We start from the raw sequence: 115,070 nt of genomic DNA, 5'->3' as shown, positions 1-115,070 counted from the left end.
AGCCAATCCCAAAACAGCTCGGCCAACTCCGGACAGGCGGTTTCCAAGGACCGGGCGGTCGAAGAGATGCCGAGAAGCCGAGCGGCCGAATCGTTCATCATCCAAATACGATGCTGCTCATCGATGACGAGAATACCCGACTGCAGGTGGCGGATGATGAATTCGTTGAGCTGCTGAAGATTGGCCAGGTCGACGCCGCGTTGCGCCGCGATCGCTTCGCTCTGCTCCGCGCGTCTCGCCAGCACCAGGGCGAGAATCGCGATGCCGAAGAACGAGGCCCCGAGCATGCCGGCGTAAGTGTAGGCCGCTTCGAACGCTCCGGAGAGATCGGCGTAAACTTCTTCTCCCAGGACTGCCACGCTGGCCAGCGCCGCCAGCAGCAAAGCGCAGCGACCGCCGGTCAGGATGCCGCCAGCCGCTACCGACAAAGCCAGCAATACGCCGACGCCGGTCTCCACGCCTCCCGAAGCGTGCATGATACTGGGGATCAAGACTAGATCGGCGAGCACGTGCAGCTGTGCTTGAAGCGGGAAGGCGGGGCGGCGCAGGAGCAGAGGAATAGCCGAGAAAAAAATAGATCCTAGATAGATGCTGCTGGCTGCTGCATAAAGCACGGGGTCGTGTTTACCCAGCGACGACGGCAGCGCACCCAGAAAAAACAGGAACACCAAAACGCTACCCAGCGTCAGACGGTATAGAAGATAAACCGTTAGCGACTGCCAGGCTTGGTTTTCAGGAATGCGGTAATGTTTGGAGAACGGACAGGGCGATATTTGCTTGTTGTCGAAGTCCATTGTCCGTAGCAGCTGTTGAGCGCCGTAGAGCCTCGTGCCGGGTCGTTCACCGCAAAACCGTTTGCAGGTACCTTGCGCTCGATCGTTTCACGGGGAGCGGAGACTCGCCCGAGTTCGGGGTCGGTGCGTGGCATTGCGACATGGCTGCGGTGCGGTTTCGGAGCGGGTCTATTAGAATAGCCGTAGACATTAAGAGTAGCATCGATTTGAGGATTGATGCCCGGCGCGAGAGCTAAACGGAGTATCCAATGAACCTACATGAATATCAGGCGAAGCATTTGTTTTCGTCCTACGGCTTGCCGGTCCCCCGCGGCACCCCGGCATTTTCGGAGCGAGAGGCGGTCGAAGCTGCGACCGCCTTGGGCGGCGGGCAGTGGGTGGTGAAGGCCCAGGTGCATGCCGGCGGGCGAGGCAAGGCGGGCGGCGTCAAGCTGGTCGGCAGCGTCGATGCGGTCGGGGCCTCGGCGGGTCAATTGCTGGGGTCGCGTCTGGTTACCGCTCAGACGGGCAGCGCCGGATTGCCCGTGAATGCCGTGCTGATCGAGGAAGTCCGCCCGATTGCGCGGGAGCTTTACCTGAGCGCGGTGGTGGACAGATCCAGCGCCAGGGTGCTGTTTTTGGCATCCAGCGCCGGCGGAATGGATATCGAAGAGGTGGCTGCGCAGCACCCCGAGAAAATTCTGAGTCTGACGGTCGATCCTGCCGCCGGACTTCAGGCCTACCAGTGCCGGGAAATCGGCTTTGCCCTGGGGCTTCGGGGCGACCAGGTCAACGCGTTGACCAAGATCATGAACGGAATGTATCGGCTGTTTTTGGACAAGGATTTGAGCCAAATCGAGATTAATCCCTTGGTGGTGACGGAAGACGGTGCGTTACTGGTGCTGGACGCCAAGATCAACATCGACGACAACGCCTTGTTCGCCCATACCGATCTGGCTGAGCTCCGCGATCCGGCCCAAGAGGATCCCAAGGAGTCTGCGGCGCGCCAGCATGGACTTAGCTATGTCACGTTGGACGGGAATATCGGTTGTATGGTGAACGGGGCGGGACTTGCGATGGCGACGCTGGACGTCATCAAGCTTTACGGGGGAGAGCCGGCCAATTTCCTGGACGTGGGCGGCGGAACCACGGCGGAAAAAGTCGCCGAGGCATTTAAACTGATTTTGTCCGACGCGAAGGTGAAAGCTGTTTTGGTGAATATTTTCGGCGGCATCGTACGCTGCAATCTGATCGCCGAAGGCATTATCTCGGCCGTCAAAGAGGTGCACGTTCAGGTGCCGGTGATCGTTCGGCTCGAAGGAACCAATGCCGAGGAGGGTCGGCGCTTGCTCGAGCAGTCCGGTTTGGCGCTGATAACCGCGTCGGATTTGGACGAGGCGGCGAAAAAGGCTGTGGAGGCTGCGCAATGAGCATACTCGTCGACAAGAACACCAAGGTCATTTGCCAGGGATTTACCGGCAAGCAGGCCACTTTCCACTCTCAGCAGTGTCTTGAATACGGCACCCGGCTGGTCGGCGGCGTGACGCCGGGGCGCGGCGGGCAAACCCATTTGAATTTGCCGGTGTTCGACACGGTCAAGCAGGCGGTGCGCGAAACGGGCGCCACGGCCAGCATGATTTACGTGCCCCCGCCGTTCGCGGCGGATGCCATCCTGGAAGCGGCCGACGCGGGTATAAAAGTGATCGTCTGCATCACCGAGGGCATTCCCGTGCTGCACATGCTCCGGGTCAAAGCGGCGCTGGCCCATTACGACACCGCATTGATCGGCCCCAACTGCCCCGGCGTGATTACGCCGGGCGAGTGCAAGATCGGCATCATGCCCGGTTTTATTCATCGAAAGGGTTCGGTGGGCATCGTGTCCCGATCCGGGACCCTGACTTACGAAGCCGTGCATCAAACCACCAAAGCGGGACTCGGCCAGAGTACCTGCGTCGGGATCGGCGGAGATCCCATCAAGGGCTTGGATTTCATCGATCTTTTGGCTTTGTTTCAGAATGACGATCAGACCAAGGGCATCATTCTGGTCGGCGAAATCGGCGGCAGCGCCGAGGAAGAAGCGGCCGAATACATCAAGTCGCATGTCACGAAGCCGGTAGTCGGTTACATCGCCGGTCTCACGGCGCCGCCCGGAAAACGCATGGGTCATGCCGGTGCTATCATCACCGGCGGCAAAGGGACGGGAACGAGCAAAGTGGCGGCCCTGCGGGCGGCGGGCGTGGATGTCGTCGATACGCCTACGGATATGGGGCAGCGAATGAGTGCACTGTTAGGGAAGCCCTGAAAAGGCTTCTCCGGTTTTAGGGCGCTCAGCATGTAGGCTGGGGTGAGGAACGAAACCCGGCATTGTCGCGGGGTTGCCGGGATTCCTTCGTCATCCCGGCCTACGTTCGCCGCTGAGTTGACGAACGGGGAGGTTAGAGCGTTTTTCTCCGCCGTTTAGCGGTGAGGATCGGGAAATGCGTAGGTCGGCAATCCCTCGCCGACTTATCGGCTCGGCAAAGGACTTCGTCGGCAAAGGATTGCCGACCTACGTTCTTCCCGCCCGATACGAAGCCGTACACCGGCATGAAAAACGCTCTAAAGCGACCGTTTGCGATTGGGAAAGGAATGTCGACCTACCGTACCTTGGGGCGCGGCGTCAAACCGGAAAACGCTCTAACCTCCCCGCATTCTGCGCTGATCCGGCGTGATGGTCTCCAGCCTGAATGCATAGCTGCCTTGCTTGCGATCGGCGAAAAATAGACGCAGCGAGCGATAAACCGTTTCGAAGGAGATTTCGGTCCAGGGGATCTCGTCCTCCCTGAACAGGCGCGCTTCCAAGGTTTCCGAGCCGGCCGAGTAGCGTTCTTCCAGCATGTGGGCACGAAAGAACACGTACACCTGCGAAATATGGGGAAGGCTGAAAATGGTGTACACCGAGTCGAGCTCCACCTCGATATTCGCTTCCTCGCGAGCTTCGCGGCGGGCGGCGTCCGGCAAGGTTTCGCCGAGTTCCATGAAGCCCGCGGGCAGTGTCCAATAGCCGAGACGCGGTTCGATGGCGCGCTTGCACAGCAGTATCCGGTCCTGCCACACAGGAATGCATCCGGCGATCAGCTTGGGGTTCTGATAATGGATGGTCCCGCAGGAGTCGCAGATGTGGCGCGGACGGTCATCGCCTTCGGGAATGCCCGTTCGAAGCGATGTTCCGCAGTGTGTGCAATAGTTCATCGGCCGTATGGTGCCTCAGGCTTGGGCGGCACTGTCGCGACCAGTTCACGAGTGCTTCCGCCCGTTGCGGTGCATTGATCAGGCGATCATGCTCGAAATCAGTTGATCCTCAAGTTCGATGCGCATCGCCAATTCCTCGCCGAGCTTGGACAAATCATCCTCGAGATGGGTTTTGAGCCCGTCTCCGATCAGCGTTTCGTACTTGTCGTTGAACTCCACCGCCGCATCGGTGGTTTCGGCGATGCGAGGGTAAATGTTTTCCGCCAGTTCGAGTACTTTCCGCCTTCGTTCGGTTCCGTCGATGATGCGTTGGTAAATCCCGAAATGCCCCAGCGATATGTAATCGATGAGCAATTGGCAGAACTCCTGGACTTTCGTCCGAAGGGGCTGCTCGACCGTAAAGGGCTTCATTCCCGCAATTGTGCAGTACAGCGACCAAACTTGCCGCCTCTCCTCCAGAAGCTCCTCGATCATGTGATTCGTGTTTTGCCTGCGTTCGTTGATGCTCGCACTCATCATGACTGTTCCTGATTTTTCTTTTCCAGAAAGGCGGGCATACATTATGCCATCTTCCGCAGAGGAACAATCCTTTGCCGCAAAGTTAAATACCTTTAGGCGCGGCCAAGAAGGGTGGGAATCTTACGGTGGAGCGATGGAGACCCGGAGTCGATCTCCGGCCGTTCAACTTTCGGCCGGTCGGCTGTCCGCGGAGAGGAGCCGCGAGAATTCTTCTATCGACTGCGGACGTTGCGCGGGATCTACGATCATGGCCAAATCGATGGCTTGCAGCAGATTTTGCGGATAGCGGCGTTTGAACGCTTTGACCGCCGGGATGAGGCTATCGCGTTCGGCGCGAATCGGAGCCGCGGGAGGCGGGAGGCCGTCCAAGCACATCCGCATGGTTGCGCCTATGGCGTAGATGTCGCTCCACGGGCCTAAGGCGCCGTCGTCCTGATATTGTTCGATGGGAGAGAAGCCGTTGGTCAGGACTTTGCCGATTCGCGTGTTTTCCTCGTACGGATAAGGCTGCGAGGCTCCGAAGTCCAGCAGCAAAGGATCGCCGCCCGAACGGATCAGAATGTTCTGCGGTTTGATGTCGAGGTGCAGCAGCCCGTTTTGGTGGATCGTCCTGAGGCCATCGAGGAGCGCCGGAAACACCATGCGCAGGAACTGATCGCTCACACCGTTTTTCTTTTCTTTCAGCAGATAATCGCCCAGGATTTTTCCATATTCGAAGGTCATTACCAGGTAGACCGTCGAGTTGGCCTGAAAGAAGTTCAAGACCTCGACGATGTTGCGATGTTTGAACCTGGTGAGAACTTTGGCTTCTTCAAGAAACAGTCGCCGGCCGCGCAGGAACATCGAGCGAGTTTCTTCGCTGTTCGGCACCACGTGATTTTCCGGCGTGCGGTGCGCCAGGCGGCGCGGCAGGTACTCTTTGATGGCTACCTGGTGCTGATCCGCCAGTTGGCGCGCCAGGTAGACGGAACTGAATCCGCCCCCGGCCAAAGGGCGCTCGATCATGTATTGATCGACGATCGTTCCGGACTTCAAAAAGTAAAACTCTTTCGGAGGCTTGTCCGAAGAGTCTGGCCAGAGTTTCCGCATGGGAGGATTCAGCTTAATATTCCGTTCTTTCGCATTAGGGTTTTACGCAGGACCGACTTCAGTTCTCTTCCCTCCGGAAAAAAGGGCGAACCGACAAAATTCGGGACAGGCCAGAAGACTTAAATGCGTGATTCAATTTACTCAGTATAAAGCAAGATTTTCCATGATCCGCAGCATGACCGCTTTCGCCAGCGGCGAACGAGAAATTCGGGACTGGCTTTTCACCTGGGAGGTACGCTCGGTCAATCACCGCTACCTCGATCTTTCCCTGCGTTTGCCGGATGCATTCCGCTTTTTGGAGCCTGCCGCCCGCAGCCGCGTCGGTGCGCTCATCAACCGAGGGCGCTTGGATTGCATTTTGTCCTATAAGAAAAGCGTCGAAGGCGGCGCCGACATCCGCATGAACCGTGAGTTGGTCACCAAGCTGTTGGCGACCGCCCGGGAGGTGGACGATCTGAGCGATAGGCCCTTGGCCGGCTTCAGTGCCCTGGACGTCTTGAAATGGCCGGGCGCCTTGCACGAGCCCGAGGCCGACCGAGAACAACTTGCCGCCGAAATTCTCGACCTTTTGACCGACGTGCTGAAGCAAGCCATAGTCGTACGGGAAAACGAGGGGCGCCAATTGGCGGCTTTGTTGAAAGAACGCTGCGTCAAACTGCGGGAACACGTATCGTCGGTGCGGGCGCGTATGCCGGAAGTACTCCAATCCATTCGGCAGAAGATCATGGCACGGCTGGCCGAAGTCTGCGCCAATCCGGATTCCGAGCGGCTGGAGCAGGAAATGGTCTACCTCGCACAGAAATTGGATGTCGACGAGGAACTGGATAGGCTCGATGCCCATGTCGATGAAGTGCTGCGGGCCTTGCGCCAGAAAGAGCCGGTGGGCCGCCGTCTCGATTTCCTGCTTCAGGAAATGAACCGCGAAGCCAACACGCTAGGCTCGAAATCCGCCGATGCTGAAACGACCAAGGCCTCGGTCGAGATGAAAGTGCTGATCGAACAAATGAGAGAACAGACGCAGAATATTGAATGACGTATCGGGATGTTCCCGCATTGGGGACGCGGGAAGGTCTTGCACACAGTCGATTTTCGGCTAAGCTGGAGGGGACTGCACGGAATTGGGGGAAGATTCCGCTAAGAATCACCAAGAAGCAGTCTTGAGTGCCCGGCCTCGGCCGGGTTTCTTTTTTCTACACCTCAAGCCGATGTCGGGAAATCCGGCGTTCACTTGGCGAAAATTCCTCCATAAATAGCCGCATTTTTTTGCGTACTTCAAGTTGGTTTAGGGCTTGTGGGAGCGGGCTTTAGCCCGCGATTGAGCGATTATCGCGGGCTAAAGCCCGCTCCCACACTAATTCCAAATCGCTTTCAATAAGGCATTAATTTTTGTAGGTGGGTTAGGCCGCGAGGCCGTAGCCCACCGAGCGATCCCGAATCGGTGGGTTACGCTTCGCTAACCCACCCTACGATTAATGTTCACTCGAATGCCGAATGGAATAAGGCCATTTACAATCAATCCTTACATACGAACGGAAACTGCTCTGACAGCTGAGTTTACCAACCCAGTTTACGGAGCTATTTCGGCAATTCCGAAGAGGATTTCAAGACTTGAGATGCTTTTCGAGAAATCCCAAGAGATCTTGCCACGCCTTCTCGGTCTCGATGCGTTCAGCCGGTGCCGCGCCGTTCTTCAGGTAAGGTGTGTAAACCAGAAAGCCATGCCGGCAGCGGGGATAAATTTTCAATTTGGCCGGATGCCGGGCTCTGTCCAATTTCGCCTTGAATGTAATCGCCTGCTGGGCGGGTACGATGTCGTCCCGGCCGCCCTGGAGGATCAGCACCGGCGCCTTCAAGTTCGGGATTTGAGCCAGGGCGTGGCGGGTCGAGAAAGCCAGCGGTTTGTCCTCCGGGCCGTCGCCGTAGATTCGCCGGGTCAGTTCGTCGCGGCCCGAGATTCCATTTTGTTGAAGATGGCGCCACCAGGCGTAGATGTCCATCACCCCGTCGGCCGTGACCACGGCATCGACCTCAGACTGCCGCGCGGCTGCCAGCACGCTGATCAGAGCGCCGTGCGAGACCCCGACCATGGCCACTTTCCGGCCGTCGACGCCGGGTACTTGGGCCAGCAGCGGCAGAACATTCAGCACATCCCGCACTTCGCCGGCGGCTACTTCGATGTCTCCTTCCGATCCGTCCTCGCCTCGATAGGACGGGGTGAACACGGCATACCCCGCCTGCGCCAGACGCGCACTGGCCCGCATGTGTTCCACGGAAATGCCCGAAACGCCGTCATGGTTGAAGAGAATCAGCGGCAGTTTGTCTTTGGCGCAGGGCAGGAACAGCAAGCCTTTGACCTTCAGGCCATCGCTAGGATAGGTCCAGACCGAGACGGGAACTCCGCCGATTTGGCCAGCCGATTCCTCGGCAACGCCGGGAATTTGAGCCGCGGCCGGACGGTACAGGTCCAGCGCCAAACAAAGGATCGACATCCATCTCAAGACGGCATGGCCGGGATTCTGTTCTCGGACGGTAGGCGATCTGTGCGCCTTGCTTCGATGTTTCCGCCACGTCCTCATTGTCATCGCGTCACGGATGGGCAGTGCTAAACTGGGCCTACCGCCGCTACGTCGGCTTGGGTCTTGGCGAGCGGGCTAGGGCAAGCGAGCCACAAGCAATAGTAGCCGAACGTATCGAAGCGAGCGACAAGACGATCCGGAATGTCCGTCATTGATCAATTATCCTAGAAACGGCAGTTGACCGCTTAGATGGAGTAGAAAAGCCCTATGAATTCTGACCGTCCTACCTTCTACCGATTTCACCACTCGGGTGAAGTCGCTACGCACCCGATTGCACGGCGGGCGAGCCGCCTGGCGGCGTTGCTCCTTCTTGTGGGGGACGGCCCCACGGCGGCGTCGCGCCTTGCCAGCCGGCTCGCCAGCCGCACACTCGGCCGCGTCCAACCGCCGTTTCTAGGATTATCAGTAGGGGAAGCGAATGACGAAACATAAGAACGCTATTTTGGCGCTGTTGATCGGATTTTCCACGTTAGCGGTGAACCAGGCCTGGGCGGAGAGAGGGGGCGGCAATGGACGGAAGCTCGATAGACCATCGGGTGGGCAATATCGGGAGCGGTATCAAGATCTTCGGCAGGAGCGAAAAAGTTTTCAGCAAGAATTTCAAGGCGAGGTTCAAGAACGTGCGCGGGACAGGGGCGTCGGGCGGGAGGGTGTGCGTCCGGGCGAGATGGAAGGCAGGCGTGAGCCGCTGATGATGCCGGAGGAGCGTGAGCGATATCAAAACCAGTACCGGGAATTGCGCGAAGAAAGAAAAGGACTGCGGGGTTTGACCGAGGATGCCGGCGCGGGAAGGGGCGGGCGAGGCATGAGGCAAAGGCAAGAATAAATAACCAACCAATCCGGAACGGATAGCGATATAACCCGGCCGGGCATTATCTCAGCCGGGTTTTTACAGCTTCCGATTCCGGCTGTTCCGGCTTATAGGAATAGTTAAGGACACCGATGGTCTTACATCTTACGAAAAAGGCTTGAATCCATTAAACGCTATTCCAAAGTAGCTTATCGGGTGGCCTCTCGTTTCGGTGCTCCGTAACGGTTTCACGACGCTGACGAGTGATGTCCAAACCGCTTTGGCAACCGTAGTCAACTTGGGGTGATTGCGGTATTGGGCGGAGATTCTTGAGGGTTTAGTATTACGAACCGTGGCGAATCGATCGGCCAGGCGTTTATGTAGCGCGGTTTACCCTCGGCTTCTTATGTTGGACGCTGTTCGGTACCGGTATGCCGCAGGAGCGATTTCCCCGTAAAGGGACGTTTGGAAACCTGGCGGGTTGTTTCGCGATCAAACAGACAGTGAATGCGAAGCCAAGATGGAATCGATGTGGGAGATTCGATTGAAAGCTGTCGGAATTTACGGTGGTGTCGTTTAACGCTGTTGGAGCAACGGAAATGAACCGACTTGAACCCTCAATTGCCGCCCGACAGGGGCAAAATGACCGCGCTCCGCCGATGCGGATCATCCGGTTGATTTACGACAGCAGCGGGTTACGGCGAATCATATCCCGCCAAGCGGGTTGCTTTCCCGACTTGGATGTCAAGAGAGCACAGGGAGAGAGCGAAGCGGCATTTCGTAGACGAGCCGGGTTGAACCGCTCCGGTTCGGAGCCGAGCTGAAAGCCTTGGCTTTTGTAAGCCAGGTTTCAGTTTTGGAACGCTCGCCGATCAGGTATGTCTCAAGATAAGACTCCACCTCCCATGAGCAGAAGGAGAAGCTATCTCAGCAGGAGGCTTGATGCGAACGTCACGGAGGCTATGTTCACCATCTTTTCATGAACGGTACGCCTACCGATTCCCCCTGCCGATAATTCTTTTCGCGTTACCGTTGTCTCTGCCTTTCGGCGGAGCGGCATACACCCAAAGAGCCGATCCTCCGGTCACTGCTTTGCAAAAAGCGTCCGACGAAGACGGGCAATGGCTTATTTCGACCAAGGATTACGCCAATACCCGTTTCAGCGCGCTCGACCAGATCAAAGCCGAAAATGTCCACGATCTGCGGTTGAACTTTACCTTCTCGACCGGTCTGTCGCGCGGCCACGAAGCCGCGCCTATCGTGGCCGACAACACGATGTACATCGTGACCCCTTATCCGAACACTCTTTACGCACTGGATTTGACCCGTCCGGGCGCGCCTCTCAAATGGAAGTACGAGCCGAAGCCGCTGTCCGCGGCTCAAGGGTTGGCCTGCTGCGATGTCGTGAATCGAGGAGCGGCGTACTCGAAGGGACGAATTTTCTTCAACACGCTCGACGGGCAGACCGTGGCGGTCGATGCCAAGACCGGCAACGAAATCTGGAAAGCGCGGATCGGCAATATCAATCTGGGCGAATCCATTACGATGGCGCCGCTGATCGTGAAGAACAAAGTGCTGGTGGGCAACAGCGGCGGCGAGTTCGGCGTGCGCGGCTGGCTCACGGCGCTCGATGCCGGCAACGGCCGCGTGGTCTGGAAAGCGTACTCCACCGGCCCCGACAAGGACGTGCTGATCGGCCCCAGGTTCAAGCCGTTTTACCCCCAAGACCGTGGCGAGGATCTGGGCGTTGCGACCTGGCCGCCCGAGGCTTGGAAAATCGGCGGCGGCACCGTGTGGGGCTTCATTTCCTACGATCCTGCCTTGAATCTGATCTATCACGGTACCGCCAATCCCGGGCCGTGGAATCCGGAACAGCGCCCAGGCGACAACAAGTGGACGGCTGGGGTCTTCGCACGCGATCCCGACACCGGCGAAGCGCGCTGGTTTTACCAGTGGAGTCCCCACGACCTGTACGACTACGACGGCGTTAACGAAAACGTCCTGCTGGACTTGTCCATTAACGGGCAGATCCGGAAAGTTCTGGTCCATCCCGAGCGGAACGGTTACGTGTACGTCCTTGACCGAACCACCGGCGAGGTGCTGTCGGCCACGCCTTTCGTGCATATCACGACGACCAGGGGCGTCGATTTGAAAACCGGACGCCCCATCGAAGTGCATGAGAAAAGGCCCCGGTTCAACACCGTCGTGCACGATATTTGTCCCGCAGCGCCAGGAGGGAAGGATTGGCAGCCCTCGGCCTATTCCCCGAAAACCGGCTGGCTTTACATTCCTCATCAGAATATCTGCATGGACGAAGAGGGCGTCGAAGCCAACTATATCGCAGGCACGCCCTATGTCGGCGCCAACGTGCGGATGCACGCGGGTCCCGGCGGACACCGGGGCGAGTTCACCGCCTGGGACCCCGTTGCGGCCAAGGCGGTCTGGAAGATCAGGGAGAAGTTCCCGGTCTGGAGCGGCGCCTTGGCGACGGCGGGCGACGTGGCGTTCTACGGCACCATGGAAGGCTGGTTCAAGGCGGTGAATGCCCGGACCGGCGAGTTATTGTGGCAATTCAAGTGCGGCTCCGGAATCATCGGCCAGCCAATGACTTACCGGGGGCCCGACGGCAAGCAATACGTGGCGACTCTGTCCGGCGTCGGCGGTTGGTCCGGGGCTATCGTTGCCGGCGAGCTCGATTCTCGTGACGGTACCGGAGCGTTGGGATTCATCAATGCGATGACCGATTTACCGGAGTATACGACGCGGGGTGGGATGCTGTATGTCTTCGCATTGCCGTAGATCCGGGTTCTTCTCGATGCTTGCCTTGCTTGCGGCGTTTTGGCCGGGCATGGCGTCAGCCGTCGTGGATGATCATTCTCCAAAGCGTACTCTCCGCATCTGCTCGGATCCCAATAATCTGCCCTTCTCCAACCAGAGGCAGGAAGGCTTCGAAAACAAGATCGGCGATCTCATCGCCCACGAATTGAATGCCGAAGTCGAGTACACCTGGTGGGCGCAGCGGCGCGGCTTTATCCGCAATACGCTCAAATCCCATCGCTGCGACCTGGTTCTCGGCGTCCCGAGCAACTTCGGGCCCGCACTGACGACGACGCCGTATTATCGGTCCAGCTACGTGTTCGTTTACCGCCTGGACTCGGGGCTGAACATCCGCTCCTTCAACGATCCTACGCTGCACGACGTCAGGATCGGCGTGCAGATCGTCGGGGACGACTTCGCCAACACCCCGCCGGCCCATGCCCTGACCAGCCGAAAGATCATCGATAACGTGGTCGGTTACACCGTTTACGGCGATTACTCCAAGGAGAATCCGCCGGCCAGGATCATCGATGCGGTAGTGGCGGGCGACATCGATATCGCCGTCGTATGGGGACCTTTGGCGGGCTACTTTGCCAAGAACCAAGCGGTTCCGCTCGCCGTCGTGCCCGTCTCGCCGCCGGCCGACCGGTCTCTTCCCTTCGTGTTCGATATCGCGATGGGAGTGAGGCACGGCGATAAACGGTTACGCACAGAACTGGAACGCATCATCGAGCGCAGGAGCAAGGAGATCGAAGCCATACTCGACGAGTATGGCGTGCCCCGGATCGGAACCCGCCTTTCCAGCCGAAACGGACGGTCAGGATGGAAATCGGTCATAAGCTCTCGGCATTAGCCTGTGCGATTGCGGCAGTTCTTCTTCTGAATGCCTGCGATCGCCAGGAGGACCCCGCAGCGGTATCGGTAGCCGGCGGCGATCCCGCACAGGGGAGGGAAGCCATTTCACGGTACGGCTGCGGGTCCTGCCATGTCATCCCCGGAATCGAAGGCGCAAACGGTCTGGTGGGGCCGCCTTTGAGCGGAATCGCGAGCCGCGTCTACATCGCCGGCGTGCTGACCAACACGCCGGAAAATCTGATGCGCTGGATTCAAGATCCGCCCGCTATCGATCCCCTGACCGCCATGCCGAACACGGGTGTTACCGAAGCGGATGCCCGCCATCTTGCCAGCTTTCTCTATACGCTGCGGTAGACGGCTGATTCTCACGACCTCTACGGTATGACATGCTAAGCTAACGGTTTTCGGCCCCTGCTGCGGCATGGGTCGGAAACCGCCATTCGTCGGACAACCGTTAAGACCACTCCGGATCATTTCAAGGCACATGAGTATCGGCACGCTGTTCATCGTTTCAGCCCCGTCCGGGGCGGGAAAAACCAGTTTGGTCAGGGCACTGCGGGAAAACCTCGAGGGGTTCACGGTTTCGGTGTCGCATACCACGCGAGCGCAGCGTCCCGGAGAAGTCCACGGCCGGGATTATTTCTTCGTGAATCATGCCGAATTCGAAGGGATGATCGAATCGGGCGGGTTTCTGGAGCACGCCAGGGTGTTCGACAACTATTACGGCACGGCTCGGGCAACCGTGGAAAAAGCCCTATCCGAAGGACAGGACGTGCTGCTCGAAATCGACTGGCAGGGCGCCCGCCAAATCCGGAACTTGATGCCCGATTGCATCTCCATCTTCATTCTGCCGCCCTCGCGCCGCACCCTGGAAGAACGGCTCAAGGCGCGCGGCCAGGACGATCCTGACACCATCGCCCGCCGCATGCGCGATGCCATCTCGGAGATGTCGCATTACAGCGAGTACGACTATCTCATCGTGAACGACGACTTCGATCGGGCTCTCGCCGAGCTGCGCAGCGTCGTGGTCGCCAGCCGGCTCAAGACGGGGCGGCAGTCCGAAGTTCACAAAGATCTGATCGGCGGACTATTGGCCTAATTCCATTTTGTGTAACGCCTGCGGCAGCGGGCGTTACAGGCCCCGACCGGGGAAGGCTGGCTGTGCCGGGCCAGCCACAAGGACCTGTTTACCGGCGAGATCGTGGGCTACGCTCGCGGGGAACGCATGACGACGGCCTTGGTCAGCCAGTCTTTGTGGCGGGAGGTGTCGGCAAAGCGGCCCGCTCCAGGCAATGCCATTATTAACCCGGCCTATAAATATAGGCCGGGTTAATCCGGGGCAGGGATGCCCCGGCGCGGCGACAAGCCGCGTGAGCCCAGGCCGGGCGTATACCGGCCTGGGCGGCGGCGCGAAATACCAGGAGGGTATTTACGGGCCTGACTATTAACCCGGCCTATAAATATAGGCCGGGTTAATCCGGGGCAAGGATGCCCCGGCGCGGCGACAAGCCGCGTGAGCCCAGGCCGGGCGTGTACCGGCCTGGGCGGCGGCCCGAAATACCAGGAGGGTATTTACGGGCCTGACTAATAAGTTAAGCCGTCATTCCGGCCGGGATTGCTCACCCCATCCCTGGGGTTCGTCCTACGGACCGTGCTCCGCACGTCCAAATTTGCTCCTGGCAAATTTGTGCCGGACAAATCGGCAGGGCGAGGCGCAATGCGGCGAGCGGGCAGGCCAGGGAAGGACTGCCCAGGACTCGCGAGCGAAGCGGGACGGCGTAGCGCGGCGAGGCCGATTTGCACGCGAAGCGCCCGTAGGGTGCCGCACAGGGACTGTGCGGCATGAATCCAGTGCACAAGGAAGTGATAGGCCTCTGCCGTCCATGGCTTCTGGACCCCGGCATTCCAATCGCAAACGGGCCTTTAGTCGGCCCCTTCCCTGCCGGGGTGACGTTATTCGTCTTAACTTAACGGCATTGCCGCTCCAGGCCTGATTCACCATTCCGGTCAGGGGAGCCAGTATTGTGCCCATGCCTATCGGGCGTTGCTGGAGCAGTTCGGTTTCAAGCCTCCAAATGCTCCTATGGAGAGCTTTTGGGGCACGCTGAAGAACGAACGGGTCCGTCACCGGCGGTATGCTACGCGACAACAAACCATCGCGGACATCACGGAATGGATCGAGATCTTCTACAACCGCCAACGGCGCCACTGGCGGTAATGGAGGCCACCTTTGGACGCTGCTCTTCAAACGCGTGCCCCGCTCGCTGAATCACTTCCCGGCCATCCAGCCGTTGATCTCCTCCATGAACGGCGTGGACAGACTGCCGGCCCTGACCTGTAATCCAACAAGCCCGCGGATGTAGTCGTAGCGGGCCTTGGCCTGCTCGACGCGTGCCTTCAGCAGCCGGCGCCGGGCCTCGAGCAGGTCGACGATCGTCGAAGCGCCGAGCTCATAGCCGCGTTCCTGGGCCTCGGCGGCTTTCTCCTGCGCGCGCACTTCCTGGCGGGTGGAGTCGATCCGCGAGTAGCTGGCCATGGCATCCATGTATGCCGTTCGTGTTTCCTGTTCGATTTCTCGGCGCTTCTGCTCGAACTGCTCCCGGGCGATCCGATGCCTGGCTTGTGCATCCCTCACCCCCGCCTGAACCCGGCCGCCCTCGAAGATCGGGACGGTGAGCTGCACGCCGGCGGTGAACACGTTGTAAGGGGGCTGGGAACGGTTATCGAATCCGGTGTCCGCATAGGTCTCGGAGACCTGCAGGGTAAGCAGCGGAGCATGCTCGGCCCGGCTGCTGGTCACCAGTTTGTCTGTGGCGTCGATGCCGTGTTGTAGCGCGGTCAGGGCCGGGTTGTTACGGGTCGCTTCCTGCACCCATTCATCCGGAGCGCGCGGGACGGGGGGAAAGTGCTCCCGGCCGACCGGGTTGACATCCCGCACCGAACCCCCGGCCAGCTCGCGCAGTTTCTCCAGCGCCACATCCTTGGCATTTCGCGCCTCGATCCCGCGGGTGGCCAACGTTTGGTAATAGGCCTCGACCTCGTACAGATCGGTCACCTTCACCATCTGCCGCTCGTGCATCCGCTGCAGGCCTTTCAGCTGGCTTTCCACGGCTTTTGTTTCCGATGCCACGTAGGCGATGTTGTCGGTAGCCTCGACTGCCCTGAGATACCGGTCCACCAGGTCCCCCGCGACAGCGATACGCGCCGCCTCGAGTTCCTGCTCCGACTGCAAAATGACATTTTCGGCGCTCTGCCAGCGATAGAAAGAGGCCAGGTCAAACAAGGCCTGGCGCAACTGCACCGTTCCGCGCAGGCCGCTGTATTGCTGATCGATTGCGGGCAAGCTGCTCAGGCTCAGCGAGCTTTGTCCGGCCTGTTGATGCAGATCGTTGTAAGAGTAATTCCCGACCGCGAAAATCTGCGGCAGCAATTTGCTGAATGCCTGGTCTTTCTGGGCGTTGGCTCGATCCACCGAGTATTCGCGGCTTTTCAGCACGGGGTTGGTTTCCAGGGTGCGCTGGTACAGCTCCAGCAGGGACTCGGCGCAAGAGGCCGAAGGCAGAGCAAGTACCGCCAGGCACAGGAGGCCCTTTCCGAAACCGGCTAATGTCATGGATCAATCTTCGATAAAGGAGCGGGTGACGGTGTTCACGAAGGGGTCGGTCAGATACTCGAACAGGGTGCGCTCGCCCGTATTTATCAAGACCTCGGCCGGCATGCCCGGCACCAGGTCCAGTTTCTGGCGGGCCAGGTCCTGAAGCCCTTCCGGCGTGATTTCCACCCGCGCCAGGTAATAGGAAGTCTGGGTTTGTTCGTCCACCAGACGGTCGGCGGAAACAACCATCAGCTTGCCCTCGATTTTTGGGGTATCGCGGGATTTGAAGGCGGTAAACCGCACCTCCGCCATCTGGCCGAGCTGGATACGGTCGATGTCCTGAGGCGACAGCCGGGCTTCCACGACCAAGCGCTCATCCTGCGGAACAATGTCCAGGATCTTTCCCCCCGGCTGGATGACGCCCCCCAGGGTGTGCACGGACAGACCCAGGACCATGCCGGGCTCCGGTGCCTTGACGACCGTGCGCGCCACTGTGCTTTCCAGGGACTGAATCTTTTCGCGCAACTCGAACAGGGCCGCCTGGACCTCGCCCAGTTCTTTCGCGACCTCCCGCTGCAGCTCCTTCTCGAGCTGGAGGATCTTGAGTTCGGTCTCGCTGATCTGTAATTCGGTGGCTGCCAGCTCAGACGCCAATTCCCCGCGCTGGCCCTCGCTCTGTGCCAGATTGCGCTCCAGTTCCCGCACTTTCTGCCTCTCGGTGTAGCCTTCCTTGAGAAGGGCCTCGAAATCCTCCAGTTCGTGCCGAAATGACTTCACCAGGCGATCACGGCCGGTGATTTGGGCCTGCAAACCCTTGAGCTTGGCGCGTAGCTGTTCGATCTGCCGCCGGTACAGGGAAATCTCGCCGTCGTGGGCCGTCTTGCGGACGGTGAAAATGTGGTTCTGTATGCGGATGGCGTCATCGATCCGGGGATCGTCTGCATGGACGAGCAAATCGGGAGGATAGCGGACCTCATTCAGGCCTTCGCGTTGCGCGATCAGGCGGGCTTCCCGTGCCGCGGCGATGTAATATTGCCCGCGCAGGACTTCGAGCTGAGCGCGCGGCTGGGTGTCGTCGAGGGTAGCCAAGACCTGGTCCTTTTCGACCGAATCGCCGTCGCGGACCCGGATGGTCTTGATGATGCCGCCTTCCAGATGCTGGACCGTCTTGCGGTAGTTTTCCACGGTGATGACGCCCGGGGCCAGCGCTGCGCTGCTGAGCGGAGCGAGGGCCGCCCAGGTGCCGAGGCCGCCGAAGACGGCGAAAACGACGAGGAACCCGAGCCGGCGGAAACGGCGGTCGTCGGTCAGCAGCGATGGCTGGGCTGAGGTCGTCACGGCCATCAAGACGGATTGTGGACGGGAGCGGCCGCGACGGGACGGAGGCCGCCGGCCGGCCGCGGCGTCGAGTTCTGCAAGCTCGCGAGAACCTGGTCTCGCGGTCCCGACACGGCCACCAGACCTTCCGCCAGCAGAACGATCTTGTCCACCTGGCTCAGGAGGCTCTTGCGATGGGTGACCACGATCACGGTGCACCCTTTGCGCTTCAGTTCGGCCAGGGCGGCGACCAAGGCATTTTCACCCTCCTGATCCAGGTTGGAATTGGGCTCGTCCAGGATCACCAGCTTCGGGTCGCCGAACAAGGCGCGGGCCAATCCCAGCCGCTGCTGCTGTCCGGCGGAGAGGATATTGCCGTGGCCGAGGATTTTGGTGTCGTAGCCTTCCGGCAGCCGCAAGATCATGTCGTGGATACCGGCGGCGCGGGCGGCCGCCACTACCCTGTCGGGGTCGACGGTGCCGAATCGCGCGATGTTTTCGCCGATGCTGCCGTCGAGAAGTTCGACGTCCTGAGGCAGATAGCCGATGTAGTTGCCCAGCGCCTCCCGGTCCCATTGGGTGGTTTCGGCGCCATCAAGCCGGATGGCCCCGTGGCTTACGGGATAAAGCCCCAGGATCGCGCGGAGCAGGGTGGATTTGCCGGAGGCGCTGGCTCCGATCACGCCCAGTGCGGTGCCCGGTTCGATCCGAAGGCTGATGCCCTTGAGCACCGGGGCGGAGGCGCCCGGCGGCTGGACGGCGGCGCTTTCCAGGAGGATTTCACCCCTCGGGGCGGGCAGCGGCATCGGCGGTTCGCGGTATGGGGCGGCGCTGAGCAGTTCGTCGAGCCGCTGGTAAGCGGCCCGCGCCTGCGAAAGACCCCGCCAGGTGCTGATCATCAGGTCCAGAGGCGCCAAGGCGCGGCCCAGCAGTATGGAACCCGCGATCACCAAACCCGGTGTGATCTCCCTGTGGATGGCCAGATAGGCGCCGAGACCAAGGATCAGCGACTGGATGGTCAGCCGGTAAGTCTTCGACAGCGCGGCGATCAGGCCGCCCTTGGCACTGGCCTGGCTTTGCAGCTCGAGCAACAGGGTCTGCTTGTCCTGCCAGCGGGTCCGCATCCGGGGCAGCATGCCCATGGCCTCGATCACTTCCGCGTTGCGCAGATTGCGCTGGGTGAACTGGTTGGACTCCACGGCGTGCCGGTTGGCTTCCTGCAGGTGTTTGCGGGTAGCCGCTTCGTTCCAGACAGCAAGGCCCGCCAGCACGAACGCCGAAATCAGGCCGACTGCCCCGAAAACCGGATGGAACAGGAACATCATCCCCAGATAAACCGGAAACCAGGGGGCGTCAAAAAACGCGAAGAGGCCCGGCCCGGTTAGGAACTGCCGGATTTGTAGCAGGTCGGTCAAAGGCTGCGCGGACGATATCCTGCCCCCGGAAGCGAGGGACTGGGCGAACACCGCATCGAAAACCCGCCCGCCCAGGAGACTGTCCAGACGCGCGCTGGTAACGATCAGAATCTGGGTACGGACCCACTCCAGCCCGCCCATCACGATGAAGAGGAACACCGCGATGAGCGTCAGCATCAGGAGCGTCGACTCGCTGCCGCTGCTCAGCACGCGATCGTAGACCTGCAGCATGTAGATCGACGGCACCAGAAGCAGCAAGTTGATGAAGAAACTGAAGAACCCTACCGACCAGAAGGAGGTCCGGCAGGTTTGCAGCGCCCGGCGCAGATCCGACCGGACCCATGTACCCTGGTGTTGTGGTTGCGGTTGGTGGGTACCCATTCGAATTCCTAAGTAGAGGCTGAACGGATACCCTCAACGCTCCGCATGAAATTAGAGCGGGCAGCCTTCAAGCCGGGCCTTGCGGATCGGGCATTCGTTCCTTCCCGAAACATGAGCGCTCGTGTTCTGACCGGAATCAGGCCGGCTGCGCCTGCCCGGCGCCTTCGGCGGCAAGGCAGGGCAACCGGGCTTTCGCAGGCGAACCGCCATATCGGATCAGAGGAGACCCGCTAGATCAGAAACTCGTTCTGTTGCAGCTCCGCGCCTACGCCCACCAGGCTGATCTCCGGAATACCCAGAGGGGCAATCCCGGCACCCTCCGTGGTCGAACCGCTCACCAGGCTCTGGATCACAACGTTGTCCCCGGTGCCGCCGTCGAGCACATCGAGTCCGGCGCCACCCAGCAGCACGTCGTCGCCGGCGCCGCCGAGCAGCACGTCATTGCCGTCACCGCCGATCAGCACGTCGTCGTCATCGCCGCCATTGGCTGTGAGCTGGATGCTGCCCACCGTCAACCCCGACGCCTCGATCACGTCATCGCCGGCGAGGCCGTTGATCACGAGGCGGTCCATTGTCGGGTCGAAATTCGTGATGTTGATCCGGGCCGCAAGACCCAGCACGGAGACTCCGTTGCCATCGCCCACGACGATTATGACGTCGTCCCCCTGGGTCGCATTGACGAAGATGGTGTCCGCCTGGCCGTCGCTACCGCCGCCGAAAGCGCCGAGATCGATGTTGACTTCGGTCACGTCCGTGCCGGACAGATCGTTGACCACGATGTTGTCGGCGCCGCCCAGCGCCCTGAAATCGATCCGCTCGACGTCGTCCAGGTCCATGGTGACGTTGGCGACGTCGCGGAAGAAGCGCGCGCGGCCGCCGTTGGCGGAGATATCGATGTTTTCGCTGACGTTCGCGCCGTTGAACAGCATGGTGTCGAAGCCGGCCTGGCCTTCGAGGATGTCGTTGTCGTCGCCCGGATTCCAGACGAAGGTGTCGTCGCCCGCGCCCATGATTGCGAGGTCGTTGCCGTCTCCGCCGTTGAACAGATCGTCCCCTTCGCTGCCGAGTAGAACGTCGGCGCCGAGGCCGCCGTTCATCGTCAGTTGGACTGCGCCAGCCTCCAGACCGGTAGCATCGATGACGTCATCCCCGCCAAGACCATTGAGCGTCAACCGATCGTTCGCAACCTCCTGGCCGGAAATGTTCACCTGGCTCGGCAGACCGAAGACGGTAATTCCGCCGGCATCGCCCGCGACGCCGAACACGTCGGCGCCATTCGTGGCGTTCACCGTGACCGTGTCCGCCGCGCCGTCGCCGCCCCCGCCGGTGCCTCTCAGGTCGATGTTGATCTGAGTGACGTCCGTCCCGCTGAGATTGCCGATCACGATGTTGTCGGCACCGCCCAGCGCGTTGAAATCGATCTGTTCGACGTCGTTCAGGTCCATGGTGACGCTGCCGACGTTGCGGAAGAAGTGCACGCGGCCGCCGTTGGCGGCGATGTCGATGTTTTCGGCCGCGTTGCTGCCGTTGAACAGCATCGTGTCGAAGCCGGCCTGGCCTTCGACGGTGTCGCTCCCGTCGCCCGGATCCCACTGGAACACGTCGTTGCCGGCGCCGAGCAAGGCGACGTCGTTGCCCTGCTGGCCGTCGATGAAGTCGTCACCGTCGCCACCCAGGAGGACGTCGGCGCCCTGGCTGCCCAGGATCGTGTCGTTGCCGGCGCCGCCGTCGATCACGAGCTTGATCACGCCCGCCGGGAGGGTGGTCGCAGTGATCCCGTCGTCGCCTGCCCCGCCGTTGATGACGAGCGAATCGTTGGCGCCTTCGCTGTTGGCGATGTTAACCTGCGCCGCCAGTCCGACCACCGACGCCGATGTCCCGGCGCCGAACACGTCGATGATGTCGTTGCCGCCCGTGCCGTTCGTGACCACCGTATCGGCCTGCCCATCGCCCGCCGCTCCGCCGAGCGTTCCGGCGAGATCGATGTTGACTTCGGTCACGTCCGTGCCGGACAGATCGTTGACCACGACGTTGTCCGCGCCGCCCAGCGCCCTGAAATCGATCCGCTCGACGTCGTCCAGGTCCATGGTGATGCTGCCGACGTTGCGGAAGAAGCGCACGCGGCCGCCGTTGGCGGCAACGTCGATGTTCTCGGCCACGTTGCTGCCGTTGAACAGCATCGTGTCGAAGCCGGCCTGGCCTTCGACGGTGTCGCTGCCGTCGCCCGGATCCCACTGGAATACGTCGTTGCCGGCGCCGAGGAAGGCGACGTCGTTGCCCTGCTGGCCGTCGATGAAGTCGTCGCCGTCGCCGCCCAGGAGAACGTCGGCGCCGTTGCTGCCCAGGATCGTGTCGTCGCCGGCGCCGCCGTCGACAGTGATCTGGATGAGGCTCGCTAGATTGCCGGTTGCGGAAAACGTATCGTTACCGCCGTTCATGTTGACGACGAGATTCTCGGTCGTGCCGATATCGAGTGCGAAAGGGGCCGGGTCGAGGCGGTCGAAACGGACGCGCGATCCGTTGGCGGTTACCGTAAACACCTCGGCGCCGTTGCCGCCGTTCACTTCCGCGGTGTCGATGCCGGTTCCGCCCTCCATCAGATCGCTGTCATCGCCCGGATTCCAGATCATACGGTCGTTGCCGGCCTCGCCGAACATCTGGTCATCGCCGTCGCCGCCGGTCAGCGTATCGTTTTCAGAACCGCCGAACAGAAAGTCGACGCCGCCTTTGCCGAAGAGGACGTCGTCGCCCGCCTGCCCGAAGAGCTGGTCGCCGCCCGAGCCGCCGGTCAGCGTGTCGTTTCCCGTGCCGCCGAAAAGGTTGGCGCGGGGCAAAGCACCGTTTGTTTCGTCGAGCGTGATGGTGTCGTTTCCGCCCAGCCCAAATCCCTGAATCAGGCTCGTGTTGGCGACGGTCGCGGTACCGCCCCCGACCGGAACGGCGCCGCCATTGATGAGAATGGTTCCGGCCGCATTGCGGCTGAATTCGATCGTGTTGTCGAATGCATCACCGAGTGCCGTCAGAACCCCGGTGGAAGGTGTGAACGTTCCGGTGACCGTCTGGGTGGTGATGTCTGCGCTTGCGGTAAGAGCGAGCGGTCGGACATCTTCGGTCGACAGACCGCTCTCCGAGGGGGCTCGGAACGGTAGCTGATCCAATGCAAGCACTTCTGGTGCGGGTACCGGCTGTTTCCGGCCGAGGTTGGACATACCCATGGTTTTCTCCTTAATTATTTTTGATGATCACTCGATAACGCCGTATGAAATTTCGGTGGACTAGGGTTAAGGATTGAACGCCCCGTCCTAATCCGGCTCCATCCGAAACTTCTTATCGGGATTCGGCTCAAAATGCGGTGCCGGATCATCGTTTCGGCCCGCCTCCCGATTTCGCTCGGACTAACTCCGGCGGTACACTCACGAGAACCTGAACGGAGCCATGGCCGATCATCCCTTTCATGGCCCTGATCTCGAAGCGCTTGCCGGTTTATCCGGCCCAGCCATGACATCGCCCGCCGCACCTCCCACTGGCGCGTTGTATCGGTATTTCTCCCTCCGAGCGAGAAAGGTTCAAAAAATCCAGCGTTGCGTCGCGATTTTTTTACGAAACCCTTGTGTGGCATCCCGGTCACCCAAAAGAACCTATCGTGGCGACGAGTCCCGGCGGTCGGCGCACTGGCCGAATCAATCGCAAACGGTGGCGTTAATCGCTACCCCTTCCAATCGCAAACGTCGCTTTAATCGCGACCTTCCCCGCTTGTCTCGCCCGGCCCCAGCCAGGGGTTCGGATATCGCGCGCAGATGACTCGCAGCGCGTGTGAAGCTTGTTGGTCGAACCTTACCGAGCGCGGTTGCGCTGACTCGAACTCCGGCGGCGGAAAACGGCATAGGCCATCATGCCTGCCCCCACCAGCGCCAGTGACGGCGCCTCCGGGACGTTGTTGGTCGGTACGCGGGACCACACGGCATAGATGAAGCTTTCGGAAGTTAGGTCGTCCGAGGGGGAAACAATCAGGAGACCAGAAACGTCGTCCAACGGGCCAAACAGATTTTGTGCAAAACCCACATCGGCCAACCCGCCTACGGTGAGCCCAAAATCATAGGGCGTCAGCACCATGCAAAGAACGAAATCTGAGCACCCCGCGGTTGTATCCGGGGCGGAATCGAAGGCACCAAAGGCCCCGTCCAAAAAGACCTGGTCCAATAAGGCTTGCGAGGCGGCCAATGCCTCCCCTTCCGTCTTAAACACGAAATCGTTGCTGGAATCGCACCCGCTGAACAACCCGGCACAGGTCCCACCCTGAAATGTGACATCGTATAGCGTGGTCACGTTGTTGACGGTGACTTCGACGCCGGTGGCCCCGGTCAATATGCCGTTAGTCACCTGCAGCGTCGGTAGAGCATGCGCGCTTCCCCAGGCAAGGCACGAAGCGACTAGGCAAACGATTATCCACAGAGTTTTCATTGGTCTCACTTTCCCTAATTCTGCGCTCACGAGTGAGCATGATGGTAAACCGTCGCTACCGCCTCGGAACGACCCCCTAGCACCTTCGAAGTGCCAAGCAGGATTTAGGCCATCGCCTCCAATACTAACCGTAAGACCTTGAAATAAAACTCTTTAGAGTGCCTCGCGCCCAGCGGTTCCCTCTGTATCTTTGGGGCTCTGTAAAAAATCCTGACATGCTTGTAACAGGCCGTACACAGAAACGCCATTTGAAATTGAACGGCCGCTTAGCGGGAGAGCAGAAAAACGAAAGTTTGGACGAATCGGTTAGCGCCTCATCACTCCGCTGTTTCGCTGGACGTGTAGTCATCCTTCTCGGACGCCATGATCTAGCCCTAGTTACCGAATCAGTAACTCTGCGGATATGCTGGGGATGCGTCGCACTTCACGTCGCTGCCGCAAAATGGCCGATTTTTCCAAAGGAACCGACCGTCCACGGAGATTTGGCGACTGGCGGCTTTTGGCCGATTGTGTTGAAAAAATCATCTAAACCAGCTTATCAGCTCGAATCCGCGCAGATTTGATTTTTTCATCATCGTAGATTCAATGGGTTACGCTCGTGCTGACGCTGAAGTGAGTAGGGTTTTTGCTGCCTGAAGTCCGCGCTCGAGATTGCCATTATCGGCGCCACCGGCGGGAACAGCTGCGGCTGTACTACTAGTTGCCGCGCAAGCCAAACAGGCATTTAAGCCAGCGTTTTGCCGTCGGGGTCAGGCCAGCCTTGAGACGTTGCTCGGCCAGGCGGGGGTTGATTTGCGCCAGGGTCGGGTAGATGTGTATGGTCCCGGCGAGATCGGATACCTTCAGATTCTTGCACATTGCCAAGACGTATTCATGGATCAATTCGCCCGCCTGGGCTCCGGCGACAGCCGCGCTCAAGACACGGCTGTTATTGCTATGGCACAAAGAGCGATTTTCGACAAATGCAGTCCGTAGGATGTGCCGACCATCGGGAAGCGCCCTTCGACTCGCTCAGGACAGGCCCTTCGACTGGGCTCAGGACAGGCATCGTTCGCGATCGATGGGCTGCGCAGGCTCAGCCCATCCTATACCAGCTATCATTGGCATGATTCCACTAAGCTGCCGGAGCAATTAAGCATTTTTCACTGCTATATAGCGGCGCGCCATGGGAAACTGCCCCGCACAAGTCAAAATACAGGCCGATATGACTCATAGAGCGTTTTTCATCCCGATGTACGGCTTCGTGTCGGGCGGGAAGAACGTAGGTCGGCAATCCCTTGCCGACTTATCGGCTCGGCAAAGGATTTTGTCGGCAAGGGATTGCCGACCTACATATCGGGCTCTCTGACACCGAATCGGAAAATGTCTAGGCCGGAATAAGCCCTTCGGCTTCGCTCAGGACAGGCTCTGCGTTTCCGGCAAAGTCGTAGGTCAGCCATCCTTTGCCGGCAGCCGTGTCGGGAAGGGATTCTTGATCTACCGTACTGTTGGGCGAAATGAAAACGCGGTGGGAAACGAACGCCGTGTGCGTGGCGTAAGCAAAATAACGAAAGCTCGATCCCTTCTCCAGATTCGGATTATTTGGCCTTTCGGATAAGATATCGCATTTGACGCAAAGCAAGACGTTGGATATTTTCCATTTCCGGATTAGATATCGAATTTGAGGTCGACTTTTAGTTAGCAGTAATAAGTCATGAACGACGATAAATTATCTGAGGCCGTAAACAGATCAGGATTCCCACTACAAATCGGATTAGAACACCTGATTAACGAAACACGTGGGTCGCATGGGTGGAAAGTAATATTTTCTGAACACTCATGGAAAAATACCACAGATGGTTGTTCAGGTTTTATTGACTTAGTTCTAGAAGATCAATACGGCACTTCAGTATTAATAATTGAATCCAAAAGAGTCTTGGAAACATCTTGGATCTTCCTAATAGAAGATGAAAGGCAATTACAAAGGCGCCATGCAAAGTCTTGGCTGCTGCGCTACTTCGATAATAGGTTTACATATTTTGGATTAAAGGAACTAACTTTAGAGCCAACGACACCTCAATCACAATACTGTGTTGTCGACGGTCAAGATCCAAAAAGCAAACCAATGCTTGAAAGAGTTGGTGCTGACGTTGTCTCATCGGTTGAAGGATTTGCATATGAGGAAAAAGAACTTCATCTGAAAGATAGGGAGGCATTTCGAATGTATTTTGGCGTAATCGTAACAACAGCCAAGTTGAAGGTTTGTTCGTTTAACCCGGCCAGAATATCCATCACAGATGGGAAAATTCAAGATGCTAATTTCAAAGAGGTTCCGTATTTGCGTTTTAGAAAACAATTGGCGTCACATTATGAAGTTCCCGAGCATTATGCTGTTGGCGGCTATCGAGAGATTTCTAGTGCAAAAGAAAGCACTGTATTTGTTGTAAATGCAGAAGCACTCCCACGGTTTTTGCGGGAATTTGAAGTTGATGACAATAGCCTCAGGAGCGTAGTGTGAAACCTGCTAACAATCACATCCAGCCGACCCAAAAACCACTGCGCGGTTTTCGTTCGGCTGATGTGACGCGTTAGCCCTATAGACTCGCGACCTACCGATGATGGACATAGAGGAGTTTAAGGAGGAGTTGTCGATCTTGCTCAATCCTGAGCCAGATGAAGACGGCATGGTTCCGCTGGAATACCCCCATCCGCGCCATAGAAGGTGTCTAGAAGGTGTCAGGCTTTGGTTATTGTGCTAATACCCCATGGCCCGCGTGATCGTTTCCGACTACAAGTGATTTTGCTGGAGGACCGGGAAACCGTGCACAATTCTTTTTTCGATAGGACGCTCAAGCCATGAAGATCACGTACTTCCAGGATACGGACACCCTTTATATCGAGTTGAAGCCCGCCCAGGTTTCTGAAACGCGGGACTTGGACGAAAACACGCTGCTTGATTTAGACCAGCACGGGAATATTTGCGGGATTACGATCGAGCATGCAAAGGAGAGGGCGGATCTCCCGAGCTTTTCGTATGAGCAAGTCGCCGCTTGACTGCCTGTCCCTTTCACTTTCATGCGCCTTTCACTTGGGGGCTGAGGCTCGCCACGAACCGGGGCAGCCATTACGCTCCGGAGCTTCTCAGCGCGTAGCTTTCAATTGAATTCAGGTGTGGCAACCTCGAATCGGTGGGTTACGCGGAGCCTGTCCTGAGCCTGTCGAAGGGCCTGTCCCGAGCGGAGACTAGGGGCTAACCCGCCATCGATGGGTTTCGCTTCGCTCTACCCATCCTACGATTAATGTCCGCTTGAATGCCGAATGGAATTACAGCTGCCTCTCGTCCCGAATCCACGGGATGACCGGTTCGGACCTGTATGCGGCCAGGGCCTCCAGGAGCATTTCCGGGTCGGTATGGGCCAGCAGCCGCCTTCTGCTCTCGGGTTTCATGAAGCCCTCCGCGAGCGCCCGATCGCACAAGCTTAGGAGAGGTTCGTAGTAGCCTTCCGCATCGAGAAGTCCGATCGGCTTACGATGAAATCCAAGTTGGGCCCAGGTAAGGATTTCGAACAGCTCCTCGAAGGTTCCGAAACCTCCGGGCAGCGCGATGAAGCCATCCGCGATTTCTGCCATGCGGGCTTTGCGGGTGTGCATCGAATCTACCACTTCCAGCCGGGTAAGGCTGGTGTGTTCCACCATTCGTCCTGCCACCTCGCGGCCGATCAAAGCTTTCGGGATGATGCCGATCACCCGTCCTCCGGCCGCAAGGCAGGCACTCGACAGAATGCCCATGAGACCCACGGTCCCGCCGCCATACACCAGTTCCAAACCTTTTTCGGCCAGCAGCCGGCCCAAGGTTTCGGCAGCGATCCGGTATTCGGGGCGCTTGCCGGGGTTGGAACCGCAGAATACGCAAATGCTCTTCAAGTGATCACCTCGATGTCCAAAACAGTCGTGAAAACGGCCGTCAACGAGCAGCTGTCCGAGGCCAGGAGGCTATGGGATTCGGAACAATCTAACTTCCATATCCGCCGCCGCCGGGCGTCTCGATGACGAACGTGTCGCCCGCGTCCATGTCGGTTTCGGCCTGCGACCCGAGAATTTCCTGCTCTCCATTGGCGCGGATCACGAGGTTTCGTCCGCATGCGCCAGGGTTTCCGCCGTTGAGGCCGAACGGCGGCTGCAGGCGGCGGCTGGAGACGATTCCTGCGGTCATCGGTTGCAGAAACCGGATCTTTCGGATCACGCCGTCGCCGCCCTTATGCAAGCCCTCGCCGCCGCTGCCCCGGCGGATGGCGAAGGTTTCCAGCAGCACCGGAAGCCGCCACTCCAGTACTTCGGGATCGGTGATGCGGGAATTGGTCATATGGGTGTGCACGGCGTCCGCGCCGTCGAAACCGGCTCCGGCGCCGGCCCCGCCGCAGATGGTTTCGTAGTATTGGTAGCGCGTGTTGCCGAAGGTGAAGTTGTTCATCGTGCCCTGCGAAGCGGCCAGCACGCCCAGCGCGCCGTACAAGGCATCGACGATGTGCTGCGAGGTTTCCACGTTGCCCGCCGCGACCGCCGCGGGATAATGGGGGTTGAGCAGGGAGCCTTCGGGAATCCGGATTTCGAGCGGGCGCAGACAGCCGGCGTTCAGCGGAATATCGTCGTCCACCAGGGTGCGGAACACATACAGGACGGCCGCCTTGCACACGGCGGCAGGGGCGTTCAGATTGTCCGGCTGCTGCGGCGAGGTCCCGGTGAAATCGATGAAGGCCCGCCGGTTTTCGGAATCGACCCGGATCGCCACGCGGATGACCGCGCCCGAGTCCATCGTCACCGCGAATTCGCCGTCGGAAAGCCATGCGATGACCCGCCGCACCGCTTCTTCCGCGTTGTCCTGCACATGCCCCATGTAGCGCCGGACCGTCGCCAGCGAATAACGTTCGAGCATGCCACGCAGCGCCTGCATGCCTTTCACGTTGGCGGCGATCTGGGCGCGGAGATCCGCCAGATTCCGGTCGGGATCGCGGGCCGGATAAGGCTTTGCATTGAGCCAGTCGCGGATGGCCGATTCGCGTATGTGTCCGTTTTCGACGATCTTAAGACCCGGGCTCAGAACGCCTTCCTGATCGATGGACGTACTGCGGGGCGGCATCGAACCGGGCGTGATGCCGCCCACGTCGGCGTGATGACCGCGCGAGGCGAGATAGAAAAGGACCGATTCGCCCGTATCGTCGAACAAGGGCGTGATTACCGTAATGTCCGGTAGATGCGTACCGCCGTGATAGGGGGAATTGATGAGCCAGACGTCGCCCGGTCGCAGTTCGTCCCCGTGACCCGCGATCAGCGCCTTGACGCTCTCGTCCATGGAACCCAGATGTACCGGAATGTGCGGCGCATTGGCGACGAGTCCGCCGTTTCCGTCGAACAGCGCACAGGAGAAATCGAGGCGCTCCTTGATGTTCACCGAATGGGCGGTGTTTTGCAGCGTATAGCCCATGTCCTCGGCGACCGACATGAACAGCCGGTTGAAGATTTCGAGGCGCGCCGGATCGACCGGCTGCTCCGTTTCTTCTGCCTCCGACATGGAATTCGCACAGTCGCTTGCTTCACGAGCGCTGAGGATAAGATGGTTGCGGACGGTAATCTCGCCCTGCCAGCCGGGCTCGATGATCGTGGTCGAGTTCGGTTCGACCAGAATCGCGGGTCCTTGCAAGCGGACCCCCGGCTTCAGGTCCTCGCGCCGATAAACCGGCGCATCGTGATGGTTTCGGCCGGAATATATCCGGACCTTCGCGACCGGTTCCGGAGAAGCGTCGGGCTGTAACGGGTATTCCGGTTCTTCGATGGTTTCGTTCAAGCCGGCCAGCTCCACGGTCGCGGTGTCCACCAGCAAGGCCTTGTCGGGGTAAACGAAGCCGAAGCGCTGGCGGTGCCGTTCCTCGAACCTCGCCCGCATTTCCGCCGAATCGCCGAACGGCACGGCGAACAGGGTGTCGGTACCCTCGTACCGGAGCATGGCCAGGCGAGCCGCGACGATCCGTTCCGGCGGGACCTCCTGGGCGGAGAGCTCCGCGCGTCCTTCGGTTTCCAGTGCGTCGAGCACCGTCCGCAACTCCGGGACGGCGGCATCGTTCAACAGAGCGACGACCGCCCGTTCCTTGATGACGCGGTAATCGGCCAAACCCATGCCGTAGGCGGACAAGACGCCAGCCAGAGGATGCAGAAAAATCTTGGCGATGCCGAGCCGTTCCGCGACCTTGCAGGCGTGCTGGCCGCCGGCCGCGCCGAAGCAGCACAGGACGTAATCGGCCAGATCGTGGCCGCGCTGCACAGAGATCTTCTTGATCGCGGCGGCCATGTTTTCCACCGCCACGTCGATGAAGCCTTCCGCCACTTCTTCGGGCGAGAGCGTTTGCCCGGAGCCGGACCGGACGGTTTCCGCCAGTTCCCGGAATTTGCGCCGCACGATTTCCGTATCCAGAGGCTGATCGCCGGTCGGTCCGAACACTTTCGGAAAGAATTCCGGGCGTATCTTTCCTACCATCACATTGGCGTCGGTCACGCACAGAGGTCCGCCGCGCCGGTAGCAGGCGGGGCCCGGATTGGCACCGGCCGAATCGGGGCCGGCCCGGAAGCGAAGTCCGTCGAAACGCAGGATCGAGCCGCCGCCCGCTGCGACGGTGTGAATATTGAGGATGGGCGCCCGCAGCCGGATGCCGGCGATCTCGGTTTCCTGGCTGCGTTCGAATTCGCCGGCGTAATGGGCCACGTCGGTGGATGTGCCGCCCATGTCGAAGGTGACGATCCGATCGAAGCCGGCGAGACGGGAGACCGCCACCGCGCCGACGATGCCACCGGCGGGACCCGACAGAATGCTGTCCTTGCCCTGGAACCGGTGGGCATCCGCCAGTCCGCCGTTGGACTGCATGAAAAGCAACTTGAGCTTGTGATCTTGTTGCACTTCATGGGCTGGGCCGATGCCCAAGCCGGCGGCGACTTGATCGACATAACGGCGTAATACCGGCGACAGATAAGCATCCACCACCGTGATGTCGCCCCGCCCGATCAATTTCATGGCGGGACTCACGCGGTGGGAGAGGGAAATCTGGGTGTAGCCGATTGCCTTGGCCAGCTTTTCCAGTACGAGTTCGTGATCGGGCGTCCGCCAGGCGTGCATGAGCACGATGGCGATCGATCGGAAACCTTCCCGGTAGGCCCCGGTCAATTGTTGTTCCGCTTCGCCGAGATCCAGCGGCTCCAGCTCCGAGCCGCGGGAGTCGTGACGCCCGGTGATTTCGGCGACCTTTTGGTAAAGCGGTTCGGGGCGGCGGATATTCAGGGCGAAGATATCCGGCCGGTTCTGATAGCCGATGCGGAGGGCGTCGGCGAAGCCCCGCGTGATCGCCAGGACCGTCGGTTCGCCCTTCCTTTCCAGCAGCGCATTCGTCCCCACCGTGGTGCCCATCCGCACGGCCTGGATGTTGGCCTGTTTCAGGGTCGCATCGGGAGCCAGATCCAGAATGTCGCGGATGCCTTGCAGGGCGGCGTCGCGGTAGCGGTCCGGATTTTCCGAAAGGAGCTTGTGGGTCAACAGGAGGCCGTCCGACCGGCGGGCGACGATGTCGGTGAAGGTTCCGCCGCGATCGATCCAAAATTGCCAGGATTGCGAATGCATGATGCCGGTTATCTTGACAGCAAAAACCCTGTGGTGCCTTAATAATTGACTATTTTTCTAGGATATGTGAACCTGAATTCCCACGTATTTAGTGTGAATTTCCGGGAGTCATTCCGTGCGCTTAACGACGAAAGGCCGCTACGCCGTCACCGCCATGCTGGATCTGGCCTATCATAGCGAAAAAAGGCCGGTGACATTGACCGATATCGCCAAACGACAGCACATCTCGTTGTCCTACCTGGAGCAGTTGTTCGCGCGTTTGCGTCGGGCCGGAATGGTCGAAGGAGTGCGAGGGCCGGGCGGCGGCTATCAATTGAGCCGCGACGCCAGCCAGATCAATATCTCCGAAATCATTATCGCGGTCGACGAAACCATCGACTCGACGCGCTGCGGCGGCAAAGCCAACTGCCAGAACAATCAGCCCTGTCTCACCCATGATCTTTGGCTGGGATTGAGCGAGCAGATTCGCGACTATTTGGCCTCCATCAGCTTGCAAGACGTCTTGCAGCGCAAGAACGTGCGCCTGGTAGCAGAGCGTCAGGACAAGCAGGCGTCCGGCGTTCAGGGCATCGATATGCTGTTGCGTCGGGAAACGCATATTTAGCGTTCTGACGAAATGATCTACTTCGATCACAATGCGACCACCCCGCTGGATGAGCGGGTCTTGGATGCGATGGTGCCCTATCTGGGCGCCTTTTACGGCAATCCGTCGAGTCTTTACCGGATGGGGCGGGTCTGCCGCGGCGCGGTCGATACGGCCAGGGAGCAGGTCGCTGCCCTGGTGGGCGCGCATCCGTCCGAGGTCGTGTTTACCAGCGGCGGGACCGAAGCGAATAATTTGGCGCTAAAAGGCTTGGCCTTTTCTCGCGAGTCGGGCGTGATCGCTGCGGGCGCTACCGAGCATCCATCGGTTTCGGAGCCTTTGGAGTTCCTGAAGACCAGAGGCTGGCGGGTCGCAACCATTCCTGTGGACGGGAATGGTATGGCCGATGCGTCGTATATCGAATCTTTGCCGGCCGGCGAGCTTCGATTCGCCACCCTCATGATGGCCAACAACGAAACCGGCGTGATTCAGAATATCGCGTCCATCGCCAATTGGTTCCGCGAGCGCGGCATCGTTTTTCATTGTGACGCAGTGCAGGCGGCGGGCAAGATTCCGCTCGATTTCAAAGCCTCAGGCGCTCATCTGATGTCCCTTTCCGGGCACAAGATTTACGGTCCCAAAGGCGTGGGCGCGCTGATTCTCGACAAAACCGTCATGCTAGAACCCCTGCTGCATGGCGGCGGACAGGAGCAAGGCCTACGCGGCGGCACCGAAAACGTGGCGGCCATCGTCGGTTTCGGTAAAGCGGCGGAGTTGGCTTTGTCCGAATTGGAGGGACGACGCGCTCAGCTGCTCGGTCTGCGCAAACGGCTGGAGGTCGGTTTGGAGACGATTCCCGGAGCGATCTTGTTCGCCAAACATGCGGAGCGGCTGCCCAATACTTTGCAGTTCGGCATCGACGGTTACGACGGCGAAGCCCTGGTCATGAACCTCGATCGGCAGGGCATCGCGGTGTCCAGCGGTTCAGCTTGCGCCAGCGGCGCCGGCGAGCCGAGCCCCGTGCTCATCGCCATGGGCGTTGAGCCGGAAGTTGCCAAGAGCGCGATACGCGCAAGCTTCGGCAAGAGCAACACCGAGGCGGAAGTCGACCGTTTTCTGGAGGTCTTGAAAAACCTCGTGGGCATACCCACGTCTGAGAGCCGGGGAGCGATACCGGTGATGCCGGTCATTTAAAGATTATGCCCCGAGCGTTTATAAGCTTTTTGAATCAGCGATCCGACAGAGATTACGTATTATGTCCATTACCTTAACTGAAAAAGCGGCGGAGCAAATCGCCAAGCAATTGCAAAAACGCGGCAAAGGGGTAGGGCTTCGTCTGAGCGTGAAAAAGTCCGGCTGCACCGGTTTCGCTTATGTAGTCGATTACGCCGATGCGGTGGAGCAGGGCGATGCCGTATTCGAACAGCACGGCGTGAAAGTCGTCGTGAGAGACAGCGATCTGGCTTATCTCTCGGGCGTTCAGGTGGATTATCGCCGGGAAGGAATCAACGAAGCGTTTCGATTCGACAATCCCAACGTCAAGGCGACCTGCGGCTGCGGGGAAAGTTTCGCCGTCTAAGATTCTCTCTTCAATCGGAAGAACCGATACATCGGCATCCCGGTGATCTCGTGAGGCTAGCCGTTCACCGCCTGCTCTTGGCCGGCCGCGCCTTGGCAGTGCAATGCTGGAGCCTATCTCAGTAGGCCTTTCGTCCTGAGCGTGTCGAAGGGTTTTGTGACCTACTGGGGTAGGCTCCTAGTCGGCGAGCCGCGTCCTTTTCCTTGTCGCAACTAGCGAGCAAGATTCTGCCATACCGACAAATCCGCTCATCCGGAAGACTTGCCTGTCCCGGCCGACCTTCGAGCTAGAGCATTTTCATACCTACTGTACGGGCACTCGCGAGTAGGTCGGGAATCCCTCCCAATCGCAAACGTCGCTTTAGTCGCGACCTTCCAATCGCAAACGGCGTCTTCGGGAGCGCCGAAGCCCCCCTTCCCGACACCACGTCTCGGCCGAGCGTCTTCGTCGGCAAAGGATTGCCGACCTACAAATGCTTGAATCAATTCACCCGAGCCGAAGGCGCCAACGACGTCCGCCAAGCCGGTTTTGCCGTACGAGCGCGATGAAAACGCTCTAAGTACATTCCGCAAATATTTGCGGAATCTCGACAGATTGGCTTGATTGGCGGGGTTGTCCTGCAGGTTGCCTATGCCGCAAGACATTCCCTGAATGTACTTAGTCGACCTACCGTATCGTTCGGCTTTCGTGCGTGGGTGTTTCATCGGAAGCGAACGGTCGGACTCACGCATCTTCTACTCCGACGAATTCTGCCGTTCAGCTCGGCACCGGACATCGGTGATCGGGGACGTGTTTTCGTTTTTGCGACGTTGGTTACAAACCGACTCCCGAATCGCTGCTTAACTTCAGCGGCGAAGCCAGCGCCGGACGTTTCAGCGGCGACGGTAAAACACGTTTTCGGGAGATCTACGATGGAAAAACGATGGGGGGCAGGGAGACGATTCTGTGCCCTGGTTGGGAACACCACGGGAACATCGCGCATGCTCGTTTGCGCGCTGCTGGTTCTGAATCTTCTTGCGGCCGGCGCGGCCGACGCCTGCTCGCTCAGCTTCACGGCGCCGGCTCGCGGCAGCACGGTGGTGACGGCCCAGGTCGGTGTCGCCGGTACCGGCTCCGGGACCGCCAATCAGGGGGATGTCGGCCAGGTCACGGCCACCCTGAATGGCGTCCCGTTTTTCCAGCAGTCCGGCACCTTCACGACCCTCATCAACTTCCTCGGGTCCGGCGCCGCCTCGGTGACGCTCCAGCCCGGCCCCAACTTGTTCGAAGTCCACGGCAGCGTGAACGGCTGCAGCGCCTCGGACAGCATGGTGGTCTACTACACGCCGCCCCCGCCGCCGGCCCAAAAGAATGCGGGACAACCGCAGGCCTGCAACGGCACCAATCCCGTCAACGGTGCCACCGGCAACAAATACCAGGCGGAATCCGACTATACCGGAACTGGTCGGCTGCCGCTGGAATTCAAGCGCTATTACAACAGCGCCTACCCGGAACATCGGACCCTGGGGTTACGCTGGCGCCACAGTTACGATCGCCAGTTGGCGTTGACCGCGAACGACATTTATGTCGTGCGTCCTGACGGCCGCGCCTATCGCTTCGTCAAGATCGGCGGCGACTGGCGGCCCGACGCCGATGTCGCCGATACCCTTGCCCCGCTCAGCGAGGCCGGTACGATCACGGGCTGGCGCTATGTGCGGGGCGAGGACGATACTTCGGAATACTACGATGCCAAGGGCCGATTGACCGCGATCGTCAGCCGAGAAGGGTTGGGCCAGGATTTGGCCTACGACGGCCTGGGGCGGCTTTACCATGTGACCGATCGCCTTTCGGGCCGCCAATTGCTGTTGGCGTATGACGCGCAAAATCGGCTGAGCACCGTGACCGACCCGGCCGGCAACGTCTACACCTATCAGTATGATGTGCTCGGACGCCTCGGTACGGTTCTGTATCCGGACAGCACCCCCGAGACCCTGTCGGACAACCCGAAGCGGTTGTACACCTACGAAGATATCCGGTTCCCCTATGCCTTGACCGGGATTATCGACGAAAACGGCGAACGTTTCGCGACCTTCGCCTACGACGAACAAGGCCGCGGTATCCTCACCGAACACGCCGGCGGCGCGGATAGAATGACCCTGACCTATCAGGCCGACGGCTCCAGCACCGTGACCGATCCGCTCGGAACAGCCCGGACCTACGGGTTCCAAACCATTCTGAACGTCGCCCGCAGCACCGGTGTGACCCAGCCTTGCGGCAGCGGCTGCGGTCAGCAAGCCAGTTCGGCCAGCTATGACGCCAACGGCAACGTCGTCAGCCGCACCGACTTCAAGGGAGTCACTACCACTTATCAATACGATCTCGCCCGCAACCTCGAGACCAGCCGCACCGAAGCCGTGGGGACGCCCGAAGCCCGGACGATCACCACCGAGTGGCACCCGGCTTTCCGGCTGCCGACCCGGATCACCGAGCCGGGGCGGACCACGACTTTCGCCTACGATGCCCACGGCAACCGCCTCACCAAGACCATTACCGCGGGCGGCCAAAGCCGCACCTGGACCTACACTTATAACGACTTCGGTCAAGTCACCAGCGTCGACGGTCCCCGCACCGATGTCGGCGACGTGACGACCTTGACCTACGATGTTCAGGGCAACCTGACTTCGGTCACCAATGCCCTGGGGCACGTCACCACCTACGGCGCCTACGACGCCCACGGCCGGGTCGGTCGCATCACCGATCCCAATGGGCTCATCATCGATCTGGCCTACGACGTTCGAGGCCGGCTGATCAACCGCGCCGTGGGCGGCAAGAGCACGACGTTCGAGTATGACGGCGTCGGCCAGTTGACCAAAGTCACGCCGCCTAACGGCGCGTTTCTTGAGTACACCTACGACGCCGCCCACCGGCGGACCGATATCACCGACGCCTTAGGCAATAACATCCACACCACCTACGACCTCGCCGGCAACAAGACGAAAGAAGAGGTATTCGATCCGTCCAACACCCTGGTCCGGCAACACCAGTGGGTCTACGATACCCTCTCGCAGCTTACTCAATCCATCGGCGCCGCCGGTCAGACCACCACCTACGCCTATGACGCCAACGGCAACCGGACCAGCGTCACCGACCCCCTCAACCGGGTGACTCACTACACCTACGATGCCTTGAACCGCCGGGTCTCAGAGACTGACCCCTTAGCCGGCAGCACCGGGTACAGCTACGATGCCTTGGATCATCTTCTCGCGGTCACCGATCCCTCGAATCTCACCACCACCTACACCTATGACGGCTTTGGCGATCTCCTCCAGGAAGCGAGCCCCAACACCGGCACAGTTCTCTATAGCTACGACAGCGCCGGCAACCGGCTCACCCGACAAGATGCCACCGGTGCCACGGCGATCTCCAGCTACGATGCCCTCAACCGGCTCTTGGGCATCGACTATCCCGGTACGGTCTCGGATGTAAGCTATAGCTATGACCAGGGACCCCATGGGCTAGGCCGGTTGACCGGCCTGACCGACGGCGCTGGCGATACCGCCTACCAGTACGACGTTCGTGGCCGGCTGACGACCCAAACCGTAACGATCGATGGACTGTCGTATACCACCCGTTACGGCTACGACGACGCGGACCGTTTGGTGAGCCTGACCTACCCGTCTGGGCGGGTGATCGGTTATCCGCGGGACAACACGGGACGGATCACGGAGGTCCGGAGTACCAGTCAGGGGCAGACCGAGGTGGTAGCGACCGGCCTCAGCTATCGGCCGTTTGGTCCTCTGGCGGAGCTCACCTTCGGCAACGGTTTGATCCTGACGCGCAGCTTCGATGCCGACGGGCGCCTGACCGAGCAAACCGTGGGTACGGTGCAGCATCACGCTTACGCGTTGGACGAAGCAGACAATATCGTCGGTATCACGGACTGGCTGGACATGGGCCGCAACCAGAATTTTACCTACGATGCCCTGGACCGACTGATCGGCGCCAATGGGCGCTACGGCAGTCGCGGTTGGAGTTACGACGAGGTCGGCAACCGCCTCCTCGAAACCCGCAGCGCGGGTCAGACGGCATACCGCTATGCCCTGGATACTCATCGGCTGCTCGCGGCCGAGGGGCTGGACAACCGCAGCTTTGCTTATGACGAAGCCGGTCGCATGGTCGGCGCGGGCAGCTACCAATTCGGCTATCGTGAGGACGGCCGACTCACAACGGTCAACCAGGAGAGCCTGCCCCGGGCCGCCTACCGATACAATGGTTTGGGACAGCGCGTACAAAAAACCACCTTCCAGACTACGGGCTACCACTACGATGCGGCCGGGCACCTCATTGCCGAAAGCGGCGAAGCAGGCCAGCCCCTGCGGGAATTTGTCTATCTCGACGATCTGCCGCTGGCCTTCATCCGCTCTCCCGAGGGTCGCGAGCAGGACTTCAACCGCGACGGGGTCATCGACCGGAGCGATGTGGACATCCTACTTCAAGCCCGCAACCAGCCGGTTGGCCCCGGCGACCCCCGCGACCTCGACCGCGACCATTGGATTACCGTCCTCGACGCGCGCCGGCTGGTCTTGCGTTGCGATTACCCGACCTGTGTCGGCGGCGCCCCACCACAAAGCGAACCCGCCGTCTATTTCGTTCAGGCCGACCACCTTGCTGCGCCGAGGCTTCTGACCGATCAAAATCAGACCGTAGCCTGGTTTTGGGACTCCGATCCTTTCGGGGGCGGTCGCCCCGAGGAAGACCCGGATGGCGATCAACAGCCCCTCACACTCAACCTGCGCTTCCCGGGCCAGTACTACGACGGCGAGTCGGGGCTACACTACAACTACTTCCGCGATTACGATCCGAGCCTCGGGCGGTATCTGGAGAGCGATCCGATCGGGCTCGTGGGTGGTCTAAATACCTATGCCTATGTGGGGAATAACCCGCTGAATTACATCGATCCATTTGGGCTGGAACCCTACGCAGAGTATCCGAGTGCTCAAGCTGCTGGGGAGCAGGCCGTTAGGGATATTAATCCGCAATCAATTAAGGATGGCGTCGAATATGCCGGTAGGCTGTGTACTTATGCAAATGGAAGCTGTTTTTATACACCTCCCAATAAGGGTGGAAAAGATTGGTCATATGATGGGGTATGTCCCACTGGTACCAAAGCTGCCGGAAACTATCATACCCATGGCAGTTACGATAAAAGATATGACAACGAGAACTTCTCAGAGGATGACAAGAGAAATCTTGACAAAGATAATCTTCCAGGATTACTCGGCACTCCTCAAGGACAGATAAAAATGTATACACCGTTACCAAATAGCCCACTTCACGGCACCGTCCAAACAGTTGGGAGCGGAGCCAAATGAGTCAGCGGATAAGTCGTGTCTTTTTTATATTTTTTTTAATGGTAGCTGAAAGCTATAGCGTTATGGCGCAGGAACACTCCTATGTTCCTGATGAAGGTTTTATTCCCGACGAGATGACGGCCGTAGTCGTGGCGGAGGCGATTTTAAAACCGATATATGGTGTGGAAAATATTGATAGACAAAAACCTCTAAAAGCGGTCCTTAATAATACCGTTTGGGTAATAAAAGGAACGTTACCAGAAGGACTAATGGGTGGAGTGGCCATGATAGAAATATCAAAAAGAGATGCAAAAGTTATCCGAGTTAGTCACGGTAAATAATCTGCTCATTTAGCTCGCGTAGGGCGGAATAGGGTACTCCCGTATTCCGCCGCATGAATTCGGCCTTTATTCGGCGCAATACGCGAGTACGCTATTGCGCCCTACCGCGCTTTGGGCAGACCTAACGACTAAAGGGCAATGGGCTAATCATGTTAGGGATTATAGCGCTGATTATGGTCTTGGAATTCCTCTGTTATATGAGCGTGGTAAGGGCTTGACCAATGTCAATAGACTTTACAGTGGTGCAGGTGTCATAAAATCGTTCAAATAACCACCCCTTATAAAGCAATGGCGGTAAAGAAAGGTTTATTTTTCATAGTCCTGGGCCTAAAAACACGATATGGCCCGTGGTGGCTCGGCAGAAAGAAACTTTTCTATTATTTACCGCCATCGCTTGCCCAGCTAAAGGCGTTAGCCAAAGCGCGTAACGATATTGCTCTCAAGGAAAGTGACACAGGCAGCAGGGCGGAGAAAGACACTTTAGTATTTGACCCTATGGGGGATATTCCAGGAAAACTATTTTTATCAAAAAGTCATTTGATGACAAAGAATTCCGACGAGAAGACTTTAAAATGGATGATTGAAATTGCCACGCAACTCGGCGGACGCGTTAAAGATAACCGAAATAGGACTTATCGCTCCTGGGACGATTACTATGTTGATCCCGCGGATGAAGAGGCGGCAAGGCACAATGCAAGTCTGAGCAGTTAAAGGGTGATCGTTAAATTAGATTTTTATCCAGAGCCATATGATGCGCTGAACGAGCGAAGGGGTCAGTTCGAAGGGGTCAGACTTTGGTTATTTGCTTTTAATTTTGAATCAGTCCACCTCCCTGCGGGAAGCAGCGACGCGTATCGCGCCGGGGGGCGTCGGTGAATCTCTGAAAGCGGGTTATGCTCTGCTAACCCACCCGCGCCGTGGATACTCCGTTGGCGCGGTCATGGAAGTCAAACAACGAAAGCCTGCGCCCTTCTCCTGTCGATTTGGGAATGATAATGATAAGTTTCCAGGGTGGCCGGAGTTCTGGCCCGGCGAGTTGAGTCTTCAACTTCGGGTGGATTATCGCCGGGAGGGGATCAACGGAGCGTTTCGCTTCGACAATCCCGACGTCAAGGCGACCTGCGGTTGCGGGGAAGGTTTCGCGGTCTAAAGGCCGGCTTCAATCTGCCGTGCGACGCCATGATGCTGCTCATGGCGTTTGAAAACGGGTTCAAGGGCCGGTATTTCTTATCATCGGCTCAATTTTCCAGTAAAATCCCAATGTTTTATCTGCCCGTATCTGGGCGGCGAACGTTTTTCCGAAAGCCGAGAACGCTCGGTTTTCATTCACTACACAACACCGGCGAATCCGAATCAAGGAGATCCAATGGCGGTCGAACGCACCTTGTCCATCATCAAACCCGACGCTGTAGCCAAGAACGTGATCGGCGAAATTTACAGCCGCTTCGAGAAAGCGGGGCTCAAAATCGTCGCGGCTAAAATGCTGCATCTTTCCCGCGAGCAAGCGGAGGGATTTTATGCGGTCCACAAGGCAAGGCCGTTCTTCAACGATCTGGTAAATTTCATGATCACCGGTCCCGTGATGGTGCAGGTTCTGGAAGGCGAGAATGCCATCGGCAAGAACCGCGAAATCATGGGCGCCACCAATCCCAAGGAAGCCGCACCCGGCACCATCCGTGCCGATTTTGCCGTCAGCATCGACGAAAACGCGGTGCATGGTTCCGACGGACCGGATACGGCGGCACAGGAAATCGCATTTTTCTTCAAAGAGAATGAGCTCTGCCCCCGCACCCGTTAATTCCGGCGAAAAGCTGAATCTCCTCGGCCTAGACCGGAAGGCGATGGAAGCCTTCTTCGTCGAGATCGGGGAAAAACCTTTTCGTGCGACGCAGTTGCTGCAATGGATACATCAGCGCGGCGTCGCCGATTTCTCGGCGATGACCAATTTGAGCAAGTCGCTGCGGACGCGGCTGGCCGAACGTTGCGAAATCCGCGTGCCGGAGATCGCCTATGCGCAGAAATCCTCGGACGGCACCTGCAAATGGTTGCTGCAACTGGATGACCAAAACCGCATCGAGACCGTCTTCATTCCCGAAGACGGGCGCGGCACCTTGTGCGTATCGTCCCAAGTGGGTTGCGCTCTGGAATGCTCGTTCTGTTCCACGGCGCGGCAGGGCTTCAATCGCAACCTGAGCGCCGCCGAGATCATCAGCCAGCTCTGGGTGGCGCGGCGCGAACTCGGCGAAGGCCGGGTGACCAACGTGGTCCTCATGGGCATGGGCGAGCCGCTCCTCAACTTCAACAATGTTGTCGCCGCCACCAGCCTGATGCTGGACGATTTCGCCTACGGGCTCTCCAAGCGCCGGGTGACGCTCAGCACCTCAGGCATCGTTCCGGCTCTGGACAGGCTGGCCGAAGTGTCCGATATCGCGCTCGCCGTCTCCCTGCACGCGCCGGACGACGAATTGCGCAACGAATTGGTGCCGATCAACCGCAAGTACCCGATCAAGGAGCTTCTGGCAGCCTGCAAGCGCTATGTCGGGCGGGAAAATCGCCGCAAAGTGACCTTCGAATACGTGATGCTCGACGGCATCAACGATACGCCCGCGCACGCCAGGGCCTTGATTCGCCTCTTGAGTCACGTGCCATCCAAGGTCAACCTGATTCCGTTCAACCCGTTTCCGGGTTCCAATTACCGGTGCTCCGGTCCGGAAACCATACGCCGGTTCAGCGACATGCTGCACGCCGCCGGATTGATCGCCACGACCCGCAAAACCCGCGGCGACGACATCGACGCGGCCTGCGGCCAGCTGGTGGGGCGGGTGAACGACCGGACGCGCAGGCACCACCGCTTACAGGTTGTACAGTCATGAAATTCCGGGTTTTGATCGGTCCGATAGTGTGTGTGGCGCTCGCGGCCTGTGGATCGTCGAAGACGCACAATACCCGTCCTAACGATCCCTACGGCTCGCTCAGCCAATCCGACATTTATGTTCGAAAGGGCATCCAATACATGGAAGCGGGCAACTACGAGGTGGCCCTACAGGATCTGACCAAGGCCGCCGAACTGGACGGACGAAACAGCGAGGCCTACAACGCGCTGGCGGTGCTCTATCAGCGGCTGGATCAGCCGGCCGACGCCGAGCGCGAGTTCAAGAAGGCCTTGTCGGCGAATTCCGAAAACTTCGGCGTCCGCAACAACTACGGCCGGTTTTTGTGCGGGCAGGGCCGGTACGCCGAAGCCATGAGCCAGTTCCGGGAAGTCATCGGTTCGAAGCTCTATAACTCGCCCTGGATCGCGCTCACCAATGCCGGGATTTGCGCCCGGTCGGCAGGTCAAAATGGGGAAGCCGAGCAGTATCTGCGTCAGGCGCTGGAATACGATCCCCGCTTTGCGCCGGCGTTGATCGAGATGGCCGAGCTGAGCCGCGAAACCGGTCAGGGCATGTCTGCGCGCGCGTTTTTGGAGCGCTATCACGCAGTGGCGGAACCGGATCCGAGATCGCTTTGGATCGGCGTCGAGACCGAAGCCGGTCTCGGCAATTTCCATGCAGCCAGAGACTATGCGAAAACCCTGCGGTCGAAATTTCCAAATACCAAGGAAGCCGTGCAGGCCAAGCGCTACATTTCGGTAGACTGACTCCCGCTTCTTAAATAACCCCACGACAACCCTTTCGACTATGGAAAAGATTCAGGCGATTCGCGGCATGCACGACATACTGCCCGATCGCACGCCGCGCTGGCAGCATGTCGAGTCGGTGGTGCGCCGTGTCATGGCGAGCTACGGCTATGAGGAAATCCGTCTGCCGTTGGTGGAAAGGACCGAACTGTTCAAGCGCTCGATCGGCGAAGTCACCGATATCGTCGAGAAAGAAATGTATACCTTCGAGGATCGCAACGGCGATTCCCTGACGCTGCGTCCGGAAGGTACCGCTGGCTGCCTGCGGGCGTGCATGGAGCACGGCCTGCTGCACAATCAGATCAACCGGCTGTGGTATGCGGGACCCATGTTCCGCCACGAGCGTCCGCAGAAGGGCCGCTATCGCCAGTTCCACCAAGTGGGTGTCGAGGCTTACGGCATGGCGAGCCCCGACATCGATGCCGAGCTGATTTTGCTGAGCTCCAGGCTGTGGCGGGAACTCGGCATCGCGCACAAGCTCGAACTGCAAATCAATACCCTGGGAACGGCCGAAGAGCGGCACGGTTATCGCGCCAAGCTGGTGGACTTCTTCCGTACGCACTATGGGAAGCTCGACGAAGACAGCCAGAGGCGCCTGGAATCCAATCCCTTGCGCATTCTGGACAGCAAGAATCCGGATATGCGCGAGCTGATCCAGGCGGCGCCGGTTTTAACGGACGAACTGGGCGAGGAATCCAAAACACATTTCCAGCGATTGAGGGAGCTTCTCCACGAAGCCGGTATTGCTTATTCCGTGAATCCCACGCTGGTGCGCGGCCTCGATTATTATTGCCGCACCGTTTTCGAGTGGGTCACCCACGAACTGGGCGCTCAGGGGACGGTTTGCGCCGGCGGACGTTACGACGGCCTGATCGAACAATTGGGCGGAAAAGGTTCCGCCGCAACCGGATTCGCTCTCGGCATGGAGCGCCTGATCGAGCTACTGGAATCCCCGGAAAAACTGGATGCCGCGGCGCTGCCCCATGCTTATCTGATCCGCGTGGGCGAACACGCCGAACGCAAGGGCGCCGTGCTGGCCGAGGCTTTGCGCGATGCCCTGCCGAACTTGAGGCTGGTGGTGAATTGCGGCGGCGGCAGTTTCAAGAGCCAATTCAAACGGGCGGACAAAAGCGGCGCAATACTGGCGCTGATCATGGGTGAAGATGAGGCGCGAGATCAGCTGATCGGCATCAAATACTTACGCACCGAGGCCGGCCAGACGACCCTTTCGCAATCCGAGCTGATCCCCTTTTTGCAAGCACTCATTTAACGCGACGAGGTTCGAGTGGAAACGTATTTGACAGAAGAAGAGCGCTTAGAAGCGCTCCAGCGGTGGTGGAAAGAAAATCGGCAATCGCTGATTCTCGGTGTTCTTCTGGGCGTCGCGCTCATCATCGGCTGGAACATGTGGCAGGGCAATGTGCGCAGCCAAAACGAGCAGGCCTCCAATCTTTATCTGCAAATGCTGAAGGCGTCGGAAACCAAGCAAACGGAACCCGCGATCAAATTGGGCGAGCGGGTCATCGCCACGTACCCGTCGAGCGCCTATGCCGATTACGCCCGGTTGCTGCTCGCCAAGCTCAAGGTCGATTCCAATGATTTGCCTGGCGCGAAGGCCGTTCTGGAAGAGACGCTTGCAAAAACCAAGGACGAAAACTTCAAGCATATCGCAAGGCTCCGTCTCGCCCAGGTGATGCTGGCTTCGGGAGAAACCGGTCCGGCACTGAGCCTTTTGGAGCCGTTGACCGCGGAACAGATGGGCAAGTTTGCGGGTCTTTACCAAGAGCTCAAAGGCGATCTGTACGCGGCCGCCAACCGGCCCGACGAAGCCCGTAGAGCTTACGAAGCCGCGAAAGAATTCGGCGAAGCTTCCCCGCTGCTGGAGCTGAAGCTTAACGATCTACCGGCCGCGCCGAAACCAGCCGGGTCCTGATGCGCCGTTTTCTGGTCTTGTTTTTGTGCGGTCTGCTGCTGACCGGCTGTAGTGCGCTTGGTCCACTGAAAGAAGCAGCCTCCGGTATAGGAGAGTACTTCGGAGCTTCGGATAATGCCGACCCGCCCGCGGAGCTCAAAGATTTCGAGCCCGCGGTCAAGATGACGGTGCTTTGGGATGTCGATATCGGCAAAGGTTATGCCGAGCAATATGTGAACCTGGTTCCCGCCGTCACCGAAGACAAGATTTTCGCGGCCGACCGCAAGGGCGAAGTTCAGGCGCGCAGCCGTCTCAACGGCGACAAGCTGTGGTCCGTGGATATTGAGCTGGCCGTTTCCGCCGGACCCGTGGCGGGTGAGGGCAAGCTCATACTCGGCACCAGCAACGCCGAGATCGTGGCGCTGAATGACGGCGACGGTTCGGTGCTTTGGAAAACCAACGTGTCCAGCGAGATTCTCGCCTTGCCGCGCGTCGAAGGCGACACGGTGGTGATACGGAGCAGCGACGGGCGCATTACCGCGCTCGACGAAAATACCGGTGGGACGCGCTGGTATCATGACCGGACGATACCGGCACTTTCGATTCGCAGCCGTGGTTCGCCGACGATTGCAGACGATTTCGTGCTGGACGGTTATGGCAGCGGCAAGCTGATTGCCCTGAATTTGACTGACGGCAAACCGGAATGGGAGGCGACGATTGCGTTGCCCCACGGTCGCTCCGAAATAGAGCGTTTGGTCGATATGGATTCCGATCCGATCGTGAAAGGAGACACCATCTACGTGACGGGTTATCAAGGCGGCGTGGCCGCCGTATCGTTAAAAGACGGCGACGTGCTCTGGCGCCAGGCCGAACTATCTTCTTACACCGGCATGGCGGCGGCCCGCCGCTCGCTGTTCGTAACCGACGCCAGCAGCGATGTTTGGCAATTGGACGTGCGCAACGGCGCTGATCTGTGGAAACAGGACGAGTTGCACTTCCGGCGTTTGACGGCGCCAGCTTTGGTCAAGGACTATGTCGTGGTCGGTGATTTCGAGGGCTATCTCCATCTGCTTTCCCAGGAGGATGGCAGCTTGGTGGGCCGGGTCAGGGTGGACAAGAGCCCAATCGCGGCGACGCCAGTCGTGTTCGACGACGTCATCTACGTTTATACCAGCGGCGGCACCTTGGCCGCCATCGCGGTGGAAGGGTCATCCGGGAACTCCCCGGATGACCGTTTGCGATTGGAAGGGGCATCCGGGCGCTCCCCGGATGACCGTTTGCGATTGGAGTAGTTTATGTTGCCCGTGGTCGCCCTGGTGGGCCGCCCTAATGTAGGCAAGTCCACCCTATTCAATTATCTGACCCGGACCCGCGACGCGCTCGTGGCGGATTTCCCTGGCTTGACCCGAGACCGGCAATACGGCCGGGTAAGGCGCGGTCAAAAGGACTATTTCGTGGTCGATACCGGCGGTATCGTCGAGACCGAACTCGGCATCGACGAACAGGCTATGCGCCAGGTTAGTTATGCGCTGGAGGAAGCGGACCTGATCCTGCTGCTGGTCGACGCCCGTCACGGCCTCAATGCCGGCGACGAAGCCATTGCCGAACGCTTGCGCAAGACCGGAAAGCCCGTTCTTCTGGTGGTGAACAAGATCGACCGGGCGGATTTGGCGGTCGTTGCGGGCGAGTTCTACGCTCTCGGCCTCGGTGAGCCCCACCCCATCTCGGCGTCCCATGCGATCGGAATCGATACGCTGCTGGACGAGCTGGAAGCCAAGTTGCCGGCTCCGGAAGAGCCGGAAATGACTGAAGAATCGCCCGGCATTCGCATCGCCGTGGTGGGGCGTCCCAATGTCGGCAAATCGACCTTGGTGAATCGCATTCTGGGAGAGGAGCGGGTAGTCGTCTACGATCAGCCCGGAACGACGCGGGACAGCGTCTACATTCCCTTCGAGCGTCACGGCAAAGCCTATACCCTGATCGATACCGCCGGCATCCGCCGCCGCGGGCGGGTCTCGGAAACCATCGAAAAGTTCAGCGTCATCAAGGCCCTGCAAGCGATCGAAACGGCCCACGTGGTGATTTTCCTGATCGATGCCCGCGAGGGCGTGACCGATCAGGACGCCAATCTCCTGGGCATGGTTCTGGAAATCGGCCGCGGGCTCATCATCGGCCTGAACAAGTGGGATGGGCTCAGTCCGGACCAGAAAGACAACGTGCGGCGCCAGATCGATTTGAAACTGCCGTTCCTTGATTTCGCGGAAAAGCATTACATCTCAGCGCTGCACGGCACGGGCGTGGGCAATCTGCTGGATACGGTGGAAGCCATTTACGAGGCTTCGACGCGGGATTTGTCCGCTTCGCGGCTAACCAAAATCCTTCAGGACGCCCTGGTCGCGCACCAACCGCCCTTGGTTCGCGGCCGGCGCATCAAGCTCAAATACGCCCATCAGGGCGGCCAGAATCCGCCGGTCATCGTGATCCACGGCAATCAAACGGAAGAAGTGCCGGGGGCGTACAAACGCTACCTGATCAACGTCTTCCGGGATACCTTGGACATACAGGGAACGCCGATCAAGCTCGAGTTCCGGAGCAGCGAGAATCCGTTCAAGGGCAAACGCAACATTCTTTCCGCCCGCCAGGTTCGAAAGCGTCGGCGCCTGATCAGGCACAAGAAAAAGACCTGACAGTGCTTCGGATAGAGCATTTTTGGTCTGCGGTAGCGCCCGCTCGCAAACGGCTGCTTTATTCGCGAGCCTTTCCGCGATCCAGCGGGTTTGTCGGCAAGGGATTGCCGACCTACGAGCCTGGGCCGTCTGGTAGGTCGGGAATCCTTTCCCGACATCTTGGTTTGGGTCAAACGATGTCGGGGACAAGGACTCATCGCCGGGAGCCGGTGCCGGAAACGTTGCGCTTATTCCGGCCTACGACGAGCTGATTCGCGGTTTTCCCGATCTTCAAGTAAATGTCGCAGATGCGATTCGATACTCGCAGTCGCGTCGGCGTATTCCTGTCCTGCCAAATTCAAGGGCTTTCCGAAGCGGACGCTCACTTGATCCCGCCTCTTCGGCACGAGGGTGTCGGGAGGGAGGATTTTCTCGGTGCCTTGAATGACGAGCGGTACGACGGGGACGCCCATTTCGACGGCGACCACGCCGGTGCCGCCCTTCAAATCGAGCAGCGGCCGTTCGGACCGATTCAGCCCTCCCTCGGGGAAAATCAGAACGTTCCAGCCGTCGTCGAGCATGCGGCCGATATAATCGAGCCCCGGCCGGATGTTTTCGTGGGTTCCGGTGGGAAACGGGAAGGCATTGAACGCGAGTTCCGCCAGCGGCGCGAACCAAGGGTATTTGCCGTAGAGAACCTCGGTGCCGGCCGCGATGCCGAGGCGCGAGCGAATAACTTCTGGAATCGTCCAGGTCGCGATGACCGGATCGAGAAAACTGCGGTGATTCGCCATGAACAGCACCGGTCCCTGAAGATTCGTCAGGTTTTCCTCGCCGCTTATGCGCAAGCGGCAGAAGATCGAAAGCCACCAGCGGAAGACAACCTGATTTACCGCGGGCCGCAATCGGCCGGCCCAAGCCGAGTTCGACCAGCGTGGATAACGCCCCAACTGGGGCATTCGTCCCTTTTGGCCTTGCACAAGCGCGTCCAAATCGGCGACCGTGAGTTCCGGCGTGATCTGCATTTCCTCGATATAAACCCCGAATTCGTCCTCGATCCGCGAGACCAGCTCGATTCGCAGCAGAGAATCCAGGTTCAGGTCGGCTACGATCCGCGTCGAATCGTCGATTTCTCCGATCTCCGTTTGCGTCACCTCGACCAAGAGCCGCTTGAGCGGCGTGATCCGCCCGCCTTGAGACGGCCGGCCGGCCGGTTCGCTGCTGAGTCTTTTGATGACTTCCTCTTTTTTAACCTTGCGCGTGACCGAACGCGGGAAATCGGGCTCGGGCCAAACAGACCAGCTCGTGATTTGCTGGTGCGGCGCCAAATGCCGGTTGGCTTCGGCCACGGCGCCGGCGGCTCGGTTCGGCTCACAGAGCAGCGCGGCATGAACGACGGTCCGGCCGTTCCTCGGCAAGCCCACTACGGCGCTGTCGATGACGCCGGGAACCCGGCTCAGTTCGGCTTCCAGATCCTCGGGAAAGACGTTTTCGCCGCTCGGCCCCAGGATCATGTATTTCTTGCGTCCGAAGACGTACAGGAATCCGTCCTCGTCGAAGCGTCCGGCATCGTCGGTCTTGAACCAGCCGTGGTCCAGAACGGCCTCGGTGCGTTGGGCATCCCGATAGTACCCCTGCATCACGATCGGGCCTCGGACCAGGATTTCGTTGTCCGGAGCCAGCCTGACCTCGACCCCGTCCAGAGGCTTTCCGACCGATCCCGCGCGATGGGCGGCGGAGGTGTTGGTACTGACGACCGGGCTCGTCTCGGTGAGTCCGTAGCCCTGCAAGACCTCGAAGCCCAGGTTCCACCATTTGTCCTCGATCGTCGGATCGAGCGGAGCGCCGCCGCAAACGATGGTCCGGAGTGTCCGGGAGATGCGGGAACGGATGCGGTCGCGCAGCGCGCGCCGGAGGAAACCGGGGATTCGGCCCAGCCGGCTTTCCAGGCGATCCATCATGGTCTTGAGCACTTCGGGCACCACGACCAGATGAGTCGCCGGCGTGTAGGTCAATGCTTCCCGAATGGCGCGGGTCGTCGGGGCGGCGATATAGGTGACCGAGCATCCGCTGTACAGCGAGCACAGGAGGCTCGTCATTTGACCGAACACGTGAAACAAGGGGAGCAAGGTGAGGATATGATCGTCGGGCGTCAAGGGCACCGCTTTCATCACGGCGTCGAGATCGGCCAGGAGATTTCCGTGAGAGAGCATGACGCCTTTCGGATCGCCGGTCGTCCCCGAGGTGTAGATGATTTCGGCGAGCCCGCCGGAGTTCTCGAAGACGGCTTTGTCCCGCATGGCCGCGGCTTCGTTCGCCGAGTAGGACGAGTCGGCCGTCGGCAAGCACGGCACGGCCTCGTCGGGCCAGGCGAGCGAGGGGGATAGCAGGGCCAGCTTAGGCTCGGCGGATTTGCTGATCCGGTCGATCTGATCCGGAGTGCTTTTCGGATTCAGAGGCACCACCACGCCGCCGCGGGCCAGGATGGCGAAGAAGGCCGCAACCCAGTGTGGCGAATTTTCCGCGCAGAGAGCGACCCGATCGCCCGTTCCGATGCCGTGTGCGGCCAGCGTTTGTGCCAATCCGAACACGCGCTCGCCGAGCATGTCGTAACTCCAGCGAATGGTGCGGTATCTTGGCCTATAGCGAACAGCTTCCCGAGATCCGTGACGCCGGGTTTGCCGTTCGAAGAACGCGGCTAGCGAGTCATCGGGATGCCGGCCTTCTTGAGCTAGGAGGGTGTTTTTCTTCATGTCGGTTTGGGGCGGTCGGTCTTTTTCACGTCCTCGTCGGCTGGATCGCGACTTCGAAACTCATCAAGCCCTTTCGTATAGGTTTGACCACACCTTCCGGCCGATTACGCACGCTTGCTTTCATGTTCGACCTTCGGAACGGAGAGCCGAGCTTAGGATTGTCCGCCAACCGAATATTTTTCGCATCGAGAAAGTGGATCAGGAGTGATGGATCGACGAAATAATCGTCTCGGTAGATCTGGCGTGCATCCGGCTGTTAACGGATATTCACACGGTGTGTTTTATGATAGGGTTATTCAGTAGAATAAACACGTTGGCAAGCAAGCGAGGAAAGACCCCATGACACACCCAGCTTCAGCCCCCGCCACAGACCGCTCGCGCGTCCTCACCGGAGCAGTGATCGAGGCCGCTCGCCGCCTGGGATTGGGGCCCAGCGATCTGAAAAGCATTATCGGCGCCAGCCAACCGACCGCGTCCCGGCTGTTGAACGGCCGATACGCTCTTCCGGAAGGCGGCAAACCCTGGGAGCTGGCCGCCCATTTCGTGCGCCTGTATCGTTCCCTGTCATCGCTGGTCGGCGGCGACGACGAACTGGCCCGAAGCTGGCTGAAATCGGCCAACCGCGCTTTCGACGGACAGCGGCCGTTGGAGGTCATCAAGCGGGTCGACGGCCTGATTCATGCCTGTGAGTACTTGGATTCTCACCGTGCTCGTGTTTAAACCACGCCCCTGGCGGGGCAGCGGCTGGCGGGCAGTCGAGGCGCAGCATCGGGTCGCCACCATGCACCTCGCTTCGGGCAATCTGGACGATCAGACATTGCTGGAAGACATCCTCGACGAGGCCAAGCCGCGCCTGCCCGCTGACGCCCAAGGCTTGCACTGGCTGCTGGCGACGCCGTTCCGCTATTGGCCGCTGCCGGGCGGTTCGCGATTTCGCCGGCGCACCGACCCCGGCGTTTTTTACGGCGCCGAGGATCGCCGAACGGCCACAGCCGAATGCGGCTACTGGCGGTTGCGGTTCTGGCTGGACAGCGAAGGCCTGTCAGGCCGTCCGGCGAGCGTCGAGCTGACTCTGTTCGAATTTCATGCCGCCGCCGATAAGGCTATCGACCTTTCGAAGCCGCCCCTGGTGTCCCATCGGGAGACCTGGACGCATCCTTCCGATTACGCCGGCACGCAGCTGCTGGCGGAACAGGCACGGGAAGCCTGGGTCGGCCTGATTCGTTACGAATCGGTGCGCGCGCCGGGCGGCTTCTGCCTGGCCGTGCTGAATCCCCAACCCTTCAAATCGGTAAAGGAGCCGTACCGCAACAATCAGCAAACCTGGACCTTATTGATCCAGCCGCCGCGCCGTATCGTGCTGCAGCGCCAGTTGGACCGGGAAAGCTGGGCTTTCGAGTTCTGACGGGCAGGCAAAAAAACGAAAACATTGTCCGAAAAAAATGGTCGAACTTGCGGGTTCTTGCCATTCAGTTATCAATAAATACCGATGCGTTCGGTTTCGATTCCAGATTAAAGGGACACGATAAACCTTCCGGGCGGCGAGAGCGCGATACAACCGACCCTTGGGACCTCTTCGCGATCGCGTGATAAGGTTTACACGCGGGCCTAAATCGAAGTTTTGTTTACGTTGCTGTGAAGTTGAGCGTCATGCGCCCCTAATCCCTCTCGTTCTTGCCATCGGGCCAGAATGGTGAGAAAGGCTACAAGCCTGCCTTGTTTCACTGTGACATGATTTCTTATCAATGATTAATACGCCCTTAGCCCCAATCCCCGACAAGGCAAAATCCGCGTTACTGGACTTATATCGCCACGCTCTCGACGCAGACGAACCCAGATTGTACTCCGCGGCTATCGAGGCGGCGGTCGCAGTGACGGACAGTGAAGTCGGCTACTTCCATCTGGTCAATGAAGACCAGGTGACTATCGAACTAGGTACCTGGTCGGCCGCAACCCTTCGCCAGTGCCAAGCGGTATATCAACGCCATTACCCGATAAGCACCGCCGGTATTTGGGCCGACTGCGCCCGCCATCGCAGGCCCTACGTTCACAACGATTACCAGGGGCTCAGTCGCAAGCAGGGCTATCCGGAAGGTCATGTCCATCTGGTGCGCCATCTGGGGGTGCCGGTCGTATACGATGATCGCGTGGTGCTGCTGGTCGGTGTCGGCAACAAAACAGTCGACTACGATAACGAGGATCTCGCATCCCTCCAGGCGATCGCGGATCATGCCTGGTTCCTGATTCGTCGATTCCGCCAGCGAGTCGCGTTGCAACTGTCCGAGGAGCAACTTCGGGATCTCCAAGCGCTAGCTGCCATTTGCGTCTGGCAGTGGGACCCGGTGGATCAGAAGCTCTTGTGCGACGGAAACATCCGCCGCATTTTTGCCGTGGATCCCTTAAGCGACTTTCCGTGCAATCTTGAGGGATTGCTGCAGTTCATCGACCCTCAGGATCATGCAGCTGTGCTCGACGTGCTGCACACCGCATCCGCCGATTCGGCTTTTGACCTGGAACTGCAGGGCACTCGTGCCGACGGAATTTTCGTAACTTTACACTTCCGGGGCGCGGCTTACCCGCGCTCCCAAGGCCGCGGCATCATTCTGCGCGGCATCCTCCAGGACATTACCGAGATCAAACGCGCGGAGGAAGCGTTACGCGAGGCCGACCGCCGGAAGGACGAGTTCCTCGCCATGCTGGCCCACGAGCTCCGCAACCCTCTGGCGCCGATCCGCAACGCCGTTCAAATCATGCGCAAATTGGGAACGGAGGATCCCAAGCTTCAGTGGACGCGGGATGTTATCGATCGGCAGGTCGAGCATTTGGCCCGGCTGGTGGACGATCTCTTGGACGTATCCCGCATCACCCGCGGCAAGATCGAACTGCGCAGGGAATTGCTGGTAGTGGCCGATATCGTGCAGCGCGCGGTAGAAACCAGCCGTCCCCTGATCGACGCGCGCCGGCACGAACTCCGCGTGCAACTGCCTTCGGAAACTATCCACGTCGAAGGCGACTTCGTGCGGCTGGCGCAGGTGGTCTCGAATCTGCTCAACAATGCCGCCAAGTACACCGATGAGGGAGGGCAAATCCGGCTGAGCGTCGAACGCGAAGGCGACGAGGTCGCCATCCGGGTCCGCGATAACGGGCGCGGCATCGATCCGGCGGCGTTGTGTCATCTGTTCGATCTCTTTTATCAGGTGGACCGGACTCTCGACCGCACCGAAGGGGGCTTGGGGATCGGCCTATCGCTGGTCGAAAGTCTGGTGGCGATGCACGGCGGCACCATACAAGCATTTAGCGAGGGCCGGGGAAAGGGTAGCGAATTCGTTGTCCGACTGCCGATCAGCGAGATCGGTGATTCGGCGAAGCCGGGTTGAACTGCTTGACCTTGCGTTCGGTCACAAAGCTAACAGACTTGGCGTCAGGGAGCATCGCAGATGAGCGTACAGCTCAATCACACCATCGTCCCGTGCCGGGACAAGCGGAAGTCGGCGACGTTCTTCACCGAAATTCTCGGCCTGCCAGGGCAGAAACCGTTCGGACCTTTCCTCGTCGTTGAGTTCAGCAACGGCGTTTCGCTCGATTTCTACGAGACCGACGGCGAGATCGCCTGGCAGCACTACGCTTTTCTGATCGGCGAAGACGACTTCGATCGGATCTTCGGCCGCATACTCGAGCAGGGTCTCGAGTACTGGGCCGATCCCGGCCAGCACCGGCCGGGCCAGATCAATCGCAACGACGGCGGCCGCGGAGTGTATTTCGAAGACCCGGACGGTCATCTTCTGGAGATCATCACCCGTCCCTACGGCAGCGGCCGATAGGCATGCGGGCCGTAGAGACTGCCTTTGACATCGATCATGGCCAAGAAGCCAGGAGGTCAGCATGAAAAAATCGCCAGGACACCAAAAATGGCCAGAGCATAAAGTGCAAGAAAAGCATCTCGGTCAAAGAGTGCAAGTCAAAATCGACAACGAAGTGATTGCCGACTCGCGCGACGTGATCGAAGTCGACGAAGACCGACATCCTGCGCGTTATTATTTCCCGCGTTCCGACGTCAGGCTGGATCGGCTCGAACGCTCGGATACCACGACAGAGTGCCCGTTCAAGGGGACCGCTCATTACTTCGATCTGAAGCTCGGCGAAACGAAACTCGAGGATTCGGTCTGGACCTACGAGGACCCCTACGAAGAGCATCGTGAACTGAAAGACCGGATCGCCTTTTACGACGACAAGTTTTCGGACATTCGTGTCGAAGTTGGAGCCTAGGCAGCATGTCGAAATTCGGGGGTAAGTAGGTCGGCAATTCCTTCCCAATCGCAAACGGTCGCTTTAGTCGCGACCCTTCCAATCGCAAACGGACCTTTAGTCGGTCCCTTCCAATCGCAAACGTCGCTTTAGTCGCGACCTTCCAATCGCAAACGGGAACTTTGGGAGCACCAAAGTCCCCCTTCCAATCGCAAACGGCCGTCCTGGGAAGGGTCTGGCCGGCGCTCCCGGCCAGACCGTTTGCGATTGGAGCGCCAGGACGCCCCTTCCGACAAAGCTGTCTCGCCGACAAGACTTGACACCGGCCGACGACCGCTTTTAGCGCAACGGCCGCCCGGCGGGATACATCATTTTGGATGAGATCGAGGTCCGGGTATCCTTGGAGCTGTTTCTATTTCCAGGTATTGATTGCAATTGATCTTGCCGTGGGAGCGGGCTTTAGAGCGTTTTCATCGCGCTCGTACGGCAAAACCGGCTTGGCGGACGTCGTTGGCGCCTTCGGCTCGGGTGAATGGATTCAAGCATTCGTAGGTCGGCAACCCTTTGCCGACGAAGACGCTCGGCCGGGACGTGGCGTCGGGAAAGGATTCCCGACCTACTCGCGAGTGCCCGTACAGTAGATATGAAAATGCTCTAGCCCGCGACAGCCGGTTCGAGATTGCAGTCCGACAGCAGCCCTAATGAGACCCGGTGACCCTATTTGAACGGCTCTGATCAAGTTCCGCCGCCCCAACGCCCACGAAAGATCATCCACATCGACATGGATGCCTTCTACGCGGCGGTGGAGCAGCGGGACTTTCCCGAATTGCGCGGCAAACCCGTGGTGGTCGGCGGCGCCCCGAACTCGCGAGGAGTGGTGGCGACGTGCAGCTACGAGGCGAGGGTGTTCGGTATCCGCTCGGCCATGCCTGCGGCCAAGGCTTACCGGCTGTGTCCCGAGGCAGTGTTCATTCGGCCGAGGTTCGACGTGTACCGGGCGGTCTCGGCGGAAATTCGTGCCATCTTCCTCGACTTCACGAACCTGGTCGAAGCCATCTCCCTGGACGAAGCCTATCTGGATGTCACGGCAAGTCCGATTCTCCAAGGTTCCGCCACGCGAATAGCCGGGGAAATCAAGCGGCGCATCCGGGAAGCGACCCAGCTCACCGCCTCCGCGGGAGTTTCCTACAACAAGTTCCTCGCCAAGATCGCCTCCGACCGCCACAAGCCCGACGGGCTTTGCCTGATTCCGCCGGAACAGGGGAGGGTCGTTATCGCGGAGCTCCCCATCGGCGCCTTCCACGGCATAGGCAAAGCCACCGAAGCGAAAATGCTCGCGCTGGGCATTCGTTGCGGCCGGGATCTCGAACGCCTGGCGCTGGCCACGTTGACACGGCAGTTCGGCAAGGCCGGCGAGCACTACTACCGGATCGCCCGCGGCATCGACGAGCGGCCGGTCGTCCCCAACCGCCCGCGGAAATCCTGGGGCGCGGAAACCACCTTTCCCGCCGACCTCTCGGACCGGGCCGAAATGTGCCAGCACCTCGCCAAACTCGCCGAAGGCGTTCTGAAGAAACTGGCCCGGCACGGCCTACAAGCTCGTGGCCTCACCGTCAAAGTCAAATACGACGACTTCGAATTGGTCACCCGCGCCCGAACCCTGGATCGGCCCTTTCGCGACATCCGCGATGTCCGGCCCCACCTTGCGGAACTCCTAAATCGCACCGAAGCCGGCCGGCGCAAGGTCCGCCTGTTGGGCGTCAGCTTTTCAGTCCTGGAAAACGCGCAGCGTCCGGTGACGTTGGACCTGTTCGCGCCGGACTGACCTTGTCCAAGGGGACCATCCAAGCCACGCCCGACTTTTCTCAGAACTTGGATTTGATAAAGTGTCTATCGGATCAGGCTTGAACGACAGGAAAACGCCATGCCGCGACCGATGACTCCCGCCCTTGCCGCCGACGCGATCATCGAATTGACCGACCGGCCCGGCCGGCCCATTGTCTTGATCGAACGTGCCTTTCCGCCTCAAGGCTGGGCTATTCCGGGTGGCTTCGTCGATATAGGCGAAACCGTGGAACAGGCTGCCAGACGCGAAGCCCAAGAGGAAACCGGGCTGGAGGTTCGCCTGATTGCCCTGCTGGGGATTTATTCGGACCCCAAGCGAGATCCTCGAGGCCATACCGTAACCGTCGTGTACGTCGCAGAGGCTAGCGGCGAGCCGATAGCCGCAGACGATGCCAAGCATTGCAGTGTGGTGATGCCGGATGAGCTGCCGCAGCCCCTGGTCTTCGACCATGCCCAGGTGCTAGAGGACTACCGGGAATTCCGGGCGACCGGACGAGTGGCGCCGCTGCGATGAACGAGAGCCGGAATCGATAGAGCCTGTAGGCCGGGATGGAAGCTTTGCGAAATCCCGGCGCAATTCCATTCGGCATTCGAGTGAACATTCATCGTAGGATGGGTAGAGCGAAGCGAAACCCATCGATGGCGGGTTAGCCCCTAGTCTCCGCTCGGGACAGGCCCTTCGACAGGCTCAGGACAGGCTCCGCGTAACCCGCCGATGGAAGGTCGCTCGGCGGGTTACGGCGCACGCGAAGCGCAGTGATCGGCGGTCGGTTGGTGCTGATGTGCGCCTAACCCACCCTACGAAAATGAACGCCTGATTGAAAGGGATCTGGAATCAGAGCGCTATCGGTCAAAAGCGGCTTATCAGACCTTCTTCAAAAAGCAGGCCTTCAGCATGAAATTGCCGTTGTCCAGCTTGCAGTCCACTTCGTGGTCGCCGCCGACCAAACGGATGCTTTTCACCTTGGTGCCCATTTTGAGCGTGATGGACGAGCCTTTGACTTTCAGATCCTTGATCAGCACGACCGTGTCGCCGTCGGACAGAACATTGCCGTTGGCGTCTCTAACGACCGCATCCGCGTCGTCGTCGGAGGCCGTAGTTTCCTCGATCGGCCATTCGTAGCCGCAGTCGGCGCACACATAATTGTCGCCGTCCGGGTAGGTGTTTTCTAAAGTGCACTGGGGGCAAGCTGGGATTGTGGACATGATTCCGCTCAAAAATAGTTGGGGCGTGCATTATAAGGGATCGGTAACCGCCCAAGAACGGAATGCATGTGCAACAGAGAATCCAGACCGGCTACGTCGAAGCGGAATGACGGTCATCGCCGTGAACGGCTCCGTCCGGCAAGGCGGCGAAAAGCTCTCTCGAAGCGAGGGTTAGCGTCTCAAATGCTGAACCAATCCGCGCAGCGGCAGGCTCAAAGCCAACGCGCCGAAAACCGTCGCCAGCGACTTGCCCGACAAGCGCTTCTCGTATCCGGGCGTCAGGCGCTCGGGGACCAGATGATAATCCGTCAGATAGGCAAGGCCAGCGACTATCGCTCCGCCCGTCAATGCTCTGGCGACATCGCCCGACTCGGCGGCTCGTCCGAACCAGCGTTCGTAGAGACTCGCCCACAGAACGGCCGCGGCGTGATTGAGCACGAATCCGGTGCCCGTGTATTTGAGACTGACATCGTTCTGCCGGGCGGCCCGGTCGCCCCAAGTGACGTGACTCACGGCGTTCAAAGGCGCCACGGCGCCGGAACGCTCGGCCTTGCCGCACGCTGCCGCCGCGAGCGTTGTGGCAATACCGACGATCGTCCCGGAAATCAGTGCATCGAAACTGCCGTTGCTGTTCGTACGCATTGCTATCTCCCGCCGGCTGTCCGGCTTCCGTGCGATCCTTTCCCGAATTGCTCGCCGTTCCGCTCTACTTCCCTGCGAAACGGCAGTTCGCCCCTTATGAAAAATGACCTTCCGGGCGAACCGGGGTTCCTTCCCGGAGAAGAACGGCCGGACAAACCGCGGCGGGGGCTGCTCGATCGATTCAGGGATAGGAACCGCATCGACAAGCAAATGCGCAACCACGGCCATCTAATAAAGAGCATCGGCCGGTAACGGGATTATCGACATGGCCTTCAACGTCATCGACGTCTTCCTTCTTCTGCTGATTCTGTTCGCCGTCTGGGGTGGATGGCGGCGCGGTTTCATCCTGGGTTTTCTCAATCTTCTGCGCTGGCTGGGCAGCTTGCTTGCGGCCTGGTTCTTTTATCGACCGGTGGCGGATTTACTGGGTTCGAAAACCGGTTTGTCGAACACGTGGCAGCAGCCTGCCGCGTTTCTTCTCATCGTTCTGCTCACCAGCTTGGCCATCGGGCTGCTCGGGAATGCGCTGCTCAAACGCTTGCCGCATGGCATTCACCGACGGCTCTTCAATCACCTGTTCGGCACGCTTCCGGGATTGGCCAACGGGCTGATAACGGCAGCCATCGCCGCCGCCTTGTTGTTCGTGGTCCCGCTGCCGGGCGATCTACGCGAGGATGCCCGCGAAAGCGGGACGGCGAACCGCTTCGCGGTTCTGGTGGAACGGCTGACCACGGCTCTGATGCCGATTTTCGAAGATGCGCTTACCCACGGGCTGAACCGCCGGCTTCCGGTTTACCCGGAATCCGACGAGCATATTTCGTTGCCGTTCAGGGTCGGAGCCCCGCAGCCGAGACCGGCGCTCGAGGAGCAAATGCTTGGACTCGTCAACCGCGAGCGCGCCACGGAAGGACTTTCGCCGCTGAAGATCGATCCCGCCTTGACCGAAGTGGCGCGAAGACATTCGTCCGACATGTTCGCCCGCGGTTATTTTTCTCATTACACTCCGGAAGGCAAAAGCCCGTTCGACCGAATGCGCGAATCGAATGTCGGTTTTCTGATCGCCGGCGAAAACCTGGCTCTCGCCCCCAGCGTTCACATCGCGCACGCCGGCTTGATGAACTCGCCCGGCCACCGCGCGAATATCTTACGGCCGCAATTCGGGCGTGTTGGTATCGGCATCATGGACGGCGGCATTCACGGCTTGATCGTGACGCAAAAATTCCGGAATTGAGCGGCCGGCAATTCAAGCAGGTGCAGACCAATCCGTGTAGTGTACTGTTAAAAGATTCGGGCAGGCGTGCGGACGCCGTCGCTCGCCACTCAAGGTGGACCTTTGTTTTAATCGGACTTGGACATCGCCGTACCGGATAATGTCGAATATCGAGACAGAATTTCTTACTCAGGAGTATGCAGCTTGATGGCGTTTCCCATTGTAGGCATCGGAGCTTCCGCCGGCGGACTGGAAGCATTGTCGGAATTTCTGGCCGACCTTCCCGCCACCAGCGGTATGGCTTTTCTGTTGGTCCAACACCTCGACCCCCACCACGAAAGCGTCCTGACGCAGATCCTCTCGACCAGAACGGCCTTGCCGGTCCAGGAGGCGACGGAGGGGCTCGCGGTCGAACCCGACCACATCTATATCATCCCGCCCAATGCCGTCATGACCCTGGTCCAGGGCCATCTGGCTCTCGCTGCCCGCAACGGGCTTCCCGTGCCGCCCATGCCCGTCGACCGCTTGTTTTATTCCCTCGCGCAAGAGCAGGGGGCCAATGCGGTCGGGGTCATTCTCTCGGGCACGGGCTCGGACGGCGCGCTGGGGATGCAGGCGATCAAGGGTTCCGGCGGTATCACCTATGCCCAGGACCAAGGCTCGGCCAGATTCAACGGCATGCCGAAGGCGGCGGTAGATCTCGGCGTGGTCGATCGGGTGCTGCCCCCGCGCGAGATTGCCCGCGAACTCGCTCGCCTCGGCGGCCATCCATACCTGAAGGTAGACAGTACCGCCTCCGCCGGCGAACCTCCGCCCACGGACGAGGAAACGCTCAACCGGCTCTTTCGTCGCCTCCGCAACGTCTCCGGCGTGGACTTCACCCACTATAAGCGCGGTACCGTGCAGCGGCGACTCGCGCGCCGCCTCGCCCTGCACGGGCTGGATACGCTGCCGGAGTACCTGAATTTGTTGGAAAGCGACACGGCGGAAACCCAGGCCCTCTTTCAGGACCTGCTGGTCCAGGTGACCGATTTCTTCCGCGATCCCGAGTTGTTCGAAGAGTTGAGCCGAACCGTCTTTCCGCGCTTGTTCGAACGCCGTCCATCTCAAGCTCCGCTGCGGATCTGGGTCCCAGGTTGCGCCAGCGGCGAGGAGGTCTATTCCATCGCCATCTGCCTTCTGGAATTTTTGGGCGAGCGCCTGACCCAAACCCCGATTCAGATTTTCGGCACCGATCTCAGCGAGTCCGCCATCGAGAAGGCGCGTACCGGACTTTACCTGGAAAATATCGCCCGCCACGTCTCCGCCGAGCGGCTCCGGCGCTACTTCGTCAAGGTCGGCGGCCACTATCAAATCACCCGCACGATCCGCGATTTATGCGTATTCGCCCGCCACGACGTGGCCCGCGATCCTCCGTTCTCGCGGCTGGATCTGGTGAGTTGCCGCAACGTGTTGATCTATCTCGAGCCGGCTTTGCAGAAGAGGGTGATTCCGCTGTTCCATTACGCCTTGAATCCGGGCGGATTTCTTCTGCTGGGACCCTCCGAAACCGTAGGCCCCTTCTCCGAGCTGTTCAGCTCCGTCGATAAGCGGCTCAAAATCTATTCCAAGGCGATCCTGCCCGGACAGAAGAATCACTTGGCGTTGCTGGAGGAGTATCCCGCGTTGCCGGACCGGTCCCGCCCGAAACAGTTGGCTCTGTCCAGCGAACCCGTGGAGGCGGAGCGCCTGCAACGGGAAGCCGATCGCTTGGCCATGGCCCACTACGTTCCGCCGGGCGTCCTGTGCGATTCAGAGATGAACGTGCTTCAGTTCCGGGGCGAGACCGGTCCGTATCTGGCGAATCCGAGCGGTCCTCCGACTTTCAAGCTGCAGAAGCTGGCCCGGCCGGGCCTCCTCGTCGACCTGAGCAGCGCCATCGAGCAAGCCCGCAAGGAATGGGCTCCGGTGCGGCGGGAGGGCGTGCAGGTGGAACGGCCGGACGGCACCGGCGCGGTAAACATCGAGGTCATGCCGATTCGGATCGCCGGGGCGGAAAACCCGTGGTTTCTGATTTTTTTTGAAGCGCAAGCCTCACTGGTAGTGGACCAAGGCGCAACCATTGTCGGGGAATTTTGGAGTTCGTTGCGTAGCCGAATGCGTCCGGGGAAACGCGCGGAAAGTTTCCGGCCGGAAAGCGAAAAGGATCGCCAGATCCAGAGGCTTACGCAGGACCTCGAAGCGGCCCGCGATTACATTCGGGCCATGCTGGATGCACACGAGACGACGGTGGAAGAACTCAAGGCAACGGAAGAGGAACTGCTATCGAGTAACGAGGAGTTCCAGAGTACCAACGAGGAACTCGAGACCGCCCAGGAAGAGCTGCAATCGAGCAACGACGAACTGCGCGCCCGCAACCGCGAACTCAACGTGCTGAACGACGAGATGCGGCAGGCGCGCGATTTCGCGGAGGCTGTCGTGGAAACCATGCGTCAGCCGCTGCTCGTGCTCGACGGCGATCTCCGTATTCAGCAGGCGAACCGCGCCTTCTACCGGAACTTCAAAACCGCGCGCGAAGCGACCGAGCAGGTCCGGCTCTACGAATTGGGCCATGGGCAATGGGACATTCCCGCCCTGCGCCGGCTTCTCGAAGAGGTTTTGCCCGCCCAGGCCGCTTTCGAGGACAAGGAGGTAACCCAGACCTTTCCCGAACTCGGAGAGCGGACCATGCGTCTAAACGCGCAGGTCCTGCGCTGGAGCGATCAGGAGCGCATCCTCCTGGCGATCGAGGATATCACCGAGCAACGGGCGGCGCTGGACGCGCTCAAAACGGTCGATCGGCGCAAGGACGAGTTTCTGGCCATGCTCGCCCACGAGTTGCGCAATCCTCTGGCGCCCATCCGCAACGCCCTGGAAATCTGGCGGCGCGGCGATGCCGGAGAAGCGGCGGAGAAGCAGGCCCAGGCCATGCTGGATCGCCAGCTCCGCCTGGAGGCGCGGTTGCTCGATGATCTCCTCGATCTGTCCCGCATTACCAGTGGAACAATCGTGCTTCAGAAACAGCCGATTGATCTGACGCATCTGGTGGCGCAGGCGGTCGACGACGCCCGCTTTCAGCTCGACGCGCATCACCATCGGCTCGGCTTGTCGCTGCCGGAGCACGGCCTGTCGGTCGAAGGCGATCCGGCCCGATTGCAACAGATCGTCTCGAATCTTCTGAGCAATGCCATCAAATATACGCCGCCCCACGGCGATATCACCCTGACCCTGGCACACGAAGGGCAGGAAGCGGTGCTCAAGGTCGCCGACACCGGTATCGGTATCAGCCCGGAACTGCTGCCTTTGATCTTCGACCTCTTCGTGCAAGCCGACAAATCCCTCGATCGTGCCCAAGGCGGCCTCGGCATCGGGCTCACGCTGGTTCGCCGCCTGGTCGAATTGCACGGCGGACAGATAAGCGTACACAGTGCCGGGGTGGATGAGGGAAGCGAGTTCACGGTCCGTTTGCCGGCCTTGCCGGAAACGGCCGTCCCTGCCGCTCCGGCGGAAACCGAAGCGGCCCAAGCCATGCCCCTCATGCGCTACCGTATCCTGGTGGTCGATGACAACATGGACACCGCGGAGAGTACGGCGCTGTTGCTGCAACTCGAAGGTCACGAGGTGCAGACGGCACTCGATGGTCCGAGCGCTCTTGAAGCCGCGACGATGTTTCACCCCCAGATCGTCCTGCTCGATATCGGATTGCCGGGTCTGGATGGCTACGAGGTGGCCCGCCGTCTGCGGGCGCTGCCCGAGTTGGAGGGGGCGTTGCTGGTGGCGATGACCGGCTATGGACAGGATGAAGACCGCGACCGATCCCGGACCGCCGGATTCGATGGGCACCTGGTCAAACCGGTCGACCTCGACCGGCTCAAAGCGTTGATGTGGGCCTACCCACGCCGGAAGAAGGCGAACGACGCTGAGGAAACCTCGTGAAAGTGCTAAGAACCATTGATAGCGCTGAAAAATACATCGTCTACGTGCTGGTTTTCTTGCTGCTGATTTCCGTGATTTTGGGGACCCTCGAGCTCAGCCGGGTCGTCATCAAGAACATTATCGAGTCTTCTTTCTTCTTGGTTGATATCAATCGCTTATTCGAATCATTCAGCCTTTTTCTCATCCTGGTCATCGGGTTGGAACTCCTCAAGTCCATCAAAAGCTATCTCGTGCAGGGCTCCATCAACCCGGCCTTCGTGGTGGAAGTTGCCATCATCGCGTTAGGCAACAAACTCATCACCCTGGACCTAAAACATGCAGAGCCCGGCCTACTCATAGGCATTGGAGCTATCCTCCTGGGATTGTCGGCGACCTATCTGGTTCTTAAAAAAGCATTCGGCCCCACGGACGTTCAGACTGGAAATCAATAACTCGATTGACCCGGGTAAACGGGAGGCTCTATGGAAGTGATGTGGTATGTATTGATTGGCCTGGCGGCCGGTTGGCTGGCGGGCAATTGGTCAAAGGCGGCGGGTTTGGCGCCATCGGAGACATTATTGTCGGGGTGTTCGGTGCCGTGTTGGGCGGTGTTCTGTTCGATGTGCTGGGTTTGTCCGCCGGGGGCGGCAGGCTTGGGAGCTTGATTATCGCGACGGTTGGCGCCGTAGCCTTCCTGCTTCTGTTGCGTCTGATCAGAAAGGATTAGGTGCCGGCAACGTCAAAAAGTCGCCTGCGCACGCTGGCGACACGGTGCAAAACCTTCCCGGTCGTACTCGCTCTAATTCGATGAAGGACTAAACATGTTATTCCCCCCGTTTTTAGGATAGGGATAGATGATTGATGGATTGCTCAACATTCCCGGATGGGGACTCATTGCCATTACCCTGGGCCTGACCCACGTCACCATTGCCAGTGTGACCATTTTCCTGCATCGTCACCAAGCGCATCGCGCTCTGAATCTCCATCCTGTCGTCAGCCATTTCTTCAGATTCTGGCTGTGGCTGACCACCGGTATAGTCACCAAGGAATGGGTGTCGATTCATCGCAAACACCACGCCCATTGTGAAAGCCCGCAAGACCCTCACAGCCCCCGCGTCTTCGGCATTCGGAAAGTGCTGTGGGAAGGCGCCGAGTTATACCGGGCCGAAGCCCGCCACGTCGAAACGCTGGACCACTATGGCTATGGCACCCCGAATGACTGGATCGAACGGAACCTTTACAGCCGCTATCGAGGCGGGGGCGTTGCCCTGCTGTTCGTCATCGATGTCGTGCTATTCGGCCTGTATGGCATCACGGTGTGGGCGGTGCAAATGCTCTGGATTCCCTTTTGGGCGGCGGGCGTGATCAACGGCCTGGGCCACTACCGGGGCTATCGCAATTTCGAAACCCCGGACGCCTCCACGAACCTGTTTCCCTTAGGGCTCCTCATCGGCGGCGAGGAATTGCATAACAATCACCACGCGTATCCGGCCTCGGCCCGTCTCGCCCATCGCTGGTGGGAATTGGACATCGGCTGGGTCTACATCCGCCTGCTGCAAAGGTTTCGGCTGGCCGAGATCCGCCGCACGGCGCCTCGAATCCGCCTCGAGCGCGCTCCCAAACCGATCAACCCGGCCACGGTCCAGGCCGTAATGCGCAACCGCCATCATGTCCTGGCTTTGTACGGGCGTCGCGTCGTGCTCCCGGTACTGCGGCACGAGTGGAAGGCCGCTCCTTCCGCCCACCGGCCTTTGCTGCATAAGGTAAAAACGCTTCTGGTCCGGGAGGGCGTCGAACTCGATGAAGCGGCCTGCCAAACCTTAAAACAGGCGCTGAACTTGAGCCGGACGCTCGAGACGATCTACCGTTCCAAACACGACCTGAAACAGCTCTGGATCCGATCCGCCAGCCATTATGAAGCCCGCGTGCAATTGCTCGAGAATTGGTGCCGGCAGGCGGAAGACACCGGCATCGAGGCCTTGGGCGACTTCGCCCGACTACTGCGCCGATATACGCTCCCAAGAGCCTAAGTGCATTCCGCAAATATTTGCGGAATCTCGACTGATTGGCTTGATTGGCGGGGTTGTCCTGCAGGTTGCCTATGCCGCAAGACTTCCCTGAACGTACTTAGACAGCGTTCGAGTCCTTGGCTTGACGCGAAACGCGCGGATATGCGAGCGCTTGGAGTGATAACGATTGAGTTTGATATGCCGAAGCCAAAGAGGTCGTGGGTTAGCTTAGCGTGTGTGCGAGAAGCTACTGCACGGCCTGAGGGCAGCCCCTCGACAAGCTCAGGACGGACCCTTCGACGGAGCTCAGGACAGGCTTGCCTTCGGGCCGCTCGTGACGCTTTCTAAACACCCTCTTAGACTACCAAGGGCTTTGGAGAACGACAGGGCTCGACCTTTCCTTATCTTTTACAGTGAGTGAAGAAAGCAATGCCAGTATTACCCGTCATTCCGGCAGGGAGTGCCGGAATCCAGAGGCCAAGGATGGCCTGCCCTCTACATCCTTGTAACCTGGATCCCGGCAGTCCCAATCGCAAACGGGCCTTTAGTCGGCCCCTTCCATGCCGGGGTGACGATGTGGTTTGACTTTCGTTACGAACAGTAAGCGGGTGGTGATTGGGCATTTCCAGTCGATCTGAGAAAACGACGTGCTGAGCGAAAACCGTGTCGACCAGTGGGCCGGCTTCGCCGTAGTCCTCGTATTGATCCTGGGCTGTTTCGTCGTGCTGCGTCCGTTTCTTTCGGCGATCCTGTGGTCGGTCATCCTGGCCTTTTCCACGTGGCCGGTTTATCAAAGGATCGAATCGGCCGTCGCGGGCCGGAAAGGATTGGCCAGTGGACTGATGGTCCTGATAGTGGCAGCCGTCTTGATTGTCCCCTTGGCGCTCCTCGGCACCAGTTTGGCGGAAGACGTGACCGCGCTCGTGGAGATGGCACGGCAACTCCTCAGTGAGGGACCGCCGACCCCACCCGCGTGGGTAGCCAAGCTGCCGGTTGTGGGTTCGCGTCTGCACGACCACTGGCAAGAGATGGTGGGGAGCGGCGCCCGCTTGACCGAGGCGTTGCTGAAGTACCTCATGCCCCTGCGAGATTGGGCGTTGCGCAGTGCGGCAAACTTCGGAGAAAGTCTCCTGTACTTAAGCCTCAGCGTGTTCATCGCGTTCTTTTTGTATCGGGACGGTGCCGCGTTATCCACAAGGCTGGCCCCCTTATTCACCCGGGTCGGCGGCCAACGGGCGCCGGCATTACTCCATGTGGCGGGGGACACCATCAAAGGCGTCGTTTACGGCGTTATCGGTACCGCGCTGATTCAGGGGATTTTGGTTGGTATCGGGTTGTGGATCGCGGGCATCCCCCGCGTCCTGTTGCTCGGCGTGCTGGCGTGCGTTCTGTCCTTGATTCCCGTCGGTCCCGCATTAATCTGGTTACCCGCGGCCATCTGGCTGTTCGGAAAGGGTTCGACGGGGTGGGCCGTCTTTCTCGTGCTCTGGGGACTTCTAGTGGTGGGGCTCGTCGATAATTTTCTTAAGCCCTATTTCATCGGCAAAGGGAGTCATCTGCCATTCATCCTGGTGTTTCTCGGAACTTTGGGCGGGGTGATGGCCTTTGGCTTCCTCGGCATATTTCTGGGTCCGACCTTGCTCGCCATAGCCTATGCCTCGTTTCAGGAATGGAGTGCCCGGGAAAGAGCTTTAAGTTAGGGAACGGACCCAGCGAAATAGTGGCGTCGAATCCCTTGCAGGAAGACTCAATCTACAGCGAGGGCGGCGACGCGATGATCATGCTCAACCAATAGGTATCGGTCTTGTAACAATGCCAGAGTTGTGTTTCCTCGGTGAACCGGGCGAAGAGTTGGCCATTGGCGTAGACCACTCCATCGGCAACGGAGATTTCATCGAACGGGCCGAAGCTTTCCGAGGTGTTTGCCAGCGCATCCTCAAAATGGATCGACGTCCGGTCATGGCAGGCGTACTGGGTGAAGTGCTGCTGGCCTTGCATATCCCAGAAGTGATTGCTGAATTTGGCGACCACTGTCCCGTTGGGCCCTTGGCTGATGAAATTGCCGGTGATTCGGAAGAAAGGCGCCGGTGCAAGCTTGGTGGTTTTCGCTAGCTGCTCGGATTCGAAGATCAGACTGATCATATCTTGGCTCATCCGCATAATGCTTTCATTTCGATTAGACTGCCGAGGTTTCGTCGGTTCATGCGGCAATCCGATGAAGTCGCAGAAAGTTCTCGAAGCGGCACGGGTGATCGTCGGGAGCATCGACAAGCCGACCGCGCTTCGTCATCTCGATGTCGTTTAAAATGGGAGCATGTTTCCTCTACAAGAACCCGATGCGGGCGAGTCTGGCAGTCTCGACAGGGCCCGGAACCGGGCCGCCTTTCTTGCTATAACAATTAACCAGCAATAGACCCACCATCGACGACCGTCATTCTCCCCTTCCGAACAATGCAAAGAAAGTGGATCTGGATTCTTGCCATCGGCGTGCTCGCTGCCGCCGGCGGAATTTATTGGTGGCGCGAAGGTCCTGTCACGGTCACCGTCGTGACGCCGACTCGCGGGCCCGCGGTGGAGGCGATTTACGCGACCGGCACCGTGGAACCGACGGTCATGCTGCCGATCGCGGCGCGGCAGGCAGGCCATTTGGTTGAACTCAACGTCGATGAAGGGAGTCAAGTGCGTAAGGGACAGGTACTCGCTCGGCTCGACGACGCGGATTTGAGGAACACGGTCGAGGAACTGGCCGCCCGCGTGCGGTTCGCGCGCACGCAGTATCAGCGCTTGCAGGAACTGGTGCGCCGCAATGTCATTGCCAAAGTCGAACTGGACCGGGCGCGCTCCGATCTGGAAGCGGCCGAGGCGGCGCTGGAGCGCGCGCGGGCTCAGCGTGATTTCATGACTCTCACGGCGCCCGCGGACGGCCTGATCATCCGGCGCGACGGCGAGATCGGCCAGTTCATTCCCGCCGGACAGGCCCTGTTCTATCTCTCTTGTTGCGCGCCTTTGCGGGTCACGGCCGAGGTGGACGAAGAAGACATTTTGCGGGTGCATGTGGGGCAGAAGGCGGTGTTGCGCGCCGACGCGCTGCCGGACGAAGTGCTCGACGGCGAAGTCAGCGAAATCACGCCCAAGGGCGACCCGATCGCACGCAGCTACCGGGTTCGCATCCGGCTCGCCGACCCGGAGAAGTTGCAGGTGGGCATGACGGTCGACGCCAACCTGATCGTTTCCGAACGGGAAAATGCCCTGCTGGTACCGTCCACCGCGGTCCAGAACGGCACCATTTGGGTGGTTGAGGACGGGAGGCTACACCAGCAGCCGGTGCGGACCGGCGTAACCGGCGCCGTTCGTACCGAAATCGTCGAGGGACTGTCTCCGGAGGCCCAAGTCGTCGAGACGCCTTCGGAAAACCTTCGCGACGGACGCGCCGCCCGTATCCGTTCGTCATCTCCCGTGCCGGTGTCCTGATGCGCATCCAGCTCCAGGTGGCGCTCACGCATCTTACGGGTCGCACACGCCAGACTTTTGTTTCGCTTACCGGAGTCATACTCGGCGTCGCCTTCTTCCTGGCGGTGTCGTCCCTGATGCGCGGTTCCGAGAAGGACTTCATCAAGCGTCTCATCGACAACAGCCCGCACATCACGGTCTACGACGAATACCGCTTGCCCCGGACGCAGCCGGCGGAGCTGCGCTGGGCGGGCGGCGCGATCCGGATCAGCAACGTCAAGCCGCAGACGGAAACGCGCGGCATCCGCGGTTATCGCGAAAAACTCGAATTCGTGGAGTCCATGCCCGGGCTGAAGGTCGCGCCGGTACTGGTCGGTTCGGCCGTGCTCGTATTCGCCGGCCGGGAGGAAAGCGTCACCCTCTCGGGCGTGGTGCCGGACAAGATGAAGACGGTGTCGACGCTCGAGGAGAAGATGATCGAAGGCTCGATCGACGCGCTCGCGGCCAATCCGAACGGAATCGTCGTCGGCACGGGGCTGGCGCAGAAATTCAATCTCGGCCTGGGCCGCAACGTGAACGTGGTCGCCGCGAACGGCGCCAGCCGTCCGATGAAGGTGGTCGGCATCTTCCGCACCGGCAACGCGAACTACGACGAGACCCAGACGTTCACCTTGCTGAAGCGCGCCCAGGTGATGTTCGACCGGCCCAATCGGGTTAACCGCTTGATCATCCAGCTCGACGACCCCTACGAGGCCCGCGATGCCGCCCAGCGAATCGAAGCGGTCGCCGGCTACAAGTCGGTGTCGTGGATCGAAGCCTCCGAGGACATCTTGAGCGTGCTGATCGTACGCAACATCATCATGTACAGCGTCGTGTCGGCGATCCTCATCGTGGCGTCCTTCGGGATATATAACACCCTGTCGACCATCGTGATGGAAAAGACCCGCGATATCGCGATCCTGAAATCCATCGGCTTTCACGCCCGCGATGTACGCCTCATCTTTTTGCTCGAAGGGGGCATCATCGGCGTGGTGGGCAGCGTATTCGGCCTGGTTCTGGGGGCCGGACTCATGAAGCTGCTGTCGACCATCGAGTTCAGGCCGCCCGGCATTACGGAAAAAGTACAGATGCCGATCTGGTGGGGACCGGAACAATTCGCCATCGCCACCGCTTTCGCCCTCGCCTCGTGCATTCTCGCCGCCTATCTGCCGGCACGCCGCGCGGGCCGCGTGCATCCCGTGGAGATTCTGCGGGGTGCCGCATGACGGCGGTTCTCCGCGCCGAGCATCTGGGGCGCACGCTGGCCGGAGAAGTTTCGGTGACCCTGGTGGAGGACATCAACCTCGAGATCGAGCGGGGCGAATTCGTCTGCATCATGGGGCCTTCCGGTTCCGGCAAGTCCTCGCTGCTCTATCTGCTCGGTCTGCTCGACGTTCCCACCTCGGGGCGGGTGTGGCTGGACGGCGAGGATACTTCGGCGTACGGCGAGAACGAGTTGGCGAACCGCCGGCTGGAGAAACTGGGATTCGTGTTCCAGTTCCATTTCCTGCTCGCCGAGTTCTCGGTGCTCGACAACGTTACGCTGCCGATGCGCCGGCTCGGCAAGCTCGGCGATGCCGCGATCCGTTCGCGCGGCATGGAGTTGTTGGCTCGGCTGGGCGTCGCCGAGCAAAGCGCGAAACATCCGCACCAGCTCTCGGGGGGGCAGCGTCAGCGCGTCGCCATCGCCCGCGCGCTGGCCAACGATCCCCTGGTCGTTCTGGCCGACGAGCCGACCGGCAATCTCGACTCGGTATCGAGTGCCACGGTGCGGCAGATTCTCCACGATCTGGCTCACCAAATGGGCAAGACGGTGGTCGCCGTGACCCACGACGCTGCATTCGCTTCGGCCGCCGACCGGCGCATCGGCCTTGTCGACGGCAAAATCAACGCCGACTGGCGGCCGGCGTAGTTTCAGTCGAATTCTCTTCTTCTATTGCCGGATCCAGGCCGATTTACCAAAGCCGGCCGCCGAGATTGATTTCTTTCAAAACGCCTCTGGCTGTCCACGCGGCAAAACCCTACACTGGCTAGTGGGCCGCTCGGTCGTGTTCAAGCTTGGTCCGATCGATCTAAAAACAATGAGCTACAAAGATCCGAAATCTGGAGGAATGCCGCGATGTCTTGGTATATCCGTATGCTTGCTTTTCTAGTCAAATGCGCCGCCTGGGCTAAGAAGAACCTCGAGAATACCGCTTACTGGAACGCCAAGTTCGACCGGTTCGCGAGACTGTTCTCTCGCTTGTCGGGGCGGCCCTTGGCTTTCAACATCGCAATGATCGTGATCCTGGTATGGGTCGTCAGCGGACCGATCTTCGGATTCAGCGATACCTGGCAGCTGGTGATCAATACGGCGACCACCATCGTGACGTTCCTGATGGTATTCCTGATTCAGCACACCCAGAACCGGGATACCGAAGCCCTCCAAGTGAAACTGGACGAACTCATCCGTGCCATCGAAAAAGCCGATGACACGCTGTTGGATTTGGAAGAGCTGGAAGAAGAGGAATTGGCGATACTGCGCAGCAAATACGTGACCCTCGCGCGCGTGGCCCGCGAAAAGGCGAGGGCCGAAACGAAAGTGGATTCCACCGCAGGCAATCCATGAGGAGCTAAGTACATTCCGCAAATATTTGCGGAATCTCGACAGATTGGCTTGATTGGCGGGGTTGTCGTGCAGGTTGCCTATGCCGCAAGACTTCCCTGAATGTACTTAGAGCGTTTTCATCTCGCTCGTACGGCAAAACAGGCCTGCTGGAGTCGTTGGCGCCTTCGGCCAGGGTAGATCGACTCAAGCTTTCGTAGGTCGGCAATCCTTTGCCGACGAACCCGTTGCGCCGGGAATGGATTCCCGACCTACTCGCGAGTCCCCGTAGGTATGAAAATGCTCTAGCTTGAACGACGCGGTAGTGCCGAGCTTTCCGGTCGGCTAGGGCGCGGTTATATCCCGCGTGGCCGGATTCGGCAGGAAATCGTTGCCAATGTCGGAACTACTGAAGCCGCGCCCTGGCTGATCATAACCCGGCTCAAGGCCAATTCTCGCGGGGCCGGCTTCAGGTTTCTCCAAGTCCATTGGCATATGAAAGGGGTTCCGTTACTTCCGGCACTTCCCCGGCTTTTCGGTTTCAATCTCCTCGACCGAGCCTCCCTCGTACTCGACCTCCACGCAAGCTCCAACCACCAGAGGGCCGTCGTCTTCCTCCAACTTGGTTTTTTCCGTCACCACGACCTCGCGACCGCCTATCATCCAGGTGCCGACCTTGCCTTCGGGACGCTTTTCAATGGTGCCGTAGAACTCTTCGCCCGCTTGGATGCTCGGCGATACCCAGAGGACGGCGCTAGCTAGCAACAGCATGCTTATCAGGTGTTTCATCGTTCGCTCCTTTTTGAATGGTCCCGTTTTTTTGGACAATCATCGCGTACCGATAATTCGTCCATCCGAGCCAGGCCGAGCATCATGACGCCGGCATTATGGCCGGACAGACCGAATTAGAGCATTTTCCGATCCGGTATCAGGGAGCCTGATATGTAGGTCGGCAATCCCTTCCCAGTCGCAAACGGTCGCTTTAGTCGCGACCCTTCCAATCGCAAACGTCGCTTTAGTCGCGACCTTCCAATCGCAAACGGCCGTCCTGGGAGCGCCAGGACGCCCCTTCCGACAAAGTCCTTTGCCGAGCCGATAAGTCGGCAAGGGATTGCCGACCTACGTTCTTCCCGCCCGACACGAATCCGTACACCGGGTTGAAAAACACTCTAAGTCTCCGATCGCCAATATGCTTGACGACCGAAGTGGCCGATTATTCCTCTTTCATGTGGCGGACTCCGGACCATGTGACCACATGGGATAAATCCATCCGCCGCAGCAGTTCCTGGATCACGGTTTCCACCCTATCCGGTTCGTCGTAAAACTCGATCACTAGGGGCAAATCCAGGGACAGGTCGACCAGTGAGGCCGTACGGATTTTTCCGTTTCGACTGAATCCTGTCATGCCCCGCAGTACGGTGACGCCGGCCACCCGTTCCTCTTCGTGCAGGAACTTCATGAGCTTGGACAGGATATGTTCGCCTTCCCTAAGATAAATCCGCGCTATGGTGACTTGCTGATGTGCCATAACCAGTTTCCCGTGAGTGTGCCCAACCAGACCGCCGTAACGCCGAGCAGGGCATTCACGGCGAAGATGCTCAATAGACCCTGAAACTCCGCCCGAATTTCGGGCAATTGGAATGCGAGCCACAAGGTCGCCGCCAGGGTCATCACACCGAGCAGACTGATCAAGACAATCGCCCGGTACAGGGTAGACAGATCGAAGTAAAGAAAAACGAATTCGGCCGCTGCGGCCAGGGTAAAGGCGATCGTCAGGGCGAGCGCCAGGCCGCCGTACGGAAACCCGTGCCCGAGCCAGGGATAGAGATCGGAGGCAAATATCTGCCGGCCCAGTACCAGTCCGATCCAGACTGCCGCGAGACACAACACGGCGCTCAAGAAAATATTCAATCCGGCTTTGGCGAGATTGCCTTCTTCGAACAGGTACAAGGTTTCGATGGCAAAGGTCGAGAAGGTCGTGTAGGCGCCCAGGAACCCTACCAGAATCGCCGCCCGGTATTCGACGGCCAGCGAAAATCGTTGCAGCATCAGTTCGGTGAGGAATCCCATCAGAAACGAGCCCGATACGTTCACGAACAGGGTGCCGTGAGGAAAGCCTCGACCCAGCCAGGCGTAGATGCCGGTGGCGACCAGGTAACGCGTCACGGCTCCGAGCGATCCGCCCAAGGCGATGGCGAAGAGTTGGCTCATCATATCTAACTCAAAGCTCGAATCATCAACACTATTCCGGCGATGGCCAGAAAACCCGCGAAGATGCGGCGGTACCTGGCTTGCTCGATGTGCGTGTAAAGCATTTCGTCGGTCAGCAGAAAAACCAGAGCGCCGACTACCAGATAGATTGCATTTTCGGCAAAAGGCACATCGATCTGCGACCGGCTGAACAGCCACAAGGTGAGGATTTGCGCCACGGCAAAGGTGGCGTAGGAAGCCGCAACGGTGACGCGGGCCACATCCTTTGCATAGTCCTTGTGGTGCACCAGCGCCGTGAGGAGCGAGCCGCCCAGATTGCTGAGCCCGTGTACAACGCCCATGGTCGCGAAGTAAGCCTTTTCGTACTTCATCAGGGCGTCGATGGCGCGGGTCACGGTCGGCGAATATTCCTTCAAGGCGATGAGCAGCAGAAACGATCCGATCAACACGCCGATGTTGATCCGGGTATGAGTCACCAGGAACAGAAAGAGCGCGATGGGCGGCAGCGTCAGAAACAGCACGTTCCGGTAAAAGGTAAAATCGATGTGGGCATGGTGCTTCGCGATCTGCAACAGATTGATGGCGATCGAAATCGGCAGCAGCACGATAAGCACGTCCACGAATTCGTAACCGAGCAGCAACAGGATCGGCGTGCCGAACAGCAAGACGCCTGCGCCGAAAATGGACTGCACGGTGGCCGTGGCGACCACGGTCAGCAGAATGTCGACCGACATGAATTCCCCCTAGGCTTGATCTCGTTGGCTTCCGCCACTCGTTAAACCGGGCTTCGCGCAGTCAGGGAAGCCCGGATGTCATAGGCTTTCCCCAAGCTGCCGTTCGCCCCGTAATGTTTTTATGGCGCGCCATTGTAAACCTTCAGGCTACAGAAGGTATCGGAACGGGTGCGTCGGGCGGGCTCTTTGTCAGCTCGAATCCCGTGTCGCGAAGCCGCTCGCCATTCGATCGGGTCACGTCGGCCTCGGCGCCGCACCGAAGCCGCCGGGCGCGCATCGGAATTCACGGGCACAGCCTCGCCGTCCCCGGCGTCAGGCGCCCAGGCGATCGCCGGCGGAGAGCGCCGTGGCCGGCGGGACGCGCCGGCCGTCGACCGTGATCACCTCGAGCCGAAGCCACGCGTCCGCGCACGCGGCCCACACTTCACCTCCGGGCATCGTCTCGATCGTCCCCGGCGGCGCAGAGCTCGGCTCTCCGGTGGGCGAGGTTTTCACGATCCCGATCTCCCGAGTGCCGGCCCGCGTCTTCGGTGCTCCCCACGGAGACGGGAAGGGGAAATAGCAAAAGGCGCGGACGAAGCGGTCGACGTCGGCGGCGGGGCGATCCCAAGACAGCGTGCCGCCCTCGGGGATTACCCTGCCGAAGTATTCGCGCATCGTGAGATCTTGCTCGATGTGGGGAATGGAGGCCGGGTCGAGGGCGGCCGCGGCGACCAGAGTGGAGAGGAGAGAGAGACCCTCTTCCACGCAGCGCAGGCCCACCGAAAATGCGGTGTCGCTTTCGGTCAGGTCGAAGAGCGTCTGATAGGCGATGGGTCCGGTATCGATGCCGGCGAACATGCGATGAACGGTGACGCCGTACCGGTGTTCGCTGCGGAGGATGGCCCAGCCCGGCGCGTAGAGACCGGCATAACGGGGCAGGGGGCCCGGGTGCACGTTGAACGCGCCGATCCGGGGGGCCTCCAGGATCGAGCCATTTACGACGTGCAGCGAGTGGACGTTGAGCAGGAGGTCCACATTCTCTTTGCGGAAAATGTCGGCGAGAGCGGCGTCCTTGACGGCCGAGGCGGGCAAGAGACAATGTCCGCGCCTTTCGGCGTACGACCACAAGGCCGATTTGCGCGTGTCCGGAGGCGACGTGAGCACCATCGCAACCCGGTGTCCGCTTTCGTCTAGCGCCTTCAAGGCGCGGAGCCCCGCACCTTCCTCGGCCACCAGGGCAATATTCAAGCGATATTGCTCGCTCACGGGTGCCATTCCGTAGCTTCCCATGCAAGATGCGGTCATCATGAGTAGATCCCTTACAACATGAATTTCAGATCAACGCGCTTCTTCGATTTCCCCGGATTCGGGAGCCGGTGATTCTGTCGACGAGTCGCGGGTTTCTTCGGAAGCGCTCGGGTTGCGAACGCGATGCCAGTCGTATGGAAGCACAAACGTATCGAAGACGGCCGAAAAAGGCAGATCGAAAATAAGGACGGATGCCACCAGTCCGTTGAGCCATGCGGATGCCGAACGCTCGCCGCCGAAAATTTCGCCGATCTCTTTCGCGTCTTGCCGAACGCCGGGGTAAACCGCCCACTCGTTTTCGAGTATCTCGGTCCTCGCCCGTATGCTCGAGCAACCGGCGGCCAGGGCGATCACAAGAACAATAACGGCCCATTTTCCAACGTCAACTTTCATCGCGTTTCCTTATAAACGAATAGAGGTGTCACGGTTATATGGAAGCCGAGCTTTCGGGAACGGATTGACGAATCATCCGATCCTGGAGAAGCAAAGAGAGGGGCGGTAGAGGCTTCCGAAATGAAGGCGGTCTCCCGGCGGACGAACATCTCAATCCGGTTGTCTGTCAGGCGAGGCCCGCTGGCACCGCCATCGGCTCGAGCATCAGCATCATGAAGCTAGGTCAAACTAGCTCTTGATGTCAAATTTCGTCAATAGGGTGTTCTCCTGGCTGGACGGCGTTAGACCTTGCATTTCGCATTTTCATCTATGCTTGAGCTAAACCACTGAGGTCGGGGGCGCCGGGCGGCCGATCATGACACAGGGCGAGGGTAAATGAGCCTTATGTCTCTACGGTTTTTATTGCACTTCTGACGCAACGATCAAGTAGAAGAGGACCATCATTCATGCATTCGACAACCCCATTTACCGGCTCGGCGAAAGTGCTTGAAGCCGGGTACCCCACGGTCGATATTGCCAACGCCTTGAACATCGTGCGTCCCAGCCTCGGGGATGATGCCGGTGTGGCGCTCTTCAGACTGCTGAGACTGGTGGCGATCGAAGATATCCTCGGCAGGGGTGCCTCGGCGATGGCCTATTACGCCGGCAAAAAACTGGGCATGGGTCTTGGAATCGGCAAGCTCGAAGACTTTCTCGGGCTCTGCGCGGCCCTCAAGATCGGAATCATCGAAGTCCCCTTGCTGACCGAGGACAAGATTCATGTCGATGTCTACGAATGCGTCACGTGCAGCGGTCTCCAACCCGTGGGGCGTACACTCTGCCATTTTGAGGGAGGGCTGATCGCCGGGGTCGTGGAGCACGTAACGCGAAGACGCACGCAAGCCGTGGAGGTAAGCTGCATCGGCGGATTGGGCGACCGTACCTGTGGTTTTGATCTCGAACTCCTCGGCGAGATCAAATAGCCGGTCAAGAGTTCTATCCCGAGCGCCCTGTCGATTGACTCGCCAGCCCGATAAGCTGCCGGGTCGGCGGATCAAAAACCTAGTTATTTGAAATTTGCGATGCGCTTCGATGCGCTTCCTGGGATGGCATCGGCCCGAACTCGCTTACGCGTGAGCAGCCATCCGAGGTAAGCCGCGGCAGCGACGTCATACGTGAGGCAGAAGGCAGGCCACCAGGCCGGCACGCCCGGGTTTGCGATGAACCGGCCATGGACGAAATCAAAGATGCCGTGTGCGAGCAGGGCGGCAACGATAAGCCACAACGTGTACTTGAATCCGGCGATAGAGGCGCCCAAAAACACCGCGGCAACGATGAGCTCAATAATCAATGCGTTCATGGAACCGCCCACGACCGCAAAGAGGACATAGTACGACGCGATGACGATCATCACCGTGGGATAAAACGCACGATCACGATCCAGGCCGAACAAGGTCGCCGACAGGCCGATCACAATGGCCAGAACCGCTCCGATCAGAAACGCCATGCTTGCTCCTCGGTTGAATTGCTATCCGACGAAGTGAAAAAAATCGCTTCGAGCATTTTGGGACGTTTAATTCGTTGAATGTGCATAGGCTGAGTTTTCGATCCAAGGATTTTTCAACATTCCGGCACTGATGTTCGGCGGACGCACGCAAGCGGAGTCTAGCGACGTTGCGGCCGGTCCGCTGAAATACCCTTTCGGGCTTCATCTATCCACGACGAGGTCCACGAATATGCCCGTACCGATATCGAACTCCCCAATGACCCGGATGGTGCCGGGGCGATAGTCGTCATAGACGATCACGTGGACGTGGTCGGCCCTATCCCTCGGATGCCGGATGAGCCAGGCGCCCGGCGGAACCTTGGCGCGCAACCGATGGCACTGGCCGGGAGGAGGCTGGTGTCCGGCAGGTCGGCCCGGATACCAGATACGGCATTCGCCCGGAGGGGGATAATGCCCCGGCGGGATATCGAGGCGGGTGTAGCCGTGTTCGTGGAAGTAAGGGTCATGCCTATCATCATCCCAGTCCTTCCCGGAGTAATGTCGGTCTTCTTCCTTTTTCCAATCCTTACCACCCTCCCAGTGCTTATCCTCCTTTAGCTCCATTCCGGGGTAATACCGGTCTCTTTCCTTTTTTCCCGACTTTCCGCTATCCCGGTGCTCTTCTCCTCTCCAGTCGCTATCCGAGTAATACCTGTCCTTCCCCTTCCCGGACTCGTCCTTTCCTTCGTCCGCTACTGCCGCGCCAAAGCAGCAAACGGCAAGAGCGACGGATAAGATCAGCCTGTTCGACATGTTCATTGTTTTTCTCCGAAACGTCTAGATCAGCACCGTGGGTTGGTTCAGATAAATATAACCACGATTAACGAGGCTGCTGGTGTCGTTACTGCGATTGGTTTCTTGCTCCAGCCGTACTCGCTCCCTATCTGCTTCGGACACGGCGGATCTTCAGCCGAGGGTAGCGGAGCGAGCTGTGTGCCACCAGGGTCACTACTGGTAATGAACTTTTGTGATCTTGGTCCATCGATTGCCAGGGAAATATGTGTGCAGATGCCTGAACATTGCGCCGGAGTCGGGTTGGCGGATACATCCTCCACGGGATGAACGTACCAGCATGTGCAGAGCCTCTGGCAATCTCGGGTCGCGCGGAGCCGTTCTCGCCCATGCCATAACCAAACCGGAAAGGTAATCGGTGGCATTGGAAGTTCTGCGCAGCTGCTGCCGTTCCACCCGGAGCGCCTCGATCGACTTCGGCGAGAGAAACTTGGGAGGAGGTTCGTCCATAACCGTGCCATACCCCATCTGAGCCCAAAAGACACTGGAGGGAAAGCCGCACCACCAGTTCTCTCGTTCACCATCCTGCGCCATCGAGCGACGCACATTGACCTGCGCGAACTCGTCCAGCGCCACCGAGTAAGTGATTTTGTCGCTCATGTTGCCGACCATGCCCGGATAGCGCGCGATCAGCATGGCGCCGAAGGCCCGGCGTCGGTTTCCGCCCGGCCCTCTAAGCATTTCGTCGACTAGACGTCCGGCTTCGGGGATCAGGTGTTTGATTCGGGGCGCGAATCTCCTTAGCACATCCCAGCGTTCGAGAACGAATGCACGCGTCCAGACCACCAGCGTCAGCTCGCGGCGAAACTTGTCCGGCAGTTTCTTCATGGCTGCGATTTGCGCCAGTTCATCGAGCGGAAGCCCCTCGTTGTCCTGGGCTTTTACCCAGTCGAGAACTTGCGGGCTTTGTCCGTACGCCGACAATCGATTGTCCAATACCGTGGCCGCGTTTCTGAACGCATCCGCGTGACAATTCAGAAATTCCACGAAGCTGTATTCAGGGTGAGACGAACGGGTGTCGATCGTTGGAACTTCGGGAACCGCGCCGACCTTTGCTCGCGCGCGCTGCCACTCGCTCAGGGCAGACTGGAATTTATCCTCGGCAGTCGGTTCATAGCCATAGAACCCGCGTGCATCCGTGTACCAGCAGGGATCGTGGGGACGGAGCCGTTCCATGTCGTTTTGCGTGATTGGCAATCCGGCCAAGCTTCGATAGGCGATGAACAGATAAAAATGATCGTAGGTCGGCTTGATCACGCCCAGCCGCCCCTGCGAGTACGTTTCGAGGTCCGTCATAGGCCATGCCGGCGGCTCGAAGATATTTCCCGGATAGGACGGGTCCTCCGGGAACCGGCACTCGCGCTTTCCGGACTCCGCCAACGCCGCGGAAGCCATGGCCGCAAACAAGGCAAGCAGGATGCACCTAGCAGATTTCATGCTTTTCCTTTTTGCTCGAATGGTTTTAGCAAGCCACGGCTCTTTGTTGGTTGTTGCTGGTTGTGGATCTTGCTCGTCCCCAAGTCTCCACCTGACAACCAGCAAATCAGCAAGAAGCGATATGACGTGCAGCTCAATCGGTCCGTTAATAGTGACGAATCAACCCAACCACGACACCAAGAATAGTGAAGTCCTCGGTAGGTTGGATCGCTGCGTAATTCTGATTCTCCGGCAACAATATCGGCCGTCCTTGGTTGAGCCTGAGCCGTTTGAGTGTTAGTTCGCCTTCAAGGGCTGCCACTACGATTTGTCCATCCAATGCGGTTGACTGCCTTTCAACAACGACAATGTCATTTTCAAGGATACCTGCGTCCACCATGGAGTCACCTTTAACCCGGATCAACATAGTATTGGTCGGGTCACGGACCAGGTAGGAATCTATAGACAAATCATCAAGAATGGCTTCCTCCACAGGGCTGGGCAGGCCCGCGTGCAGGTTCTCACCGATAGAGCGTTCGAAAAACCTCTTGCCTGGTCGTAGCCGTCGATCTGGTGCGCTGTCGAGGAACTGTTGTTCCTTCAACCGGCCAATCATCTGCGCAACTGATGCCTTGGACGATAGCCCAACCAACCGTCCGATCGCGGCATACGACGGCAAGGTCTTATGCTTAGCGTAGTAGCTACGCAGCGCCGCAAGGTATTGACTATCCGAAGGCATGTTCGTACGCTACCGAACGAACGTTCGGTAGTCAATAGGGACGCTACATGACAGATAATAATGCCATTCCGGATTCTTACGATGGGCGTGAGCAGGCGCTGATCAAGCACGAACTGCTCAGAAGCTACCTCCAACAACTGTTTCGAATTATTGGAATGAGCGCTGGACGTAACAGACGCATTGATCTCTGCTACGTCGACTGTTTCGCTGGTCCATGGGGCGATGATTCCGAAGACATGGAGGGCACCTCCATTGCAATATCTCTGCGCACTTTGGATGCCTGTCATCAGACACTTGCCAGCCATGGCATCGATGCGAACATCCGTGCGCTCTATATTGAGAAAGATCCGCCCGCATTTGCTCGTCTCGACACTTATCTACACGGCAACACTCCCAGAGGCATTTGCTCAGAGTGTTGGAAAGGAGATTTCGTAGATTTGCGCGACAAGCTTTTGCAGTGGGCAACTCGGGATGCTTTCGTGTTCTTCTTCATAGACCCAAAGGGCTGGAAGGAAGTCGGCATCGAGATTCTACGTAGGTTGCTGCAGCGTCCGCGTTCGGAGTTTCTTATCAACTTCATGTATGACTTTGTGAATCGCACCATGTCGATGGGGGACTGGCAGCAGGAAATGGCGGAACTCTTGGGCGAAACGATAAACCTCGATGGAATGTGCCCTAAGGAAAGAGAGCAATTGATCCTGAGGACCTACCGCGAGAACTTAAAGCGCTGCCTGTTCCTAAGCCTGAGTACCGGCCGAGATCGGCCTATGTTCGGGTGCTGGATCCGACCAAGGAGCGTCCCAAGTATCACCTTGTCTATGTCACCTCTCATCCGCAGGGGATTGTGGAGTTCATGACGATTTCGGAACAAGTTGATCTAGTACAGAAGAAAGTGCGAGCCCTCAAAAAAGGCGTTGAGCGGGAGCGGCGCACAGGCACACCAGATATGTTTGGCGCGGAAACGTTCGTTGATCAGAGTGCCGGGCATGTCAGCCCAGAAGATGTAGATCGTTTTTGGTTGGACTATCTGAAGTCAGGTATTCGCCGTATCGGTCGTAATGAATTTGCCGACATCCTAGAAGAAACAGACTGGTTTCCCCGCGATCTGCAGGCTTCGTTGGTCCGCCTCATAAAACGCGGTCTAGTATCCAATCTGGATGCAGTTGGCCGTCGACCCAAGAAACCGCTGCACTTTGAAAAAGGTGGCGAGCGTTTGCAACTAGTGGAGCGAGCAACATGAGTGGTAACAGCAAAATCGAATGGACCGAGCAGACATGGAATCCAACTGTCGGTTGCACAAAGGTTTCCCCAGGTTGCAAGAATTGTTATGCCGAGTCCATGGCTCTCCGCCTCCAAGCTATGGGCTTAAAGGGCTATGAGAACGGATTTCGCCTCAGTTTAAGACCTGAGCGTCTTTTGGAACCCTTGGGTCGGCGTAAGCCGACGATCTACTTTGTGAATTCAATGTCTGATTTGTTTCATGAAGAGGTGCCGTTCGATTACGTCGCACGTGTCTTCGACATTATGAGGGAGGCCAAGCAGCACACCTTCCAGGTTCTTACTAAGCGTGCCGAACGCATGGCCGCATTCTGTGCAGGGCGAGAGATTCCGCCCAACGTATGGCTTGGAGTCTCCGTGGAGAACAAGCGCCATGGTCTGTCGCGAATCGACGCGCTACGCAACGTCAATGCGACAATTCGATTTTTGTCCATCGAGCCGTTGCTTGAGGATTTAGGTCATCTGGATTTAACCGGAATCCACTGGGTGATTGTCGGTGGCGAATCCGGTGCTCGTGCTAGGCCGATGTGCGCCGAGTGGGTCGATAACGTTCGTCGCCAATGCCTGAATGCAGACGTTGCGTTCTTCTTCAAGCAATGGGGTGCTTGGGGTGCCGATGGGCAGAAGCGATCAAAGAAAGCGAACGGCCGTTCGTTGGGCGGTCAGGTTTGGGATGCAATGCCTGCATAGCGGCGTCGATTTGCTGGCCCCTACTTGGAAATCTGTGACATTGGAAGCTCCTGCTTCCGATGCCAGAGACTGACATAATGGTGCTTGAGCCTACCATTCCAGCATCGTTCAGCCGACTGCCTGGTGCAGCAAGAAGCGCGGCTATTGTCGGTTCGGGCTCAGTAATGCCTTCAGAGGGAGGGGCTATTGCGGACAGGATGGGAAAGGAAGCTGGAGCTTCCCACAAATGTGGTCCCAAGCTGGAGCTTGGGGCCTAGCAAATGTCGTTTCGATCGACTCAGCCGCCCGTCTGCACGCGTGCCTGATAAGTCTGCATACCACCGGAAAGCACCTTGACCTGAAAACCGTTCTGCGCCAATAGCCGAAACGCGTAATAAGCACGCTGTCCGACGCCGCAGATCAGCCAGATTTCGCGGTCCTGCGGCAGTTCGTGAAGCCGGTCGCGCAGGGTTTCGAGCGGCAGGTTCCGCGCGTTCGGGATGTGGCCGCCGGCAAACTCGGTTTCGCTTCGAACGTCCACCAGCAGGGCCGAGGTGTTCGCCAATTCGTCCCAATTCGCCAGGGGGAAATCCCCGCGCAGATGGTTGGCGGCGATCATGCCGGCCAGGTTGACGGGGTCCTTGGCGGCGCCGAACTGGGGGGCGTAGCAAAGCTCCAGGTCCTCCAGGTCGAACACCGAAGCTCCCTGCATCATGGCCGTGGCGATGACATCGATGCGCCGCGCCACATCGAGCTCGCCCACGCCTTGCGCGCCCAGAATTCTGCCGTCGGTCTCGGAGAACAGCAGTTTCATGTGGATCGGCTTGGCGCCCGGAAAATAGCTCGCATGGTGACCGGGATGCAGGTAAATCTTTTGGTAATTCATGCCGGCTCGCCTAAGCAGCTTTTCGTTGGCGCCGGTACAGGCGATGGTGAGTCCGAACACTTCGCACACGGCGGTTCCGAGAACGCCATCGAATTTCAGGGGAGGCGGTACACTGTTGCTGCGATCGAAATGGTGAAGAATGGCAGTCGCCGCGACGCGCCCCTGCCGGTTGGCAGGACCGGCCAGCGGGACCAGTTGCCATTCCCCGGTGACCCGATTTTTCACTTCGACCACGTCGCCCACGGCCCAGATGGCGGCATCGCTGGTGCGCATGTACTGGTCGACGCGAATGCCGCCAAGGGCCCCGAGTTCCAAGCCGGCGTCGGCCGCGAGTCCCGATTCCAGGCGCACGCCGATTCCGAGAATGACCAGATCGGCGGCGATGGTGTCGCCCTTGGATGTCAGCACGTTCAAGCCGCGTTCGGGGTGCTGGTCGAAGGCCGCGACGCCCTCGCCCAGTCTGAGGCTGACGCCGCGGGATTTCAGCCGTTCGGCGGCATAGGCCGCCATTTCAGGGTCGAGCGGCGGCAACACCTGGTCGGCCAGTTCCAGCAGGGTGACTTGAAGTCCCAGCCCGACCAGATTCTCGGCCATTTCGAGACCTATGAATCCGCCGCCCACGATCAGCGCGCGGGAGGCCCTGGCCGTTGCTGCCTTGATCTTCCGGCTGTCCGGAATATTGCGCAGCACGTGGATGCCGGGCAGGTCGATGCCGGGCAAAGACGGACGGACGGGCTTGGCGCCGGTCGCGAGGACCAGCGCGTCGTAAGGTTCTTGTCGCGTCGCGCCCGTCTTGAGATCGCGCACCTCGATCGTTTTGGCTTGCCTATCGATGCGGGTGACCTCGGTTTCGGTGTGCACGTCGATGTTGAAGCGGTGCTTGAAGAGCTCCGGACTTGCCACCAGCAATTTGGCTTCCGATTCGATCACGTCGCCCACGAAATAAGGCAGGCCGCAGTTGGCGAAGGATACATGCGGTCCGCGTTCGAACACGAGGATCTCGCAGGTTTCGCACAGCCGGCGCGCCCGAGCCGCGCAAGTGGCGCCGCCGGCCACGCCGCCGACGATGAGGATGCGTTTTTTCGTGGCATTCATGAGATCGAATCTCCAGTCAGCGAGTTGCGTTAGGTATTCACGGGCTAATATCCGAGCCAGGACGGCCGATTGTAGCGCTCGCGACGGGGCGGCAACACCGTTAGAACACCCTTGGTCCGAGATAGTGACGCGTGGCTGGGTAGGCCAGAGCAAGGCGATAGCCAGTTCCGGCGCTCGATCTACGAACTGGCGTCACCGAGTAGGTCAGTAATCCTTGCCGAACACAAGGAGTCGGCACGTGGAATCGTCGGCAAGGGGTTGCCGACATACCAACCTGTGCCGCCAAGTAGGTCGGGAATCCTTTCCCGACGTAGCAGGCTTGCGAGCGTAGTTGTCGGCAAAGGATTGCCGACCTATGAATGCTGCGAACAGGGGGTGCCAATGTGGTCAGGAGGCCTTGCCGAACATCCCAGGGCGGCGCATGGCATCGTCGGCAAAGGATTGCCGACCTACAAATGCCATGTATCGAAAGTAGGCTGGGATGACGAAGGAATCCCAGCAATCCCGCTAGTTATCATGCATGGGATGCATGGGATGCATGGTGCCGTGAGGATGTCCCGGCATGGCATCCGGGCCGTGCTCGGCGAGCTGGGCGTCGAACCATCGGTGTACGGCGGCGATCAGAGCGGGATCGCCGGATGAATAAACGATCTCCGCTCCATTCGGGAGTTCGCGGTATTCCACGTGCAATGTTCCCGGTTGGGCGTTTTTCAGCTCGGCGAGGCCCGGCATGTTTTCACCATGGATGCGAGCAGGATCGGAAAAATCGCCGCGGGCGAATTCCTCGGAAATCTTCGTCAGGTGCTGCCGGATGAGTTTGATCTGCCCGGCATTGGCCGGGTCCCGGACGACGACTTGCTGCACCCCTCCCGTTTCGGTCTTGGTAAAAACGTGCTGGGTTTGCTTGAGGTCGAAGGGCATGACCTCGGCCCCGCGTTTCGAGATTTCCTCCACGCGTTCCGGACTTGCCGTCTGTGCCGGCACCACTGTGGGTAATCCAAGAGCGAGAACGATCCCGGCAAATGCCCAAAGTCTTCGATTACGGCCTTGCATGACACGATCTCCAGTCAATTCGTCAATGCCCGGTTTTCAGATGCGCCGGACAGCATTCTTCGTAGCCCGGCACGCCCGTGCGGCGTTCGTACCAGGCGCGGCTGCGGTTGACCACGCCGACGGCGAGCAGCATCACCGGCACTTCGATCAAGACGCCGACCACTGTTGCGAGTGCCGCGCCGGATTCGAAGCCGAACAGGGCGATGGCGGTGGCCACGGCCAGCTCGAAGAAGTTGCTGGCGCCGATCAGCGCCGAAGGACCCGCCACGCAATGGGGCGAGCGTACGGCCCGGTTCAGGAGGTAAGCCAGTCCCGAGTTGAAAAACACCTGGATCAGGATGGGTACGGCCAGGAGCAGGATCACAATCGGTTGAGTCAGGATCTGCTCGCCCTGGAAACCGAACAGCAGCACCAGGGTGGCCAATAGCGCCGTCAGCGAGACAGGGTGCAGTACTTTCAGCAGCCGGTCCAGACGGGCGTATCCGTCCCCGTGGCGCAGAACCGCCATACGCAAGAGGTTGGCCAGGATCAGGGGTACGACGATGTACAGCAGCACCGACAGGAGCAGCGTGTCCCAGGGCACGGTGATCGCCGACAGCCCCAACAGCAAGCCGACGATGGGCGCGAAGGCGAAAATCATGATGATGTCGTTGAGCGCCACCTGGGACAGGGTGTAATGGGGCTCGCCGCGCGACAAATGACTCCAGACGAACACCATGGCCGTGCACGGCGCTGCGGCCAGGAGGATCAGCCCGGCGATGTAGGAATCGATCTGATCCGCCGGCAGCCAGGGCCGGAACAACTGACCAATGAAAAGCCAGCCCAGGAGCGCCATGGAAAACGGTTTCACGCCCCAGTTGACGAACAGGGTCACGCCCACCCCGCGCCAGTGCTTCACGACTCCTTTCAGCGCCTTGAGGTCCACCTTGACCAGCATGGGGATGATCATCAGCCAGATCAGCACCGCAACCGGCAAATTGATCTTCGCCATTTCCAGCCGTCCCACGGTTTGGAACGCTGCGGGGAAAAGATGCCCCAGCCCTATGCCGGCGACGATGCAGAGGAATACCCAGACCGTCAGATAGCGGTCGAACAGGCTCATGCCTTTGGCTTTTTCGCCCGGCCCGCGATCAGAGGGACGGACGCTTCGGGTTGTATTTCGGAATTTCTGTTTGTTCATGGCGGTAGCTTTCGCAAGCGGGTCAAAGAGTTTCCGTTCCGATGCGGTTGAGCGCCTCGGCCAGTTCCGACCGGGAGATCCTTTCCACCGGCAGCGCCAGCAGTCGGCGGATACGTTTTTCGAGGGCCGTGTAGGTCGCTTCGAAAGCGGCTTCGATGGTCTCGGGACTGCCGGTGACGTGGGCCGGGTCCGGCAAGCCCCAGTGCCCGCGAACGGCCGATCCCAGGTAAACCGGGCAGGCTTCCCCCGCCGCCGAATCGCAGACCGTGATCAGGATGTCGATCGGCGTGTCTTCGAGTGCGTCCCAAGACTTGCTGGCATAGCCTTCGGTCGGGAGTCCGTGGCGGGCCAGCGTCGCCAGGGCGTGCGGGTTGACCCGGCCGGTCGGATGGCTGCCGGCGCTGAAGGCACGAAAACGTCCCGCGCCCAGCCGGTTGATCAGGGCTTCGCCCAGGATGCTGCGGCAGGAATTGCCGGTGCAGAGTACGAGGACATTGAGCGGACGCGGGTTCACGGGCGGGTTCCTCGGTCAGGATGGATTGCAGCAGTTCGAAGCGGCTTTGATCTGTATGGCCGTGTCTTTGCCGAAGGTCGGTATGCTGCTCAGCGAGTGAAAGGCCTCCCAGGCGATGCCTTGGGGATCGACGGTCCAGTATTTGTCGGACTGGGCGTAGCAGCAGGCGGCTTGTTTTTGCGCCTCGACCGGCAGGGCCGCTTCGCTCAGGCCGCGGTTGACCTCTTCCAGCTCCTCGCCGGATTCGACCTGGAGCCCCAGGTGATCCAGGCCGGGCCGGCTTCCGCGCGCGGAAATGGCGAAGTTGATGCGGGGATCGTCCAGCATCCACTTGGCGTAGTCGTCTTTCAGGACGCTGGGCTCGGTCTGGAACAAGGCGCTGTAGAAACGGATGTTCTTTTCGAGATCGTCGACGGCGATATGGACATGGAATCTTTTCATGGCAAATGCTCCGATAGGTTACTCAGGTTTCGCGGACATCAATCTTGCGGTTTCAACTTCACGTAACGGCGGCTCTGCCGACATCTCGGCCAGTGCCCGTTGTTGCACCGACGGCGAGGATAGTCTTGCCCGCGCCGCCCTTGCCGATGAGAACAGGAGCGCGGGAGCAGTTCGAAGAACCGCACAGTCGTCGATCGCGGCACCTTAGCCGCAGCAACTCTGCACAACCGGGTGTTCGACCGGGTCTCCTTCGAGAAAACGATGGGCCAGTTGCAGCATCGCCCTTGCGGGGGTCTCCTTCACGCTCTGGGCGGTTTTCACGGCGCGCATCATGTCCTCCCGCGAGATGCCCAGCTTCTTCGCCTGCTGATAGTGGTATTTGAAACAGGGCTCGCAGTTGGCGGCAATCGCGGTGCCGATCGCTACGAGTTCGGCGACGGCGTCCGTATAAATGCTGGGCGCAGGCGTTTCGATGTTCAGTCCTGCCAGAGACGCCAGTTCCGCTCGGGCCGGATATCTGCCCTTGCTGCCGATATGGCCGTCCACCAGAAGCAGAGGCAGGCATTCGTTACCTTCCTTCTCCAGCGAGGCCTTCACGACCGGATTCGCCGCGAACGCTTGCGGGGCCTGGGAAAGGTTATGGCGGGCGACATCGACGCCTTGTTCCGACAGCCACTGCACATCGGCGGCGAATTGCGCGAGAACGGGGTCGACCTCAACCCCGCACACGCCCGTGCCGCAGCATAGAGCGGGATCGTAGATTTCGAGCTTTTTCATGGGATTTCCTCTTATGCAAGTGATGAGGTGGGAAGTGAAAAGGCTATTCGCCATGTTGCGGTATATCGACACGCCCGATCTCGCGGACTTTTTGCTCCAGCGCGAGCCGTTCCAAACTCGCGGGATTGAGGCTCGCGAACAAGGTGACGCGCCGATGAAGAACGGCGAAGGCTTTCGCGAAAGCCAGGCGCTTTTCGTCATCGGAACCGGCGACCGCCGCAGGATCGGGCACGCCCCAATGGGCCGTGATCGGCTGTCCGGGCCAGGCCGGGCAAACTTCGCCCGCTGCGTTATCGCAAACGGTGATGACGAAATCCAAATCCGGCGCGTCGGCTTGCGCGAATTCGTTCCAGTGCTTGCTCCGTGCGCCAGTGGCGGGAATTCCTTCTTTTGCCAGCCTTTCCAGGGCAAACGGGTTGACCGTTCCCGCCGGGTGACTGCCCGCGCTGAAGGTGCGGAAACGGCCCTGGCCAATTTGGTTCAATAAGGCTTCCGCCATGATGCTGCGCGCCGAGTTGCCGGTGCACAGGAAAAGTACGGTAAAGGTTTTGTCGGTCATGCCTGGGTTTCCTCGATGCCGGCGCAATCGGATGTGGCGGTCGGCTTGCAGGGCTTGCCGCTGCAGCAGTTTTCGGTCAGAAAGCCGAGCAGCTCGTTCATGGTCCGGAAATTGGCCGAATAGATGACGTAGCGGCTTTCCTGCCGGGACGAAACGAGATCGGCGTGGGCGAGTTCCTTCATGTGGAAGGAGAGCGAAGAGGGCGGAATGCCCAGCGTCTCGCTGATCTTCCCGGCGGACAAGCCTTCCGGCCCGGTTTGCACCAACAGGCGGAAGACGGCCAGGCGGGATTCCTGGGCGAGCGCTGCGAGGGCGGTGACGACTGATTTGATTTCCATGGTTCAAAGATTATAGAAATATAAAATAATTGCAAGCGGAATTTTCTCTCGTCCCCAATCTCCGGATTGGGAACGCTACCCTGGAAGCCCCCGCTTCCCGAACGACAGCAAGCAAGAGCTTGCAAGACCGGGTTCCCAAGCCCGAAAGCTTGGGAACCCGTAGAAAAAGAACTAGGCCGGATCGAGCCGTTCGTCTCGGCTCAGCTCAGGACAAACTTATCCCGGCCTACGCGGGCTCAGTCCGCGACTCCCAGTATGACCGACCCGGCCTTGAACACGGCATGGGCCGCATCGCCCTCGCGCAGCCCCATCGAGTCCACGCTCTCGTTGGTGATGGTGGCGGCGATCGAATCGCCGCCCGCCAGTTCGATCACCACTTCGGAATTCACCGCGCCCTTTTGAATGCGCTTGACCGTCCCTTTCAACTGATTGCGCGCCGATAGGCGGTATCCGCCGAAATCCTTGACGATCATGACCAGCGGGGCCTTGATCAGCGCCATCGCGTCGTCGCCGTTCCTGACGCCCAGCGATTCCGCCGATTCCTTGGTGATGGCCGACACGATCGTTTCTCCGCCCTTGAGTCCTATGCATACTTCCACGGTGACCGCGCCGGTACGGATGTCGGTCACTTTGCCGAAGAGCTGGTTGCGCGCGCTTGCTTTCACGTTCAATCTCCTGAATAAGAAAATGAGGTTCGGGTTGTCCGCCAGTTGCCGGTTTTTCGCATCCAGGAAGCGGCGGTGTTCTTCCTGTAATCCGGTAAAAAGCGCCAATAACTCCCGGCCGACGGCGGTGAGCTTGGTGCCCCCTCCGTGGCGGCCGCCCACGGCGGTGGAAACCAGAAGCTCCGGCGACAGGTTGTTGGCCCGCTCCACCATTTCCCAGGCGCCTTTGTAACTTAGGCCCACATCTTTTGCTGCCCGGTTGATGGAACCCGTTTTTCCGATGGCGGCGAGCAATCGAAAGAGACGTTCGTTGAGGCCGCCGATCAGTCGGAGTTCGCCCTCGACCAAGGCGGGCGGATCGATCTTGTGATTCGGATTCGTCATCGATTGTTGGCTCTTCATGAACGGGATGGGGAGAGGCGGCCGGGATTCCGATCCACTTTCATCACGAGCGGATTGAAGGCTTTGGAAACCAGCATGACCGTGTCGCCGACTTGGATGTCCTGCATTTCCTGTGCCGTGGCGATCACTTGCACCACCCGGTTGCCGATCAGGATCGAGAGCGTGAACACGACGTCGTTGGGCTCGACCGCGAGCACTTCGCCGGTGAACTGAAATTTTCCGCTGATCCGGCGATTGCTGAAAACCTCGGCGGGGCGTCCGCGGGCGACCGTTCGGCCGCCCTCGATGACGATGACCCGATCGGACAGCCTGTAAACTTCGCCGAGGTCGTGGCTGACCATCAGGGTGGTCATCCTGAAATGCCGCTGTATCCGCAGAATTTCGTTTTGAAGGCGTTGGCGGGTTTCACCGTCCAGGGCGGAAAGCGGCTCGTCCAGCAGCAAGAGCCGGGGTCTCCGGGCCAAGGCGCGGGCCAGCGCCACCCGCTGTTGTTGTCCCCCGGACAGGGTGGTCGGGAGGCGCCGCTCCAGTTCCCGTATGTCCATCAGCTCCAGGAGTTCGTCCAGATAGCGTTCGTCCTTGGGATCCCCCAGCGCGATGCGGAGATTCTCGCGTACGCTCAGATTCGGAAAAAGGGCATAGTCCTGGAATACGAAACCGACTCGGCGCTTCTGGGGCGGGATGTCGATGCCCTTGGTCCGGTCGAACCAGATCTCGCCGCCTACGGCGATTCTGCCGTGATCGGGCTCGGTCAGCCCGGCGATGCAGCGAAGGCAAGTGGTTTTTCCGACGCCCGACCGTCCGAACAAGGTGAGAAACTGTCCGGTCTCGGCTTCGAGCTCGATGTCCAGGGTCACGTTCCCTTCCGCGGTGTGCAGGTTTTTTCGCAGCGATAGTTCCAGCATCAATGGGGTCCCAATGCGCGTTTGTTGATGAAAAATACCGCAAGCAGTATGGAGAAGCTCAGGGCGAACAAGACGAACGCATAAAAATTGGCCGCATCGTAGTTGAGCGATTCCACCTCATCGTAAATGGCTATGGAAGCCACTCGGGTCACGCCCGGAATGCTGCCGCCCATCATCAGCACCACGCCGAATTCGCCGATGGTATGGGCGAAACTGATCACGGCTCCGGCAAGCAGGGAGGGCTTGATGTTGGGCAGCAGAATCCGCGTCAGGGTTTTCCAGCGCGACAAGCCGAGCGTGTAGGCCGCCTCCGTGAGGCTGCGCGGCAGGTTCTGAAAACCCGACTGCACCGGGTGGACCATGAACGGCAGGCTGAACAATACGGACGCGACGACTAGTCCTTCGAAACTGAACACGAGCCGCAGCCCGAAGGTCTCGTCCAGAAAACGGCCGAAGGCGTTTTTGGGGCTGAAAGCCAGGAGCAGATAAAAGCCGAGCACCGAGGGCGGCAAGACCAAGGGCATGGCGACCAGGGCTTCCACCGCCGCCTTCAGGCGAAAGCGGCCGAAAGCCAGCCAGTAAGCCAGGGGCACGCCGATGAGGAACAATATCGCCGTCGTGACCGTGGCGAGCTTCAGAGTGAGGATCAGGGGTTGCCAATCATAGGCCATCGGCGCGTTCCCCCAGCATGACCTCGTTGGCCTTGACCAAGGCCTCGACGCGATCGCCCACGGCCAATTCCAGCCGCTCGGCGGCCCGGCGAGTGATAACGGACACCAGGCGGTGGCCTCCGCAATCGAGCGTCACCTCGGCCAATAGCTTGCCCTTGCGGATGTCGGCGATTTCGCCCTGTAGCCGGTTGCGCAGGCTCAGGCGACCGCTCAAGTCTTTGCCGAGCGAAACTTCCGTTTCCTTGAACAGGACCGATACGGCGTTGCCCGCTTCGAGATAGGGAGCGGATTCCGCCGTTTCCACCAGCATCGCGGTCAGCGTGTTTTCTCCCACGGCGACATCGACCAGCGAAATATCCCCTTCGCTGGCGACGGCAACGATGATTCCCGGCAATCGGTTCACGGCAGCCGATACCCTTGCCGGGCGAAGATGTCCCGTGCAGTCCGAGAAAACAGGAAGTCGAAAAAGCGTTTCGCCGCCGCGGGCCGATGTTCCTCCCCGTGCTTCAGAATGACGGCGGCCTGGGCGATGGGTCGATAGGCTTCCTCGGGAATTTCCATCCAGTGTCCCCGGTCCTTCAGCGCCGCCGTTAACACCGTGGACTTCGCGGTCAAGCCGATCTCGGCCGCCTGTGACAGCACGAACTGGTTGACATGGGGAACGGTCTCGCCGTAAACGATTTTCTCTTGGAGAGCGGGCAGCAACCGATAGTGGCGCAGAGCCTCCATGGCCGCCCGGCCATAAGGCGCGCCCTTCGGATTGGCGAGAGCGATTTTGCGGATGCCAGGCGCCTTGAGCACCGCGGTCAAGCCCTTGTCGAAGGCGATGTCGCCGAGGGTCCACGCCACCAGCGCCCCGTAGACGTAGACCCTGGGCGGCGTGACGGCCAAACCGGATTTGTACAGATGCTCGGGATAACTGACATCCGCCGAAACGAAGACATCGAAGGGCGCGCCCTGTTCGACCTGGGCGGCGATCTTGCCCGAGGACGTGAACACCGGCTCGATCTCGATGCCGGATTCCTGCTCGAAAGCCTGTTTCAGTTCCGGAAAGTTGGCCTGAATGCCCGCCGCGGCGGCCACCGTCAGAGTGTCCCGCGCCGCGAGCGGCGGCGCTGTGGCCAAAAGGCAAATGGAAAGTACGAAGAACGGGTGTTTCATCATAGGACCTTTGAATATCGTCAAACAAAAACACGTTCACCGATAGCCGATTCGGTAGCGCCGTGTCCGCCGAACATCGCGACGGTAAGCGAGAACATGGCGATTATCCAGCGCGCCACATCTTGATCACCGACAACGCCAGACTGACGAACTTGTTGACGATGACCGCTTCCAGGGCCGGGAATTGAAATGTCCCGATGAGCAGCGGCAAGCGGAATTCCGCGCCTCCCAGTCCGATCAGGCCGCCCAGGGTAACGATTAGCGCCCCGCCGCCGAAGGCGGATACCCCGCGCCGCGTCGTCACGGGCAATGGGAAATTTGGATCGGCGTGCCGGTTCAAGGCGCGGGCGCCGTTTCGCCCGGCAGAACAAAGCCGTAGCGACGGAAGATCGCCCGCGCCGGTTCGGCGGCGACGAATTCGGCGAACGTCTCGGCCAATGGATTGTTCTCGGCCCGCTTGACGACGACGTAGGCCTGATCCAGAGGGGAATGCAGATTCTCCGGAACCAGCGAATACCCGCCTTTCTCCTTCAGCGCGGGACTCACGGCCAGCGACAGGGCGATGATGCCGACATCGGCGGCGCCGGTCTCGGCGAACTGGGCGGTCTGCGCCACGTTTTCGCCGAACACCAATTTCTTTTCCACTTTCGACCACAGACCGGCTTTCTTCAGTGCCTCCTCCGCACGCATGCCGTAGGGGGCATGCTTGGGATTGGCGATGGCGATCCTGGTGATTTGGGGACTGTCCAAGTTCTTTAGTGTCATCTTGCTGGCGTCGGTCCGTGCACTCCACAGCACGATGCGGCCGCGGGCGTACATCCTGACCTCGGAAGCCGTCAGCCCCTGCTCTTTAAGCTTTTCCGGAAACTTGATGTCGGCCGAAAAGAAGATGTCGAAAGGCGCTTCGTGCACGATTTGTTCGTAAAACTTGCCGGACGAACCGGTGACGAGATCCACCGTCGCTTCCGGGTGGCGGTCTTTGAAGGATGTCACGATTTCGTCCATTGCATACTTGAGATCCGCCGCGGCGGCGATGGTGAGCTTGCCTGTCTCGGCGCCCTGAGCGGTGTGGCCTATGGTTATCAGATGGAGCAAAAAGATCAATAAAAAGCAATGCATGGCTGAGTTCTCCACAGTTTGAACAGAGCGGGTTTTTCGAGAAATCCGGGTTTTCGGCTCTTGTATCAGAACTGATACTGAAACCGGGTCAGGAACACTTTTTCCGTCGGACGATCCCGGCCTCGGGCCGCGCCGCCGTCGAAATAGGTCTGGGCGTAATCGGCCATCAACTTGATATTGGGGTTGAGATACCAGTTGAGGCCGAGCGCCCACTCGGTGGCTTTGCTGGCCGAGGTGGACGGGTTGGCGAAAGCGCCGTTGTACTTGAAAGTGTCGTCGTCCACGTCCAACTCGCCCCATCGCGCGGCGATCTGGAAAGCGCCCCAGGTGCCGGCGAAGGGATCGAAGTTTCGGGCCGGCTTGATCCCGAAGAACGAGTTCCTTTCGCCGGTCAGCACATACGAGGTCTGCACTTGCCAGGCGGTGTTGTCCTGGCGCGCGGTTCGGGTTCTCGTACCGTCGGCGAGGCGCTGGGATGAAATCACGTACTCGGTCAGCAGCCCGAACGACCCCCAGTACCAATAAGCCCCGGGCGTGATGCGGTAGGCGTCTCCGAAAGCGGTGACGTTCGGGTTGTAATTCAGGAAAGCCTGCTGTCCGGCCGAGGTCAGCCGGTTCAAGCTGTGTCCTCTCGGTTGCCCCCAACTGCCAGCAAGATTGATACCCAGACCTTCCAAAGCCGGGATGCCGCTGTGCATGAAAGGATGCGAAATGAGACGGCCGGCGAACTCCTTGTTGTCGTCCCGCTCGCTGTCTACGTTACCCCCGTCGCGGGCGCCGTTGAAGACGCCGAGTTCATAGCCGAAGAACTCCTTGAACACAGGCGATATCGTGTACTGCGTTTTATAGCCGGGATAGGCGATCTGGCCGTGCAGCATTACGCCGATATCGCGTGCCGGCGTGAGGTTCTGGGTCAGTGCTCGCTCGACGAACGCGATATTGGGCGCGCCTTGCTGACGTTCCAGGCCGTTGATGGGCGGTCTGAATTTGCCCGCCATCAGGCTGGCGTACGGAAAATAGTGCAAATCGGCGAAGGCGTCGAACAGGCGCAGATTGCCTTGGCCGAAATCCGGCGAGAAACGGAAATCCGCCCATTTGAAGAAGGTGCCGTCGATGGTCAGACGGGCGCGGCGGATGGAAAACTTGTCCGGAATCGCATCGCCCGTCGAATCGTCCATGAAAAAATTGCCGTCGGCCTGGGCATAGGCGCGGAGGCTCAGGCGATAGTTCTCGTCGGCGGATTTGACGACCAGGCCCTTGTTGCCGATCTCGACCTTGGGCGCATTCTTTGCCGCTTCCGCCGTCACCTTGCGATCCTGCTCGATTTTTTTCTCGAGCGTGGCGACTTTGTCGTTCAGCGCTTTTACCTCGCCGTCAGATGTGGCAACGGGGAGATTTTTCGGATTCGTTTCCTGCGTTTTTGCGGCGATTTGTTTACGAAGCTGCGTGTTTTCATTCTCCGATTGTTCCAGGCGGGTTTCCATTTCCACGAGGCGCCGTTCCATCGCCTGCATGCGTTCTTCCATGGTCGCCGCAGACACGCCGTGAGGCGAGCTAAAGAGTAAGCCGTGACAAGCGACGGCGAGCGCTGTTTTTTTTCTTATAGTCATGAGAAGTTTCCCCAATTTGTTTGGCCGTTAAGCTGCGACGCCTCATTGCAAGCCGTCTCCGATCGCGATGGCTGGTTCTTTGATTGGTGTTTCCCCCCTTCCGGTCCACGTCATTGCGTAGCCGAAAAACCCTTTGAACGTTAATTCGTTATTTATTTAAAGTTATAACGATGATCGAGCAAAAACAGGGCCAATAATGGGGCGAACATCTCGACGAGAGGGAATTGGTCGGCAACGGCTGGCGTCCCGCAACTGCCGGAGGCCTAGTGCCTATGCTGTTGAATATTCGGCGGAAACGCGTTTTCGCTTGGGCTTAATCGTTCGGTTTGTGCTTCGTTATATACGTTAATAAATATCGATACAAGTAGTTCGGCCGGCGAGCGTCGGATAGCTATGGTGGCGAAAGGAATGTCAGGTTTCGAACAGGAAGAATGTCGGTTTTCCAACAAAAGCGATCGGCGGATCACGGCAGTCGGGCGAGAACTCGGCTAAGCTTCCATGGCGCCGGAACGGGCACCGTTGCCTGCCGGTGTCCTGAGTATTACCCCTAATTGGAGATGTCTGTGAACAAGATCGGCAAGTTCGGTGTGGTGGGGATTCTGGTGATTGCGGGCGGCGCGTCCGCCGCCTCGGCGGAAGAAGTGCCCAAAGTATTTCGCGATGCGCCGGCCCAGAAAGGCCAATGGCGCATGGAGATTCTCAAGTTCGACGGCGGCGAAGGCGGCGGAGAGGCTGTGAGCGCCATGCCCAAAAGCATGTCGATGTGCATGGACAGCATCTTGGACATGGCCAAGAAGAGCGAACAGCAGCAGGGCCCGAGTACATGCCGCGGCAAGATCATCGAAAACAAGGACGATCGCGCCGTTTACGAGGCCACGTGCGAAAGCGGCGTCTACCGCAGCACCATAACCCGTGAGGGGCCGCGTTTGTTCTTGATCGAAGCCGCCGGGAAGAGCCCAGAAGGCTCTTTCGCCATGACATCACGCTACACCTACGAAGGGCCCTGCAAGGGAAACGGCGGGCAGCCGGCCATCAGCTTCGACAAGAACAGCGAAGCCTGCAAGGCGATGAAAGCGCAGATGTTCCAGATGGACCCGAAGATTGCGTGCGCCGGCGCGACGGGAGCGGCCCGCCAAACCTGCGAGCAGCAGATGGCGCAATCGCTCGCTCAAATGAAGAGTATGTGTGAATAATGGCGGCGTATTCGATCCGCGAATTTTCCGGATCGTGGGCCCGCGGCTCGGAAATTCTTTCCCGGCGCCGCCGTCCGGCCAACGGATTCGTCGGCAAAGGATTGCCGACCTACGACTGAGCACCCTGTAGGTCGGGAATCCTTTCCCGACGTTACGGTCCTACCGAGCGTCTTCGTCGGCAAGGGATTGCCGACCTACGACCGTGCACCCTGTAGGCCGCGAATCCCTTCCCGACATTCGCTAGATTTTTTGTCGAATGACCGAAGCCGTAGAACGACTCGGGAAACGAGCAACATGCTACGCAGGATAGGGCGATAGCCGCCAGTTCACGGGCTGTTGTACAGCACTTCGCCCAGCGCCCCGATATCGTAGCCGCCTAGGCTTTGGGCCTTTTCCGCGAATTCCGGGGCGCGGGTGAATTTCAGCAGGGTTTGGAACGGCGGCTCGAAATAATCGCGCCGGCGGATGACGAGGTCGAAGCGTTCCCGCGCCAGAGGCAGGAATTCCAGTTTCATTTGCCGGGCCACGGACTGCACCGCGATGCCGGCGTCCGCCTGGCCGCTGCAGACCGCAAGCCCGATGTCGACGTGGCCGCGGGCCGGCTGGGGCAGGAGATTCAAACTCTCGATCGAAAGCCCCGACTGCTTGAGCAAGTGCCGGAAGAGCAGACGGCTGCCGGCGCCTTCCTGTCTTTCGATGATCCGCGCGCGGGTCCGGGCCAAATCGGAGAGGGCACGGATGCCGAGCGGATTGCCGGCCGGGAGCACCAGTCCCTGCTCCCGCCAGGCCCAGTGCAGAACCACGATTTCCGCGCCTTTCAGATGTTCCTTGACCGCCGGCAAGTTGTATTCGTCGCTTGCCGGGTCGAGCAGGTGAATGCCGCACAGCACCCCTTCGTCGGCGGCGAACCGCTCCAAACCCTCGGTGCTGCCGTTCATCTGCATGGCCAAGGGGTAGCCGGTCTCTCCCAGTGCCCATTCCAGCAGCGGATCGTGACTGCCGACCACCACCTGCGGCAGCGGGCGGACTTCCGCGCCCGGCTGTACCTGGAACTCGCTGTTCTGCTTGAGCCAGATGTCGATCTGCTCCTTCGGGAACAGCCACTTGCCCGTGACCCGCGTGCAGGGAATGCGTTTCTGGGCAAGCAGATCGTAAATCTTGCGTTCTTTGAGACGCAGATAACGCGCGACTTCCGGAACCGTCATCATGTTCTGCGTATCCGATTCGTCCTTTACCATGATTGGGTCTCAATCGTTTCTTGGAGTAAGAAATTCAGGACTGTACCTGCATAAACCAAAGGGATTGTAACCCAAGGGCTATGGCTATAAACGAAAGCCCATATCGACTAGCGCCTGCCTCACCCGATCATCCCCGAGAAACTCCCGAAAACGGCGAACACCGGGTTTTTCCAAATGGCTTTTCGGCACCAGAAAATCGTAATGTTCGTCCTGAACGGGTATGAACCCGAGACCGTATTGGGCGGCGACCGTTTCGATGGCGACGCCCCAGTCGGCGCGGCTTTGCGCCACGGCGGCGGCCACCGCGTTGTGCGACTTGGGTTGCACGGGGTAGCCGGGCGGCTGCCCGCCTTCGAGCAAGCGGTCGATCAGGATGCGGGTTCCGCTGCCGGCATTGCGGTTGATCATGAGGCAGCTCGCATCCTCGCGCGCAGCGGCCAGCGCCGCTTCGAGCGGTTTTCCGGCAAACCGCGGGTCGTCCTTGCGGAACACGATGCCCTGCATGCGGCGGTAGCCAGGGACGAGTTCGAGTTCCGCCGTCAGCAGGTGGCGGTTGTATTCGCCGGTCGCGGGGTTCATGAGATGCACCCCGGCGATGTCGCATTCGCCCCGCTTGGCCGCCGCCGCGCCGCCCATGCTGCCGACGTAGAAGGCTTTGACGCTTAAGGCCCGCTGCTGCAATAGCGTCAACAGATAATCCAGCCCCGCGCACTGGCTGCCCACGAACACCAGTTCGGCGGGTTCCAGCGCCTGGCCGAGCAGTTGCACCGAGACTGCGCTGCCCGCCGGAACCTGTTCGGTGCGCTGGTCGATGGCGATGAACCCGTCCGCGAAGCTGAAAGCGGTCACCGCGCCGGAGCCTTTTCCCATTGGGTAGGCCGCGAGTCCGTCGTCGGTCGGCATCAGGCTGACCAAAAGGTATTCGGTGCGTCCCCGCTCCGATGTAACCCGCATGGGCAGCGTGGCTTCGACCGACCGTGTTCTCGCGGCGGGCAGTCCCGCCAGGCGCCTCAATACCGGAGCGACGAACTCGTGGAAGTTGAAGATCGCCGAGGTGGGAAAGCCGGGCAGCACCACCACAGGCTTGCCGTCGGTCACGGCCAGGCAAATCGGCTTGCCGGGTTTGAGCGCCACCCCGTGCGCCACGATGCCGGGGTTCTTCAAGGCGCTGACGGCGCGGTAGGACAGGTCGCCCGCGCCTTTCGAAGTGCCGCCCGAGAGCAGCACCATGTCGCATTCCAAGCCCCGCCTCAACGCGCTATCGAGTGCCGACTCGTCATCCGGCACCACGCCGAGGCTCACCGGTTCGCCGCCGAGTTCGCGCACGGCCGCCGCGAGTATCGTGCCGTTGGAGTCGTAGACCTTGCCGGGGCGCAGCGGCTCGCCGGGCGGAACGATTTCGTTGCCGGTGGAGATGATTGCGACGCGCGGGCGGAGATAAACGTCCACCTGGTCCAGACCGATGGCGGCCAACACCCCGAGCTCCCGCGACGTGAGCCATTGCCCGGCGCGCATCACGGTTTCGCCTTTGGCGACGTCGGTGCCGGCGAAAGCGACGAACTGGCCGGGCAGGGCGGGTTTGCGGATTTCGATGCGGAGCGGCTGGCGATCTTCCAGCAATTCGGTGTGCTCGATCATCACCACCGCATCGGCGCCCCTCGGCAGCATGCCGCCTGTCGCGATGGGGGTGGCGGTCCCGGCCGTGACGGCCATCGACGGTTCGACGCCGGGCGCGAGCACCTCCGGGTTCAGGGACAACGCCGCCGGAACTTCGTCGCTCGCGCCGTAAGTATCCCCGGACCGGACCGCGAAGCCGTCCACGCTGGCGCGATCGAAGGCCGGCACGTCCACGGGCGCGCTCACGGTGCGCGCCAGCACCCGGCCCAAGGCATCGGCGAGCGGAACGGTTTCACGGCCGGACGGCTCCAGCCGGAGATGGGCATGAAACCGCGCCGCCGCTTCTGTGCGGTCGATGACGTCCAGAAATTGCTCCTGGCGGGCCGCGCGCCGCAGGTCGTCGTTATCGGACATGGTTTGGTTCCGAATCGAGGGAGTCATAAAGGAATACGGTCACTTCGGCGCCGGCCGGATAACCTTCGCAGTCCTCGGGCACCAGCAGAAATCCGTCGGCAGCGGCAAGGGCCGAGAGGCGGGTATTGCCGCCCACGGCGACGGGTTCGGCGCCGTTCGGCGTCAGCCGTACCCGGCAATAGTCGGTGCTGCCGAGTTCCGAGCTGATTTTCTTGGTCAAGACGACCCGCCGTGCCGGATAAGGCCAGGCCGTGCTTCGGCCGCCCAGGCGCCGTATGGCGCGGCCCGCGAAAAGATCATAGGCGCAGAAGCTGGCCACCGGTTCTCCCGGCAGAAGAAGCACCAAGGTGTTTCCGATCCGGCCGATGCCGGTCGAGCGCCCCGGCTCCAGGGCGATGCCGTGCCAGGCCAGCTCTCCGGCCGTTTCCAGCGCTTCGGCGGCACGGTCGTTCCAGCCTTCGCCGCTGCTTCCCGCGATCAGCACCGCGTCGATTTCATCCGTGCGCAACGCCTCCCCGATCGCATCGTCGGTTACATGCATCCAAGCTGCGACTTCGCCCCCGTCCCGCGCCGTCAGCGCTTTCAACATCGACGAGCCGGCCTCGAAATGCTGATGAGCACTGCGAGGCTGTTCCGGAACCGCCAAATCGTCGCCGGTGGTCACGAGCCTTATCCTGGGTCGTCGAACGACGATTATCCGATCCGATCCGCAGGCGGCCAACAAGGCCAGATCCTGGGCGCGCAAAAGCCTGCCTTCGGGCAGCAGCGGGCTGCCGCAGGCGATGTCCTTGCCTCGGCGGACGATGTGTTCGCCCGGCGCAACCGCCGCCGCGATATTCACGAAACCGCCGGCCTCCTCGGCGAGCGGGAACGGAACGATCGTATCCGCGCCGTCCGGCAGTGGCGCGCCTGCCGCGACTCTCGCTGCCGTTCTGGGTTGTAGGGCGACTGCTGTATCGTCCAATTTCAGCATCACCGGGCTGTAGGCGCCCGCACCGATGGTTTCGAATCCGCGTACGGCATAACCGTCTATGGCGGCGCGGTCGAATGGGGGCACATCGATGGGCGACTGCACCGATTCGGCGAGGACGCGCCCGCAGGCTTCGGACACCGCGACCGATTCCGGCGGCAACGCGGAAACCTGCCGGTCCAGCCAGCGCAGCACCTCGTCGACGGATTCGTAGCGGGTGAACGTTTTCACGGGTGACGATCCGATGAGGAATCCGGTTTCAATCCATCCATTCGATCACGTGATCTTCCACGGACTCTACTTCGGCTTCCGGTATTGCATAGCGGCGTATGGAAATCCCGGCATCGTGCACCGCTTCGCGGTCGCCGCAAACCAGGTGATGCCAAGCGGGCAGGTCTTTGCCTTCCGCCAGCAGCCGGTAGGCGCAGGTGGACGGAAGCCAATGGTATTGCGTGAAGCCGGCGCGCAGGTCCAGACATTCCGGAACCAAGACCGTGCGCTCTTGGTAATGAGTACAGCGGCAAGCCCCGATGTCGAGCAGCCGGCACGCCACGCTGGTGAAGAACAATTCGCCGGTGTCTTCGTCCTCGATCTTGTGCAGACAGCATTTTCCGCATCCGTCGCACAGCGATTCCCATTCCTGTTCGCTCATTTCGGCCAGTGATTTTTCGCGCCAGAAGGGTGTTTTCATGGGGTCGGCGATGGGGTGGGTTGATTCGGAAGGCTCATTTTAGCTTGAAAGGCACAGCCTTTTGTCGGCCTTTGCCCATCCTACATCTCCCCATTCTTCGCGAAAAAATGTGACATCTGTTGCAACAGCGACACGCTTTTGCAATAAAGTTTGCCCCCGGTGAGCCGGCGCCCATCGCACCAACTCGTCGACTTGTCTAATGGCTAAGTCTCTTTAATCAACCTCAACCCTGACAGGAGGATTTATGGACCCGAACGATATTTCCGTCTTAGACCAGCGCTTTGGCATCACCGGCGAGGTTGTTTTCAAGGAAGGTCCGAACGGGCAGGGTGTGGTGGAGATCAGCAACGGTCTCGCCATGGCGAGCATCGCCTTGCAGGGAGCTCATTTGATGAGTTGGGCGCCGCATCAGGAGGAACTGGTCATTTGGCTGTCGCCGAAGGCGAAGTTCGGGCCGGGCGAATCGATCCGCGGCGGCGTGCCGGTCTGTTGGCCTTGGTTCGGGCCGCATCCCGGCGAATCCTCTTTTCCCGCTCACGGTTTCGCGCGCACCCAGCCGTGGGAAGTGATCGAAGTGCTGGCGCTGGAGGACGGTTCGAATCGCTTGGGTTTTCGCCTCATCCGGAGCGACGAGACCTACGCACTATGGCCGCATTCGACACCGCTGGAACTCTATATGACCATAGGCACGGCGCTGGAGATGGAACTGGTGACGCATAACGACGGGCCTGCGCCGATCACTATCGGCGAGGCTCTGCACACATATTTTCAGGTCAGCGACATTCGTCGGATCTCGATACACGGCCTCGATGGCTGTTCCTATATCGACAAAACGGACGAGGGACGACGCAAACAGCAGTCGGGCCCCGTGACCTTTTCCGGGGAAACCGACCGGATTTATCTCGAATCCACGGCTGATTGCGTGATCGAGGATCCGGGCTTGAATCGCCGCATCCGCATCGCCAACCGGGGCAGCCGCTCCACGGTGGTGTGGAATCCTTGGGCCGAGAGGGCCGAGGCGCTGGGCGATTTCGACGAGGACGGTTATCTCCGCATGGTGTGCGTGGAAAGCGCCAACGCGGCGGACGATGTGGTGACGATCGAGCCGGGCGGGACGCACCGTCTCCGGGTGCGCTATACGGCGGAGCCGTTGCGTTGAGCGCTTTGGCAGACCTTGTGTCGCGCTTTGTGAACCGCGGCCTTTAAGGCGACTCGGCCGAAGCATGGAAATCCTCTATCAAGACGACTCTCTCGTGGCGGTGAACAAACCCGCCGGCCTGCTCGTCCACCGGAGCGCGATCGATCGCCACGAAACCCGGTACGCCATGCAGATCGTTCGCGACCGGCTCGGCCGCCGGGTGTATCCGGTTCATCGCCTGGACAAGCCGACCTCGGGCATACTGGTGTTCGCGCTCGATGCGGATACCGCCCGGCGGATGACGGAATTATTCTCCGGCGGCGGCGTCGACAAGACCTATCTCGCCGTAGTCCGCGGCTATGCGGACGAAACCGGCATTATCGATTATGCGCTGGAAGAACAGCTAGACCGGATCACCGACGCCAATGCGCAACGGGACAAACCGGCTCAGCCGGCGGTAACGTGCTACCGCAGGCTAGGGATTGCGGAACTCCCTTTCGCGGTCGGCCGTTACCCGACGGCCCGCTACTCGCTGCTGCGGGTATCGCCTAAAACCGGGCGGAAACACCAGATCCGGCGCCACATGAAGCATATTTTTCACCCGGTTGTAGGCGATACCAGCCATGGCGACGGGCGCCACAACAATTTTTTCAGGAGTCATTTCGGCTGCCATCGATTGCTGCTCTGCGCGACCGGTCTGGCATTCACTCATCCCGATACGGGCGAGAGGCTCCGTTTGGAAGCGCCCCTGGATGATTCTTTTCGGCGCATCGTGGACAATCTCGGCTGGGCCGACGTTTTGAACAAGGTCCCCGAATCCGGCCATTTACATAAACCAATCTATGACCCACACACCTAAGACTCAAATCATGGCCTTGTTCTGCGACTTCGAGAACATAGCCCTCGGCGTGCGCGACGCCAAATACGCTGCCTTCGACGTCCAGAAAGTGCTGGAGCGGCTGCTTCTCAAGGGCAATATCGTGGTCAAGAAGGCCTATTGCGACTGGGACCGCTACAAGGAATTCAAGGGCGGCATGCACGAGGCGGCCTTCGAGCTGATCGAAATTCCGCACGTGCGCCAATCGGGCAAGAATTCCGCCGACATCCGCATGGTCGTCGATGCGCTAGACCTGTGCTACACCAAGTCGCACGTCGACACCTTCGTGATCATCAGCGGCGACTCCGATTTTTCACCCCTGGTCAGCAAACTGCGGGAGAACAACAAGGTCGTGATCGGCGTCGGGGTGAAGAAATCCACCTCCGATTTGCTGATCGCCAATTGCGACGAATTCATCTTTTACGACGATTTGGTGCGCGAGGCCGCGAAGCCGAGGCCGAAGGCCAGGCGCGCGCCCGCCAAGACGGCGCGCCAGCCGGGCCCGGAAGGCGAAAAGAAAGCCGAGGAAGACAAGAAGCAACAAGCGGTCGATTGGGTGCTCGAGACGGTCGAGGATCTTTTGGAAGAGCGCGGGGAAGAAGAAAAGGTGTGGGGGTCCATGGTCAAGCAGGCGCTGAAACGGCGAAAACCCGGTTTCAACGAAAGCTATCACGGTTTCCGCACCTTCGGAAAACTGCTGGAAGAAGCCCAGGAGCGGAAGCTGTTAAAGTTGGAATACGATGAAAAATCAGGGGGTTACATCATCAAGGGCCTGGCCCGAGAGGACTAGCCCGGAATTTACCACGGCTTGCCGAAATACACCGGGCCCCGAAAGCCGCGTCTTTTGTACTCGCGTTCGATTTCGCTTTTGAGCGCGGTCGGAATTTCCCGCAGGCTCATTGCGGTCAACTGGTATTCCAGATAGAAAAACGCCGCGCGGGGATCGCCCAGCGTCAGGTAATCGATATAAATTCGGGCAATCGCCGGCCACCGTTTCGGGTCGGGAAACGGGATGATTTGAGCGGTTGATTCGTCTGTTTCCATTTTTCGGCCACCTTACGCGATTCGACTTTGACGGGCGGCGCTTCGTTCACTACGAATGTCGAGTAAGGCTGCAAATCGATCCTGTCATCAAGTCGCCGGCAACTATTGCCGGTTCCGGCAAGCCGCCGCCTCTTTGGCGCGTCAAAAATCCGACGAAATGGCGGAAAATTTCATCATGTTATTGATTTAAAAATGAATATCCGATAGGAACGGAACCTGCATAAACGCTTCCGATACAACCAAAATCGAGCGGGAGCGTCATGAAAGCCGTTATCGTAAAAGTATTGATCGGGTCGGGGTTGTTCGGCCTGTTCGTTCTTCTCTTGTGGGCCGACCCGTCGGGCCGGTATTTCAATCTTTCGGGCCTTTTTCTGGTAGTCGTCGGAACGTTCGCCGCCACGGTGCTTGCCCATTCGTTTCGCGGCGTGACCGATTTGTTGCGCCGGCTGCGGAGCAAGCTAACAAATAAGGCGTCGATGGACAGCGAAGACTTGGAAGTGTTCTTGCACCTCGTGGAAGCGCATCGCCGCGGCAGTGTCCGCGCGGCCGAGCAGGCGGCCCGGCGGCTGCAGGAATCTCTGCTTCGAACCGGCGCGGAGCTGGTGATCAATCGCACGCCGCAGGCCGACCTGACGCGCATGCTCCAGTGGAAAATCGGCGCGCAGCGAGAGCGCGATCAGGCCGAAATCCAGATCGTCCGGACCATGGGCGCTTTCGCGCCTGCCTTCGGCATGCTGGGAACGCTGCTCGGCCTCATCGGGATGATGTACGGTTTGGACGCGAATCGCATGGAGCAGATCGGAGAGTCCATGGGCTTCGCCATGCTGACCACGGTGTACGGGCTGGTATTGGCCAATCTGGTGTTGAAACCCCTGGCAACGCGCTTGGAACGGCGCGCCAACGAGAACCTGGCTTGGGCATACGTGCAGATGGAATCGGTGCTCATGTTGCATGACCGGTGTCATGCGGCGATGTTCCGGGATTATTGGCAGGCCTTCTTCGACCACCCGGAGGCGAGCGAACCGATTGATTCGCTCCCGCTCAGCGTGGCCAAATCGTAGCGGCGGGTTGTCCGAATGTCATCGAATCACGCATCGGCGATGACCCAGTTCCGGCGTCCGGAGACTCGGCGGGACGCCACCACCGATCCTTGGCGAGCGGCGGGGGCCGAACGGCCGTCCGAGCAGGGCGGCTGGCTGTTGAGCTATCTCGACGTGATGACCTTGCTGTTTTCGTTTTTCGTATTCCTGTTCGCCTATCAAAAGGCGCTGACGGTGGAGGCGAAAACCGCCCATCCCGAAACAGCGACGCAATCGACACAAGTTGCGGCTTCGATTCCGGTTTCTCCCGCGGTCATCAAGGCATCGAAGACCATTTCGACGAACCGGGCCCCAGCGTCTCCGCCTGTCCGGACGGCCCAGGATAGGAACCCTATAGCGGAAGCCGAGATCAAGGTTTACCCCGCTTATCCGGATGCGGCGAGGACTGTATCCGCGTTATCCCGACGCGAGCCCGAATATAAGGATGCGATTGTCGAGGCAGTTCCTCCGGCGCAAAAGGCCGAGGAAACGTCAAACGTGGCCGGACCTTCCAGCAAGCCGGTCGCGGCGGTTCCCGAAAAAGGCTGGATAGCCGAAGCCGGCGACATGGCGCTAAATGCGGCAGCATCCCTCGACAAAGCGTTCTCGGACGCGGATCTCGGCGGTTCGGTCGAGATTTCGGCGGCCAGCGGGGAAGTTCGCCTGGAGATTAACGACGCGATATTGTTCGACCCGGCCAGCGCCGAGCTTAAACCCGAAGGTGCGAGCGTGCTGGACCGTCTGGCCAGCGTGCTTGGTGCTCAAGGCGGCACGATCGAGGTCGAGGGGCATACCGACGACCGTCCCATCGCCACGGCGAAGTTCCGGTCCAATTGGGAGCTGTCGACAGCTCGGGCCAGCACCGTCACCCGCTATTTGATCGCACACGGCATTTCGCCCGAGCGCTTGCGTGCCGTCGGCCTGGCCGACATCCAGCCGCGTGAGGCCAACGATACGCCGGAGGGCAGGGCAAGAAACCGGCGCGTCTCCATCGTGATGTTCCTCCCTCGAGGAGGCGGCGTGAGGACCTGAGCGGGGCAGATTCAGCCCTGTTTTTGCGAGGCGTCGGGCCCGCCCCGACGCCTCGCCCCCGCCGGTTAGCTGCCGGCGCGACGAAGGGCTGAGGACTTCCGGAGCATTAATGATTTCTAAGGTCTCGTCGCCGGGATTTGATCTGTTCGGCGATACTCTCCAGTTCCGCCACATCCCGTGGGTGGCTTTTGCGGTATTCCGCTTCCTGCATCCGTAGCAAGGCAATTTGCGCCTCCACATTTTCCGGCCGGAGTAATGTGCCGAATTGATCGCCGGCGTCCGCGAGCGTGAATATGCGATCCAAAATCAGATTGCCCAGTTCTCGTTTGAAGTGTCCTGCTTCCCAATACCAGTGCATCCTAGCTTGCCGGTCATTTTTGCCGGGAACGGCTTCCGTGGTCAGTTCATCGAACCCACTGAAATCCCAAAGCAAAACGGGCGGCTCGCCGCGCCTGCCTGCTTCCGTCCCGACGATATGCGTAATCGCTCGTTTCCAGTCTTCGAAAGCCGGCCAATGCCCGGTAATACGGATGATTTCCATCAGATGAGAGTGATAAGGGTAAATGATCAGATGTAGAGCGATGCCGTGTTGTCGGCACAGGCTAAGGACCCGTCTTAGATCGTCCAGCCGAGGTGACGAATGTCCGTCGGCATCGAAAATGTCTTTTGGGCGGCGCAGGTACGCCTTGACGTTCTCCAGATCTCGTTGCCTGAATACCGCCCAGTACCCCTCGTCGGCTGTAATCTTGAGGTAGTCGCGCATGGGGTTGAACCCCAGCGGAGTCAAATCTACCGCATACGGATCTCCTTGGCGGCCAAGCGTCTCTATCGCGTCGATGAAGGCGCCCAGCGTAAGCGTAGACTCGAGATAATCACGTGCCTGCTGTAGCGCTCGCGTGGGATTCGGGGAGCCATCGAGGTTGGTCAGAAGGCGGTTTCCTTCCTTGCTCGTCACGGCGATGCGGCGCGATGTACGGGCGTCGATTAGAAAGTCCATGAAGTCGATACCCCAAACGACTACCTTGGGTACGACTTTGGAGCCGGCATTGTCATTGGCTAGAACGTGTTGCAGAAAGCGTACGGTGGTCTCGGTACCGGTGCCCGGCAAAGCCAGATTGAATACGGGACGCGAGTCCGCCGGCCAAGCCTCGTATTCGGGATCGAAGCCGACTTCCGCGCGCGAATTGCCGAGAATCAAGCCACGTGGCTGCACACGCAAGACCTGGTAAGCCTTGGCCATGGTTCCATGAGCGCCTGCACTGGGCTTAATGCGGTTGAATCCAGGTTCGTCCACCAATCGGAACAAGCCATAGGGGTCCGCCACGAGGTTGCATGCCGCCACCGCCAACAACATCGTCCCGGTCAAGATCAGCCAAAACTGGAGGTAGCGCTTCATGAACGGTTCGAGACTTTCAGAACTGGAAATAAAGAAATTCGCTCGGTCGGGTCAGCGACAATAAGCCGGAGGCCAGCACAAAAGCCATCGCCAGCGCCCATCTCCATTCGGCCGACCAAGCGAGGCGCGAACCGTCGGCCTTCGAGTGATAGTCCAAAAACGGCCTGAAACGCTGCATGATCTGCTGGGTATTGGGCGCCAGGAATACGATTGGCAGGAGTACGGCGAGCCAAACGAAATTCATGAGGAACTCGTGGCCTCCACCGGGCGTGAACACTATTCCCAATTCACCGAGCCATGCCGCCACCGGGCCAATGCGCAACGCAACGGCGTCCGGTAGAGTGACGCCGTTCAACCCGGCCATGCTGCGCAGAATAGACAGCGCGCCGGCTACAGTCGGCGCACGAAAGAAAACCCAGCCCAACAGAACGGCCAGGAATGTCAGGGTCACGCCTAGGAAGCGTCCGCCGATCGAGGTGCGGGCGGGATCGTGGCCCAAGCGAGCGCGGAGCGCCTGCCAAACTTGATGAATAATCAGATACAGGCCGTGCAGACCGCCCCACAAGACGAATGTCCAGCCCGCGCCGTGCCAAAGTCCGCCCAGTAACATAGTGGTCATCAGATTGACATAGCGGCGGACCGGTCCCTTTCTGTTGCCGCCCAATGGAATGTAGAGATAGTCGCGCAGGAACCGAGACAGAGTCATGTGCCAGCGGCGCCAGAAGTCGGCGATGTTGACCGCTTTATAGGGCGAATTGAAATTGATCGGCAGACGTACGCCGATCATATATGAGAGCCCGATCGCCATATCGGAGTAACCCGAGAAATCGAAATAGAGCTGTAAGCTGTACGCCAACGTACCGCCCCAGGCTTGAAAGAGGCCGAGAACCTCCCCTCTCTCGGCGGCGTCGAATACCGCCGAGACATAGGGAGCGACACCATCGGCCAGGCCGACTTTCTTGAACAAGCCCATGGCAAAAACCGTCAGCCCGACCGTCAGGTGCTCGTGGCTGAAACGATACGTCGATGCCTGGCCGAACTGGGGCATCATTTCCTTATGATGCAATACCGGACCAGCGATCAGATGCGGGAAATAAGTCACGAACAAACTATAGTGGACGAAATCGAATTCCTTGGCTTCGCCGCGAGCGGCATCCACGAGGAAGGCAATCTGGGTGAAGGTGAAAAACGAAATGCCGAGAGGTAGGACGATTTCAGCAATGCCATGGCTAGTGCCGAAGACGGCATTGACGCTATCGATGAAAAAATTCGCGTACTTGTAGTACCCGAGCAACGCGAGATCCACCGTTATCCCTAGTGTTAGAAACCGCTTGCGGCGGATGGAGCCGATGTCGTTGCCGCGTGCGATCGCGTAGCCGACCAGATAGTTGAAAACGATGGAGGCGAGCAGAAGGCCGAGATATGCCGGGTTCCACCAGCCATAGAAGAGCAGGGATCCGGCGGTCAGCCAAAGGGCGGCGAGTCGCCGACTGTGGCGCCCCAATCGGAAAAAAGCGAACAGCAGGACGGGTAGAAAGAAAAACAGGAATTCGACCGAGTTGAATAACATTTCTTCTATTTGTTTTCCGATGCGCGCTTACGGCGACGTATCTTACATGGCCTATATATAAATATCCTAGGTTCCGAAAAGAGCGGGCGATCCGAACGGCCATAACAATTTTAGGCGAAGCCATGACGCATGGTCGCCCACGTTTTTCCCGCGATTCGATTCGTGCGGCGCGCGACGCCGCACCGACGCCTGTTACCTTAGCGGCAATGCGATTGAGAAGTCGGATTCAAACTACTCGATCAGCGCCAGCGCAGGACCAAACGCCGCTCATCGAGCGTTTCCACGGCTTCGCCGAACTTGTCGGTTTCCCGGTCGAGCCGGTCCCGAATCCAGCGGAAGTCATCCGCGGAAGGTCGGTTCAAGCGAAACTGCCTCATGTGCAGCGGGACCATTTCGAGATCCGACAGTGTTCCGTCGGCGGGATTCACGGTCGGGAAATACATCAGCGCCAAATCGCCCCGGAAGGATTCGTAGCCTTCGATGCCCTCGTAATCGCTGATGAAATCGCCGCAGCCGTAGAGGATGAGCTTGTCCCGGTAAACCTCCACGGCCTTGGGATGGTGGGACGAATGGCCGTGGATCACGTCGACGCCGGCTTCGTCGATCAATGCATGCGCGAAACGTCGCTGCTCGTCGGGAATCGCGTAGCCCCAATTGCCGCCCCAGTGTATGGATGCCACGACGATGTCCCGCTCCTGTTTGATGTGTCTTATTCGATCGGCAAGCCGATGCGCGGTTTCGAACGACAAATCCGGCAGCCAATTCACGCCGGGCTTGTCGTCCGCCGCTGCCCATTCGGGCGGGATTCCGCTCGAATCGCAGCCGAAGCCGAAAACCAGGACACGCCCCTTGCCGGCCAGATTCAGTACCGCCGGGGCTTCCGCTTCCCGGCTGTTTCGGCCGGCACCCGCGGTTTTCAGCGAGGCTTGTTTCAAGGTGTCCAAAGTGTCGGCCAGCCCTTGATAGCCCCAGTCGAGCACATGATTGTTGGCCAGTACGCAGCAATCGATCCGGGCAGCGGTGAGGCAGGGGGTGTTGGCCGGATGCATCCGGTAGTTGATGCCTTTGTCGGGCCAGTACTCGTCGCTGGCAGTGATCGCCGTCTCGAGGTTGATCACGCGAACATCCGGTCCGGCACGCTCGAGTTCGGCGAGGGCATCGCCCCAAACGTAGGAGAAATCGGCGGGTTGAGAGATGGGGCCATTGAGCCGTTCCGCCAGCTTGACGTAAATCTTGGCGTTCCTGACATAGGGCTCGTAGAGCTGGGGATCGCTGGGCTGCGGCAGGATCTGGTCTATGCCCCGGCCGGTCATCACGTCGCCGCACAAAAAAAGCTTGGTTCTGTGGGGAGTCTGTTCCATGGGAGAAACCTCTTTCCCGTAGAGTTGTCGAAACGGTTCGCGGGCGGCGAGCAGGCCCAGGCCGGCAATGCCGTAGCGTAAGAGAAACTTTCGGCGACTGCGGTTCATAGATCATCCCGTTTTCCGTCGACATAATCCGGCTTTGGTTTCAGCCGATAGCATCGGGAATCTTCCGTGTCTACCGGTAAAGTTTGTTATGCTCTAGGCGTAAGCCTTTCGACGGCTGCTGCCCGTCGGCGCGGACCGAGTTCGGATCGAAACGAACATCGATCATGACAACGATCGTCAAACCCGTCGCACGAACTCGACATTAGATCGAGGTAAAAGATATGACCGACGACGACCTAAAATTATTTCAGCAAGAAATGGCCGATGTCCGGCCCATCGATCAATCCGGCCGAGCCATTCTGACCCATCGCGAGGCGCCCACGCCCGGCCAGCTTTACAGGCGCGAATCGGCCCAGCGCGGTACTGCCTTCGATGAAAACCAGCTTCCGACGGCGTTCGTCGAATTCGTTCATCCCGAGGCCATCATCAGTTTCAAGCGCGACGGCATTCAAAACGGCGTCTTTCGCAAGCTGCAGCAGGGCGGCTACACGATCGAAGCGATGTTGGACTTACACGGTCTGACGGTGGAGCAGGCGCGCCACGAAGTCTATCGATTCATCCGCGACTGCGTGCGCCACGACGTGCGATCGGCTCTGATCAGCCACGGCAAGGGGCGCGGTAACAAGGAGCAGAAGCCCTTGCTGAAGAGCTATCTGACGCGTTGGCTGCCGATGTTTCCGGAGATTATGGCTTTTCACAGCGCGCAGAAGTGGCACGGCGGCGCCGGCGCGGTGTATCTGCTGCTCCGCAAGAGCGAGAAACAGAAGGAGAAGACCCGCGAACGCCTGGGGCTGTCCTCGGGCAAACCCGTACCCTGACCGTCGCAGCAGATGCGTCGAGAAGGGATTCCCGATCTACTACTTCCGCATCCCGTTTTACGCTGGTTCCCAAACTCCCTTTTGGGAACCTATTTCGAGACGCTCCTGCGTCTCGATTCGCATGCGGCTGCGAGAAGCCGGAGCTTCTCGGGCATAGCGCCCAAGCGGAGCTCTCAGCTTTATACGCAAGTGTCTGCGTGATTCGAATAATGCCTCCGAATCCGTCATTCCGGCAGGGATGCCGGAATCCAGTGCCAAGGAGGGTAGCTCCCCGATCTCCACAAATTTATCGATGAACTCGTGAACCTCTCTCGATAAACAACAGTTGTCCCTATATGGATAAACAACCTTGTGTGTACATTCTCGCCCGTCGGCGGAACGGGACACTCTATGTTGGAGTGACCTCGGATTTGATCAAACGGGTTTTCCAACATCGGAATGGATTTATCGAGGGATTTACGAAGCGATACGAGGTTCACCATCTGGTTTGGTACGAACTCCACGAGCAGATGGAAAGCGCCATCTTGCGGGAAAAGCAAATCAAGAGATGGCCCCGCGTTGCAAAGCTGGGCTTAATCGAGCAGAGTAATCCGGAGTGGCGGGATTTGTGGACGAATTTGACTGCCAGTTCGTGAGAAGTTTTTGGTGACTGGCCAACTACCATCCCTGGCCCTAGATTCCGGCATCCCTGCCGGAATGACGAGTCTGAGGGCGTGATTCGAGTCTCGCGAGTATTTGTGTATAACGATCAGAGCAGAGCATAGGCGCCCGCGGAATGGACCGTTTGCCATTTGGAGAAGTTCGAACGATCATGGACTTGAGCGAAATCGGAAACCGCATTGCTCGCCATTTCGTGGACGAAGACGGCCATCTGAGCGTCGAGCCTTTGGGCGAAGGGCTGATCAACGATACTTTTCTGGTTGTCGCCGAACCGCCTGGCGGGGGGCGATTCGTTCTTCAACGCATCAACCGTCGGGTTTTCCCGGAGCCCCGGTTGATCATGGAGAACCTGCGGGTTCTGTTGAGCCATATTACGGAACGTCAAGCCGGCACCGACGCCGTCCGCGATCTGAGATTTCCCGAAATTCGGCCCACCCGCGCCGGCTTAAGCTTCTGGGTCGACGATGAGGGCGACTTTTGGCGCGCCCTCAGCTTCATTCCGGATACACGGAGCCAAAACACCTTGCAGGATTCCGCCCAAGCGGAAGAAGTGGGTTATGCCCTGGGTCGGTTCCATGCCTTGACCAGCGATCTCGATGCCTGTTTGCTGCACGACACCTTGCCTGGATTTCACATCGCACCCCGGTACCTCGCCCGTTTCGATCGAGTCGTCGCCAATGGCGTAGGGGCCTCGGAAAATGCGGAGCTTCGGTTCGCCCTGGATTTCGTGAACGCCCGCCGCTCTGTTTTTGCCGTTCTGGAAGAGGCCAAGCTACCCCTCAGAGTCATCCACGGCGATCCCAAGCTCAATAACGTGCTGTTCGACGCGCAGAGCGGACGCGCCGCCAGTCTGATCGATCTCGACACGGTGAAGCCGGGACTCGTTCATTACGACTTGGGGGATTGCCTCCGCTCCTGCTGCAATCGATCGGGCGAAGCGGCGGACGATTCCGCGAAAGTGACGTTCGATCTCGACGTCTGCCGTGCCATTCTCCGGACTTATTTCGCCGAAACCGGGGCTTTTTTGACGGACATCGAGCGCTACTATTTGTACGACGCGATTCGGCTGCTTCCCTTGGAGCTCGGTTTACGTTTCCTGACCGACCACTTGGAAGGCGATCGCTATTTCAAGGTCGAGCAGCCGGGGCAGAACTTGCAGCGGGCTCTGGTCCAGTTCCGTTTGGCGGAAAGCGTCGAGGCACAGGAAGAATTCATCCGGAACGTGATCGACGAGCGGCCTTGATATACTTCTCCGCCAAAACAAAAAGAGTCACTGTATATCGACATGGCGCGCTGGCGGCCTCCATCCTCCAAATCCTCACCTTACATCACCGCGGAAGGCGCGGAGAAGCTTCGGGCCGAACTCAAGGGGCTTTGGGAGCGCCGCGCCGATGTGACCAAGCATCTTTCGGCCGCTGCCGCCGAAGGTGACCGGTCGGAGAATGCCGAATACATCTACCGGAAAAAAGAACTAAGAGAGATCGACCGGCGCATCCGCTACCTGCAGAAACGGCTGCCGGAGCTTAAAGTCGTCGCCCAATTGCCCTCGGACCGGGAGCGCGTCTTTTTCGGTGCCTGGGTCACACTCGAGAACGCCGATGGCGAGGAATCCACGTATCGTATCGTGGGTCCCGACGAATTCGATCCGCAGAAAGGCTGGATCAGCGTCGATTCGCCCATGGCTAGAGCCTTGCTCAAGAAAGCCATCGACGACGAAGTGATCGTCAATGCGCCCACGGGACCGCTGCGATGCGTGATCGTGGACATCGGTTACAAGCCGGAGAGGTCCTGAAGTCGTTCGGGCCCGATTGCACCGGCGTTCCAACTCGCCGCCGTCCGCTGTTCAAGGCGCGCGCAACGTTCAGCCGCTTCTCGGCGAACCTGTCAGGCGTGCGTAATCCTCGACCGTATCGACATCGATGCCGGCTTCCGGCAAGTCGACGAATAGGGTGGATCGAAGATGCCGCACGATGATTT

At 59.5% G+C, this 115,070-nt stretch carries 107 protein-coding genes and 2 pseudogenes (2 of these 109 running past the window's edge); 57 read left to right on the top strand and 52 right to left on the bottom strand.

Going from position 1 to position 115,070, the window contains the following annotated elements; genetic code table 11:
- A protein-coding gene (locus tag JOD69_RS10745; protein ID WP_086134856.1) for an ATP-binding protein crosses the window boundary here: on the bottom strand, positions 1–794 show its beginning. 826 nt of this gene lie to the left of the window's left edge; only the first 794 of its 1,620 coding nucleotides appear in the window; the start codon lies at positions 792–794; its stop codon lies off the left edge, out of view.
- 248 nt (positions 795–1,042) lie between these two features.
- On the opposite strand from JOD69_RS10745, the gene sucC reads away from it, so the two are divergent.
- Both sucC and sucD read left to right on the top strand, forming a co-directional pair.
- The gene (gene sucC / locus JOD69_RS10740) at positions 1,043–2,203 is read left to right on the top strand and encodes an ADP-forming succinate--CoA ligase subunit beta (RefSeq protein ID WP_086134855.1); all 1,161 of its coding nucleotides are present in this window, start codon (positions 1,043–1,045) and stop codon (positions 2,201–2,203) included.
- Positions 2,200–3,075 carry a succinate--CoA ligase subunit alpha gene (sucD, locus tag JOD69_RS10735; RefSeq protein ID WP_086134854.1) on the top strand — a complete coding sequence of 292 codons (876 nt, stop codon included), beginning with the start codon at positions 2,200–2,202 and terminating at the stop codon, positions 3,073–3,075. The genes sucC and sucD overlap by 4 nt, the downstream gene beginning before the upstream one ends.
- Positions 3,076–3,449: 374 nt before the next feature.
- On the opposite strand, the gene JOD69_RS10730 is transcribed toward sucD, so the two are convergent.
- The 3 genes from JOD69_RS10730 to JOD69_RS10720 all read right to left on the bottom strand — a co-directional run bounded on the left by JOD69_RS10730 (position 3,450) and on the right by JOD69_RS10720 (position 5,558).
- A complete protein-coding gene (locus tag JOD69_RS10730; RefSeq protein ID WP_077731905.1) occupies positions 3,450–4,004 on the bottom strand; it encodes an NUDIX hydrolase in 555 nt (184 codons plus the stop codon).
- A 78-nt stretch (positions 4,005–4,082) separates the two neighbouring features.
- Positions 4,083–4,523 (bottom strand): sigma D regulator, encoded by a 441-nt coding sequence (locus tag JOD69_RS10725; RefSeq protein WP_077731904.1) that lies wholly within the window; start codon positions 4,521–4,523, stop codon positions 4,083–4,085.
- Between the two features lie 162 nt (positions 4,524–4,685).
- Complete coding sequence (locus tag JOD69_RS10720; protein WP_346425853.1) at positions 4,686–5,558, bottom strand: serine/threonine-protein kinase; 873 nt, start codon at positions 5,556–5,558, stop codon at positions 4,686–4,688.
- A gap of 217 nt (positions 5,559–5,775) precedes the next feature.
- On the opposite strand from JOD69_RS10720, the gene JOD69_RS10715 reads away from it, so the two are divergent.
- On the top strand, positions 5,776–6,645 hold the full coding sequence (locus JOD69_RS10715) for a YicC/YloC family endoribonuclease (protein ID WP_077731902.1): 870 nt from the start codon (positions 5,776–5,778) through the stop codon (positions 6,643–6,645).
- A 568-nt stretch (positions 6,646–7,213) separates the two neighbouring features.
- On the opposite strand, the gene JOD69_RS10710 is transcribed toward JOD69_RS10715, so the two are convergent.
- Complete coding sequence (locus JOD69_RS10710; protein WP_168183857.1) at positions 7,214–8,101, bottom strand: alpha/beta fold hydrolase; 888 nt, start codon at positions 8,099–8,101, stop codon at positions 7,214–7,216.
- 505 nt (positions 8,102–8,606) lie between these two features.
- Here JOD69_RS10710 and JOD69_RS10705 point away from each other — a divergent pair.
- The 7 genes and pseudogenes from JOD69_RS10705 to JOD69_RS10675 form a co-directional block, all read left to right on the top strand.
- Positions 8,607–9,014, top strand: a complete 408-nt coding sequence (locus JOD69_RS10705; protein WP_086134852.1) for a hypothetical protein — start codon at positions 8,607–8,609, stop codon at positions 9,012–9,014.
- Between the two features lie 996 nt (positions 9,015–10,010).
- On the top strand, positions 10,011–11,777 hold the full coding sequence (locus JOD69_RS10700; RefSeq protein ID WP_245245550.1) for a methanol/ethanol family PQQ-dependent dehydrogenase: 1,767 nt from the start codon (positions 10,011–10,013) through the stop codon (positions 11,775–11,777).
- 16 nt (positions 11,778–11,793) lie between these two features.
- Complete coding sequence (locus tag JOD69_RS10695) at positions 11,794–12,648, top strand: substrate-binding domain-containing protein (RefSeq protein WP_086134850.1); 855 nt, start codon at positions 11,794–11,796, stop codon at positions 12,646–12,648.
- Entirely contained in the window at positions 12,618–13,004 is a 387-nt protein-coding gene (locus JOD69_RS10690) for a c-type cytochrome (protein ID WP_077731539.1), read from the top strand. Before JOD69_RS10695 ends, JOD69_RS10690 begins: the two co-directional genes overlap by 31 nt.
- Positions 13,005–13,134: 130 nt before the next feature.
- On the top strand, positions 13,135–13,749 hold the full coding sequence (gene gmk / locus JOD69_RS10685; protein WP_077731538.1) for a guanylate kinase: 615 nt from the start codon (positions 13,135–13,137) through the stop codon (positions 13,747–13,749).
- A gap of 45 nt (positions 13,750–13,794) precedes the next feature.
- Positions 13,795–13,935, top strand: a pseudogene (locus JOD69_RS10680) (IS3 family transposase); the annotation flags it as partial.
- Between the two features lie 699 nt (positions 13,936–14,634).
- A pseudogene (locus JOD69_RS10675) lies at positions 14,635–14,868 on the top strand (IS3 family transposase); the annotation flags it as partial.
- Between the two features lie 51 nt (positions 14,869–14,919).
- Here JOD69_RS10675 and JOD69_RS10670 read toward each other — a convergent pair.
- From JOD69_RS10670 to JOD69_RS10645, 6 genes are all read right to left on the bottom strand, one after another.
- Entirely contained in the window at positions 14,920–16,263 is a 1,344-nt protein-coding gene (locus tag JOD69_RS10670; RefSeq protein WP_077731536.1) for a TolC family outer membrane protein, read from the bottom strand.
- Positions 16,264–16,266: 3 nt separating this feature from the next.
- On the bottom strand, positions 16,267–17,583 hold the full coding sequence (locus JOD69_RS10665; protein WP_240506888.1) for an HlyD family type I secretion periplasmic adaptor subunit: 1,317 nt from the start codon (positions 17,581–17,583) through the stop codon (positions 16,267–16,269).
- Between the two features lie 5 nt (positions 17,584–17,588).
- Entirely contained in the window at positions 17,589–19,358 is a 1,770-nt protein-coding gene (locus JOD69_RS10660; RefSeq protein ID WP_086133845.1) for a type I secretion system permease/ATPase, read from the bottom strand.
- A gap of 230 nt (positions 19,359–19,588) precedes the next feature.
- A complete protein-coding gene (locus JOD69_RS10655; protein ID WP_205780998.1) occupies positions 19,589–22,573 on the bottom strand; it encodes a hypothetical protein in 2,985 nt (994 codons plus the stop codon).
- A gap of 619 nt (positions 22,574–23,192) precedes the next feature.
- Positions 23,193–23,819, bottom strand: coding sequence for a PEP-CTERM sorting domain-containing protein (locus JOD69_RS10650; RefSeq protein WP_086133844.1), 627 nt, complete (start codon positions 23,817–23,819; stop codon positions 23,193–23,195).
- A gap of 696 nt (positions 23,820–24,515) precedes the next feature.
- Entirely contained in the window at positions 24,516–24,764 is a 249-nt protein-coding gene (locus JOD69_RS10645; protein ID WP_156881065.1) for a hypothetical protein, read from the bottom strand.
- Positions 24,765–25,512: 748 nt separating this feature from the next.
- On the opposite strand from JOD69_RS10645, the gene JOD69_RS10640 reads away from it, so the two are divergent.
- Positions 25,513–26,316: a hypothetical protein gene (locus tag JOD69_RS10640; protein ID WP_139841044.1), complete on the top strand. Its 804-nt coding sequence runs from the start codon at positions 25,513–25,515 to the stop codon at positions 26,314–26,316.
- Between the two features lie 338 nt (positions 26,317–26,654).
- A complete protein-coding gene (locus JOD69_RS10635) occupies positions 26,655–26,852 on the top strand; it encodes a DUF2283 domain-containing protein (RefSeq protein WP_086133842.1) in 198 nt (65 codons plus the stop codon).
- 270 nt (positions 26,853–27,122) lie between these two features.
- Here JOD69_RS10635 and JOD69_RS10630 read toward each other — a convergent pair whose 3' ends face one another.
- Positions 27,123–27,722 carry a TIGR00730 family Rossman fold protein gene (locus tag JOD69_RS10630; protein WP_086133841.1) on the bottom strand — a complete coding sequence of 200 codons (600 nt, stop codon included), beginning with the start codon at positions 27,720–27,722 and terminating at the stop codon, positions 27,123–27,125.
- Between the two features lie 88 nt (positions 27,723–27,810).
- Positions 27,811–31,458 carry a hydantoinase B/oxoprolinase family protein gene (locus JOD69_RS10625; RefSeq protein WP_086133840.1) on the bottom strand — a complete coding sequence of 1,216 codons (3,648 nt, stop codon included), beginning with the start codon at positions 31,456–31,458 and terminating at the stop codon, positions 27,811–27,813.
- Between the two features lie 115 nt (positions 31,459–31,573).
- Here JOD69_RS10625 and iscR point away from each other — a divergent pair, with 115 nt between their 5' ends.
- From iscR to der, 14 genes are all read left to right on the top strand, one after another.
- Positions 31,574–32,062 carry a Fe-S cluster assembly transcriptional regulator IscR gene (gene iscR / locus JOD69_RS10620; protein WP_077731523.1) on the top strand — a complete coding sequence of 163 codons (489 nt, stop codon included), beginning with the start codon at positions 31,574–31,576 and terminating at the stop codon, positions 32,060–32,062.
- Between the two features lie 12 nt (positions 32,063–32,074).
- Entirely contained in the window at positions 32,075–33,235 is a 1,161-nt protein-coding gene (locus JOD69_RS10615) for a cysteine desulfurase family protein (protein WP_086133839.1), read from the top strand.
- 61 nt (positions 33,236–33,296) lie between these two features.
- Positions 33,297–33,620 carry an iron-sulfur cluster assembly accessory protein gene (locus tag JOD69_RS10610; protein WP_077731521.1) on the top strand — a complete coding sequence of 108 codons (324 nt, stop codon included), beginning with the start codon at positions 33,297–33,299 and terminating at the stop codon, positions 33,618–33,620.
- A gap of 911 nt (positions 33,621–34,531) precedes the next feature.
- Entirely contained in the window at positions 34,532–38,971 is a 4,440-nt protein-coding gene (locus JOD69_RS10605) for an RHS repeat-associated core domain-containing protein (RefSeq protein WP_086133837.1), read from the top strand.
- Positions 38,968–39,291 (top strand): YbbC/YhhH family protein, encoded by a 324-nt coding sequence (locus JOD69_RS10600; protein ID WP_086133836.1) that lies wholly within the window; start codon positions 38,968–38,970, stop codon positions 39,289–39,291. The genes JOD69_RS10605 and JOD69_RS10600 overlap by 4 nt, the downstream gene beginning before the upstream one ends.
- A gap of 288 nt (positions 39,292–39,579) precedes the next feature.
- Positions 39,580–40,002: a hypothetical protein gene (locus JOD69_RS10595; RefSeq protein WP_086134939.1), complete on the top strand. Its 423-nt coding sequence runs from the start codon at positions 39,580–39,582 to the stop codon at positions 40,000–40,002.
- 103 nt (positions 40,003–40,105) lie between these two features.
- On the top strand, positions 40,106–40,441 hold the full coding sequence (locus JOD69_RS24635) for a hypothetical protein (RefSeq protein WP_245245549.1): 336 nt from the start codon (positions 40,106–40,108) through the stop codon (positions 40,439–40,441).
- A 216-nt stretch (positions 40,442–40,657) separates the two neighbouring features.
- Positions 40,658–41,089 carry a nucleoside-diphosphate kinase gene (ndk, locus tag JOD69_RS10585; protein WP_086134938.1) on the top strand — a complete coding sequence of 144 codons (432 nt, stop codon included), beginning with the start codon at positions 40,658–40,660 and terminating at the stop codon, positions 41,087–41,089.
- A complete protein-coding gene (gene rlmN / locus JOD69_RS10580) occupies positions 41,064–42,164 on the top strand; it encodes a 23S rRNA (adenine(2503)-C(2))-methyltransferase RlmN (RefSeq protein ID WP_086134937.1) in 1,101 nt (366 codons plus the stop codon). Before ndk ends, rlmN begins: the two co-directional genes overlap by 26 nt.
- On the top strand, positions 42,161–42,931 hold the full coding sequence (gene pilW / locus JOD69_RS10575; RefSeq protein WP_077731513.1) for a type IV pilus biogenesis/stability protein PilW: 771 nt from the start codon (positions 42,161–42,163) through the stop codon (positions 42,929–42,931). The genes rlmN and pilW overlap by 4 nt, the downstream gene beginning before the upstream one ends.
- 40 nt (positions 42,932–42,971) lie before the next feature.
- Positions 42,972–44,240 carry a histidine--tRNA ligase gene (gene hisS, locus JOD69_RS10570; RefSeq protein ID WP_086134936.1) on the top strand — a complete coding sequence of 423 codons (1,269 nt, stop codon included), beginning with the start codon at positions 42,972–42,974 and terminating at the stop codon, positions 44,238–44,240.
- Between the two features lie 15 nt (positions 44,241–44,255).
- A complete protein-coding gene (locus tag JOD69_RS10565) occupies positions 44,256–44,903 on the top strand; it encodes a tetratricopeptide repeat protein (RefSeq protein ID WP_077731511.1) in 648 nt (215 codons plus the stop codon).
- A complete protein-coding gene (gene bamB / locus JOD69_RS10560) occupies positions 44,903–46,174 on the top strand; it encodes an outer membrane protein assembly factor BamB (RefSeq protein WP_077731510.1) in 1,272 nt (423 codons plus the stop codon). Before JOD69_RS10565 ends, bamB begins: the two co-directional genes overlap by 1 nt.
- A 3-nt stretch (positions 46,175–46,177) precedes the next feature.
- Positions 46,178–47,569: a ribosome biogenesis GTPase Der gene (gene der / locus JOD69_RS10555; RefSeq protein ID WP_077731509.1), complete on the top strand. Its 1,392-nt coding sequence runs from the start codon at positions 46,178–46,180 to the stop codon at positions 47,567–47,569.
- 227 nt (positions 47,570–47,796) lie between these two features.
- Here the strand turns inward: der and JOD69_RS10550 are convergent, their stop codons facing one another.
- Positions 47,797–50,301, bottom strand: coding sequence for an AMP-binding protein (locus JOD69_RS10550; protein ID WP_086134935.1), 2,505 nt, complete (start codon positions 50,299–50,301; stop codon positions 47,797–47,799).
- A gap of 339 nt (positions 50,302–50,640) precedes the next feature.
- Here JOD69_RS10550 and JOD69_RS10545 point away from each other — a divergent pair, with 339 nt between their 5' ends.
- The 7 genes from JOD69_RS10545 to JOD69_RS10515 all read left to right on the top strand — a co-directional run bounded on the left by JOD69_RS10545 (position 50,641) and on the right by JOD69_RS10515 (position 56,905).
- Entirely contained in the window at positions 50,641–51,021 is a 381-nt protein-coding gene (locus JOD69_RS10545) for an antitoxin Xre/MbcA/ParS toxin-binding domain-containing protein (protein WP_086134934.1), read from the top strand.
- Positions 50,987–51,706, top strand: a complete 720-nt coding sequence (locus JOD69_RS10540) for an RES family NAD+ phosphorylase (RefSeq protein WP_205781120.1) — start codon at positions 50,987–50,989, stop codon at positions 51,704–51,706. Before JOD69_RS10545 ends, JOD69_RS10540 begins: the two co-directional genes overlap by 35 nt.
- Before the next feature lie 340 nt (positions 51,707–52,046).
- On the top strand, positions 52,047–53,678 hold the full coding sequence (locus JOD69_RS10535) for an ATP-binding protein (RefSeq protein ID WP_156881076.1): 1,632 nt from the start codon (positions 52,047–52,049) through the stop codon (positions 53,676–53,678).
- Positions 53,679–53,738: 60 nt separating this feature from the next.
- Complete coding sequence (locus JOD69_RS10530) at positions 53,739–54,122, top strand: VOC family protein (protein WP_077731506.1); 384 nt, start codon at positions 53,739–53,741, stop codon at positions 54,120–54,122.
- A 61-nt stretch (positions 54,123–54,183) separates the two neighbouring features.
- On the top strand, positions 54,184–54,567 hold the full coding sequence (locus JOD69_RS10525; protein WP_086134932.1) for a DUF427 domain-containing protein: 384 nt from the start codon (positions 54,184–54,186) through the stop codon (positions 54,565–54,567).
- A gap of 700 nt (positions 54,568–55,267) precedes the next feature.
- On the top strand, positions 55,268–56,371 hold the full coding sequence (dinB, locus tag JOD69_RS10520) for a DNA polymerase IV (RefSeq protein WP_240507083.1): 1,104 nt from the start codon (positions 55,268–55,270) through the stop codon (positions 56,369–56,371).
- A 99-nt stretch (positions 56,372–56,470) separates the two neighbouring features.
- A complete protein-coding gene (locus JOD69_RS10515; protein ID WP_077731503.1) occupies positions 56,471–56,905 on the top strand; it encodes an NUDIX hydrolase in 435 nt (144 codons plus the stop codon).
- Between the two features lie 350 nt (positions 56,906–57,255).
- Here JOD69_RS10515 and JOD69_RS10510 read toward each other — a convergent pair whose 3' ends face one another.
- Positions 57,256–57,597: a zinc ribbon domain-containing protein YjdM gene (locus JOD69_RS10510; protein ID WP_156881080.1), complete on the bottom strand. Its 342-nt coding sequence runs from the start codon at positions 57,595–57,597 to the stop codon at positions 57,256–57,258.
- A gap of 171 nt (positions 57,598–57,768) precedes the next feature.
- Complete coding sequence (locus tag JOD69_RS10505; protein WP_133718704.1) at positions 57,769–58,239, bottom strand: hypothetical protein; 471 nt, start codon at positions 58,237–58,239, stop codon at positions 57,769–57,771.
- A gap of 265 nt (positions 58,240–58,504) precedes the next feature.
- On the opposite strand from JOD69_RS10505, the gene JOD69_RS10500 reads away from it, so the two are divergent.
- From JOD69_RS10500 to JOD69_RS10475, 6 genes are all read left to right on the top strand, one after another.
- Complete coding sequence (locus JOD69_RS10500; protein WP_086134929.1) at positions 58,505–59,470, top strand: CvpA family protein; 966 nt, start codon at positions 58,505–58,507, stop codon at positions 59,468–59,470.
- Positions 59,471–59,656: 186 nt separating this feature from the next.
- Entirely contained in the window at positions 59,657–63,403 is a 3,747-nt protein-coding gene (locus JOD69_RS10495) for a chemotaxis protein CheB (protein ID WP_210023925.1), read from the top strand.
- The gene (locus tag JOD69_RS10490) at positions 63,400–63,834 is read left to right on the top strand and encodes a phosphate-starvation-inducible PsiE family protein (protein ID WP_077731498.1); all 435 of its coding nucleotides are present in this window, start codon (positions 63,400–63,402) and stop codon (positions 63,832–63,834) included. The genes JOD69_RS10495 and JOD69_RS10490 overlap by 4 nt, the downstream gene beginning before the upstream one ends.
- A gap of 41 nt (positions 63,835–63,875) precedes the next feature.
- Positions 63,876–64,109, top strand: a complete 234-nt coding sequence (locus JOD69_RS25050) for a GlsB/YeaQ/YmgE family stress response membrane protein (RefSeq protein WP_210023924.1) — start codon at positions 63,876–63,878, stop codon at positions 64,107–64,109.
- Positions 64,110–64,236: 127 nt separating this feature from the next.
- Complete coding sequence (locus JOD69_RS10480) at positions 64,237–65,412, top strand: fatty acid desaturase (protein WP_077731496.1); 1,176 nt, start codon at positions 64,237–64,239, stop codon at positions 65,410–65,412.
- A gap of 626 nt (positions 65,413–66,038) precedes the next feature.
- Positions 66,039–67,091, top strand: a complete 1,053-nt coding sequence (locus JOD69_RS10475; protein WP_086134926.1) for an AI-2E family transporter — start codon at positions 66,039–66,041, stop codon at positions 67,089–67,091.
- 52 nt (positions 67,092–67,143) lie between these two features.
- Here JOD69_RS10475 and JOD69_RS10470 read toward each other — a convergent pair whose 3' ends face one another.
- Complete coding sequence (locus JOD69_RS10470) at positions 67,144–67,545, bottom strand: hypothetical protein (protein ID WP_133718698.1); 402 nt, start codon at positions 67,543–67,545, stop codon at positions 67,144–67,146.
- Positions 67,546–67,842: 297 nt separating this feature from the next.
- Between JOD69_RS10470 and JOD69_RS10465 the strand changes: the two genes are divergently transcribed.
- The 4 genes from JOD69_RS10465 (at position 67,843) to JOD69_RS10450 (ending at position 71,488) form a co-directional block, all read left to right on the top strand.
- Complete coding sequence (locus tag JOD69_RS10465) at positions 67,843–68,862, top strand: efflux RND transporter periplasmic adaptor subunit (protein ID WP_077731493.1); 1,020 nt, start codon at positions 67,843–67,845, stop codon at positions 68,860–68,862.
- Positions 68,862–70,106, top strand: coding sequence for an ABC transporter permease (locus JOD69_RS10460; RefSeq protein ID WP_086134925.1), 1,245 nt, complete (start codon positions 68,862–68,864; stop codon positions 70,104–70,106). Before JOD69_RS10465 ends, JOD69_RS10460 begins: the two co-directional genes overlap by 1 nt.
- Positions 70,103–70,792 carry an ABC transporter ATP-binding protein gene (locus JOD69_RS10455; RefSeq protein ID WP_086134924.1) on the top strand — a complete coding sequence of 230 codons (690 nt, stop codon included), beginning with the start codon at positions 70,103–70,105 and terminating at the stop codon, positions 70,790–70,792. Before JOD69_RS10460 ends, JOD69_RS10455 begins: the two co-directional genes overlap by 4 nt.
- Before the next feature lie 207 nt (positions 70,793–70,999).
- Positions 71,000–71,488 carry a low affinity iron permease family protein gene (locus tag JOD69_RS10450; protein ID WP_086134923.1) on the top strand — a complete coding sequence of 163 codons (489 nt, stop codon included), beginning with the start codon at positions 71,000–71,002 and terminating at the stop codon, positions 71,486–71,488.
- A 486-nt stretch (positions 71,489–71,974) separates the two neighbouring features.
- Here JOD69_RS10450 and JOD69_RS10445 read toward each other — a convergent pair whose 3' ends face one another.
- The 6 genes from JOD69_RS10445 to JOD69_RS10420 all read right to left on the bottom strand — a co-directional run bounded on the left by JOD69_RS10445 (position 71,975) and on the right by JOD69_RS10420 (position 76,092).
- Entirely contained in the window at positions 71,975–72,253 is a 279-nt protein-coding gene (locus JOD69_RS10445; protein ID WP_086134922.1) for a DUF5666 domain-containing protein, read from the bottom strand.
- Between the two features lie 424 nt (positions 72,254–72,677).
- Positions 72,678–72,992, bottom strand: coding sequence for a DUF190 domain-containing protein (locus tag JOD69_RS10440; RefSeq protein ID WP_077728544.1), 315 nt, complete (start codon positions 72,990–72,992; stop codon positions 72,678–72,680).
- Entirely contained in the window at positions 72,968–73,678 is a 711-nt protein-coding gene (gene crcB, locus JOD69_RS10435; RefSeq protein ID WP_205780654.1) for a fluoride efflux transporter CrcB, read from the bottom strand. The genes JOD69_RS10440 and crcB overlap by 25 nt, the downstream gene beginning before the upstream one ends.
- A 2-nt stretch (positions 73,679–73,680) precedes the next feature.
- The gene (locus tag JOD69_RS10430) at positions 73,681–74,409 is read right to left on the bottom strand and encodes a TSUP family transporter (protein ID WP_086134921.1); all 729 of its coding nucleotides are present in this window, start codon (positions 74,407–74,409) and stop codon (positions 73,681–73,683) included.
- Between the two features lie 312 nt (positions 74,410–74,721).
- Entirely contained in the window at positions 74,722–75,699 is a 978-nt protein-coding gene (locus JOD69_RS10425) for a formyltransferase family protein (RefSeq protein WP_086134920.1), read from the bottom strand.
- A 30-nt stretch (positions 75,700–75,729) separates the two neighbouring features.
- On the bottom strand, positions 75,730–76,092 hold the full coding sequence (locus JOD69_RS10420) for a YceK/YidQ family lipoprotein (RefSeq protein WP_077728547.1): 363 nt from the start codon (positions 76,090–76,092) through the stop codon (positions 75,730–75,732).
- Positions 76,093–76,538: 446 nt separating this feature from the next.
- Here JOD69_RS10420 and JOD69_RS10415 point away from each other — a divergent pair, with 446 nt between their 5' ends.
- Positions 76,539–77,054, top strand: coding sequence for a V4R domain-containing protein (locus tag JOD69_RS10415; protein WP_077728548.1), 516 nt, complete (start codon positions 76,539–76,541; stop codon positions 77,052–77,054).
- Positions 77,055–77,137: 83 nt separating this feature from the next.
- Here the strand turns inward: JOD69_RS10415 and JOD69_RS10410 are convergent, their stop codons facing one another.
- The 4 genes from JOD69_RS10410 to JOD69_RS10395 form a co-directional block, all read right to left on the bottom strand.
- Positions 77,138–77,578, bottom strand: coding sequence for a hypothetical protein (locus JOD69_RS10410; protein ID WP_077728549.1), 441 nt, complete (start codon positions 77,576–77,578; stop codon positions 77,138–77,140).
- A 201-nt stretch (positions 77,579–77,779) separates the two neighbouring features.
- The gene (locus tag JOD69_RS10405) at positions 77,780–78,376 is read right to left on the bottom strand and encodes a hypothetical protein (RefSeq protein ID WP_086134919.1); all 597 of its coding nucleotides are present in this window, start codon (positions 78,374–78,376) and stop codon (positions 77,780–77,782) included.
- A 189-nt stretch (positions 78,377–78,565) separates the two neighbouring features.
- Positions 78,566–79,846 carry a hypothetical protein gene (locus JOD69_RS10400; protein ID WP_139841129.1) on the bottom strand — a complete coding sequence of 427 codons (1,281 nt, stop codon included), beginning with the start codon at positions 79,844–79,846 and terminating at the stop codon, positions 78,566–78,568.
- Between the two features lie 145 nt (positions 79,847–79,991).
- Complete coding sequence (locus tag JOD69_RS10395) at positions 79,992–80,564, bottom strand: S24 family peptidase (RefSeq protein WP_086134917.1); 573 nt, start codon at positions 80,562–80,564, stop codon at positions 79,992–79,994.
- Positions 80,565–80,611: 47 nt separating this feature from the next.
- On the opposite strand from JOD69_RS10395, the gene tcmP reads away from it, so the two are divergent.
- The 3 genes from tcmP to JOD69_RS10380 are packed head-to-tail and all read left to right on the top strand — an operon-like array spanning position 80,612 to position 82,532.
- On the top strand, positions 80,612–81,421 hold the full coding sequence (gene tcmP / locus JOD69_RS10390; RefSeq protein ID WP_086134916.1) for a three-Cys-motif partner protein TcmP: 810 nt from the start codon (positions 80,612–80,614) through the stop codon (positions 81,419–81,421).
- On the top strand, positions 81,418–81,804 hold the full coding sequence (locus JOD69_RS10385) for a hypothetical protein (protein ID WP_086134915.1): 387 nt from the start codon (positions 81,418–81,420) through the stop codon (positions 81,802–81,804). Before tcmP ends, JOD69_RS10385 begins: the two co-directional genes overlap by 4 nt.
- On the top strand, positions 81,801–82,532 hold the full coding sequence (locus JOD69_RS10380) for a phage Gp37/Gp68 family protein (RefSeq protein WP_086134914.1): 732 nt from the start codon (positions 81,801–81,803) through the stop codon (positions 82,530–82,532). Before JOD69_RS10385 ends, JOD69_RS10380 begins: the two co-directional genes overlap by 4 nt.
- A gap of 277 nt (positions 82,533–82,809) precedes the next feature.
- On the opposite strand, the gene JOD69_RS10375 is transcribed toward JOD69_RS10380, so the two are convergent.
- The 16 genes from JOD69_RS10375 to JOD69_RS10300 all read right to left on the bottom strand — a co-directional run bounded on the left by JOD69_RS10375 (position 82,810) and on the right by JOD69_RS10300 (position 95,887).
- On the bottom strand, positions 82,810–84,492 hold the full coding sequence (locus JOD69_RS10375; protein WP_086134913.1) for an FAD-dependent oxidoreductase: 1,683 nt from the start codon (positions 84,490–84,492) through the stop codon (positions 82,810–82,812).
- 507 nt (positions 84,493–84,999) lie between these two features.
- Positions 85,000–85,545, bottom strand: a complete 546-nt coding sequence (locus tag JOD69_RS10370) for an aspartate carbamoyltransferase (protein ID WP_086134912.1) — start codon at positions 85,543–85,545, stop codon at positions 85,000–85,002.
- A gap of 22 nt (positions 85,546–85,567) precedes the next feature.
- Positions 85,568–86,647, bottom strand: coding sequence for an ACR3 family arsenite efflux transporter (arsB, locus tag JOD69_RS10365; RefSeq protein WP_077728732.1), 1,080 nt, complete (start codon positions 86,645–86,647; stop codon positions 85,568–85,570).
- Positions 86,648–86,747: 100 nt separating this feature from the next.
- On the bottom strand, positions 86,748–87,239 hold the full coding sequence (locus JOD69_RS10360) for an arsenate reductase ArsC (protein ID WP_086134911.1): 492 nt from the start codon (positions 87,237–87,239) through the stop codon (positions 86,748–86,750).
- 15 nt (positions 87,240–87,254) lie between these two features.
- Entirely contained in the window at positions 87,255–87,680 is a 426-nt protein-coding gene (locus JOD69_RS10355; RefSeq protein WP_086134910.1) for an ArsI/CadI family heavy metal resistance metalloenzyme, read from the bottom strand.
- A 204-nt stretch (positions 87,681–87,884) separates the two neighbouring features.
- Positions 87,885–88,457, bottom strand: a complete 573-nt coding sequence (gene arsD / locus JOD69_RS25225) for an arsenite efflux transporter metallochaperone ArsD (protein WP_168183865.1) — start codon at positions 88,455–88,457, stop codon at positions 87,885–87,887.
- 43 nt (positions 88,458–88,500) lie between these two features.
- Positions 88,501–89,016 (bottom strand): arsenate reductase ArsC, encoded by a 516-nt coding sequence (locus JOD69_RS10345; RefSeq protein WP_086134909.1) that lies wholly within the window; start codon positions 89,014–89,016, stop codon positions 88,501–88,503.
- Complete coding sequence (locus JOD69_RS10340) at positions 89,013–89,354, bottom strand: metalloregulator ArsR/SmtB family transcription factor (RefSeq protein ID WP_086134908.1); 342 nt, start codon at positions 89,352–89,354, stop codon at positions 89,013–89,015. Before JOD69_RS10340 ends, JOD69_RS10345 begins: the two co-directional genes overlap by 4 nt.
- Positions 89,355–89,590: 236 nt before the next feature.
- Positions 89,591–90,403, bottom strand: coding sequence for a TOBE domain-containing protein (locus tag JOD69_RS10335; RefSeq protein WP_168175332.1), 813 nt, complete (start codon positions 90,401–90,403; stop codon positions 89,591–89,593).
- Between the two features lie 14 nt (positions 90,404–90,417).
- Positions 90,418–91,326, bottom strand: a complete 909-nt coding sequence (locus tag JOD69_RS10330) for an ATP-binding cassette domain-containing protein (RefSeq protein ID WP_077728560.1) — start codon at positions 91,324–91,326, stop codon at positions 90,418–90,420.
- Complete coding sequence (gene modB, locus JOD69_RS10325) at positions 91,326–91,997, bottom strand: molybdate ABC transporter permease subunit (protein WP_077728561.1); 672 nt, start codon at positions 91,995–91,997, stop codon at positions 91,326–91,328. Before modB ends, JOD69_RS10330 begins: the two co-directional genes overlap by 1 nt.
- Positions 91,987–92,400: a TOBE domain-containing protein gene (locus JOD69_RS10320; protein WP_205780655.1), complete on the bottom strand. Its 414-nt coding sequence runs from the start codon at positions 92,398–92,400 to the stop codon at positions 91,987–91,989. The genes modB and JOD69_RS10320 overlap by 11 nt, the downstream gene beginning before the upstream one ends.
- Positions 92,397–93,161: a molybdate ABC transporter substrate-binding protein gene (gene modA / locus JOD69_RS10315; protein ID WP_205780656.1), complete on the bottom strand. Its 765-nt coding sequence runs from the start codon at positions 93,159–93,161 to the stop codon at positions 92,397–92,399. The genes JOD69_RS10320 and modA (JOD69_RS10315) overlap by 4 nt, the downstream gene beginning before the upstream one ends.
- Positions 93,162–93,261: 100 nt before the next feature.
- On the bottom strand, positions 93,262–93,462 hold the full coding sequence (locus JOD69_RS10310; protein ID WP_245245548.1) for a hypothetical protein: 201 nt from the start codon (positions 93,460–93,462) through the stop codon (positions 93,262–93,264).
- Positions 93,463–93,494: 32 nt separating this feature from the next.
- The gene (modA, locus tag JOD69_RS10305) at positions 93,495–94,277 is read right to left on the bottom strand and encodes a molybdate ABC transporter substrate-binding protein (protein WP_077728562.1); all 783 of its coding nucleotides are present in this window, start codon (positions 94,275–94,277) and stop codon (positions 93,495–93,497) included.
- 65 nt (positions 94,278–94,342) lie between these two features.
- Entirely contained in the window at positions 94,343–95,887 is a 1,545-nt protein-coding gene (locus tag JOD69_RS10300) for a porin (protein WP_086134907.1), read from the bottom strand.
- 563 nt (positions 95,888–96,450) lie between these two features.
- On the opposite strand from JOD69_RS10300, the gene JOD69_RS10295 reads away from it, so the two are divergent.
- Complete coding sequence (locus JOD69_RS10295) at positions 96,451–97,080, top strand: hypothetical protein (RefSeq protein WP_086134906.1); 630 nt, start codon at positions 96,451–96,453, stop codon at positions 97,078–97,080.
- A gap of 326 nt (positions 97,081–97,406) precedes the next feature.
- Here JOD69_RS10295 and JOD69_RS10290 read toward each other — a convergent pair whose 3' ends face one another.
- From JOD69_RS10290 to JOD69_RS10275, 4 genes are all read right to left on the bottom strand, one after another.
- A complete protein-coding gene (locus JOD69_RS10290; protein WP_240502391.1) occupies positions 97,407–98,318 on the bottom strand; it encodes a helix-turn-helix transcriptional regulator in 912 nt (303 codons plus the stop codon).
- An 84-nt stretch (positions 98,319–98,402) separates the two neighbouring features.
- Entirely contained in the window at positions 98,403–100,349 is a 1,947-nt protein-coding gene (locus JOD69_RS10285; RefSeq protein WP_077728565.1) for a molybdopterin biosynthesis protein, read from the bottom strand.
- Positions 100,339–101,550: a gephyrin-like molybdotransferase Glp gene (glp, locus tag JOD69_RS10280; RefSeq protein WP_086134905.1), complete on the bottom strand. Its 1,212-nt coding sequence runs from the start codon at positions 101,548–101,550 to the stop codon at positions 100,339–100,341. The genes JOD69_RS10285 and glp overlap by 11 nt, the downstream gene beginning before the upstream one ends.
- A gap of 28 nt (positions 101,551–101,578) precedes the next feature.
- Positions 101,579–102,010 (bottom strand): YcgN family cysteine cluster protein, encoded by a 432-nt coding sequence (locus JOD69_RS10275; RefSeq protein ID WP_086134904.1) that lies wholly within the window; start codon positions 102,008–102,010, stop codon positions 101,579–101,581.
- A gap of 244 nt (positions 102,011–102,254) precedes the next feature.
- Here JOD69_RS10275 and JOD69_RS10270 point away from each other — a divergent pair, with 244 nt between their 5' ends.
- The 3 genes from JOD69_RS10270 (at position 102,255) to JOD69_RS10260 (ending at position 104,815) form a co-directional block, all read left to right on the top strand.
- The gene (locus JOD69_RS10270; protein WP_086134903.1) at positions 102,255–103,169 is read left to right on the top strand and encodes a D-hexose-6-phosphate mutarotase; all 915 of its coding nucleotides are present in this window, start codon (positions 102,255–102,257) and stop codon (positions 103,167–103,169) included.
- Between the two features lie 64 nt (positions 103,170–103,233).
- Positions 103,234–104,007 carry a tRNA pseudouridine(65) synthase TruC gene (gene truC / locus JOD69_RS10265; RefSeq protein WP_086134902.1) on the top strand — a complete coding sequence of 258 codons (774 nt, stop codon included), beginning with the start codon at positions 103,234–103,236 and terminating at the stop codon, positions 104,005–104,007.
- Positions 103,991–104,815 carry an NYN domain-containing protein gene (locus JOD69_RS10260; RefSeq protein WP_077728570.1) on the top strand — a complete coding sequence of 275 codons (825 nt, stop codon included), beginning with the start codon at positions 103,991–103,993 and terminating at the stop codon, positions 104,813–104,815. Before truC ends, JOD69_RS10260 begins: the two co-directional genes overlap by 17 nt.
- Before the next feature lie 8 nt (positions 104,816–104,823).
- Here the strand turns inward: JOD69_RS10260 and JOD69_RS10255 are convergent, their stop codons facing one another.
- Entirely contained in the window at positions 104,824–105,069 is a 246-nt protein-coding gene (locus tag JOD69_RS10255) for a hypothetical protein (RefSeq protein ID WP_077728571.1), read from the bottom strand.
- 260 nt (positions 105,070–105,329) lie between these two features.
- Here JOD69_RS10255 and JOD69_RS10250 point away from each other — a divergent pair, with 260 nt between their 5' ends.
- Both JOD69_RS10250 and JOD69_RS10245 read left to right on the top strand, forming a co-directional pair.
- Positions 105,330–106,130 (top strand): MotA/TolQ/ExbB proton channel family protein, encoded by an 801-nt coding sequence (locus JOD69_RS10250; protein WP_077728572.1) that lies wholly within the window; start codon positions 105,330–105,332, stop codon positions 106,128–106,130.
- 15 nt (positions 106,131–106,145) lie between these two features.
- The gene (locus JOD69_RS10245) at positions 106,146–107,180 is read left to right on the top strand and encodes an OmpA family protein (protein ID WP_086134901.1); all 1,035 of its coding nucleotides are present in this window, start codon (positions 106,146–106,148) and stop codon (positions 107,178–107,180) included.
- Positions 107,181–107,286: 106 nt separating this feature from the next.
- Here JOD69_RS10245 and JOD69_RS10240 read toward each other — a convergent pair whose 3' ends face one another.
- From JOD69_RS10240 to JOD69_RS10230, 3 genes are all read right to left on the bottom strand, one after another.
- A complete protein-coding gene (locus tag JOD69_RS10240; RefSeq protein WP_086134900.1) occupies positions 107,287–108,576 on the bottom strand; it encodes a hypothetical protein in 1,290 nt (429 codons plus the stop codon).
- Positions 108,577–108,592: 16 nt separating this feature from the next.
- On the bottom strand, positions 108,593–110,146 hold the full coding sequence (locus JOD69_RS10235) for an MBOAT family protein (protein WP_086134899.1): 1,554 nt from the start codon (positions 110,144–110,146) through the stop codon (positions 108,593–108,595).
- 239 nt (positions 110,147–110,385) lie between these two features.
- Positions 110,386–111,615 (bottom strand): CapA family protein, encoded by a 1,230-nt coding sequence (locus tag JOD69_RS10230; protein WP_245245547.1) that lies wholly within the window; start codon positions 111,613–111,615, stop codon positions 110,386–110,388.
- Between the two features lie 221 nt (positions 111,616–111,836).
- On the opposite strand from JOD69_RS10230, the gene smrA reads away from it, so the two are divergent.
- The 4 genes from smrA (at position 111,837) to greB (ending at position 114,885) form a co-directional block, all read left to right on the top strand.
- A complete protein-coding gene (smrA, locus tag JOD69_RS10225) occupies positions 111,837–112,433 on the top strand; it encodes a DNA endonuclease SmrA (protein ID WP_077728577.1) in 597 nt (198 codons plus the stop codon).
- Positions 112,434–112,768: 335 nt separating this feature from the next.
- The gene (locus JOD69_RS10220) at positions 112,769–113,068 is read left to right on the top strand and encodes a GIY-YIG nuclease family protein (protein WP_210023923.1); all 300 of its coding nucleotides are present in this window, start codon (positions 112,769–112,771) and stop codon (positions 113,066–113,068) included.
- A gap of 176 nt (positions 113,069–113,244) precedes the next feature.
- Positions 113,245–114,336, top strand: a complete 1,092-nt coding sequence (locus JOD69_RS10215; RefSeq protein WP_210023922.1) for an aminoglycoside phosphotransferase family protein — start codon at positions 113,245–113,247, stop codon at positions 114,334–114,336.
- Between the two features lie 42 nt (positions 114,337–114,378).
- Positions 114,379–114,885 (top strand): transcription elongation factor GreB, encoded by a 507-nt coding sequence (gene greB / locus JOD69_RS10210; protein WP_077728580.1) that lies wholly within the window; start codon positions 114,379–114,381, stop codon positions 114,883–114,885.
- Positions 114,886–114,954: 69 nt separating this feature from the next.
- Here the strand turns inward: greB and JOD69_RS10205 are convergent, their stop codons facing one another.
- Positions 114,955–115,070, bottom strand: partial view of a nucleotidyltransferase family protein gene (locus JOD69_RS10205; RefSeq protein WP_210023921.1) — the end only. 505 nt of this gene lie beyond the right edge of the window; 116 of the gene's 621 nt are visible here — the last part of the coding sequence; the start codon falls outside the window, past its right edge; it ends in the stop codon at positions 114,955–114,957.

It is taken from the genome of Methylocaldum sp. RMAD-M (genome assembly GCF_017832375.1).
Classification (GTDB): domain Bacteria; phylum Pseudomonadota; class Gammaproteobacteria; order Methylococcales; family Methylococcaceae; genus Methylocaldum.
This window is presented reverse-complemented; position numbering and strand designations above follow the sequence as displayed.

Excerpts from the sequence above, each read along its gene's own strand:
- sucC (WP_086134855.1), top strand. The coding sequence starts at position 1,043 with ATGAACCTACATGAATATCAGGCGAAGCATTTGTTTTCGTCCTACGGC.
- sucD (WP_086134854.1), top strand. The coding sequence starts at position 2,200 with ATGAGCATACTCGTCGACAAGAACACCAAGGTCATTTGCCAGGGATTT.
- JOD69_RS10730 (WP_077731905.1), bottom strand. The coding sequence starts at position 4,004 with ATGAACTATTGCACACACTGCGGAACATCGCTTCGAACGGGCATTCCC.
- JOD69_RS10725 (WP_077731904.1), bottom strand. The coding sequence starts at position 4,523 with ATGATGAGTGCGAGCATCAACGAACGCAGGCAAAACACGAATCACATG.
- JOD69_RS10715 (WP_077731902.1), top strand. The coding sequence starts at position 5,776 with ATGATCCGCAGCATGACCGCTTTCGCCAGCGGCGAACGAGAAATTCGG.
- JOD69_RS10710 (WP_168183857.1), bottom strand. The coding sequence starts at position 8,101 with ATGTCGATCCTTTGTTTGGCGCTGGACCTGTACCGTCCGGCCGCGGCT.
- JOD69_RS10705 (WP_086134852.1), top strand. The coding sequence starts at position 8,607 with ATGACGAAACATAAGAACGCTATTTTGGCGCTGTTGATCGGATTTTCC.
- JOD69_RS10695 (WP_086134850.1), top strand. The coding sequence starts at position 11,794 with ATGCTTGCCTTGCTTGCGGCGTTTTGGCCGGGCATGGCGTCAGCCGTC.
- JOD69_RS10690 (WP_077731539.1), top strand. The coding sequence starts at position 12,618 with ATGGAAATCGGTCATAAGCTCTCGGCATTAGCCTGTGCGATTGCGGCA.
- gmk (WP_077731538.1), top strand. The coding sequence starts at position 13,135 with ATGAGTATCGGCACGCTGTTCATCGTTTCAGCCCCGTCCGGGGCGGGA.
- JOD69_RS10670 (WP_077731536.1), bottom strand. The coding sequence starts at position 16,263 with ATGACATTAGCCGGTTTCGGAAAGGGCCTCCTGTGCCTGGCGGTACTT.
- JOD69_RS10660 (WP_086133845.1), bottom strand. The coding sequence starts at position 19,358 with ATGGGTACCCACCAACCGCAACCACAACACCAGGGTACATGGGTCCGG.
- JOD69_RS10655 (WP_205780998.1), bottom strand. The coding sequence starts at position 22,573 with ATGGGTATGTCCAACCTCGGCCGGAAACAGCCGGTACCCGCACCAGAA.
- JOD69_RS10650 (WP_086133844.1), bottom strand. The coding sequence starts at position 23,819 with ATGAAAACTCTGTGGATAATCGTTTGCCTAGTCGCTTCGTGCCTTGCC.
- JOD69_RS10640 (WP_139841044.1), top strand. The coding sequence starts at position 25,513 with ATGAACGACGATAAATTATCTGAGGCCGTAAACAGATCAGGATTCCCA.
- JOD69_RS10635 (WP_086133842.1), top strand. The coding sequence starts at position 26,655 with ATGAAGATCACGTACTTCCAGGATACGGACACCCTTTATATCGAGTTG.
- JOD69_RS10625 (WP_086133840.1), bottom strand. The coding sequence starts at position 31,458 with ATGCATTCGCAATCCTGGCAATTTTGGATCGATCGCGGCGGAACCTTC.
- JOD69_RS10615 (WP_086133839.1), top strand. The coding sequence starts at position 32,075 with ATGATCTACTTCGATCACAATGCGACCACCCCGCTGGATGAGCGGGTC.
- JOD69_RS10610 (WP_077731521.1), top strand. The coding sequence starts at position 33,297 with ATGTCCATTACCTTAACTGAAAAAGCGGCGGAGCAAATCGCCAAGCAA.
- JOD69_RS10605 (WP_086133837.1), top strand. The coding sequence starts at position 34,532 with ATGGAAAAACGATGGGGGGCAGGGAGACGATTCTGTGCCCTGGTTGGG.
- JOD69_RS10600 (WP_086133836.1), top strand. The coding sequence starts at position 38,968 with ATGAGTCAGCGGATAAGTCGTGTCTTTTTTATATTTTTTTTAATGGTA.
- JOD69_RS10595 (WP_086134939.1), top strand. The coding sequence starts at position 39,580 with ATGGCGGTAAAGAAAGGTTTATTTTTCATAGTCCTGGGCCTAAAAACA.
- ndk (WP_086134938.1), top strand. The coding sequence starts at position 40,658 with ATGGCGGTCGAACGCACCTTGTCCATCATCAAACCCGACGCTGTAGCC.
- rlmN (WP_086134937.1), top strand. The coding sequence starts at position 41,064 with ATGAGCTCTGCCCCCGCACCCGTTAATTCCGGCGAAAAGCTGAATCTC.
- pilW (WP_077731513.1), top strand. The coding sequence starts at position 42,161 with ATGAAATTCCGGGTTTTGATCGGTCCGATAGTGTGTGTGGCGCTCGCG.
- hisS (WP_086134936.1), top strand. The coding sequence starts at position 42,972 with ATGGAAAAGATTCAGGCGATTCGCGGCATGCACGACATACTGCCCGAT.
- bamB (WP_077731510.1), top strand. The coding sequence starts at position 44,903 with ATGCGCCGTTTTCTGGTCTTGTTTTTGTGCGGTCTGCTGCTGACCGGC.
- der (WP_077731509.1), top strand. The coding sequence starts at position 46,178 with ATGTTGCCCGTGGTCGCCCTGGTGGGCCGCCCTAATGTAGGCAAGTCC.
- JOD69_RS10550 (WP_086134935.1), bottom strand. The coding sequence starts at position 50,301 with ATGAAGAAAAACACCCTCCTAGCTCAAGAAGGCCGGCATCCCGATGAC.
- JOD69_RS10545 (WP_086134934.1), top strand. The coding sequence starts at position 50,641 with ATGACACACCCAGCTTCAGCCCCCGCCACAGACCGCTCGCGCGTCCTC.
- JOD69_RS10535 (WP_156881076.1), top strand. The coding sequence starts at position 52,047 with ATGATTAATACGCCCTTAGCCCCAATCCCCGACAAGGCAAAATCCGCG.
- JOD69_RS10530 (WP_077731506.1), top strand. The coding sequence starts at position 53,739 with ATGAGCGTACAGCTCAATCACACCATCGTCCCGTGCCGGGACAAGCGG.
- JOD69_RS10525 (WP_086134932.1), top strand. The coding sequence starts at position 54,184 with ATGAAAAAATCGCCAGGACACCAAAAATGGCCAGAGCATAAAGTGCAA.
- JOD69_RS10515 (WP_077731503.1), top strand. The coding sequence starts at position 56,471 with ATGCCGCGACCGATGACTCCCGCCCTTGCCGCCGACGCGATCATCGAA.
- JOD69_RS10510 (WP_156881080.1), bottom strand. The coding sequence starts at position 57,597 with ATGTCCACAATCCCAGCTTGCCCCCAGTGCACTTTAGAAAACACCTAC.
- JOD69_RS10505 (WP_133718704.1), bottom strand. The coding sequence starts at position 58,239 with ATGCGTACGAACAGCAACGGCAGTTTCGATGCACTGATTTCCGGGACG.
- JOD69_RS10500 (WP_086134929.1), top strand. The coding sequence starts at position 58,505 with ATGGCCTTCAACGTCATCGACGTCTTCCTTCTTCTGCTGATTCTGTTC.
- JOD69_RS10495 (WP_210023925.1), top strand. The coding sequence starts at position 59,657 with ATGGCGTTTCCCATTGTAGGCATCGGAGCTTCCGCCGGCGGACTGGAA.
- JOD69_RS10480 (WP_077731496.1), top strand. The coding sequence starts at position 64,237 with ATGATTGATGGATTGCTCAACATTCCCGGATGGGGACTCATTGCCATT.
- JOD69_RS10470 (WP_133718698.1), bottom strand. The coding sequence starts at position 67,545 with ATGAGCCAAGATATGATCAGTCTGATCTTCGAATCCGAGCAGCTAGCG.
- JOD69_RS10465 (WP_077731493.1), top strand. The coding sequence starts at position 67,843 with ATGCAAAGAAAGTGGATCTGGATTCTTGCCATCGGCGTGCTCGCTGCC.
- JOD69_RS10460 (WP_086134925.1), top strand. The coding sequence starts at position 68,862 with ATGCGCATCCAGCTCCAGGTGGCGCTCACGCATCTTACGGGTCGCACA.
- JOD69_RS10455 (WP_086134924.1), top strand. The coding sequence starts at position 70,103 with ATGACGGCGGTTCTCCGCGCCGAGCATCTGGGGCGCACGCTGGCCGGA.
- JOD69_RS10450 (WP_086134923.1), top strand. The coding sequence starts at position 71,000 with ATGTCTTGGTATATCCGTATGCTTGCTTTTCTAGTCAAATGCGCCGCC.
- JOD69_RS10445 (WP_086134922.1), bottom strand. The coding sequence starts at position 72,253 with ATGAAACACCTGATAAGCATGCTGTTGCTAGCTAGCGCCGTCCTCTGG.
- JOD69_RS10440 (WP_077728544.1), bottom strand. The coding sequence starts at position 72,992 with ATGGCACATCAGCAAGTCACCATAGCGCGGATTTATCTTAGGGAAGGC.
- crcB (WP_205780654.1), bottom strand. The coding sequence starts at position 73,678 with ATGATGAGCCAACTCTTCGCCATCGCCTTGGGCGGATCGCTCGGAGCC.
- JOD69_RS10430 (WP_086134921.1), bottom strand. The coding sequence starts at position 74,409 with ATGTCGGTCGACATTCTGCTGACCGTGGTCGCCACGGCCACCGTGCAG.
- JOD69_RS10425 (WP_086134920.1), bottom strand. The coding sequence starts at position 75,699 with ATGATGACCGCATCTTGCATGGGAAGCTACGGAATGGCACCCGTGAGC.
- JOD69_RS10420 (WP_077728547.1), bottom strand. The coding sequence starts at position 76,092 with ATGAAAGTTGACGTTGGAAAATGGGCCGTTATTGTTCTTGTGATCGCC.
- JOD69_RS10415 (WP_077728548.1), top strand. The coding sequence starts at position 76,539 with ATGCATTCGACAACCCCATTTACCGGCTCGGCGAAAGTGCTTGAAGCC.
- JOD69_RS10410 (WP_077728549.1), bottom strand. The coding sequence starts at position 77,578 with ATGGCGTTTCTGATCGGAGCGGTTCTGGCCATTGTGATCGGCCTGTCG.
- JOD69_RS10405 (WP_086134919.1), bottom strand. The coding sequence starts at position 78,376 with ATGAACATGTCGAACAGGCTGATCTTATCCGTCGCTCTTGCCGTTTGC.
- JOD69_RS10400 (WP_139841129.1), bottom strand. The coding sequence starts at position 79,846 with ATGAAATCTGCTAGGTGCATCCTGCTTGCCTTGTTTGCGGCCATGGCT.
- JOD69_RS10395 (WP_086134917.1), bottom strand. The coding sequence starts at position 80,564 with ATGCCTTCGGATAGTCAATACCTTGCGGCGCTGCGTAGCTACTACGCT.
- tcmP (WP_086134916.1), top strand. The coding sequence starts at position 80,612 with ATGACAGATAATAATGCCATTCCGGATTCTTACGATGGGCGTGAGCAG.
- JOD69_RS10385 (WP_086134915.1), top strand. The coding sequence starts at position 81,418 with ATGACGATTTCGGAACAAGTTGATCTAGTACAGAAGAAAGTGCGAGCC.
- JOD69_RS10380 (WP_086134914.1), top strand. The coding sequence starts at position 81,801 with ATGAGTGGTAACAGCAAAATCGAATGGACCGAGCAGACATGGAATCCA.
- JOD69_RS10375 (WP_086134913.1), bottom strand. The coding sequence starts at position 84,492 with ATGAATGCCACGAAAAAACGCATCCTCATCGTCGGCGGCGTGGCCGGC.
- JOD69_RS10370 (WP_086134912.1), bottom strand. The coding sequence starts at position 85,545 with ATGCAAGGCCGTAATCGAAGACTTTGGGCATTTGCCGGGATCGTTCTC.
- arsB (WP_077728732.1), bottom strand. The coding sequence starts at position 86,647 with ATGAGCCTGTTCGACCGCTATCTGACGGTCTGGGTATTCCTCTGCATC.
- JOD69_RS10355 (WP_086134910.1), bottom strand. The coding sequence starts at position 87,680 with ATGAAAAGATTCCATGTCCATATCGCCGTCGACGATCTCGAAAAGAAC.
- arsD (WP_168183865.1), bottom strand. The coding sequence starts at position 88,457 with ATGAAAAAGCTCGAAATCTACGATCCCGCTCTATGCTGCGGCACGGGC.
- JOD69_RS10345 (WP_086134909.1), bottom strand. The coding sequence starts at position 89,016 with ATGACCGACAAAACCTTTACCGTACTTTTCCTGTGCACCGGCAACTCG.
- JOD69_RS10340 (WP_086134908.1), bottom strand. The coding sequence starts at position 89,354 with ATGGAAATCAAATCAGTCGTCACCGCCCTCGCAGCGCTCGCCCAGGAA.
- JOD69_RS10335 (WP_168175332.1), bottom strand. The coding sequence starts at position 90,403 with ATGACGAATCCGAATCACAAGATCGATCCGCCCGCCTTGGTCGAGGGC.
- JOD69_RS10330 (WP_077728560.1), bottom strand. The coding sequence starts at position 91,326 with ATGCTGGAACTATCGCTGCGAAAAAACCTGCACACCGCGGAAGGGAAC.
- modB (WP_077728561.1), bottom strand. The coding sequence starts at position 91,997 with ATGGCCTATGATTGGCAACCCCTGATCCTCACTCTGAAGCTCGCCACG.
- modA (WP_205780656.1), bottom strand. The coding sequence starts at position 93,161 with ATGATGAAACACCCGTTCTTCGTACTTTCCATTTGCCTTTTGGCCACA.
- modA (WP_077728562.1), bottom strand. The coding sequence starts at position 94,277 with ATGCATTGCTTTTTATTGATCTTTTTGCTCCATCTGATAACCATAGGC.
- JOD69_RS10300 (WP_086134907.1), bottom strand. The coding sequence starts at position 95,887 with ATGACTATAAGAAAAAAAACAGCGCTCGCCGTCGCTTGTCACGGCTTA.
- JOD69_RS10290 (WP_240502391.1), bottom strand. The coding sequence starts at position 98,318 with ATGGTAAAGGACGAATCGGATACGCAGAACATGATGACGGTTCCGGAA.
- JOD69_RS10285 (WP_077728565.1), bottom strand. The coding sequence starts at position 100,349 with ATGTCCGATAACGACGACCTGCGGCGCGCGGCCCGCCAGGAGCAATTT.
- JOD69_RS10275 (WP_086134904.1), bottom strand. The coding sequence starts at position 102,010 with ATGAAAACACCCTTCTGGCGCGAAAAATCACTGGCCGAAATGAGCGAA.
- JOD69_RS10270 (WP_086134903.1), top strand. The coding sequence starts at position 102,255 with ATGGACCCGAACGATATTTCCGTCTTAGACCAGCGCTTTGGCATCACC.
- truC (WP_086134902.1), top strand. The coding sequence starts at position 103,234 with ATGGAAATCCTCTATCAAGACGACTCTCTCGTGGCGGTGAACAAACCC.
- JOD69_RS10260 (WP_077728570.1), top strand. The coding sequence starts at position 103,991 with ATGACCCACACACCTAAGACTCAAATCATGGCCTTGTTCTGCGACTTC.
- JOD69_RS10255 (WP_077728571.1), bottom strand. The coding sequence starts at position 105,069 with ATGGAAACAGACGAATCAACCGCTCAAATCATCCCGTTTCCCGACCCG.
- JOD69_RS10250 (WP_077728572.1), top strand. The coding sequence starts at position 105,330 with ATGAAAGCCGTTATCGTAAAAGTATTGATCGGGTCGGGGTTGTTCGGC.
- JOD69_RS10245 (WP_086134901.1), top strand. The coding sequence starts at position 106,146 with ATGTCATCGAATCACGCATCGGCGATGACCCAGTTCCGGCGTCCGGAG.
- JOD69_RS10240 (WP_086134900.1), bottom strand. The coding sequence starts at position 108,576 with ATGAAGCGCTACCTCCAGTTTTGGCTGATCTTGACCGGGACGATGTTG.
- JOD69_RS10235 (WP_086134899.1), bottom strand. The coding sequence starts at position 110,146 with ATGTTATTCAACTCGGTCGAATTCCTGTTTTTCTTTCTACCCGTCCTG.
- JOD69_RS10230 (WP_245245547.1), bottom strand. The coding sequence starts at position 111,615 with ATGAACCGCAGTCGCCGAAAGTTTCTCTTACGCTACGGCATTGCCGGC.
- smrA (WP_077728577.1), top strand. The coding sequence starts at position 111,837 with ATGACCGACGACGACCTAAAATTATTTCAGCAAGAAATGGCCGATGTC.
- JOD69_RS10220 (WP_210023923.1), top strand. The coding sequence starts at position 112,769 with ATGGATAAACAACCTTGTGTGTACATTCTCGCCCGTCGGCGGAACGGG.
- JOD69_RS10215 (WP_210023922.1), top strand. The coding sequence starts at position 113,245 with ATGGACTTGAGCGAAATCGGAAACCGCATTGCTCGCCATTTCGTGGAC.
- greB (WP_077728580.1), top strand. The coding sequence starts at position 114,379 with ATGGCGCGCTGGCGGCCTCCATCCTCCAAATCCTCACCTTACATCACC.